Source organism: Enterococcus sp. 4G2_DIV0659 (genome assembly GCF_002140715.2).
In the GTDB taxonomy this organism is placed as follows: domain Bacteria; phylum Bacillota; class Bacilli; order Lactobacillales; family Enterococcaceae; genus Enterococcus_L; species Enterococcus_L mansonii.
In genome coordinates this window covers 1-115,343 of the sequence record NZ_NGLE02000001.1, presented here as the reverse complement: position 1 = coordinate 115,343, position 115,343 = coordinate 1, and the positions used below count along the sequence as shown (strand labels likewise).

The 115,343-nt window shown below is 36.6% G+C and carries 96 protein-coding genes, 3 pseudogenes and 1 other annotated feature (1 of these 100 running past the window's edge); of the genes and pseudogenes, 46 read left to right on the top strand and 53 right to left on the bottom strand.

The features are described 5' to 3' along the window. The 3 genes in view from A5880_RS00495 to A5880_RS00485 are tightly spaced (at most 8 nt apart) and all read left to right on the top strand, a layout consistent with a single transcriptional unit that may run on beyond the window. A protein-coding gene (locus A5880_RS00495; RefSeq protein WP_086330127.1) for a hypothetical protein crosses the window boundary here: on the top strand, positions 1-963 show its 3' portion. The gene continues 84 nt to the left of window position 1, outside the view; 963 of the gene's 1,047 nt are visible here — the last part of the coding sequence; the start codon falls outside the window, past its left edge; its stop codon occupies positions 961-963. A 3-nt stretch (positions 964-966) separates the two neighbouring features. After that, positions 967-2,226, top strand: a complete 1,260-nt coding sequence (locus tag A5880_RS00490; RefSeq protein ID WP_179190378.1) for a tetratricopeptide repeat protein — start codon at positions 967-969, stop codon at positions 2,224-2,226. A gap of 8 nt (positions 2,227-2,234) precedes the next feature. Beyond that, complete coding sequence (locus A5880_RS00485) at positions 2,235-2,786, top strand: ReoY family proteolytic degradation factor (RefSeq protein ID WP_086330126.1); 552 nt, start codon at positions 2,235-2,237, stop codon at positions 2,784-2,786. Positions 2,787-2,852: 66 nt separating this feature from the next. Here A5880_RS00485 and A5880_RS00480 read toward each other — a convergent pair whose 3' ends face one another. Next, positions 2,853-3,743, bottom strand: a complete 891-nt coding sequence (locus A5880_RS00480; protein ID WP_086330125.1) for a YitT family protein — start codon at positions 3,741-3,743, stop codon at positions 2,853-2,855. Between the two features lie 171 nt (positions 3,744-3,914). Here A5880_RS00480 and A5880_RS00475 point away from each other — a divergent pair, with 171 nt between their 5' ends. The 22 genes and pseudogenes from A5880_RS00475 (at position 3,915) to A5880_RS00370 (ending at position 24,777) form a co-directional block, all read left to right on the top strand. Then, the gene (locus tag A5880_RS00475; protein ID WP_086330124.1) at positions 3,915-4,262 is read left to right on the top strand and encodes a nucleotide pyrophosphohydrolase; all 348 of its coding nucleotides are present in this window, start codon (positions 3,915-3,917) and stop codon (positions 4,260-4,262) included. Then, positions 4,255-5,043 carry a 4-hydroxy-tetrahydrodipicolinate reductase gene (gene dapB, locus A5880_RS00470; protein ID WP_086330123.1) on the top strand — a complete coding sequence of 263 codons (789 nt, stop codon included), beginning with the start codon at positions 4,255-4,257 and terminating at the stop codon, positions 5,041-5,043. Before A5880_RS00475 ends, dapB begins: the two co-directional genes overlap by 8 nt. After that, positions 5,040-6,250, top strand: a pseudogene (locus A5880_RS00465) (CCA tRNA nucleotidyltransferase). Before dapB ends, A5880_RS00465 begins: the two are co-directional and overlap by 4 nt. A 5-nt stretch (positions 6,251-6,255) precedes the next feature. Continuing rightward, positions 6,256-6,627 (top strand): thioesterase family protein, encoded by a 372-nt coding sequence (locus tag A5880_RS00460; protein WP_086330121.1) that lies wholly within the window; start codon positions 6,256-6,258, stop codon positions 6,625-6,627. Between the two features lie 82 nt (positions 6,628-6,709). Continuing rightward, positions 6,710-7,162 (top strand): hypothetical protein, encoded by a 453-nt coding sequence (locus A5880_RS00455; RefSeq protein ID WP_086330120.1) that lies wholly within the window; start codon positions 6,710-6,712, stop codon positions 7,160-7,162. A gap of 480 nt (positions 7,163-7,642) precedes the next feature. Further along, positions 7,643-8,512 carry a shikimate dehydrogenase gene (gene aroE / locus A5880_RS00450; protein WP_086330119.1) on the top strand — a complete coding sequence of 290 codons (870 nt, stop codon included), beginning with the start codon at positions 7,643-7,645 and terminating at the stop codon, positions 8,510-8,512. 28 nt (positions 8,513-8,540) lie between these two features. After that, entirely contained in the window at positions 8,541-9,569 is a 1,029-nt protein-coding gene (gene aroF / locus A5880_RS00445) for a 3-deoxy-7-phosphoheptulonate synthase (protein ID WP_086330118.1), read from the top strand. A gap of 31 nt (positions 9,570-9,600) precedes the next feature. Beyond that, positions 9,601-10,662 (top strand): 3-dehydroquinate synthase, encoded by a 1,062-nt coding sequence (gene aroB / locus A5880_RS00440; RefSeq protein WP_086330117.1) that lies wholly within the window; start codon positions 9,601-9,603, stop codon positions 10,660-10,662. Positions 10,663-10,674: 12 nt separating this feature from the next. Continuing rightward, the gene (gene aroC, locus A5880_RS00435; protein WP_086330116.1) at positions 10,675-11,841 is read left to right on the top strand and encodes a chorismate synthase; all 1,167 of its coding nucleotides are present in this window, start codon (positions 10,675-10,677) and stop codon (positions 11,839-11,841) included. 28 nt (positions 11,842-11,869) lie between these two features. Further along, positions 11,870-12,966: pseudogene (locus A5880_RS00430) on the top strand (prephenate dehydrogenase). Between the two features lie 49 nt (positions 12,967-13,015). Further along, positions 13,016-14,299: a 3-phosphoshikimate 1-carboxyvinyltransferase gene (gene aroA, locus A5880_RS00425; protein ID WP_086330114.1), complete on the top strand. Its 1,284-nt coding sequence runs from the start codon at positions 13,016-13,018 to the stop codon at positions 14,297-14,299. 15 nt (positions 14,300-14,314) lie between these two features. Next, a complete protein-coding gene (locus A5880_RS00420; RefSeq protein WP_086330113.1) occupies positions 14,315-14,815 on the top strand; it encodes a shikimate kinase in 501 nt (166 codons plus the stop codon). 13 nt (positions 14,816-14,828) lie between these two features. Then, positions 14,829-15,677 carry a prephenate dehydratase gene (pheA, locus tag A5880_RS00415; RefSeq protein ID WP_336576922.1) on the top strand — a complete coding sequence of 283 codons (849 nt, stop codon included), beginning with the start codon at positions 14,829-14,831 and terminating at the stop codon, positions 15,675-15,677. Positions 15,678-15,788: 111 nt separating this feature from the next. Beyond that, the gene (locus A5880_RS00410) at positions 15,789-16,922 is read left to right on the top strand and encodes an LCP family protein (RefSeq protein WP_086330111.1); all 1,134 of its coding nucleotides are present in this window, start codon (positions 15,789-15,791) and stop codon (positions 16,920-16,922) included. Positions 16,923-16,997: 75 nt separating this feature from the next. Beyond that, positions 16,998-17,846 carry a DegV family protein gene (locus A5880_RS00405; RefSeq protein ID WP_086330110.1) on the top strand — a complete coding sequence of 283 codons (849 nt, stop codon included), beginning with the start codon at positions 16,998-17,000 and terminating at the stop codon, positions 17,844-17,846. Positions 17,847-18,080: 234 nt separating this feature from the next. Further along, positions 18,081-18,272 carry a hypothetical protein gene (locus A5880_RS00400; protein ID WP_086330109.1) on the top strand — a complete coding sequence of 64 codons (192 nt, stop codon included), beginning with the start codon at positions 18,081-18,083 and terminating at the stop codon, positions 18,270-18,272. Between the two features lie 70 nt (positions 18,273-18,342). Then, positions 18,343-18,825 carry a hypothetical protein gene (locus tag A5880_RS00395; RefSeq protein ID WP_086330108.1) on the top strand — a complete coding sequence of 161 codons (483 nt, stop codon included), beginning with the start codon at positions 18,343-18,345 and terminating at the stop codon, positions 18,823-18,825. Between the two features lie 244 nt (positions 18,826-19,069). Continuing rightward, on the top strand, positions 19,070-19,270 hold the full coding sequence (locus A5880_RS00390; RefSeq protein ID WP_336576921.1) for a hypothetical protein: 201 nt from the start codon (positions 19,070-19,072) through the stop codon (positions 19,268-19,270). Between the two features lie 20 nt (positions 19,271-19,290). Continuing rightward, positions 19,291-21,354 carry a cation:proton antiporter gene (locus A5880_RS00385; RefSeq protein ID WP_086330106.1) on the top strand — a complete coding sequence of 688 codons (2,064 nt, stop codon included), beginning with the start codon at positions 19,291-19,293 and terminating at the stop codon, positions 21,352-21,354. A gap of 56 nt (positions 21,355-21,410) precedes the next feature. After that, entirely contained in the window at positions 21,411-23,297 is a 1,887-nt protein-coding gene (locus A5880_RS00380; RefSeq protein WP_086330105.1) for an ABC-F family ATP-binding cassette domain-containing protein, read from the top strand. Positions 23,298-23,310: 13 nt separating this feature from the next. Further along, entirely contained in the window at positions 23,311-24,258 is a 948-nt protein-coding gene (locus A5880_RS00375; RefSeq protein ID WP_086330104.1) for a thymidylate synthase, read from the top strand. Between the two features lie 18 nt (positions 24,259-24,276). After that, entirely contained in the window at positions 24,277-24,777 is a 501-nt protein-coding gene (locus A5880_RS00370; RefSeq protein WP_086330103.1) for a dihydrofolate reductase, read from the top strand. Positions 24,778-24,827: 50 nt separating this feature from the next. On the opposite strand, the gene lexA is transcribed toward A5880_RS00370, so the two are convergent. After that, positions 24,828-25,448 carry a transcriptional repressor LexA gene (lexA, locus tag A5880_RS00365; RefSeq protein WP_179190377.1) on the bottom strand — a complete coding sequence of 207 codons (621 nt, stop codon included), beginning with the start codon at positions 25,446-25,448 and terminating at the stop codon, positions 24,828-24,830. A gap of 266 nt (positions 25,449-25,714) precedes the next feature. On the opposite strand from lexA, the gene A5880_RS00360 reads away from it, so the two are divergent. The 3 genes from A5880_RS00360 (at position 25,715) to A5880_RS00350 (ending at position 29,257) form a co-directional block, all read left to right on the top strand. Further along, a complete protein-coding gene (locus A5880_RS00360; protein WP_086330101.1) occupies positions 25,715-25,957 on the top strand; it encodes a DUF896 family protein in 243 nt (80 codons plus the stop codon). 98 nt (positions 25,958-26,055) lie between these two features. After that, positions 26,056-28,050, top strand: coding sequence for a transketolase (tkt, locus tag A5880_RS00355; RefSeq protein ID WP_086330100.1), 1,995 nt, complete (start codon positions 26,056-26,058; stop codon positions 28,048-28,050). 349 nt (positions 28,051-28,399) lie between these two features. Next, entirely contained in the window at positions 28,400-29,257 is an 858-nt protein-coding gene (locus tag A5880_RS00350) for a glucosaminidase domain-containing protein (RefSeq protein WP_086330099.1), read from the top strand. A 55-nt stretch (positions 29,258-29,312) separates the two neighbouring features. Here A5880_RS00350 and A5880_RS00345 read toward each other — a convergent pair whose 3' ends face one another. Beyond that, the gene (locus A5880_RS00345) at positions 29,313-30,308 is read right to left on the bottom strand and encodes a 4-hydroxy-3-methylbut-2-enyl diphosphate reductase (protein ID WP_086330098.1); all 996 of its coding nucleotides are present in this window, start codon (positions 30,306-30,308) and stop codon (positions 29,313-29,315) included. A gap of 178 nt (positions 30,309-30,486) precedes the next feature. On the opposite strand from A5880_RS00345, the gene cysK reads away from it, so the two are divergent. From cysK to A5880_RS00285, 12 genes are all read left to right on the top strand, one after another. Beyond that, positions 30,487-31,416 carry a cysteine synthase A gene (cysK, locus tag A5880_RS00340; protein WP_086330097.1) on the top strand — a complete coding sequence of 310 codons (930 nt, stop codon included), beginning with the start codon at positions 30,487-30,489 and terminating at the stop codon, positions 31,414-31,416. A gap of 196 nt (positions 31,417-31,612) precedes the next feature. Continuing rightward, on the top strand, positions 31,613-32,050 hold the full coding sequence (locus A5880_RS00335) for a Fur family transcriptional regulator (protein ID WP_086330096.1): 438 nt from the start codon (positions 31,613-31,615) through the stop codon (positions 32,048-32,050). A 13-nt stretch (positions 32,051-32,063) separates the two neighbouring features. Beyond that, positions 32,064-32,444, top strand: coding sequence for a RidA family protein (locus tag A5880_RS00330; RefSeq protein WP_086330095.1), 381 nt, complete (start codon positions 32,064-32,066; stop codon positions 32,442-32,444). Between the two features lie 254 nt (positions 32,445-32,698). After that, positions 32,699-34,048, top strand: a complete 1,350-nt coding sequence (locus tag A5880_RS00325; protein ID WP_086330094.1) for an NADH oxidase — start codon at positions 32,699-32,701, stop codon at positions 34,046-34,048. Positions 34,049-34,820: 772 nt separating this feature from the next. Further along, on the top strand, positions 34,821-43,628 hold the full coding sequence (locus A5880_RS16225; protein WP_336576920.1) for an Ig-like domain-containing protein: 8,808 nt from the start codon (positions 34,821-34,823) through the stop codon (positions 43,626-43,628). Positions 43,629-43,786: 158 nt separating this feature from the next. Further along, a complete protein-coding gene (gene metA / locus A5880_RS00315) occupies positions 43,787-44,710 on the top strand; it encodes a homoserine O-acetyltransferase MetA (RefSeq protein ID WP_086330093.1) in 924 nt (307 codons plus the stop codon). Between the two features lie 380 nt (positions 44,711-45,090). Next, on the top strand, positions 45,091-46,446 hold the full coding sequence (locus A5880_RS00310) for a citrate transporter (RefSeq protein ID WP_086330092.1): 1,356 nt from the start codon (positions 45,091-45,093) through the stop codon (positions 46,444-46,446). A gap of 23 nt (positions 46,447-46,469) precedes the next feature. Continuing rightward, positions 46,470-47,693 (top strand): amidohydrolase family protein, encoded by a 1,224-nt coding sequence (locus A5880_RS00305; RefSeq protein WP_086330091.1) that lies wholly within the window; start codon positions 46,470-46,472, stop codon positions 47,691-47,693. Positions 47,694-47,926: 233 nt separating this feature from the next. Then, positions 47,927-49,270 (top strand): FAD-dependent oxidoreductase, encoded by a 1,344-nt coding sequence (locus A5880_RS00300; RefSeq protein WP_086330090.1) that lies wholly within the window; start codon positions 47,927-47,929, stop codon positions 49,268-49,270. 147 nt (positions 49,271-49,417) lie between these two features. Continuing rightward, entirely contained in the window at positions 49,418-49,879 is a 462-nt protein-coding gene (locus tag A5880_RS00295) for a GNAT family N-acetyltransferase (protein ID WP_256924794.1), read from the top strand. A gap of 25 nt (positions 49,880-49,904) precedes the next feature. After that, entirely contained in the window at positions 49,905-50,354 is a 450-nt protein-coding gene (locus A5880_RS00290) for a nucleoside deaminase (RefSeq protein WP_256924793.1), read from the top strand. A 22-nt stretch (positions 50,355-50,376) separates the two neighbouring features. Beyond that, positions 50,377-51,174, top strand: a complete 798-nt coding sequence (locus tag A5880_RS00285; RefSeq protein WP_086330088.1) for an alpha/beta fold hydrolase — start codon at positions 50,377-50,379, stop codon at positions 51,172-51,174. A gap of 201 nt (positions 51,175-51,375) precedes the next feature. Here A5880_RS00285 and cls read toward each other — a convergent pair whose 3' ends face one another. Next, positions 51,376-52,836, bottom strand: coding sequence for a cardiolipin synthase (cls, locus tag A5880_RS00280; protein ID WP_086330087.1), 1,461 nt, complete (start codon positions 52,834-52,836; stop codon positions 51,376-51,378). 238 nt (positions 52,837-53,074) lie between these two features. Here cls and A5880_RS00275 point away from each other — a divergent pair, with 238 nt between their 5' ends. Beyond that, positions 53,075-53,614 (top strand): DUF2179 domain-containing protein, encoded by a 540-nt coding sequence (locus A5880_RS00275; protein WP_086330086.1) that lies wholly within the window; start codon positions 53,075-53,077, stop codon positions 53,612-53,614. A gap of 97 nt (positions 53,615-53,711) precedes the next feature. Here the strand turns inward: A5880_RS00275 and A5880_RS00270 are convergent, their stop codons facing one another. The 7 genes and pseudogenes from A5880_RS00270 to A5880_RS00240 form a co-directional block, all read right to left on the bottom strand. Continuing rightward, on the bottom strand, positions 53,712-54,632 hold the full coding sequence (locus A5880_RS00270; RefSeq protein WP_086330085.1) for a DUF1803 domain-containing protein: 921 nt from the start codon (positions 54,630-54,632) through the stop codon (positions 53,712-53,714). 88 nt (positions 54,633-54,720) lie between these two features. Next, complete coding sequence (locus A5880_RS00265; protein WP_086330327.1) at positions 54,721-55,647, bottom strand: manganese-dependent inorganic pyrophosphatase; 927 nt, start codon at positions 55,645-55,647, stop codon at positions 54,721-54,723. A 96-nt stretch (positions 55,648-55,743) separates the two neighbouring features. Then, positions 55,744-56,508 carry a pyruvate formate-lyase-activating protein gene (pflA, locus tag A5880_RS00260; RefSeq protein WP_086330084.1) on the bottom strand — a complete coding sequence of 255 codons (765 nt, stop codon included), beginning with the start codon at positions 56,506-56,508 and terminating at the stop codon, positions 55,744-55,746. A gap of 122 nt (positions 56,509-56,630) precedes the next feature. After that, positions 56,631-58,877, bottom strand: coding sequence for a formate C-acetyltransferase (pflB, locus tag A5880_RS00255; protein WP_086330083.1), 2,247 nt, complete (start codon positions 58,875-58,877; stop codon positions 56,631-56,633). Between the two features lie 288 nt (positions 58,878-59,165). Next, positions 59,166-61,636 (bottom strand): annotated as a pseudogene (parC, locus tag A5880_RS00250) (DNA topoisomerase IV subunit A). A 12-nt stretch (positions 61,637-61,648) separates the two neighbouring features. Then, positions 61,649-63,712: a DNA topoisomerase IV subunit B gene (gene parE, locus A5880_RS00245; RefSeq protein WP_086330081.1), complete on the bottom strand. Its 2,064-nt coding sequence runs from the start codon at positions 63,710-63,712 to the stop codon at positions 61,649-61,651. 122 nt (positions 63,713-63,834) lie between these two features. After that, positions 63,835-64,263 carry a CoA-binding protein gene (locus tag A5880_RS00240; RefSeq protein ID WP_086330080.1) on the bottom strand — a complete coding sequence of 143 codons (429 nt, stop codon included), beginning with the start codon at positions 64,261-64,263 and terminating at the stop codon, positions 63,835-63,837. 119 nt (positions 64,264-64,382) lie between these two features. Between A5880_RS00240 and plsY the strand changes: the two genes are divergently transcribed. Beyond that, positions 64,383-65,018 carry a glycerol-3-phosphate 1-O-acyltransferase PlsY gene (plsY, locus tag A5880_RS00235; protein WP_086330079.1) on the top strand — a complete coding sequence of 212 codons (636 nt, stop codon included), beginning with the start codon at positions 64,383-64,385 and terminating at the stop codon, positions 65,016-65,018. Between the two features lie 95 nt (positions 65,019-65,113). Here plsY and A5880_RS00230 read toward each other — a convergent pair whose 3' ends face one another. The 18 genes from A5880_RS00230 to A5880_RS00145 all read right to left on the bottom strand — a co-directional run bounded on the left by A5880_RS00230 (position 65,114) and on the right by A5880_RS00145 (position 85,453). Then, positions 65,114-65,989 (bottom strand): aldose 1-epimerase family protein, encoded by an 876-nt coding sequence (locus tag A5880_RS00230; protein WP_086330078.1) that lies wholly within the window; start codon positions 65,987-65,989, stop codon positions 65,114-65,116. A gap of 12 nt (positions 65,990-66,001) precedes the next feature. Then, positions 66,002-66,793: a GTP-sensing pleiotropic transcriptional regulator CodY gene (gene codY / locus A5880_RS00225; protein ID WP_086330077.1), complete on the bottom strand. Its 792-nt coding sequence runs from the start codon at positions 66,791-66,793 to the stop codon at positions 66,002-66,004. Positions 66,794-66,858: 65 nt separating this feature from the next. Continuing rightward, a complete protein-coding gene (gene hslU / locus A5880_RS00220) occupies positions 66,859-68,262 on the bottom strand; it encodes an ATP-dependent protease ATPase subunit HslU (protein WP_086330076.1) in 1,404 nt (467 codons plus the stop codon). 15 nt (positions 68,263-68,277) lie between these two features. Next, complete coding sequence (hslV, locus tag A5880_RS00215; protein WP_086330075.1) at positions 68,278-68,826, bottom strand: ATP-dependent protease subunit HslV; 549 nt, start codon at positions 68,824-68,826, stop codon at positions 68,278-68,280. A 115-nt stretch (positions 68,827-68,941) separates the two neighbouring features. Beyond that, on the bottom strand, positions 68,942-69,841 hold the full coding sequence (gene xerC, locus A5880_RS00210) for a tyrosine recombinase XerC (protein ID WP_086330074.1): 900 nt from the start codon (positions 69,839-69,841) through the stop codon (positions 68,942-68,944). 332 nt (positions 69,842-70,173) lie between these two features. Then, a complete protein-coding gene (gene trmFO, locus A5880_RS00205) occupies positions 70,174-71,499 on the bottom strand; it encodes an FADH(2)-oxidizing methylenetetrahydrofolate--tRNA-(uracil(54)-C(5))-methyltransferase TrmFO (RefSeq protein WP_086330073.1) in 1,326 nt (441 codons plus the stop codon). 69 nt (positions 71,500-71,568) lie between these two features. Further along, positions 71,569-73,647, bottom strand: coding sequence for a type I DNA topoisomerase (topA, locus tag A5880_RS00200; RefSeq protein WP_086330072.1), 2,079 nt, complete (start codon positions 73,645-73,647; stop codon positions 71,569-71,571). Positions 73,648-73,767: 120 nt separating this feature from the next. Continuing rightward, entirely contained in the window at positions 73,768-74,649 is an 882-nt protein-coding gene (dprA, locus tag A5880_RS00195) for a DNA-processing protein DprA (RefSeq protein ID WP_086330071.1), read from the bottom strand. Between the two features lie 68 nt (positions 74,650-74,717). Beyond that, positions 74,718-75,485: a ribonuclease HII gene (locus A5880_RS00190; RefSeq protein ID WP_086330070.1), complete on the bottom strand. Its 768-nt coding sequence runs from the start codon at positions 75,483-75,485 to the stop codon at positions 74,718-74,720. Continuing rightward, complete coding sequence (ylqF, locus tag A5880_RS00185) at positions 75,475-76,338, bottom strand: ribosome biogenesis GTPase YlqF (RefSeq protein ID WP_086330069.1); 864 nt, start codon at positions 76,336-76,338, stop codon at positions 75,475-75,477. Before ylqF ends, A5880_RS00190 begins: the two co-directional genes overlap by 11 nt. An 8-nt stretch (positions 76,339-76,346) precedes the next feature. Beyond that, positions 76,347-76,901 (bottom strand): signal peptidase I, encoded by a 555-nt coding sequence (gene lepB / locus A5880_RS00180; RefSeq protein ID WP_086330326.1) that lies wholly within the window; start codon positions 76,899-76,901, stop codon positions 76,347-76,349. A 110-nt stretch (positions 76,902-77,011) separates the two neighbouring features. After that, on the bottom strand, positions 77,012-78,457 hold the full coding sequence (locus tag A5880_RS00175) for a S41 family peptidase (RefSeq protein WP_086330068.1): 1,446 nt from the start codon (positions 78,455-78,457) through the stop codon (positions 77,012-77,014). 95 nt (positions 78,458-78,552) lie between these two features. Continuing rightward, positions 78,553-78,771, bottom strand: coding sequence for a YozE family protein (locus tag A5880_RS00170; RefSeq protein WP_086330067.1), 219 nt, complete (start codon positions 78,769-78,771; stop codon positions 78,553-78,555). A gap of 4 nt (positions 78,772-78,775) precedes the next feature. Next, positions 78,776-79,285, bottom strand: coding sequence for a peptide-methionine (S)-S-oxide reductase MsrA (msrA, locus tag A5880_RS00165; RefSeq protein ID WP_086330066.1), 510 nt, complete (start codon positions 79,283-79,285; stop codon positions 78,776-78,778). After that, positions 79,282-79,899, bottom strand: a complete 618-nt coding sequence (locus A5880_RS00160; protein WP_419469618.1) for a YpmS family protein — start codon at positions 79,897-79,899, stop codon at positions 79,282-79,284. Before A5880_RS00160 ends, msrA begins: the two co-directional genes overlap by 4 nt. A 58-nt stretch (positions 79,900-79,957) precedes the next feature. After that, the gene (locus tag A5880_RS00155; protein WP_086330064.1) at positions 79,958-80,866 is read right to left on the bottom strand and encodes an SGNH/GDSL hydrolase family protein; all 909 of its coding nucleotides are present in this window, start codon (positions 80,864-80,866) and stop codon (positions 79,958-79,960) included. A gap of 466 nt (positions 80,867-81,332) precedes the next feature. Further along, positions 81,333-84,341, bottom strand: coding sequence for a hypothetical protein (locus A5880_RS00150; RefSeq protein WP_086330063.1), 3,009 nt, complete (start codon positions 84,339-84,341; stop codon positions 81,333-81,335). 269 nt (positions 84,342-84,610) lie between these two features. Next, complete coding sequence (locus tag A5880_RS00145) at positions 84,611-85,453, bottom strand: DegV family protein (protein WP_086330062.1); 843 nt, start codon at positions 85,451-85,453, stop codon at positions 84,611-84,613. Positions 85,454-85,583: 130 nt separating this feature from the next. On the opposite strand from A5880_RS00145, the gene trhA reads away from it, so the two are divergent. Together trhA and A5880_RS00135 are read left to right on the top strand one after the other, a co-directional pair. After that, on the top strand, positions 85,584-86,237 hold the full coding sequence (gene trhA / locus A5880_RS00140) for a PAQR family membrane homeostasis protein TrhA (protein ID WP_179190374.1): 654 nt from the start codon (positions 85,584-85,586) through the stop codon (positions 86,235-86,237). Positions 86,238-86,386: 149 nt separating this feature from the next. Beyond that, positions 86,387-86,587: a hypothetical protein gene (locus A5880_RS00135; protein ID WP_086330060.1), complete on the top strand. Its 201-nt coding sequence runs from the start codon at positions 86,387-86,389 to the stop codon at positions 86,585-86,587. Between the two features lie 62 nt (positions 86,588-86,649). On the opposite strand, the gene A5880_RS00130 is transcribed toward A5880_RS00135, so the two are convergent. The 14 genes from A5880_RS00130 to A5880_RS00065 all read right to left on the bottom strand — a co-directional run bounded on the left by A5880_RS00130 (position 86,650) and on the right by A5880_RS00065 (position 101,815). After that, positions 86,650-87,162 (bottom strand): adenine phosphoribosyltransferase, encoded by a 513-nt coding sequence (locus A5880_RS00130; RefSeq protein WP_086330059.1) that lies wholly within the window; start codon positions 87,160-87,162, stop codon positions 86,650-86,652. Between the two features lie 2 nt (positions 87,163-87,164). Continuing rightward, positions 87,165-89,477 (bottom strand): single-stranded-DNA-specific exonuclease RecJ, encoded by a 2,313-nt coding sequence (gene recJ / locus A5880_RS00125; protein ID WP_086330058.1) that lies wholly within the window; start codon positions 89,475-89,477, stop codon positions 87,165-87,167. Between the two features lie 172 nt (positions 89,478-89,649). Beyond that, the gene (locus A5880_RS00120; protein WP_086330057.1) at positions 89,650-90,075 is read right to left on the bottom strand and encodes a LapA family protein; all 426 of its coding nucleotides are present in this window, start codon (positions 90,073-90,075) and stop codon (positions 89,650-89,652) included. A 13-nt stretch (positions 90,076-90,088) separates the two neighbouring features. Then, positions 90,089-90,889, bottom strand: coding sequence for an SDR family NAD(P)-dependent oxidoreductase (locus A5880_RS00115; protein WP_086330056.1), 801 nt, complete (start codon positions 90,887-90,889; stop codon positions 90,089-90,091). A gap of 12 nt (positions 90,890-90,901) precedes the next feature. Further along, a complete protein-coding gene (gene rnz / locus A5880_RS00110) occupies positions 90,902-91,834 on the bottom strand; it encodes a ribonuclease Z (protein WP_086330055.1) in 933 nt (310 codons plus the stop codon). A gap of 69 nt (positions 91,835-91,903) precedes the next feature. Then, the gene (locus A5880_RS00105; protein WP_086330054.1) at positions 91,904-93,199 is read right to left on the bottom strand and encodes a sensor histidine kinase; all 1,296 of its coding nucleotides are present in this window, start codon (positions 93,197-93,199) and stop codon (positions 91,904-91,906) included. Further along, the gene (locus tag A5880_RS00100; RefSeq protein WP_086330053.1) at positions 93,192-93,884 is read right to left on the bottom strand and encodes a response regulator transcription factor; all 693 of its coding nucleotides are present in this window, start codon (positions 93,882-93,884) and stop codon (positions 93,192-93,194) included. The genes A5880_RS00105 and A5880_RS00100 overlap by 8 nt, the downstream gene beginning before the upstream one ends. Positions 93,885-94,049: 165 nt before the next feature. Continuing rightward, the gene (locus A5880_RS00095; RefSeq protein ID WP_086330052.1) at positions 94,050-94,598 is read right to left on the bottom strand and encodes a DUF1269 domain-containing protein; all 549 of its coding nucleotides are present in this window, start codon (positions 94,596-94,598) and stop codon (positions 94,050-94,052) included. Between the two features lie 69 nt (positions 94,599-94,667). Next, positions 94,668-96,515, bottom strand: coding sequence for a carbohydrate-binding domain-containing protein (locus A5880_RS00090; protein WP_086330325.1), 1,848 nt, complete (start codon positions 96,513-96,515; stop codon positions 94,668-94,670). A gap of 15 nt (positions 96,516-96,530) precedes the next feature. Then, positions 96,531-97,208, bottom strand: a complete 678-nt coding sequence (locus tag A5880_RS00085) for a DUF4956 domain-containing protein (RefSeq protein WP_086330051.1) — start codon at positions 97,206-97,208, stop codon at positions 96,531-96,533. 138 nt (positions 97,209-97,346) lie between these two features. Next, positions 97,347-98,072, bottom strand: a complete 726-nt coding sequence (locus tag A5880_RS00080) for a polyphosphate polymerase domain-containing protein (protein WP_086330050.1) — start codon at positions 98,070-98,072, stop codon at positions 97,347-97,349. A 115-nt stretch (positions 98,073-98,187) separates the two neighbouring features. Continuing rightward, on the bottom strand, positions 98,188-99,300 hold the full coding sequence (gene ald, locus A5880_RS00075; RefSeq protein WP_086330049.1) for an alanine dehydrogenase: 1,113 nt from the start codon (positions 99,298-99,300) through the stop codon (positions 98,188-98,190). 23 nt (positions 99,301-99,323) lie between these two features. After that, a complete protein-coding gene (gene kynU, locus A5880_RS00070; protein WP_086330048.1) occupies positions 99,324-100,595 on the bottom strand; it encodes a kynureninase in 1,272 nt (423 codons plus the stop codon). A gap of 38 nt (positions 100,596-100,633) precedes the next feature. Beyond that, complete coding sequence (locus A5880_RS00065) at positions 100,634-101,815, bottom strand: MFS transporter (RefSeq protein WP_086330047.1); 1,182 nt, start codon at positions 101,813-101,815, stop codon at positions 100,634-100,636. Between the two features lie 332 nt (positions 101,816-102,147). On the opposite strand from A5880_RS00065, the gene A5880_RS00060 reads away from it, so the two are divergent. Further along, complete coding sequence (locus A5880_RS00060; RefSeq protein WP_086330046.1) at positions 102,148-102,579, top strand: Lrp/AsnC family transcriptional regulator; 432 nt, start codon at positions 102,148-102,150, stop codon at positions 102,577-102,579. 134 nt (positions 102,580-102,713) lie between these two features. Here the strand turns inward: A5880_RS00060 and obgE are convergent, their stop codons facing one another. Both obgE and A5880_RS00050 read right to left on the bottom strand, forming a co-directional pair. Then, entirely contained in the window at positions 102,714-104,027 is a 1,314-nt protein-coding gene (gene obgE / locus A5880_RS00055; RefSeq protein WP_086330045.1) for a GTPase ObgE, read from the bottom strand. Between the two features lie 199 nt (positions 104,028-104,226). Continuing rightward, positions 104,227-105,219, bottom strand: a complete 993-nt coding sequence (locus A5880_RS00050) for a DUF4003 family protein (protein ID WP_086330044.1) — start codon at positions 105,217-105,219, stop codon at positions 104,227-104,229. A gap of 228 nt (positions 105,220-105,447) precedes the next feature. Here A5880_RS00050 and gap point away from each other — a divergent pair, with 228 nt between their 5' ends. Continuing rightward, complete coding sequence (gap, locus tag A5880_RS00045) at positions 105,448-106,458, top strand: type I glyceraldehyde-3-phosphate dehydrogenase (protein WP_086330043.1); 1,011 nt, start codon at positions 105,448-105,450, stop codon at positions 106,456-106,458. A gap of 120 nt (positions 106,459-106,578) precedes the next feature. On the opposite strand, the gene A5880_RS00040 is transcribed toward gap, so the two are convergent. The 8 genes from A5880_RS00040 to A5880_RS00005 all read right to left on the bottom strand — a co-directional run. Continuing rightward, complete coding sequence (locus A5880_RS00040; protein ID WP_086330042.1) at positions 106,579-107,607, bottom strand: 3-deoxy-7-phosphoheptulonate synthase; 1,029 nt, start codon at positions 107,605-107,607, stop codon at positions 106,579-106,581. Between the two features lie 68 nt (positions 107,608-107,675). Continuing rightward, positions 107,676-107,917 (bottom strand) — a binding site (T-box leader). A 212-nt stretch (positions 107,918-108,129) separates the two neighbouring features. Beyond that, positions 108,130-108,597 carry a ferric iron uptake transcriptional regulator gene (fur, locus tag A5880_RS00035; RefSeq protein ID WP_086330041.1) on the bottom strand — a complete coding sequence of 156 codons (468 nt, stop codon included), beginning with the start codon at positions 108,595-108,597 and terminating at the stop codon, positions 108,130-108,132. A 138-nt stretch (positions 108,598-108,735) separates the two neighbouring features. Further along, positions 108,736-109,599 carry a CvfB family protein gene (locus A5880_RS00030; RefSeq protein ID WP_086330040.1) on the bottom strand — a complete coding sequence of 288 codons (864 nt, stop codon included), beginning with the start codon at positions 109,597-109,599 and terminating at the stop codon, positions 108,736-108,738. Between the two features lie 19 nt (positions 109,600-109,618). Beyond that, positions 109,619-109,945: an AzlD domain-containing protein gene (locus A5880_RS00025; RefSeq protein ID WP_086330039.1), complete on the bottom strand. Its 327-nt coding sequence runs from the start codon at positions 109,943-109,945 to the stop codon at positions 109,619-109,621. Beyond that, entirely contained in the window at positions 109,938-110,642 is a 705-nt protein-coding gene (locus A5880_RS00020; RefSeq protein WP_086330038.1) for an AzlC family ABC transporter permease, read from the bottom strand. Before A5880_RS00020 ends, A5880_RS00025 begins: the two co-directional genes overlap by 8 nt. A 230-nt stretch (positions 110,643-110,872) precedes the next feature. Next, positions 110,873-112,804 carry a cell division site-positioning protein MapZ family protein gene (locus A5880_RS00015; RefSeq protein ID WP_086330037.1) on the bottom strand — a complete coding sequence of 644 codons (1,932 nt, stop codon included), beginning with the start codon at positions 112,802-112,804 and terminating at the stop codon, positions 110,873-110,875. A 160-nt stretch (positions 112,805-112,964) separates the two neighbouring features. Next, positions 112,965-114,071 (bottom strand): RNA polymerase sigma factor RpoD, encoded by a 1,107-nt coding sequence (gene rpoD / locus A5880_RS00010; protein WP_025868903.1) that lies wholly within the window; start codon positions 114,069-114,071, stop codon positions 112,965-112,967. Between the two features lie 79 nt (positions 114,072-114,150). Continuing rightward, positions 114,151-115,343: toprim domain-containing protein (locus tag A5880_RS00005; protein ID WP_336576918.1), on the bottom strand; the 1,193-nt coding region annotated here is incomplete at its 5' end.

Sequence of the window (115,343 nt, the reverse complement as noted above, 5' to 3'; positions counted from 1 at the left end):
ATTGAAGCAAAACATCTTTTTTTGATCACAAATCAACGCTATTATGATTTATTTTCTGATAAATTGATTCAGCTTTTTGATGACAAACAAGAATTAGATTGGTATATTTGTAAAAATGACGTTCGCTGTAATAATATGAATGAACTGGAAAATTTGTTGGCATTTTTAGCAGATTTCAATCAACAAGAAGAGTTTATTTTTTTAGGAGTAGGGAATGAAGGAGTCGTTCAATTGACCAATTTCCTCCATAAAACTTCTGTATTAACATCTGACTGTTGGTTATTACCACTTTCCGTTCAAGCACTTAGTAAAAGTTTGATTGCTGAAGCTCAAATAGAACTGAAGAATCAGCCTGTGTTACACTATTCTGTACTGGCTAAAAAAGTTATTTACGATAATACCTTAACGAGCAATCAAGGTGAAGGGAAATTAGTGGATTTTCTAGTGTTTATCCGATGCGGTATAGTTTGTAGTCATGATTTTTTGCGGATGCTTTATAAAAATTATAGTGATGAAACACGTTTGAATCAACAGTCATTCACTGGTATGCTAGATGAGATGGTTCGTTTTTATGAGCAAGAGGCTCAATCTATCGATCAATTCGGTGTATTGTTTGAACAAGGATTTTTAGAATCAGCCAGCGGTCATTTGTTATCTAGTCACATGAAACGATTTTTGGGCTGTTTATTGCAGTTGCTGTGGTCTCAAGAGGTGAATCACTTTTCGTTTCATTACAAAAATTTTCTGATATGGTTGATTCGTTTAGGTTATCCAGTTGATTTTCCTGAACAGATTTTGGTTAGTGACTATGTAGAAGGTGTTTTAAAATGTGTTGATCGTGGAGAAAGTGCCCTACTTTTAAGAGAAGTAGGAGAAATAGAGCATACACAAACGCCGAAAACAGAAGAGTTATTGGCAACAGTGGAAAAATATAAAACTATTTTAAAAGAAATCAGAGGGTAAAATATGACAACATACAGTGAAAAAATGTTACAAGCATTACATGAAGAAGAATTAGCTGAAGCACAATTGATGTTGGCAGAAGCACTAAGAAAAGATGATGAGGATACATTAGCTGATCTAGGCGAAGAATTGTTGTCATTAGGCTTTTTAGAAGAGGGGAAAACAATATTTGAACATCTATTGACGATTTTTCCAGATGCAGATGGGTTGAACATTCCTTTAGCTGAAATCGCTATCGAAAATAATTTAATTGATGATGCGTTTATTTACCTAGAAAATGTTGCAAAAGAGAGCAATAGTTATGTTCAAAGTTTGTTAGTCACAGCCGATTTGTATCAGGTAATTGGTATTCCAGAAGTGAGCGAAGCGAAGTTAAAAGAAGCACAAAATTTATTGCCGGATGAACCACTGATTTTATTTGCTTTAGGAGAATTATATTTTGTAAACGGACAGTTTCGTGAGGCTTCTGAGATGTATCATGAATTACTTGAAGCTAAAGTAAATCATATTTCTAATGTGTCGGTGAACGAACGTCTTGGTAGTAGTTATAGCATGTTGGGAGAATTTGAAGAAGCGATTCCGTTTTTAGAAAAAGCGTTGCAAGAAGAACAGACAGATGATCGCTTGTTTCAATTAGCATTCACTTATTTGCAATTGCATGAAAACCAAAAAGCAATTGCTTTATTACAGCAATTAAGAGCTTTAAACCCTCATTATCAATCACTCTATTTATCTTTAGGGGAAGCATTGCAAGAAGAAGAGCAATTAGAAGAAGCGGGTGCTATTTTAGCTGAAGGGATCAAAGAAAATCCATTCCAAGTAGACTTGTATCAATTAGCGTCAGAAAATGCTTATCGTTTACATGATACAAAGCAAGCAGAAGAATTATTAAAGAAAGCCCTAGAACTTGGTGAAAAAACTGATGAGACAAGGCTAACATTAAGCAATTTATATCTAAATGAACAGCGGTACCAGGAAGTCATTGACGTTGTTCAGCAAATGGAAGAACAAGGGCATCCTTATGGCGAATGGAATTTAGCTCATGCCTATAACGAGCTAGAAGAGTTTGATTTAGCAAAGGTACATTATGAACAAGCCTATCAAGAACTTTCACATGAACCTGAATTTTTAAAAGAATATGCTGTTTTCCTTCGTGAAGAAGGGCAGTTAGGAAAGGCTAAAAAATTATTGGAACACTATCTACAACATGAACCAGGTGATAATGAAGCCCAGTCATTGTTAGAGGATATTGAAGAAAGATAGGTGATTATATGTTTGTCAATGTCTCGGAAAAAAAAGAATTTTTAATTTGGTTCGTAAATAATGTTTCTTTTAGTCAAAGAGAGGTTTTATGGATTTTAAATTATTTAATCAATCACGAAGCTATTTTGAATAATGTTCATTTTATAGAACGTGCAGAGAAAACAACACGAGGGATAAAGATCACCTCAAGTGAAATGGATGATGAGCCAATTAAATTGTTTATCACAAACAAAGAATTTACGGATACCGATCAAATTTTTCATGAAATCCGTATGAATTGGAAAGAAGCATTATATGTAGAATGTATTTTTGAAGATTCTTGGCAAAATGGTCAATATCTGTCCATTTTAGAAGATAATCCTTACGCTCGTTGGAATGAGCAAGTCAGTGAAGATGTGGTTGAAAACATTAATAATTTCTTTGCTCATGAAGAAAAACAAGCAAAAATTGATTTTCTTTATCGACAAATCGACTTGGCTTTAGAAGAGAATAATCATGAAGCATTTTTAGAATTGTCAAACGAACTGAATCGCTTAAAAATAGATAGTAGTTCTACTTGAATTTAAAAAGTATCAGAGAATAAAACAAAACTATTTTAGCTTTGCTTTATTCTCTGATACCTGTTTTTAATGTGTAGGTTTCTTTTTTTTGAATAACGTTCTTGTAGGTCTTGAATAAGTAAAACCTTCCCCGATTGCTTCGTGTACATTAATCACTGAAATGAAGGCTTTTGCATCTAGCTCATGAACAATTCGTTTGATTTCCATTATTTCGCTGGGACTAACCACCACATAAAGCACTTTTTTGTCTACTAGAGAGTAGCCGCCTTGACCATCTAAATAGGTTACACCACGTTCTAATAAGGCCATGATAACTTCGCCGATATCTTCACTATGATTAGAAATAACCAACATGCCTTTTGCTGCATAAGCACCATCTAAAACAGAATCAACAACTTTACTAAAAACAAAAGAGACGATCAAGGTATACATCATGCGTTTGACATCAATGTAGCTTAAAGAAAGAATCAACACGAGAATGTCAAAAATCAATAGAGAGCGCCCCATACTGATCCCATAATTTTTTTCAAGAATTCTGGCTACAACATCTGTACCTCCAGTTGTTCCACCAACTCGATAGACAAGCCCGCTGCCAATACCAGCAGCCAAACCTGCAAGCAAAGATGCGATCAATAAATCATGATCTAGATTGATGACGATAGGCCAGCGTTGCCATAACCATAAAAAAACAGACAAGGACACAGTTCCTAGAATGGTATAATAAAAAGAATGTTTTCCTAAAATTTTCCCACCAATTAGAATTAATGGAATATTAATGATCAATGTTGAATAGGCTGGATCAATATAAAAAAGTGCTCGTAAAATCAAAGTAATTCCAGTGACGCCACCTTCTGCCAGATCATTAGCAATATTAAAAGTGACTAACCCAAATGCATAAAGACAGGTTCCAACTAAAATCAAAAGGATGTCCTTTGCATAAAATTTCTTTTCCTCCATAATGCAACTGCTCCTTTGCTCATATATATTATTTTGCCTGTTTCTAAAAATAACAGTCTGCCACACACACTCAGTACTCACTTTATCATTCTCAATATAAAACAACAAGTAGAACCTTTTCAGATGGAGCAGTTTTTGATAAGATGTGTAGTAAGAAAGGTCGGGGTAAAAATGAAAGATGAAAAACAATCCTTGCATTCTATGCAACAGGAAGTGGATGATTACATCCAACAATTTAAAACCGGTTATTTTTCTCCATTAAGTCAGATGGCACGATTAACAGAAGAGGTGGGGGAACTTGCTAGAGAGGTCAACCATTATTATGGTGAAAAACCAAAAAAAGCAGAAGAACAACCTAAAACGGTTGCTGAAGAGTTAGGCGATGTATTGTTTGTCACAATGATCATGGCCAACTCATTAGATATAGATTTAACTGAAACGTTCCAAAAGAACATGGAAAAATTTAATAAACGTGACAAATATCGTTTTGAGCGAAAGGATGGGCGGACGAATGATTAAAATTTTAGTTGCTGGTTTTAAAGGGAAAATGGGTGCAACTGCTACGAAAATGGTTTTAAATCATGAAGGATTTCAACTAGTTGGTGTACTTGATCCATTTGAAAAAAAGAACAACCTTAATGAGTTGGCTGAATACTTAGAAGTTGACGTTCCTATTTTTAAAACAAAAGAAGCGAGTCTTTCTGCACAGCCTGACGTTTGGATCGATTTTACAATCCCATCTGTAGCTTACGAAAATACACGATTTGCGATCGAACACAAAATTGCTCCAGTTGTTGGTACAACAGGTCTAACAGAAGAACAACTGACTGAATTGACGAGTCTTTCAGAATCATTAAAAATCGGTGGACTGATTGCGCCCAATTTTGCTGTAGGTGCAGTTTTGATGATGCAGTTTGCACAAAAAGCTGCGGAATATTTTCCAGATGTAGAGATCATCGAATTACATCATGATAATAAATTAGATGCGCCAAGTGGAACTGCCATCAAAACAGCTGAAATGATGAGTGAGGTTCGTAAGGCGAAACAACAGGGGCATCCAGCAGAGGAAGAGTTGATTGAAGGAGCAAGAGGTGCAGATTTTGATGGAATGAAGATTCACAGTGTTCGACTGCCCGGAATGATTGCACATCAGCAAGTCCAATTTGGCGGTGTAGGTGAAGGGTTGACTATTAGGCATGATTCTTATGACCGCAGCTCTTTTATGACTGGTGTGGCATTAGGCTGTGAAAAAGTTGTTCACTTAAATAAACTAGTATATGGGCTGGAAAATCTATTATGAAATTAAAAACGATTCCAGATGAATTTATTCGAGCTACTGGCACTTTAAAAGAAATTCAAGCGCATGGTTTTGAAGCTTATTTCGTTGGGGGAAGTGTTCGAGATGCATTGCTAAATCAATCTATACATGATGTAGATATCGCTACAAGTGCCTACCCAGAAGAAATTAAGCAAATATTTCATCGAACGATTGATGTAGGAATCGATCATGGAACAGTGTTGGTTTTAGATGGCGAAGAACAATATGAGATTACTACTTTTAGAACAGAGTCCGCTTATCAAGATTTTAGACGTCCTGATAAGGTAACCTTTGTTCGGTCATTAAAAGAAGATTTGAAACGCAGAGATTTTACAATTAATGCGCTAGCGATGGATGTGGAAGGGAACATCATTGATCTATTTGATGGGATGGACGATTTAAAACGACAAATCATTCGAGCGGTTGGTAATCCAAAAGAAAGATTTCACGAAGATGCTCTTAGAATGATGAGAGGCTTACGTTTTGCGAGTCAATTAGATTTTTCAATTGAAACGAAGACCTTAGAAGCGATTGAAGCCTTTCACTCATTGCTCGACAAAATTTCAGTCGAGCGTATTGCCATCGAATTTATTAAGCTCTTATTGGGGAAAAATAGACGAAAAGCATTACTCCCATTTATTGAAACATACTGTTATCAGTATTGTCCGGGCTTAAAAGCATACGGAAAAGAACTGCTCACCTTCTCAGAACTACCCAATCAACGAATTGACTCACAAGAGCAAGCATGGACACTATTGATTAAATCATTAAATATACCAGATCATGAAATACGTTCTTTTTTAAAAGCGTGGAAATTATCCAATCACGTGATCCATGAGGTACAACAACATATTTATGGGTTGAACCAACGCCTTAGAGGTGAATGGCAACCACGTGATTTATTTGACTTAGGTTTAGAAACTGCATTATCAGTGGAAAATCTATTGTTTTATTTTGATCGAAATAGTAAACTTGAAGAAACCAAAGCTTGTTATGAACAGTTGCCTATCCATGATAGAAAGCAATTGGCAGTTTCTGGAAATGAATTAGTTACGTACTTTAATAAAAACCTGGTAAATGGTTAGGTGAATTGATCGAGGGACTAGAAACGGCTGTAGTCAATGGTCAAGTAGTCAATAAAAAGGAAGCATTATTTTTATATTCTAAAAGGATAATGGATAAGGAGTGATAGAGGTGGACGCGTTCTCAAAAGAATTTATTGTTGGAGACAAAGATACAGCGAAAGTTATCGGATCTGGCGATCTAGAAGTTCTAGCTACGCCAGCGTTGATTGCGATGGTTGAAAACACAGCGAAAGAATGCCTACAAAAAGAATTAGCGCCAGAAGAAACAAGTGTTGGTACGCTAATTAACACGACACATTTACGACCGTCAAAAGTTGGTGCAAAGATTGTCGTTAATGTAAAAGTTGATTCACAGGAAACCTCAAAAATAAATTTTTCTTTTACTGTGTATGATGGTGAAAAGCTTATTTCAACAGGAAATCATCAAAGAGCTGTTATCTTAACGGATGTTTTTTTAGAAAAATTGGCGCTCTCTGAATAAAAAAGCGTAATAGTGTGACCAATGAAAGAAGTTATGCTAAACTTAATAGTGTAGAAATTATTTTAGTAAGGAGAGTTAGATCATGAGTAGAGAAATGACAGGTTTAAAATTTTATTTTAGAAATGGCGAAACATGGACAATTGCTCGCCGTTTTATTGGTGATTTATGGATCAAACAAATTACAACTAGCTTTGGGCGTATTCATGGAAGCGAATTTATGGAAATTCACCCTTGTGAAGGTTTTAAAATCGAGATTTTCCAAGAAGGCGATCATGTACAAACGCACGATATCAACCTTGGTGGACTTGAGTTAGGTATGTTTGCTCGTGCATTAAAGTATGAAGATATTGAACGTATGGAAATTCTATACAAAACTGGCACACCAGATTTAGTGTATTTCCCATACAAAGATAAGACAGACGAAGGGTTGGATAACGTTTACCAATCTACGAAGGTCAGTGAAAAAACAAAAAGCTTGTATATCGTGATCGATCCTAAACAAACGGTTGATGATGTATATGGTGAAGAGCTTTAAAAATGAATAACTACCGTAGATTTCTTTTTCAGGGAATCTGCGGTTTTTTTAACTAAATTACAAAAATCCTTCGTAAATTAAATAGGTTTTATCTGAAAAAACATAAATAGTTTAATTAATACGAAGAAAATAGGTTGACACTAAGTATCAAGAGGTATATACTGAGAACAATTCTTAAATAAATCAGTTATGGAGTGATTCATATGACAAGCATGAAACATAACCAAAGACAACTGAATAATTATTACTTTAGCTATTTTAGATGAGTTTGTATTCATGAACATTGTGGATGCAGACTAGCAAGTTTGTATCTATGATGGCTAGGGGATTTTGAGATGACTTTCAGCCGCGTAGATTAGAAAATCTATAGTGGCTTTTATATTACCTATTTTTTTGTGAGGTGTTCACTGTAGATTTTTCTAAAATTTACGTGAATACCTTTTTTGTTTGAATAAAATACTTTTTTTAGGAGGAAATAAGATGGAAAATACGATCACAGGCCACACGAGATTAGCTGCATTATTTGCTACACCGATTCGCCACAGTGTCTCACCAATGATTCATAATACAGCTTTTCAAGCATTAGGTATTGATGCAGTGTATCTAGCATTTGAAGTAGGAACTGATGGACTGGAAAAAGCAATTGATTCAATCAGAAATTTAGATATGCTAGGGGCAAATTTATCAATGCCTAATAAAATAGCAGCAGTTGAGTATATGGATGAACTAAGTGAGGCTGCTCGTTTGATTGGTGCAGTTAATACCATCACCAACATTGACGGCGCTTTGACAGGACATAACACAGATGGAACTGGATTTATGAGAAGTTTAGAAGATATTGACGTGGATATTATCGGAAAAAAAATAACAATTATTGGTGCTGGCGGAGCAGCTACAGCGATTATTGTTCAAGCAGCTTTGGATGGTGTTAAAGAAATCACCGTTTATAATCGAAAAGATGAGTTTTATGAAAATATAAAAGAAAAATTAGCTTATATTTCAGAGAACACGAAATGCAGCATCACCTTAAATGACTTAGCAGATAAAGATAAATTAGCCAAGGATGTAAAAGAGAGTACATTATTGTTAAATGCTACAGGCGTGGGGATGAAACCATTAGAAAATCAAACACCTATTCAAGATTTTTCAATTATCCGTCCAGATTTAGCAGTGTGTGATGTCATTTATACACCACAAGAAACAGAATTTTTAAAGCAAGCGCGATTGCGAGGCGCAAAAACAAATAATGGCTTGGGCATGTTACTCTACCAAGGTGCAGCGGCTTTTGAAAAATGGACTGAAAAAGAAATGCCAATAGCTATCGTTAAGCCAATTATTGAAAATAACTAAGTAGAAATTATTGAAGGAGAGAAATACAATGATCGTAATTATGAAATCAGAAGCAACAAAGGCACAAATCAACTCGGTGATTGAACGAGTAAAAAAAGAAGGATTAGAAGTTCATTTAAGTGAAGGAAAAGAACAAACAATTATTGGCCTTGTTGGTGATACAAGAAAAATGCAGGATGTAGCATTCAATAGTTACGATGGTGTTGAAAATGCGGTCAGAATTTCTTTAACGTACAAATTGACCAGCCGTGAATTCCATCCGGAAAATACAGTAGTAGATGTTGACGGTGTAAAAATCGGAGATGGGAGTATGACGATGATGGCAGGTCCTTGTTCCATTGAAGGGCTAGATCAAATCCGAGAATGCGCACGAATCGCTAAAGCTGGCGGTGCAACCATTTTACGAGGCGGTGCATTCAAACCAAGAACTTCTCCTTATGCTTTTCAAGGTTTAGAGGAAGAAGGTCTAAAATACATCCGTCAAGCAGCTGATGAATTTGATATGAAAGTAATCACAGAAGTCATGGATGAAGCTCACATTGATATGATTGCTCAATATAGCGATATTTTACAAATTGGTGCAAGGAATATGCAAAACTTTAAATTATTACAAGCTGTTGGAAAAACAGGGAAACCGATTGGCTTGAAACGCGGAATCTCTGGTACAATTGATGAATGGTTGAATGCGGCAGAATACATTGCTGCCCAAGGAAACTTTAACGTGATTTTTATCGAACGGGGCATTCGAACATACGAAACAGCTACACGTAATACATTAGATTTAAGTGCAGTTCCATTAATTAAGAAGTTAAGCCATTTTCCAATCATTGTAGACCCAAGTCACGGTGTAGGTATATGGGACCTCGTTCCTCCAATGGCACGTGCAGGTGTGGCTGCTGGTGCTGACGGATTGATTGTTGAGATTCATCCAGATCCTATTAACGCTTGGTCTGATGGCCCTCAATCTCTAAACGAAAAAACATACTTACGCATGATGGAAGAAGTACACATCATTGAAAAGGCGATGAAGGAAATTCATGCATTGGGAAAAGAATAGATACGCAACCAAAAAATAGGAGTTGAACGAAATGAAACTCACTGTAACTTTACCAAATCATTCGTATGATTTAACGATTGAAAAAGGGCTGTTGTCAGGTATTGGTCAATGGGCAAAAAGCTTGTGGTCACCGCAAAAAGTTGTGATTATAACCGATACAAATGTTCAGCCATTATATGGCGATCAAGTGTATAAAAGTTTGAAAGCAGCAGGTTTTGATCCATCAACTTTTGTGGTTAATGCAGGAGAACAAAGCAAAAATTTATCTATCGCATCTGAAATTTATGATTTTCTAGCTGATGAAGGGATGACTAGAAGTGATGGAATCATTGCTTTAGGTGGCGGTGTTGTGGGCGATTTAGCCGGATTTGTTGCCTCAACCTACATGCGTGGTCTTCACTTTTTGCAAGTCCCAACAACACTTTTGGCCCAAGTAGATAGCAGTATCGGTGGGAAAACAGGAGTCAATACTGCAAAAGCTAAAAACTTAGTTGGCACCTTTGCTCAACCAGATGGAGTATTGATCGATCCAGATACCCTAAAAACGTTAGAAATAAGACGTGTTCGTGAAGGGATTGCGGAAATCATTAAATCAGCAGCTATTGCAGATAAAAAGCTTTGGTTTCATTTAGACTCGTTGAACGACGAACACGATTTGCTAGCAGATGCGACAAATATTATTGCAGCTTGCTGTAAGATAAAACGCAAAGTTGTTGAAGAAGACGAACTGGATAATGGTGTTCGTTTATTGTTGAATTTCGGTCATACAATCGGTCATGCCTTAGAAAATACAGTTGGTTATGGAACCTTAACCCATGGAGAAGGTGTAGCTGTCGGGATGAGCCAGATTACAAGAGTGGCAGAAGCTAAAGGTCTTTCTCCAATTGGAACCACTGAGCAATTAAATCACCTAATTCAAAAATTTCATTTACCAATCAGATCGGATTCCTGGAACCAACAACAATTATATACAGCGTTGACACATGATAAAAAAGCTAGAGGTGGAACAATCAATATTATTTTGTTGGAATCAATCGGCCAAGCTAAAATCGTAAAAATACCAATTGAAGAAATGAAGAGTTATTTAGACTAGGGGGAAAAAGAGATGCGTTTTATTACTGCGGGAGAATCGCATGGTCCAGAATTAACAGCAATTATCGAGGGTTTACCAGCCGGTTTACCTTTATCGCCAGAAGACATCAACATAGAGTTAGCTAGAAGACAAGGTGGATATGGTCGAGGTGGTCGTATGCTAATCGAAAAAGATCAAGTTAGAATTACTTCTGGTATTCGTCATGGAAAAACATTAGGGTCACCAGTTACATTAGTAGTTGAAAATAAAGACTGGAAAAATTGGACATCCGTGATGTCTATTGAAGAAGTTTCCGATAAAGAGAAAAAAATTCGTCGGGTGAATAAACCACGACCAGGGCATGCTGATTTAGTAGGCGGCATCAAGTATCAACATGATGATTTAAGAAATGTTTTAGAACGCTCATCAGCACGTGAAACAACCATGCGTGTAGCAATTGGTGCAATTGCAAAGAAATTGCTCAAAGAACTGAATATTGAAGTGGCTGGACATGTTGCTGTATTGGGGGGAATTAAAGCAGAGATACCAGATAATTTAACTGTGAAAGAAATTCAGGAACGTTCAGAAAATTCAGATGTTCGTGTACTTGATCCAACTGTAGAAGAAAAAATGCGTGAATTGATCGATCAAACCAAGAAAAATGGTGATACGATTGGCGGCGTGGTAGAAGTGATTGTGGGCGGTGTGCCAATCGGTCTAGGAAGTTACGTTCAATGGGATCGTAAATTAGATGCAAAAATAGCCCAAGCGGTAACTAGTATTAATGCGTTTAAAGGGGTTGAATTCGGGATTGGCTTTGAAATGGGCTTTAAACCGGGGAGCCAAGTAATGGATGAAATTATTTGGAATGAAGCGACTGGCTACACAAGAACCTCAAACAACTTAGGTGGCTTTGAAGGTGGAATGACAAACGGTATGCCAATTATTGTTAGAGGTGTAATGAAACCTATTCCAACATTGTATAAACCACTGCAAAGTGTAAATATAGATACAAAAGAACCCTATAAAGCAAGTGTTGAACGTTCCGATAGTACGGCTGTTCCAGCTGCTAGTGTCGTTTGCGAAGCGGTTGTAGCGACCGAAATAGCTCAAGCGATGCTAGATAAATTTGGCAGTGATGCTTTTGAGCAAATGAAAAAAGAAGTAGAAGATTATCGTCGCTATACTCAAACGTTTTAATCAACTGATAAATGGAGAGTGAAGCGATATGGAAAAGAATATTTTGATTGTCGGTCTAGGATTAATTGGCAGTTCATTAGCATTGTGTATAAAAAAAGAACAGCCATTTGTCACTATCACCGGTATAGATAAATTAGAAACGTCAGAAGAATTTGCTTTAAAACGGCAGATTATTGATCAAAAAGGGCATTCATTAGAGGAAGCAGCGGTAAAAGCAGATATTATTTTCCTATGTACACCTGTTAAAAGTATGTTGGAACAATTAACAATCCTTAGTCGTTTACCTTTGAAAGAAGCTGTAATTATTTCTGATGTAGGTAGTACAAAATTAGAAATAATGGAAAGGGTCAAGGAATTAGGACTAAAAACGTTTATTGGCGGTCATCCTATGGCAGGTTCGCATAAATCAGGTGTTACTGCAGCAGACGAAAATTTATTTGAAAATGCGTATTACATCTTAACGACTTCTGATCCGCATGCTTCACAAGTGAGTGAACTCCAGCAATTATTAAACGGTACACGAGCAAAATTTGTGGTTTTATCTGCCAAAGAGCATGATCAAATTACGGGAATGCTTAGTCATTTGCCCCATATTATTGCTGCGGGCTTAGTCAATCAAAGTAAAGTTTTTAACGAAGAACATCCACGTTCAAGCCAGTTAGCAGCAGGTGGATTTCGTGATATTACGCGGATTGCTTCTTCTGATCCTCAGATGTGGACAGATATTTTATTGAGCAACAAAGAAGCATTGCTTGAATTGATGGCATCGTGGCAAGCGGAAATGGAGCAAGTAACTAATTGGATTCAAACTGGAAATAAAGATGCGATTTTTCAATTTTTTATGAAGCGAAAGAAACCAGAAATCAAATGCCTGTTCATAAAGAAGGAGCTATCCCAGCCTTTCATGACTTATTTGTTGATGTTCCAGATAGACCAGGTGTGATTGCTGAGATAACAGGTTTGCTTGGTAAAGAGAAGGTGTCATTAATCAACTTGAAAATTCTTGAGACTAGGGAAGATATTTACGGTATTTTGCAATTAACCTTTAAAAAAGAGCAAGATTTGAAAAAAGCGAAAGAGTTTATTGAAATTGAAACGGATTATTTATGCTATGAAAAAGTGTAGTCAGATTAAAACATTATTTCACGGTTAACTATACAGGAGGAGGGGTATTTTGAAATTAGTTATTAATAAGGTAGGATTACAAGGAACGATTGATATTCCTAGTGATAAGTCGATCTCTCATAGGAGTATTATGTTTGGTGCAATTGCACATGGAACAACCACCATCAAAAATTTTTTACGAGGTGATGATTGTTTAAGTACATTACAAGCTTTTCGGGATTTAGGTGTTCAAATCGAAGATGATGGCAACGTGATTACTGTTCATGGTAAGGGTTTTTCAGGATTAACAGCAACCAAACAAGCTATTGATGTTGGCAATTCGGGTACAACGATCCGTTTGATCATGGGGATTTTAGCAGGGACTTCTTTTACAACCACACTATTTGGCGATCATTCAATCGCAAAACGTCCAATGAATCGAGTGATACTTCCAATGAATCAAATGGGTGCCAAGTGTTTCGGACATGATGGAACGGAATTTCCACCGATTACTGTAGAAGGAACAAAGAATTTACAAGCTATCCATTATCAAATGCCTGTTGCCAGCGCGCAGGTCAAATCAGCGATTCTATTTGCTGCATTGCAAGCAAAGGGCGAATCAGTGATCCTTGAAAAGGAAAAAACACGAGATCATACAGAAGATATGATTCGTCAATTTGGTGGAGAAATTACTGTATCTGGGAAAGAAATTCGTGTGACTGGGCCCCAACAGTTGAAGGGGCAAGAAGTTAATATACCAGGAGATATCTCTTCTGCAGCGTTTTTCTTAGCTGCAGCATCGATTATCGCCGACAGTCGAATTGTTTTGAATAATGTCGGTCTAAATCCAACGCGTACTGGCATCATTGATGTTATCAAGCAAATGGGTGGGAAATTAACGATCGAAGAAACAGGGAATAAAGAAAATAAAGCAGGCACGTTGACTATCGAAACCAGTGAGCTAAAAGGAATTGAAATCAGTGGTGAAATTATTCCAAGATTGATTGATGAACTGCCAATCATCGCCTTGTTAGCCACTCAAGCACAAGGAACTACAATCATCCGAGATGCTGAAGAATTAAAAGTCAAAGAAACAAATCGGATTGATGCCGTTGCTAACGAGCTGAATAAAATGGGTGCAAGTATCGAACCAACAGAAGATGGATTGATCATTCACGGGAAAACATCGTTGCATGGAGCTAAAGTCACTAGTTATGGGGATCACCGTATTGGTATGATGCTTCAGATTGCAGCGCTTTTAGTTAAAGAAGGAACCGTTGAATTAGAAAAAGCAGAAGCAATTTCTGTTTCTTACCCAGCATTTTTTGAGGATCTAAATACACTATACCAATAAATGGAGGAACGATCGATGAAGGGAATTATTTTAATTGGATTTATGGGAGCGGGAAAAACAACAGTTGGAAAACTCCTTTCGGAAAAAACTGGCATGGAACATATTGATTTTGATGATAAAATCGTTGAAGAAATCGGAATGACAATTCAAGAATATTTTGATTTGCACGGAGAAGAAGCATTTAGAGAAAGAGAAACCGATGTTTTAAAACGCTATTTAGATCATAATCAAGTTGTTTCAACGGGTGGCGGGATTGTTATGAGAGCAGAAAATCGAAATCTTTTGAAACAAATGGCGCCGGTTATTTATTTACAGACAAAACCAGAAGTATTTATTCCAAGATTAAAACAAGATCACACAACGGTTAGACCCCTAGTTGTTTCAAAATCGCCCGATGAAATCAAACAAGTGTTTGAACCTAGAATTCCATTTTATGAAGAAAGTGCTAGTTTAATCGTTGACACAGACAATCGAACACCAGAAGAAATTGTAAACGAAATTTTAAAAAATATATGAGTAGGTGAACAACATGAAAGTTGGTTTCTTAGGTCCAGAAGCTTCTTTTACTTATACTGCAACAAAAACGGCTTTTCCAAATGATGAACTGGTTTCCTATCATTCGATTCCCGCATGTATTAAAGGTGTCGAATTTGGCGAAGTTGATTTAGGGGTTGTGCCAATTGAAAATACGATTGAAGGATCGGTCAACACAACTGTTGACTATCTATTTCATCAAACAACAATTCCTGTGGGAGCAGAAATTGTTTTGCCGATTTTTCAACAATTAATGGTAGCAAAAAACAATAAAAATACATGGAAAGAAACAACCAAAATTTTGTCACATCCTCAAGCGCTGGCTCAATCGCAAGAATTTATTCGCACTTATTTTCCAATGGCGGAACTTGAAGCGACGCCGTCAACTGCTTACGCAGCCAATTTTGTAGCAAGCCATCCAGAGCAGAAAATTGCTGCGATTGCGCCCAAACTCTCAGCAAAGACTTATGATCTTGACATTGTGGGGAAAGATATTCAAGATGTAGCCATTAATCAGACTCGTTTTTGGGTATTAGGGGATGAAAAAGTTGATATTCCGATCCAACCGAAACAAAATAAGCTGACCATTGCATTAACGATGCCAAACAATATGCCAGGCGCCTTACACAAAGCTCTGTCTGCTTTCAGTTGGAGAGAAATCGACTTAAGCAAAATAGAATCTCGACCGTTAAAAACAACGCTGGGAGAGTATTTCTTTTTGATCGACATTAATGTAGAAAAACCACAGGAATTATTAGATAATGCATTGGAAGAAATACGTTTGATGGGTGGGACTGTGAAAATATTCGGTAACTATAGCATTCATTTAATCAACGGAGTATAAAGATCTGAAAAGGTCTTTTTATTTTTTGTTAAAATTTGAATTATATAATAGGAATTTTTAGTAAAATAAGGTATGCTTATAACTGTTGTTAATTGAAGAGAGGTGGACATAATGAGCCGTGTGGATCGTTATAAACATATACATGACAAAGCGAAACCTGTAGAAGAAAAAAATGGATTTAATCCTAGAAAAGAAAAAAATTATTCTGAAGAACCTAAAAATAGCTATTATCAAGAGCCAGAAATGAAGCAATCCCAAGACTCAACAGAAGAACCACAGCCAGAATTTATGCAATCTGGGGAGAAGGATACAAAACGTTTTAAGAAAAAAGAAAAAAAACCTAAAAAGAAACGACGTTTTAGTTGGCCTAAAAGAATCTTCTTCTTATTAATTTTATTAATAGCTTTAGCTGTAGGTTTCTTTTTCAAAGGGAAATCCTATGCAGAAAATGATCAGTCATTACCCAAAGAGACGGTAGAAACCTTTAATGGCGTAAAAAGTGCGAACGGAGCAAATAATATCTTGATACTAGGTAGCGATACTAGAGGAGAAGATTCTGGACGTGCAGACACTATTATGGTTTTACAACTAGATGGACCTTCTAAAAAACCTAAGTTAGTATCTTTTATGCGTGATACGTTTGTCGATATTCCTGGGTATGATCCAAATAAAATTAATGCATCCTATGCACTAGGTGGTGCAGATTTAGTTCGACAAACATTGGCAGAAAATTTCAATATTCAATGTAGATACTATGCTAAAGTTGATTTCCAATCTTTTGAAAGAATTATCGATTCCATGTTCCCAAGTGGTGTTAAGATCGATGCAGAAAAAGACTTGAATTTAGATGGTGTGGATATTGCTAAAGGAAATCAAAAAATGGACGGTCATACACTTTTACAATATTCAAGATTTAGAATGGATGAGGAAGGTGATTTTGGTCGTGTTCGTCGCCAGCAGCAAGTGATGTCAGCTGTCATGGGACAATTAAAAAATCCTTTAGCGTTAATGCGTACCCCAGAATCCTTAGGACGTTTAGTTGGTTACATGTCTACGGATGTTCCAACATCATTCATGCTAAAAAATGGCCCTTCACTTATGCTAAAAGGGACTGGTGGAATTGATCGATTAACGATTCCGGTTGAAGGTTCTTGGAGCAACGAAAGTTACGATTATGCGGGTAGTGTTCTTCAAATTGATCCAGAAATGAATAAGTCAGCGATTCAAGATTTCCTTGGACAGTAAGTATTTCATTTAAAAATAACTGGATTTGTGCTATATTTATAATGCCGTGTAAAATTAGTGAAACGAGGTCACAAAATGAAAATTGCTATTGTAACTGATAGTACAGCATATTTACCTGAGCGAATTAAAAACTTGCCCAATTTATTCGTCATTCCCATTCCTGTTATTTTAGATGGAAAAATATATAATGAAGGAATTGACATTGAAGCAGATGAGTACTATAGCTTATTAAATAGTAGCAGTGAATTTCCTACAACGTCTCAACCTGCATTAGGTGAAGTTATTGAGTTGTATGAAGACATTGCTTCAAAAGGATACGATACAATCATCAGCATTCATTTATCATCTGGTATTTCAGGATTTGTCAATACGTTATTTTCTTTAACAGATGCAATCAAAGGAGTTACCCTTTATCCATATGACTCAAAAATCACAAGCGTTCCTATGGGACACATGGTTGAAGCTGCTTTGGACTTAATAAACGAAAAGGCTAGCTTAGAAGAGATATTTACCAAATTAGATATCATTAGAGATAATACGTATGCGTATCTCATCGTTGATGATTTAAACAATTTGGTGCGTGGAGGAAGACTCACTAATGGTGCTGCATTGATCGGTGGTTTACTAAAAATTAAACCTATTTTAACTTTTGAAGAGGGAAAAATCGTATTATTTGAAAAAATACGGTCAACCAAAAAAGCATTTGCTCGAGCTGAGGAAATTATTGGCAGACGAGATAAAGAAATTGATCGTCCTGTTAAGCTATATGTTATTCACGCAAATAATTTAGCTGTTGCTGAAGAAGAGAAAGAAAAACTACAAGAACAATATCCAGATGCCATTATTGAAATTGGGCATTTCGGTCCTGTTATTGGCACTCATTTAGGTGAGAAAGCAATTGGACTTTGTATTTCAGCCCAATAAATTTATTTTAAATAGGAATGAATCAAAGCTTAATCTAGTTTTGATTCATTTTTTTGATTAACAGTGAGAGGTAAATATGGAAATCCCATCTTTCATAAAGCTCAACAGAAAGAAAATAATGTGATAAAATAGCTTATAAGTCAGTTTATTTATATATATCTTGAAAAAAGAGGAAATTAATCGTCATTCTCTTTTAAAAGTAAGGTATACTTAAATAAAAAGGAGGGCGAGTGGGTGAATTTAGCTGAAGAACGATTACAAAAAGAGAAAATGAAACAAGTTCAACTACTCGCGGCATATTACCAAGTAGTTAATCGCTTACCAATTGGTGATAAGCGGGATCAAATGATCCGAGATATACTTGCTTGTAAAGATAAAATAAAAAAAATAAATCAACAGTTAACTGATCTACATAAGAAAGCTTAATCATGCATTTGTCAATAGCTGATTGAATTCAGTTTTTAGAAACAAACTTTATCAATAAAAGGAGATGCTTGTGGTTATTGATTTTTTTACGGTATTATTAACCGTTTTTGTTGTAATTATGTATGTCTATTTAATATTAGTAAGAAGAAGTATCCTGATTAAAAGCGTAAAAAAGCGCATGTTTTATATCGTTGTTTTAGGTGTAAGTTTCCTTATTTTGTTGGTTTCTTTGATTTCTGAGCAAACACTTGACCAAAAATTACGGAGTTATCTTTCGATGTTGCTTGTTTTAAGTTTTTTATTAGATGCTAAAGGGTTTGCGGAGGATCGTTTAATTCTAGGTCCTTTTGATAACAAAGGCATCATGTATCAGGATATAGATAAAATAGCACTATTGCTTAAAGACAAGGAAATTCGTTTAAACTATTTTAAAAATGGGCGAAGAGGTCCAATGATGAAGTTTTCCTTACCTTTAGAAGACTTACTAGCATTTTTGTCTAAGCGTTTGAATGAGGATGCAGAAATCAATATTTTGGTTGATGAAGAGAAATAAGTAAAAGATTTAAGTATGCCAGAATCACTCAAAGAGTTCATTTTAGAGCTATTTATTAGAGCATGCCTCAATTTAAATAATTTTTTGTGTGAATTAGTCAAATTTAGTAGGTATTTCTTCACTGATTTGCTATAATGTGTCAGAGAAATTCTGAAAGGAAGTATTAGTGTGTATAAAGATATTGAGGAACGGATTGCTGAATTGCGCGAAAAATACAAAGAGTTGCCTCCTGAAAAAAAGCTGAATGGGAACATCAAATCAAAAAAGAAACTTTATAAACTATAAAAAAATCGAATTAGTTAAATCAGATTTATTGCGCTTAGAAGCCCGTCGTGCACAATTAGAGCTTTGTGAAAAAGGGAAAGAACTAGAGCTTGTAGAAAAGAAAATAAATTGTAAGAAAGAAAAATTGTTACGTTATTTAGGTAAGCAGATAGATCAATAATTTAAGAAGGGAGATACGAGTTGGAGTTTGTTAATTTAATTATTGTTTTTGTTTTTGCAATCACCTTTTCAAATGTATTCAATCGCATTATTCCGATTATTCCTTTGCCAATAATGCAAATCATTGTCGGGATTTTAATTGGATTGACCGATATTGGACGTGAAATAACGTTTGAACCAGAAATATTCTTAGTCATGATTATTGCGCCTTTACTGTTTCGCGAAGGGCAACGAAACGACATTTCTGCAACAATGAAAAATTTTAGCGTTATTTTATTTTTGGCATTTGTCGGTGTTTTAATCACACTTGTAAGTGTAGGTTGGGCGTTACATATGATTATTCCTGCATTGCCGCTTGCGGCATGTTTTGCCTTGGGAGCTGCCTTAGGTCCTACAGATGCAGTAGCTGTTGGGTCTTTATCTGGAAAAATCCAAATACCTCCTAAAGCGATGCATATCTTAGAAGGAGAAGCATTGATCAATGATGCTTCTGGCGTTACAGCCTTTCAATTTGCGTTAGCCGCATTATTAACAGGGAGTTTTTCAGCAGCGGATGCTGGAATGACGTTAGTCGTTTCCAGCGTTGGTGGAGCCCTGGTTGGTGCTGCGCTAGTGTTAATTAAACGACAAGTAGTTTTAATATTGGAAAAAGCTTCAGCTAGGGATGTGACAGGCTATTTATTGTTAGAATTATTGTTACCGTTTTTAGCTTATATGGTTGCTGAATTGTTTCATGTCTCAGGAATTATCGCTGCAGTTGTAGCAGGTGTTATGCAGGCAGCAAGTTTTAAAAAAGTATCATTGTTTGAAGCGGAGCTGTCTAGCGTTTCTGAAAGTACTTGGAACACACTAACATTCACATTGAATGCCCTTGTTTTTCTTTTTTTAGGTATTGAGTTGTCACAAGTGTTTTCGCCTATTTGGAATAGCGAAACCTATTCTAATAGTTTTTTGATGGTCGTTGTTTTATTGCTTAGTGCAACATTATTCATTGCCCGCTTCTTCTCAATTGTTGTCATTTACAGTGTGAGAAAAGGGATCAAAAATCTCTGGAGTGCAATGAATGAAATGCTGATTTTGACATTTGCTGGTGTAAAAGGAACCGTCAGTTTGGCCACTATTTTTATTTTACCATTAACGTTGAATGGGCAAGCTTTTCCAGAACGATCGTTGTTACTCTTTATCACTGCTTGTGTGATCTTAGTCACATTAGTAGGAGGAATCGTTGTTTTACCTTTCCTAACGGAGTCAGATGAAATTGAAAGCTATAATACAGAAGGAATTTCCTTGCTTCGAGATGTAATTGAAAAGCTGAAAAGAATCAATCATGAAGATCCTCAAGTCGAAATGAATGTTGTGATCGAAAACTACCAAGATCGTATGAAGGAATTATATATTGAACAATTGCCTTCTGATCAACGTCAAGAAGTCCAAGAATTAAGAGCGTTAATCGTTTCGATTGAAAGGGACGGTTTGGAAGAAAGTTTCCGACAAAAAGAAATTGGTATTGAAGGGTATCGTTTGTATGAACGTTTGATTTCTAGAATGGAACGATCAATTGCAAGACAATTACTGTCAATTATCGGTTTTTGGTTGTTATTTGCTCGACAAATCATCGCTTTTTTTGTCCATCCTAAGATTGTTTTTGCAAGAAAAGATGAAGAAAATCGTAGAGAGTTTCGAAAAGAAGAACTAGAAAATGTACGACAGGTATTTTTACAGAATACAGAAGTTATTCTAAAAAGTTTGGATAATTTAAAAGGTGTTTATGATGATGAAATCATCCGTTTCTTTATTGATGGACGATTACAATTTGCTCAACGCCTAGAAGATGGAACATTTATAGATTCTTTTATTGTTCGTTCTCAATCGAATTATGTGAAAGAGCTATTGATTGGTTACCAAGAAGAGCGTAAAGCCATTGATGAATATGAAATTGCTGAAAAGATATCTTCTTTAGAAGCGAATGAATATCGTAAAAATGTGAATCTATTAGAATCGTATTCAATCAATGACGTTTCTAACACTATTCCATTTAAGGAATTAAGCAAAAAAATAAAAAAGGAAGCTAGTGAGGAGAACTAGCTTCTTTTTTTCAGGTTTTTTTGATACAATAAGCAGGATGAAAAGGGCGTGAGTAGATGAAAGAATTAAAAGTAAATGAATTAACTAAAACGTATGGCGAGAAAACTTTGTTTGATCAGATTTCTTTTCATATTCATGATAAAGATCGCATTGGATTAATCGGCACTAACGGAACAGGTAAAACAAGTTTATTATCTATCCTAGCAGGGAAAGATAGTGGGGATGGAGATGGAGCGTCTGTATTACAACCAAATGAGTACCAAATTGGGTATCTTTCTCAAGACCAAGAATTTGATCCAGAGCTGACAGTAGTTGAAGCTGTTTTTCAAGGTGAGACACCTATTATTCAAGCAGTAAAAAATTATGAACTAGCATTGCTGGCTTTGGCAAATGATGGGAACAGCGAACAAGCGCAAAAACAATATACACAAGCGGAAGAACGAATGAATCGAGAAGACGCATGGACAGCAGATACAGATGCTAAAATTATTCTGCAAAAATTGGGTATCGAAACACTGCATAAAAAAATTGGTGAGTTATCTGGCGGCCAAAAAAAGCGGGTTAGTTTGGCGCAAGTACTAATTGAATCTCCAGACTTGCTATTGTTAGATGAACCGACAAATCATCTGGATTATGAAGCGATAAATTGGCTTGAAAGTTTTTTGAATAGTTATCGCGGTGCAATTTTAATGGTCACCCATGATCGCTATTTTTTAGACCGCGTAACTAATCGGATTTTTGAATTGTCTTTTGGAAAATTGTATGAGTATAAAGGAAATTACGAAGCGTATATCTTGGCAAAAGCAGAACGCGAAAGAGTCGAGCTGGAACAAGAAGATAAACGTAAGCAGTTATACAAACAAGAGCTAGAATGGATGCGTGCAGGCGTTAAAGCTCGTGGAACAAAACAACAAGCCAGACAAGACCGTTTCCAAGACTTGAAAGAAAATCTGCATCAAGTCAATCAAAAAAGTCAGCTTGAAATCGACGTGGCCACACAAAGATTAGGGAAAAAGGTTTTAGAAATCAAAAATGGACATTTTCAAATTGAAACGAAAACGATTTTAAATGAATTCAATTTACTTATTCAAGCGAAAGACCGAATAGGTATTACAGGTAAAAATGGCGCTGGAAAATCTACATTATTGAATATATTGGCGGGACGTTTACAATTAGATAGTGGAATATATTCTATAGGCGAAACTGTCCGACTTGCTTATTATACACAGCAAAACGAGGCAATGGACCCAAACCAGCGAATGATTGCTTATCTGCAGGAAGCTGCAGAACAAGTACAGCGGACAGATGGAACTAACATTAGCGTAGCTGAGTTGCTGGAACGTTTTCTTTTTCCCCGTTTTATGCATGGTACGGTGATTGGTAAACTATCTGGAGGCGAAAAACGACGATTGTACTTGCTAAAATTATTAATTAGTCAGCCGAATGTGTTATTATTGGACGAGCCGACAAATGACCTAGATATTGATACATTGACTATATTAGAAGATTACATTCAGACTTTTAAAGGCGCTGTGATTGCCGTTTCTCATGACCGTTATTTTTTGGATAAAACAATGGAGAAGTTACTTGTTTTCAAAGGAAATGGACAAATCACAACCTATTTTGGCTCAATGAGTGATTATTTGATGGAACAAAAAGAACAACTAAAGCAAACAATCAAAGCTGATACAAAGCCGATAAAAGTTGTTGAGAAAAAAGAAAAAGTGAAATTGACTTATATGGAACAAAAAGAATGGGAGACCATTGAGTCAGAGATTGGTGAGCTTGAGGAAAAAGTTGAAGAACTTACAGAGGAAATGAATCATCAAGGAGACGATTTTACCAAATTACAAGAATTACAATCCGAATTAAATCATGTAGAGCAAATCTTGGAAGAAAAAATGGAACGCTGGGAATATTTAAGTGAATTTGTAGAAAACTAGGAGGCAATAATAGATGGAAGAAGCTTACTTGGCATTAGGTCGTACTATTTTAGAAAAAGGTCACTTGAAAGGAGATCGTACGGGGACTGGAACTCGAAGTATTTTTGGTCACCAAATGCGTTTTGATCTATCAAAAGGATTTCCTTTACTAACAACAAAAAGAGTTCCCTTTGGCTTAATCAAAAGCGAGTTGCTATGGTTTTTAAAAGGCGATACAAATATTCGTTATCTTTTACAGCATAATAACCATATCTGGGATGAATGGGCTTTTGAACGGTATATAAAAAGTGACGATTATCAAGGACCTGATATGACAGATTTTGGACATCGAGTATTGACAGATGAACTCTTTAAGGAACAATATGAAAAAGAACATGAAACATTTTGTGAAAAGATTTTGATTGACGAATCATTTGCAGCAAAACACGGTGAATTAGGTAATATCTATGGTGCACAATGGCGTCATTGGGAAACAAAAGACGGCAGCTTCATTGATCAGTTAAAAAATGTGATTAAAATGATTAAACAAACACCTGATTCTCGTCGTTTGATTGTTTCGGCATGGAATCCAGAAGATGTGCCGTCCATGGCCTTGCCGCCTTGTCATACAATGTTTCAATTTTACGTCAATGATGGGAAACTGAGTTGCCAGTTGTACCAACGCAGCGGTGATGTGTTTTTAGGTGTTCCATTTAATATTGCCAGCTACGCCTTATTAACACACTTAATTGCTCATGAAACAGGCTTAGAGGTGGGAGACTTTGTTCATACGTTAGGAGACGCTCATCTTTACAACAATCATATTGATCAGATGAACGAACAGTTGACTAGAGAGATCCGCTCATTTCCAACGCTAAAATTAAATCTAGAGAAACAATCTGTTTTTGATTTTGAAATGGAAGACATTATTATTGAAGGGTATGATCCTCATCCTGCAATCAAGGCGCCAATTGCCGTTTAATTTGAAAGGAGCACTCCAATGCTAGCAGCCATATGGGCGCAAGATGAACAAGGGACAATTGGTAAAGATAATCAATTACCTTGGCATCTGCCAAATGATTTAAAGTTTTTTAAACAGATGACTGAAAATAACACGATTGTTATGGGGAGAAAAACGTTTGAAGGGATGGGGGCAAGCCCCCTACCTAATCGTCAAACGATTGTTCTCACGAGCGATCCAAGTTATCAAGCGAATGGCGTAAAAGTTTTTCACACAGTTGATGAGGTAGTGAAGTATGCAGAAGCCTTTTCCGGAATTACTTTTATCGCAGGTGGGTCAGCTGTTTACGAGGAATTTTTACCTTATTGTGATGTCTTATATCGTACAGTTATTTTCTATACGTTTGAAGGAGATACACAATTTCCTGAGGTTTCTTGGGATGAGTGGACGATGATCAACCTCAGTGAGGGAGAGCGTGACGAAAAAAATCAATATCCTTATCAGTTTGAAACTTATCAAAGAAAAGTTGCGATTGAATAAAAATTTGGAAAAACAAAAAACATACCAGAATAGTATGTTTTTTTGTTTATTTAAATATGATTGCGGTATAAGCCAACAACTTTCCCTAAAATACTTACATTTTCTAATATAATTGGTTCTAAAGCATCATTTTCTGGTTGTAAGCGAATATGATCAAACTCTTTAAAGAATCGCTTGCAAGTAGCTTCATCCTCGTCGGTCATAGCGATAACGATATCTCCATTTAGAGCGGAAGCTTGTTTACGAACAATCACCTGGTCACCATCAAGGATGCCGGCGTTGATCATACTTTCACCTCTAATCGTTAACATAAACAATGTATTTTCTTCTGATTTTAAATCGGGTGGAAGTGGGAAAAAGTCAGAAGCTTCCTCAACTGCTAAAATCGGTTCTCCAGCTGTAACCACTCCTAACATAGGAATCACTGTCGGTTGGACACCGATTCGTTCAAGACCTTCTGGGGTAAGCTCGATGGCTCTTGGTTTAGTAGGGTCACGTAAAATCAATCCTTTTTTCTCTAAACGTGCTAAATGTCCATGAACAGTGGAGGTAGAGGAAAGATCTACTGCTTTTCCAATTTCCCGAACAGTGGGGGGATAGCCTTTAAGTTCAACTTGCTCATATATATATTTTAGTACTTCAATTTGTCTTGTGTCTGTACGTTTCACCAAAACCCGCACCTTCTTTCGCTTTATATTTCTAGTGTACCATAATCCTACTTTGAAATCAAACAAGCGTTCGTGTTTTTTTAAAATGTCATTTTTTACAGAAATAAAAGAGTGGAGGAAGGTGTATTTCGGTTGGAAAGCTTGGATATTCTTTGTTTTTAGTTGGAATATAGTTGTTTTTTTCGTGTTCATCTTATAAGATAAGACTTGGAAGTAAACTTGTACAATTTTACAAGTTCATTTTGCTTTTAAACATAGGGAGGATAAGTATGTTATCATCAGAAAAAATGAATCGCATCAATGAACTAGCTAAAAAAGCGAAGGAAAAGCAATTGACAGAAAAAGAAAAAGAAGAACAAAAAGTCCTTCGTCAGGAATATTTAGCTGCTTTTAGAGGTGGAATGCGTCATCATATTGAAGGAATGAAAGTTGTTGACCCTAAAGGAAATGATGTAACTCCAGAAAAATTGAAAAAGATTCAAAAAGCAAAAGGTTTGCATAACAGAAAATAATTTTGGTTTTTTTTACTAAAAGTAATTGCTTTCATAAACGAAATAAGCTAAAATATAGTTAATAAAGGTAAAAAAAACCTAAATAGGAGATGATTTTTTTGTTCGACAACACTGATCAGTTAGGCGTCAACACGATTCGCACATTAAGTATCGAAGCAGTTCAAAAAGCAAACTCAGGTCACCCAGGCTTACCAATGGGTGCTGCCCCAATGGCTTATGCACTATGGACAAAACACTTAAAAGTAAATCCTAAAACATCAACAAATTGGGTCGATAGAGACCGTTTTATTCTTTCAGCGGGACATGGGTCAGCAATGCTATACAGCTTGCTTCACTTAGCCGGCTATGGTGTAACAATGGATGATCTGAAAAGTTTCCGTCAATGGGACAGCAAAACTCCTGGGCATCCAGAAGTGCATCATACAGATGGTGTTGAAGCAACTACAGGGCCTTTAGGTCAAGGGATTGCGATGGCTGTTGGTATGGCGATGGCAGAAGCGCATACAGCGGCTGTCTACAATCGTGATAGTTTCCCTGTCATTGATCACTACACGTATGCATTATGTGGAGATGGTGACTTGATGGAAGGTGTTTCTCAAGAAGCTAGTTCAATGGCTGGACATATGAAATTAGGCAAACTGATTGTGTTATACGATTCAAATGACATCTCTTTGGATGGACCGACATCAAAAGCCTTTACTGAAAATGTAGGTGCTCGCTATGAAGCATACGGTTGGCAACATATTTTAGTAAAAGATGGCAATGATTTAGAAGAAATTTCTAGAGCAATTGAAGCTGCAAAAGCTGAATCTGATAAACCAACATTGATTGAAGTCAAAACAGTCATTGGTTATGGTGCACCGAAAGAAGGAACATCTTCTGTTCATGGCGCGCCAATCGGAGCAGAAGGAATTACTGCTGCAAAAGCTGTTTATGGTTGGGATTATCCAGATTTCACAGTTCCAGAAGAAGTTGCTGCTCGCTTCAAGGAAACAATGGTCGACGAAGGCGGCAAAGCTGAAGATAAATGGAATGAAATGTTTGAAAACTATACAAAACAGCATCCTGAATTAGCAAAACAATTTCAGCAAGCTTTCGCTGATGAGCTTCCTGAAAATTGGGATAGCGAGTTGCCAACATATGAGGTAGGATCAAGTGCGGCTAGCCGTGTTACAAGTAAAGAAACGATTCAAGCGATTTCGAAAGCTGTTCCAAGTTTCTGGGGTGGTTCTGCCGATTTATCAGCATCTAATAACACAATGGTTGCAGCAGAAAAAGATTTTGAACCTGGACAATATGAAGGGCGCAATATTTGGTTCGGTGTTCGTGAATTTGCAATGGCAGCTGCAATGAATGGGATTCAATTACATGGTGGTAGTCGTGTGTACGGCGGAACATTCTTTGTTTTTACCGATTATTTACGTCCGGCAGTTCGTCTAGCTGCTATTCAACATACGCCAGTAACTTACGTACTAACACATGATTCTGTAGCTGTTGGAGAAGATGGTCCAACACATGAACCTGTAGAACAACTAGCAAGCATTCGCTGTATGCCTGGTGTACAAGTGTTACGTCCAGCAGATGGTAATGAAACTGTTGCTGCTTGGAAAATTGCGATGACAACAAAAGATGCCCCAACAGTTTTAGTTCTAAGTCGACAAAACTTACCAGTAATTGAAGGGACTAAAGAAAAAGCAGATGAGTTTGTTCAAAAAGGTGCGTATGTAATTTCTCCGCAACAAGGTGGGAAGCCTGAAGGGATTTTAATTGCAACTGGCTCAGAAGTCAACTTAGCCATCGAAGCTCAAAAAGCACTTGCTGAACAAGGTAAAGACGTTTCTGTTGTTTCAATGCCAAGTTTTGATTTATTTGAAAAACAAACAGCTGACTATAAAGAATCTGTTTTACCATCAGAAATAACAAAACGAGTAGCAATTGAGGCAGCATCACCATTTGGATGGGAACGTTATGTAGGCACAGCAGGTACAACTGTAACAATTAATCACTTTGGTGCTTCTGCACCTGGCGATTTAGTATTGAACGAATTCGGTTTTACAACTGAAAACGTTGTTTCAAAATATAACAGTTTGTAAACTAAAAAAGGACGGCTAAAAGCTGTCCTTTTTTTTAATTTTATCTGTTTCTTATAATATTAGGTTTTTAAGAAATAAATGTAATGAAATTGAAATAATAGAAAAATTTAACAATAAAATGAAAGATTTTTTAATAAAAAAGCTGTGATTGTGTTTTTGTATTGAAAAATCAATGAATAACCTACAGTATGTCAAAACATTAAAACAAAATTTCAGTAATCAATAAAACAAACATTTCATCAAGATTACACCAGTTTTAAAAGTTAAAGTTTAAAGGCTAAATAATTGTTTATAAAAAGATCCCCTAGTAGAATAATGGCATGATGTTCTATCGAGGAGGAGCAAAAGGATGGAAGAGAAAAAAACAAGAAGTAGTAGGCACCAGCATAAAGAACGTGTGATCAGCAGTAAGAAAATTGCAGCTGCAGTAGGAACTTCGCTAGTTTTTCTTCCTGTTGCAAGTAATTTATTACCTATAAGTGTACAAGCAGAACAACAAGGAGCAGCGTCTCAACAAGCATTTATTGATTCTATCGCCTATTCAGCTGCTTCAGTTGCAAGTGCAAATGATTTATATGCATCTGTAATGATTGCTCAAGCTTTACTTGAAAGTAGTTATGGTACATCTGGTTTGGCTGCGGCACCGAACTATAATTTATTTGGTGTGAAAGGTAGCTACGGTGGTCAAACAGTTTATATGCCTACCTCAGAATACTTAAATGGTGAATGGGTTACAGTGAATGAACCATTTAGGAGTTATCCATCATACGCTGAATCGTTCCAAGATCATGCCAACGTTCTTAGAACAACAATGGCATCTAGCGGAAATTATCACTACTATGGCGTTTGGAAGAGTAACACCTCAAATTATACAGATGCTACTGCAGCTTTAGCTGGACGCTACGCTACAGATCCTAATTACGCCAGTAAATTAAACTGGCTGATAGCGACATATAACTTAACTGATTATGATTGGGGTACCCCCGACAGCGCATCAACAAGTGGGAATACAACATTTGACTTAACTGCGCTTGGGCAAAGCAGTGCCAGTGTAGCAAATGCTAGTGGTACTACTTATACGGTTGCTTCTGGGGACACTTTGTGGGCGATTGCAGAAAAGAATGGTCTTTCAGTAGACCAACTGATGACACTTAACGGTTTGTCAGCTGAATTGATCACAGTAGGCCAAGTTTTACAAATTGCATAAAATTTAAACTCTCGAAAATCAACGTCATATGTGACAATGATTTTCGAGAATTTTTTTATCTTTTTCCAGCGCGTAATTCTTCTAGACGACGTTGTCGATTCTTAGTTAAATCTTTGATTCTTGGTCTAGGCAGAATCGCTTCAGCAGTTGTTGTTGAGCTTTGTTTGTAAGTAGTTGTATCATGTTCATCGAAATTCTTCAAATATTCAATGACTTCACGAACAATTTGCGTAGGCGTTGAAGCTCCCGCTGTCACTGCGATTTGATTGACGCCTATCAACCAAGCAGGATCAATTTGTGATACGTCAGAGATTCGATGTGCTGGAACGTTTGCTTGTTCGATAGACACTTGAGCTAAACGATTACTGTTATTACTTTTCGGATCACCTACAACGATGGTCAAATCACATCCTTGAGCTTGTTCAACGACTGCTTCTTGCCTTACTTGAGTTGCTTTACAAATGTCTTTGTGAATAAGAACATGAGGATATTTCTCTTGAATGGCATCCATTAAGTCACTAACATCCCATTGACTCATTGTTGTTTGGTTTGTTACAAAGATTTTTTTAGCATCGAGTGTTAAATTAGAAATTTCTTGCGCATTAGACACTAGATGAACATGTTCTGGAGAAACGCCAAGTGCGCCTTCAGGTTCAGGGTGATTTTTCTTTCCGATGTAGATAATTTCATAGCCTTCAGAAACTTTTTCGGCAATTAATTCATGTGTGATCATTACATCTGGACACGTAGCATCAATCACAGTTAAGCCTTTTTCGATTGCTAATTCTTTTACTTTAGGTGATGTTCCGTGAGCAGTAAAAATTACTGTTCCGCGATCAACTTTCGATAAAATTTCTTCACGATTTTCCCCTTCTAACGTATGAATACCAATGCTTTCAAACGCATCAGTAACATGTTTATTATGCACGATCATTCCTAATATGTAGATCGGACGAGGTAAGGTTTCATCTAAAGAGGCATTTCTAGCAATGACCATAGCGTCTACGACACCATAACAATAACCTCGTGGGCTGATATTTATAATTTTCATTTATGAGTACTCCTATTTTCATTTTTAAAGACTCTTCTACTATACAATACTTTTATTAAATTTGTTTAAAGAGTGCCTATCAATTAGCTTACAATAGCAAAACGATAGCCAGATGGCTTTATATGAGCTATTATAAAATAAGAAAATGACAGAAAAAATGAAAATGGAGGAATGTGTGATGGCCCAAATTTTTAATTCAGTTACAGAATTGATTGGTAAAACCCCTATTGTAAAATTAAACAACTTAGTTCCTGCTGGTGCGGCTGACGTTTACGTAAAACTAGAATATTTTAATCCTGGTGGAAGTGTTAAAGATCGTGTCGCATTAAATATGATTAACAAAGCGCAACTAAATGGAGAGCTAAAAATGGGGGATACGATTGTTGAGCCTACAAGCGGGAATACAGGAATTGGTTTGGCAATGGTAGGTGCAGCGAAAGGGTATAACGTTTTGATTGTTATGCCAGATACGATGAGTGTAGAACGTCAAAAGTTGATGCAAGCATATGGCGCTGAATTGCTGTTGACTCCAGGTTCAGAAGGAATGAAAGGGGCAATCGCCAAAGCAACTGAACTAGCGAAAAAAGATGGTTACTTCATGCCAATGCAATTTGATAATCCCGCAAATTCGGAAGTACACGAAAAAACAACAGGAAGAGAGATCCAAGATGCATTTGGACCTTCAGGATTAGACGCATTTGTTGCAGGTGTAGGTACTGGTGGCACAATAACAGGTGTTGGCAGGGAATTAAAACGCGTTTATCCTAAAATTTCGATCATTGCAGTTGAACCCACTGAATCGCCAGTTTTAGAAGGTGGAACTCCAGCACCGCATAAAATACAAGGGATTGGTGCGGGATTTATTCCGAAGATTTTAGATACAGACATTTACGAAAAAGTAATGGATGTACCAAGCGACTCTGCAATGGAGACTGCTAGAAAATTAGCAACGGAAGAAGGAATACTAGCCGGAATATCAGCTGGTGCTGCAGTGAATGCTGCTATCGAAGTTGCTAAAGAATTAGGTGCGGGTAAAAAAGTGTTAACGGTTATTCCAGATAATGGTGAAAGATATCTTTCAACTGCGCTTTATCATTTTTCAGAGTAATTATTTATCAAAAAAAGAGAGCACAGTATATTTAGCTCTCTTTTTACATATTCTATTCATAATGTATATAATTTCATTTTTTTAAACGTAAATCAGAGATAAATTCGATATTTCACATTTTATTATTCAATTATTCTTGTCAAGATAGATTAGAAATAGTATCATTTAAGAAAAGAAAGACTGGGAGGGGAACAAAATGGATAACATATTGGTAAAGAACGCGCTTGAAGAATTAAAAGAAGCCAATATTCGTATTACTCCTCAAAGATATGCAATTTTAGAATATCTAATTGAGAATCACAGCCATCCAACTGCGGATGAGATTTATCGTTCACTAGAAGATCGCTTTCCGAATATGAGCGTTGCAACTGTTTATAATAATTTACGTCTATTTACAGATATAGGTTTTGTTCAAGAAATGAATTATGGTGATTCATCAAGTCGTTTTGATTTTAGTTCAAAAAAACACTACCATGCCATCTGTCAAAGCTGTGGCAAAATTGTTGATTTTCACTATCCAGGTTTGGAAGATGTGGAAATGGCTGCAAGTAAGCTAACGGGTTTTGAAATCAACGAACATCGCTTAGAGTTATATGGGCTATGCCCAGATTGTCAGGCAAAAGAAAAAAAATGAAATGAGGGATAATATGAAATCAATTCATACAGATAACGCACCAAAAGCGATTGGACCTTATGTACAAGGCAATATAATTAATGGGCTGTTGTTTGCTTCAGGACAAGTTCCTTTAAGTCCTGAAACAGGAGAGGTTGTTGGGATAACAATCGAAGAACAAACCAAACAAGTGTTGAAAAATATCGAAGCCATCTTAAATGAAGTTGGCAGTGATTTTGATCATGTGGTTAAAACAACATGCTTCTTAAAAAATATGGATGACTTTGTTGCATTTAATGGCGTTTATTCAAAAGCCTTCGTTGATCATCTTCCCGCTCGTTCTGCTGTTGAAGTAGCCCGATTGCCTAAAGATGTTCTAATTGAAATAGAAATTATTGCGGCAGTTAATAAATAACAACTTATATTCACAAGCTGAGAAATTAATGTTTCTCAGTTTTTTTTGTTTTAACACAGGGAATTCTATACTTTATACAGCTTGTTATAATGAAAAAATAGTTAAAAAACGAAAAGTTTGTGAAAAAATAAGTTTAAGATTCACAAGCAAAGAACTCGAATGTAGGGTCTCAGTTTGTTATATTTTTACTAGACCACGCGGCTCATAATACGTTGCTTGGTGAAAAATTTAACTTGAAAGAAGGGATTTACAAAATGAAAGTCGTAGTCGTAGGATGTACGCATGCAGGAACAGCTGCAGTCAAAAGTATTTTAACAAATCACCCAAATGCGGAGGTAACCGTTTATGAACGAAATGATAATGTATCATTTTTATCTTGCGGGATTGCTCTATATGTAGGAGGAGTCGTGAAAGAAGCTAGCAGCTTGTTTTATTCAAGTCCTGAAGAACTTGCGGCACTTGGAGCTACAGTAAAAATGGAGCATGAAGTCGAAACAATAGACGTTAATCATAAAACAGTTACTGCAAAAAATTTACACACTGGTGTTGAAGAAATCGTTTCTTATGATAAATTAGTAATGACAACTGGCTCATGGCCAATCATTCCGCCAATCAAAGGAATTGAATCTGACAATATCTTATTATGTAAAAACTATAATCAAGCAAATATTATCATTGAACGAGCAAAAGAGGCGAAAAAAGTTGTCGTTGTCGGTGGCGGATACATTGGTATTGAGTTAGTAGAAGCTTTCGTAGAATCAGGAAAAGAAGTTACATTGATAGATGGTCTGGATCGTATTTTGAATAAATATTTGGATAAGCCCTTCACAGACGTCTTGGAAAAAGAACTGGTAGATCGTGGTGTAACATTGGCATTAGGTGAAAATGTTAAAGAATTTAAGGCTGATGAACACGGACATGTGAATAAAGTAATTACACCTAGTCAAGAATTTGATGCTGACATGGTCATCATGTGTGTTGGATTTACTCCCAATACTGTTTTGCTTAAGGACAAAGTAGATATGTTACCAAATGGAGCTATCGTAGTAGATAAATTTATGCGCTCAAGCAATCCCGACATTCTTGCTGCCGGTGATAGTGCAGTTGTACACTATAATCCAAGTGAAACAACTAATTATATTCCCTTAGCGACAAACGCAGTTCGCCAAGGTATGTTAGTCGGCTATAATTTAATCGAGCAAAAATTAGCTTATCGTGGAACACAAGGGACTTCTGGTCTATACTTGTTTGGCTGGAAAATCGGTTCAACAGGTGTTACCTTAGAAAGTGCAAAAATGAACAATTTAGACGTATCAGCAACTCAATTCGAAGATAATTATCGCCCAGAGTTTATGCCGACAACTGAAAATGTGATGATGGAATTAGTTTATGAAAAAGGAACAAATCGCATCGTCGGCGGACAATTAATGTCTAAATACGATATTACTCAATCCGCTAATACATTGTCGTTAGCTGTTCAAAATAAAATGACTGTTGAAGATTTGGCCCTATCAGACTTCTTTTTCCAACCCCATTTTGATCGACCTTGGAACTATTTAAATCTGTTAGCTCAAGCTGCATTAAAAGATATTGCTAAAAATTAATAAATTAAGACTAGAGTTGTAAGTTTTTCGCAACTCTAGTTTTTTTATGTGGGATTTTTATATTTTATCTCATTTTTTTGTGACACTTAGTGGGTAAACAAGAATGAGATGCTGCAAATAGAATGAATTGTCTACATGTCAACAAAATTAGGGAACGTCACCTCGGATGGGATCGGTCTAATTACAGTTGACAGAACCTCGATTAAGCAGAATCCTGTAAGATATGATTTTTTTGTAGGATTAGCTATAGCTTTCCCCTGATCTATCTTTTGGAATAAAACAGTCAGTGTACCCATTATTAAAAACGCCATATGAAAATAATACTTAAAACATTTAAATTCATAAAAATAGCAAGAAATAAAACTGTTTCTCTCTTTTAGTTTTTATTATTTTTAATCACCTTCAAATGTTAGCGCTAACACGTTTTTTCGATAGACGAACATATTAATTCATTAATAACGTGTATTGTTGATAAATTATTTTGATTAAATTTAAAGTAGTATATACATGATTTGTAAATGTTGTTAAAACAGTCTTTTTGAATCATTTTCGTTATATTCACATTCGTTATTTAATTTTAATTAAAAAAAAATAAGTATTTTCGATTCATATCATTTCCAAAAATATTATAAAGGTTATAAAATCCATAGGTAGAAGCTTATATATATTTCGTGTTGTTCATATCATGAAAGGAGAGTGTTTAATTTTTGTTTTAGCGAGCTTCTATTTGTTTTTTATGTGATATCAGTTTAAAAGTCAGAGGGGGATAATTATGAAAAATGATAAGCAAAAAAAGAAAAAAATCAATAAATCAAAAAAACAAAATAAATACCGTGCATTATCATTAGTGTTGACAAGTAGTTTAGTTATAGCACCATTAACTGCTCCATTGTCATTTTACTTACCAGGAGGAATTACAGCTTCTGCGGCAATATTAGATGCAGAAATCTTATCTAATATTACCAGTTCAAATAACAGTGGAACTACTACTGCAAATCGTTGGGCTGCTGATGGCTCCTCCCAAAATGTTGATTTTACAATTTCTGGAAGTGAGTTAATTGGTGGATCTGTTATCACAAGTGGAACAAAACAAGCAGTTTTGGCTATTCCGAATGAATTAAACGGGCGTGTTTCTCCAAATGGAGCAGCGCAAATTGATACAAATGTTACGTTGACTGTTTCTGATTTAACATTCTTAACAGGAACTTTGAATGCGGTCAACGATTTATCAACTCTTTTAACCAATATTGTTGGTGGTTCATTAGGTAGTTTAACCGGTGTAAATTTAAACCTAACCACCGTTAATCAAAAGATAGATGCTTTAAATAATCTTCAAAATTTTGGTAGTGCACAGTTTACTTCTACAGCAACACTTTCAGCAGATGGTTCATATATCCAAGCAAATATAGATGATGGACTAGGCTTAGTTTTAGCGCAGAATGTTTCTTCTCTTTTACAAGATTTGAAAGCCGCTGTTGACGCTTTACAAGCTTCAGGTACTAGTCTTCCTACTAATATCATAGCTGGGACTATCAATGCTGCCTTATTGCCTGTTAAAGGAGCTGTAGATACAGCAATAAATCTAGCCTTACCATTAGTAGGTCTTGGTGGCGCAGGTGTTAATCAATTAGCAGATGCTTCAGTTCTAGGATCAACAACCGTTACAATTCCAACAACCGTTGTTAGTCCTACAAGCCTATCTCAAAACTTAGATGCTAAATTTGTTGGTACTGTTGTTAAAGCAGATGTTATTGATGTAGGTTTAATCAACACTGCTAACGGTGTTTCAAATATTTATTATTCTGGCACAGCAGTAGTAGTAGCACCACCAGTAGTCACGGGCACATCAGGAAATTCAACTACTGGATACACAGTAACGGGTACCGCAACAGCTGGAAATACAGTAGAAATTCGTAATGCGAGTGGAACAGTGCTTGGTACAGCAGTAGCGGATGGAAGTGGTAATTTCACAATTACAATTCCTCAAGGACAAGCAACAGCTAGCGAATCATTAAATGCTGTAGCGAAGTCTGGCGCTAACGAAAGTATACCTACACCATTCACAACACCAGCAGATGCAGCAGTAATAGCACCACCAGTAGTTACAAACACAACAGGAACTTCAACTACTGGCTATACAGTAACAGGTACTGCGACGGCTGGAAATACAGTAGAAATTCGTAACTCAGGTGGGACAGTAATTGGTACAGGAGTAGCAGATGGAAGTGGCAATTTTACGATTACAATTCCTCAAGGACAAGCAACAGCTAGCGAATCATTAAATGCTGTAGCGAAATCTGGCGCTAACGAAAGTATACCTACACCATTCACAACACCAGCAGATGCAGCAGTAATAGCACCACCAGTAGTTACAAACACAACAGGAACTTCAACTACTGGCTATACAGTAACAGGTACTGCGACGGCTGGAAATACAGTAGAAATTCGTAACTCAGGTGGGACAGTAATTGGTACAGGAGTAGCAGATGGAAGTGGCAATTTTACGATTACAATTCCTCAAGGACAAGCGACAGCTAGTGAATCATTAAATGCCGTAGCTACCGATGGTACTTCAGAAAGTACACCAACACCATTTACGACACCAGCAGATCCAGTAGTAGTGACTGCCCCAACCGTTGATAGCGTAACAGGAAATTCATCAACAGGTTATACAGTAACGGGAACAGCAACACCTGGTGATGTAGTGACAATTAAGAATTCAGGTGGCACAGTAGTAGGAACAGCAACAGCCGATCCAAGTGGAAACTACACAGTAGTTATCCCAGTAGGTTCAGCAACACCGAATGAACAATTAACAGCAACTGCAACTGACGGAGCAGGCAATACAAGTGCAGGAACTTCATTCACAACGCCAGCAGATCCAGTGGTAGTTCCAGCCCCAACAGTAACAGGAGTAACAGGAACTTCAGCGACAGGCTACACAGTAACGGGAACAGCAACACCTGGTGATACCGTTTCAATCAAGAACACAGGTGGAACAGTGATCGGTACAGCGGTAGCGGATGCTGGTGGAAATTATACAGTAACAATTCCAGCAGGTTTAGCAACGCCAGTGGAACAGTTGAAAGCTGTTGCGACTGACCCTTCTGGAAACCAAAGTACAGCAACACCATTTACAACACCAGCAGATCCAGTAGTAGTGACTGCTCCAACCGTTGATAGCGTAACAGGAAATTCATCAACAGGTTATACAGTAACGGGAACAGCACCAGCGGGTGATGTAGTGACAATTAAAAATTCAGGTGGCACAGTAGTAGGAACAGCAACAGCCGATCCAAGTGGAAACTACACAGTAGTTATCCCAGTAGGTTCAGCAACGCCAAATGAACAATTAACAGCAACAGCAACTGATGGAGCAGGAAACACAAGTGCGGGTACACCGTTCACAACACCAGCAGATCCAGTGGTAGTTCCAGCCCCAACAGTAACAGGAGTAACAGGAACTTCAGCGACAGGCTACACAGTAACGGGAACAGCAACACCTGGTGATACCGTTTCAATCAAGAACACAGGTGGAACAGTGATCGGTACAGCGGTAGCGGATGCTGGTGGAAATTATACAGTAACAATTCCAGCAGGTTTAGCAACGCCAGTGGAACAGTTGAAAGCTGTTGCGACTGACCCTTCTGGAAACCAAAGTACAGCAACACCATTTACAACACCAGCAGATCCAGTAATAGTGACTGCTCCAACCGTTGATAGCGTAACAGGAAATTCATCAACAGGTTATACAGTAACGGGAACAGCACCAGCGGGTGATGTAGTGACAATTAAGAATTCAGGTGGCACAGTAGTAGGAACAGCAACAGCCGATCCAAGTGGAAACTACACAGTAGTTATCCCAGTAGGTTCAGCAACGCCAAATGAACAATTAACAGCAACAGCAACTGATGGAGCAGGAAACACAAGTGCGGGTACACCGTTCACAACACCAGCAGATCCAGTGGTAGTTCCAGCCCCAACAGTAACAGGAGTAACAGGAACTTCAGCGACAGGCTACACAGTAACGGGAACAGCAACACCTGGTGATACCGTTTCAATCAAGAACACAGGTGGAACAGTGATCGGTACAGCGGTAGCGGATGCTGGTGGAAATTATACAGTAACAATTCCAGCAGGTTTAGCAACGCCAGTGGAACAGTTGAAAGCTGTTGCGACTGACCCTTCTGGAAACCAAAGTACAGCAACACCATTTACAACACCAGCAGATCCAGTAATAGTGACTGCTCCAACCGTTGATAGCGTAACAGGAAATTCATCAACAGGTTATACAGTAACGGGAACAGCACCAGCGGGTGATGTAGTGACAATTAAGAATTCAGGTGGCACAGTAGTAGGAACAGCAACAGCCGATCCAAGTGGAAACTACACAGTAGTTATCCCAGTAGGTTCAGCAACGCCAAATGAACAATTAACAGCAACAGCAACTGATGGAGCAGGAAACACAAGTGCGGGTACACCGTTCACAACACCAGCAGATCCAGTGGTAGTTCCAGCCCCAACAGTAACAGGAGTAACAGGAAATTCAGCGACAGGCTACACAGTAACGGGAACAGCAACACCTGGTGATACCGTTTCAATCAAGAACACAGGTGGAACAGTGATCGGTACAGCGGTAGCGGATGCTGGTGGAAATTATACAGTAACAATTCCAGCAGGTTTAGCAACGCCAGTAGAACAGTTGAAAGCTGTTGCGACTGACCCTTCTGGAAACCAAAGTACAGCAACACCATTTACAACACCAGCAGATCCAGTAGTAGTGACTGCTCCAACCGTTGATAGCGTAACAGGAAATTCATCAACAGGTTATACAGTAACGGGAACAGCACCAGCGGGTGATGTAGTGACAATTAAGAATTCAGGTGGCACAGTAGTAGGAACAGCAACAGCCGATCCAAGTGGAAACTACACAGTAGTTATCCCAGTAGGTTCAGCAACACCGAATGAACAATTAACAGCAACTGCAACTGATGGAGCAGGAAACACAAGTGCGGGTACACCGTTCACAACACCAGCAGATCCAGTGGTAGTTCCAGCCCCAACAGTAACAGGAGTAACAGGAACTTCAGCGACAGGCTACACAGTAACGGGAACAGCAACACCTGGTGATACCGTTTCAATCAAGAACACAGGTGGAACAGTGATCGGTACAGCGGTAGCGGATGCTGGTGGAAATTATACAGTAACAATTCCAGCAGGTTTAGCAACGCCAGTGGAACAGTTGAAAGCTGTTGCGACTGACCCTTCTGGAAACCAAAGTACAGCAACACCATTTACAACACCAGCAGATCCAGTAGTAGTGACTGCTCCAACCGTTGATAGCGTAACAGGAAATTCATCAACAGGTTATACAGTAACGGGAACAGCACCAGCGGGTGATGTAGTGACAATTAAGAATTCAGGTGGCACAGTAGTAGGAACAGCAACAGCCGATCCAAGTGGAAACTACACAGTAGTTATCCCAGTAGGTTCAGCAACGCCAAATGAACAATTAACAGCAACAGCAACTGATGGAGCAGGAAACACAAGTGCGGGTACACCGTTCACAACACCAGCAGATCCAGTGGTAGTTCCAGCCCCAACAGTAACAGGAGTAACAGGAAATTCAGCGACAGGCTACACAGTAACGGGAACAGCAACACCTGGTGATACCGTTTCAATCAAGAACACAGGTGGAACAGTGATCGGTACAGCGGTAGCGGATGCTGGTGGAAATTATACAGTAACAATTCCAGCAGGTTTAGCAACGCCAGTGGAACAGTTGAAAGCTGTTGCGACTGACCCTTCTGGAAACCAAAGTACAGCAACACCATTTACAACACCAGCAGATCCAGTAGTAGTGACTGCTCCAACCGTTGATAGCGTAACAGGAAATTCATCAACAGGTTATACAGTAACGGGAACAGCACCAGCGGGTGATGTAGTGACAATTAAGAATTCAGGTGGCACAGTAGTAGGAACAGCAACAGCCGATCCAAGTGGAAACTACACAGTAGTTATCCCAGTAGGTTCAGCAACGCCAAATGAACAATTAACAGCAACAGCAACTGATGGAGCAGGAAACACAAGTGCGGGTACACCGTTCACAACACCAGCAGATCCAGTGGTAGTTCCAGCCCCAACAGTAACAGGAGTAACAGGAACTTCAGCGACAGGCTACACAGTAACGGGAACAGCAACACCTGGTGATACCGTTTCAATCAAGAACACAGGTGGAACAGTGATCGGTACAGCGGTAGCGGATGCTGGTGGAAATTATACAGTAACAATTCCAGCAGGTTTAGCAACGCCAGTGGAACAGTTGAAAGCTGTTGCGACTGACCCTTCTGGAAACCAAAGTACAGCAACACCATTTACAACACCAGCAGATCCAGTAATAGTGACTGCTCCAACCGTTGATAGCGTAACAGGAAATTCATCAACAGGTTATACAGTAACGGGAACAGCACCAGCGGGTGATGTAGTGACAATTAAGAATTCAGGTGGCACAGTAGTAGGAACAGCAACAGCCGATCCAAGTGGAAACTACACAGTAGTTATCCCAGTAGGTTCAGCAACGCCAAATGAACAATTAACAGCAACAGCAACTGATGGAGCAGGAAACACAAGTGCGGGTACACCGTTCACAACACCAGCAGATCCAGTGGTAGTTCCAGCCCCAACAGTAACAGGAGTAACAGGAAATTCAGCGACAGGCTACACAGTAACGGGAACAGCAACACCTGGTGATACCGTTTCAATCAAGAACACAGGTGGAACAGTGATCGGTACAGCGGTAGCGGATGCTGGTGGAAATTATACAGTAACAATTCCAGCAGGTTTAGCAACGCCAGTAGAACAGTTGAAAGCTGTTGCGACTGACCCTTCTGGAAACCAAAGTACAGCAACACCATTTACAACACCAGCAGATCCAGTAGTAGTGACTGCTCCAACCGTTGATAGCGTAACAGGAAATTCATCAACAGGTTATACAGTAACGGGAACAGCACCAGCGGGTGATGTAGTGACAATTAAGAATTCAGGTGGCACAGTAGTAGGAACAGCAACAGCCGATCCAAGTGGAAACTACACAGTAGTTATCCCAGTAGGTTCAGCAACACCGAATGAACAATTAACAGCAACTGCAACTGATGGAGCAGGAAACACAAGTGCGGGTACACCGTTCACAACACCAGCAGATCCAGTGGTAGTTCCAGCCCCAACAGTAACAGGAGTAACAGGAACTTCAGCGACAGGCTACACAGTAACGGGAACAGCAACACCTGGTGATACCGTTTCAATCAAGAACACAGGTGGAACAGTGATCGGTACAGCGGTAGCGGATGCTGGTGGAAATTATACAGTAACAATTCCAGCAGGTTTAGCAACGCCAGTGGAACAGTTGAAAGCTGTTGCGACTGACCCTTCTGGAAACCAAAGTACAGCAACACCATTTACAACACCAGCAGATCCAGTAGTAGTGACTGCTCCAACCGTTGATAGCGTAACAGGAAATTCATCAACAGGTTATACAGTAACGGGAACAGCACCAGCGGGTGATGTAGTGACAATTAAGAATTCAGGTGGCACAGTAGTAGGAACAGCAACAGCCGATCCAAGTGGAAACTACACAGTAGTTATCCCAGTAGGTTCAGCAACGCCAAATGAACAATTAACAGCAACAGCAACTGATGGAGCAGGAAACACAAGTGCGGGTACACCGTTCACAACACCAGCAGATCCAGTGGTAGTTCCAGCCCCAACAGTAACAGGAGTAACAGGAAATTCAGCGACAGGCTACACAGTAACGGGAACAGCAACACCTGGTGATACCGTTTCAATCAAGAACACAGGTGGAACAGTGATCGGTACAGCGGTAGCGGATGCTGGTGGAAATTATACAGTAACAATTCCAGCAGGTTTAGCAACGCCAGTGGAACAGTTGAAAGCTGTTGCGACTGACCCTTCTGGAAACCAAAGTACAGCAACACCATTTACAACACCAGCAGATCCAGTAGTAGTGACTGCTCCAACCGTTGATAGCGTAACAGGAAATTCATCAACAGGTTATACAGTAACGGGAACAGCACCAGCGGGTGATGTAGTGACAATTAAGAATTCAGGTGGCACAGTAGTAGGAACAGCAACAGCCGATCCAAGTGGAAACTACACAGTAGTTATCCCAGTAGGTTCAGCAACGCCAAATGAACAATTAACAGCAACAGCAACTGATGGAGCAGGAAATACAAGTGCGGGCACACCATTCACAACGCCAGCAGATCCAGTGGTAGTTCCAGCCCCAACAGTAACAGGAGTAACAGGAACTTCAGCGACAGGCTACACAGTAACGGGAACAGCAACACCTGGTGATACCGTTTCAATCAAGAACACAGGTGGAACAGTGATCGGTACAGCGGTAGCGGATGCTGGTGGAAATTATACAGTAACAATTCCAGCAGGTTTAGCAACGCCAGTAGAACAGTTGAAAGCTGTTGCGACTGATCCTTCTGGAAACCAAAGTACAGCAACACCATTTACAACACCAGCAGATCCAGTAGTGGTAACAGCGCCAACCGTTGATAGTGTAACAGGAAATTCATCAAGCGGTTATGTGGTAAATGGTAAAGCTACAGCAGGTAACACAGTAGAAATTCGCAACACCAGTGGTACAGTGATTGGCACAGTGGTAGCAGATGCCAGCGGCAATTACATGGTGTCAATACCAGTCGGCTCAGCGACTCAAAAAGAGCAATTAAAAGCTATAGCGAAAGATGGCGCAGGTAATACAAGTACTGCAACGCTATTTATGACACCAGCGGACCCTGCAGTAATTGTAGCAACACCAACTATTAGCAAAGTAACAGGTAGCTCTTTAACTGGTTACACAATAATTGGAAAAGCAACACCAGGAAACAAAGTAGAAATTCGTAACTCTGATAACGAGCTTTTAGGTCAAGCAATCGCAGCAGCGGATGGTGGTTTCACGATCACACTTCCTATTGGATTAGCAGTTCCTAATGAGCAATTAACTGCAATTGCAAAAGATAGCAACAATAATCAAAGTGCTCCAGCTGTCTTTAACTTACCAAACGATCCTAATACAAGATCTGTTAAACCGCCAACAGTAAACAGCGTAACAGGTAGCTCAACAACAGGCTACACAGTAAATGGGACGGCTGATCCTGATTATGTAATTAATATTTATAACCCATCAGGAGTAATGGTAGCGACAGGAGAAGTTGACGATTCAGGGAATTATAGTGTCAAAATTCCAGCAGGCATGGCAATGCCAAATGAGAAAGATACCGCAGTTGCTTTTGATGCGAATGGAAATCGAAGCATTCCAACTGAATTTGTGATTCCAGCAGACTCAGGTAGTAATAATGGTGGTAATGGAAGTAATGGTCTTTTAACTAACAACGGAAAATCTAGTTCACTTGGCGGAACGCAAAAAAATCTGCCTAATAATGGTGAAATAGTTAGCAATTGGGCGTTACTTGGTTCATTCTTACTTGCTGGCTTAGGTCTATTCTCCTTGAAACGTAGAAATAAAAAGAAGAAGAATAAATCACTTAGTTAACCTTCTATAAGTAGAAACATGAGATAGGATGTTTTTCCTGTCTCATGTTTTTTTCATTATTCAACCGATTTATCTAAAGGTTTTCAAGAAAGAAACTTTCTTTCCGAGACATTTTATCGTAAAATGAGAATATACAAAGAAAATGAGGAGGAATATGCATGCCGATTCGTGTACCAAAAGAACTACCAGCTATTAAAGTATTAGAAAAAGAGAAAATTTTTGTAATGGACGAAGAACGTGCAATGCATCAAGATATTCGTCCTTTAGAAATTTTAATCTTAAATTTAATGCCTAAAAAAATTGAAACAGAAGTCCAATTATTACGTTTATTAAGCAATACACCTTTACAAATCAACGTTGATTTTTTACATATGAGTAGTCATGAAGCCAAAAATACGTCTAGTGACTATTTGGACCGCTTTTATCATCGCTTTAAAGAGGTCAAACACAAATTTTATGATGGATTAATTATCACAGGAGCGCCGATTGAGCAGTTACCATTTGAGCAAGTAGATTATTGGGAAGAACTTCAGGAAATTTTTCATTGGAGTACATCACATGTTTTTTCAACTTTTCATATTTGCTGGGGAGCACAAGCAGGGCTCTTTTTCCATCATAATATTGATAAATATCTATTGAATCAAAAGTTGAGTGGAATTTACTCTCATGATGTTTTATCACCAACATGGAGCATTTTAAAAGGATTTGATGATGTGTTTTTTGCCCCTCATTCTCGATATACGACGATTAAAAGAAGTGATATAGACAAAATTGATGAATTAGAAGTCTTAGCTGAATCCGCTGAAGCAGGTCTTTTTTTAGTTGGTAATAAAAATAATCGAGCATTTTATGCAATGGGTCACTTAGAGTATGATCGAGAAACATTGCAACAAGAATTTGAACGGGATCAACTAAAAGGAGTCAATCCTAAACTTCCTAAAAATTATTTTCCAAATAACAATAGTAAACAATTACCGCCATTACGCTGGCATATGGCAGCATCATTGTTATTTTCGAATTGGTTAAATTACGCGGTGTACCAAAACACTCCCTATGACTTATCTGATTTATTAGAAAAATAGTGACTATGATGAGGTTGAGACAAAAGTTGATTAGGTTCGAGCAATGCAAAAATCGAACAATACGCTTCTTGCATTGCTCGATTTTTGCAAAATTGCCGAAGAACCTGGCTTTTGTCCACCGTTTATTAGGATTTAGAGTGTGAAACAAAACTGATTTTTAGTTTTTTGTCCCACACTCATTTTTTGTATAGATCATTTATGTAAGTGCATTCTCTTTTCTTTTTTTGTAAAATAAACGTATTATTATAAATGAAAGGAGAGGAGTATACAGTAAGGCGTTGGTGATTTTTCTAGTTATTTATCCTAATTCAAAATTTAAAACAAATAGGTATAACTAGATGCTTAAAATGATTTTATTAACTATTGTGAGGAGACGTATTATGAAAATGGCAAAAAGGTTTTTAAGTGGGGCATTGCTCGGTATTTTATTTCTTTTTTCTTTTGTGCCGGCATTTGCTCAAGAAATTGGTAAGATTACGGCACCAACAGGGATAAAGGCAGTTATTGTTATAATCCCGTTGATTCTCGTTTTGGTTCTGTTATTTATGAAAGTTGATATGATTATTGCTGGATTTGTTGGCGGTGTATTGGCAATGATTATCGGTGGAATTGGTATAGAACAAGCAAATAAACAGTTATTGGAAACAATTCCTATGATGCTTGGAATAACTGTTCCTATTATTAATTCTGCTGTTGCAATGGCTGTGTTTAAATCTGGTGGTTATTCAGCGGCCTTAACATTGGCAAAAAGAGGAACAAAAGGAAAAGTAGAATACGTTTCAGCATTTATTGTTATTTTATTAGCTGCAGCGACTTATATGTCTGGTATTGGCGGAGGAAGTGCTATGGTTATTGCACCCTTGGCATTTGTGGCCGTTGGTGTAGTTCCTGAGTTGATTGCTGCGATGTCACTAGCTGCAGCAGTTTCATTTACAACATCACCAGCTTCATTAGAATCGAGTATTGTTTCCAAACTAGGCGATTTTAGTGTTGCTAAATATGTTTCTGATATGCGTCCAATTTGGTTAGTCTTTTGTGTTTTAGCAATCATTTTAGCTTTTTGGGGAACAAAAAGACGAAACATTGGTTTTAAAGAAAATAGTGATGATGAATACGCAACAATGAGTAACAAAGCGTTATTTAAATTAACATTACCTGCAATTTTCTTATTGTTTGCTGTCATTTTTGGTCCTGTAGTAAATGACTTAGCTGGCTTCCCATTATTGACTCCTTTAGTGTATATGATTTTAACATTGGCATTAATTTTTATTTGTTCTGATTTTACATTGAATCAGTCCGTTGAAGCAATGGTTGATGGCTCAACTTATATTTTAACTCGACTCTTTCAAGTAGGGATTTTTCTAGCTTTTATTAATATTATTGCTCAAACAGGTACTTTTGCTGTTATTGCGGGCATTGCAAGCGCTGCTCCAGCTATGATCATGGTTCCAGTTGCTATTTTAACCGGAATTTTGATTGGTGTTCCTGCTGGTGCTTATGTTGGCTCAGTATTGACTCTAGTATTACCAGTAGCTGTATCATTGGGCTTTTCTTCAATAGAACTTGGATTAGTCGCAGTCGGTGTAGGTCTAGGTAGTCAAATGAGTTTTGTAAATATTACGATGCAGGCATTATCATCAGGCTTCCAAATCCCTATACTAGAGGTTGTAAAAGGCAACGTAAAATGGATTAGTATAGCTTCTGTGATATTGATAGCAATTGGATTCTTTATTTAACTAAAATAGATGGGGTGTAAACAATGGATATTCTAATTAAAAAGGCGCGAATAAGTGATGAACAAGCGTTACAAGATATAGGGATTAAAGAGGGGAAAATCGTCGCAATTTCCGATGACTTAACTGATGATGCAGCGACAGTAATTGAAGCGAATGGCCGAGTTTTAATTCCTGGGTTAGTTGAAAGTCATATTCATTTGGATAAAGCATTAATCGCAGATAGAAAACCGAATAAATCTGGCACGCTGCAAGAAGCAATCCAAGTGACGGCTGAATTGAAACCGACATTTACTGAAGAAGATATATACAACCGTGCTAAAAAAGCTTTAGAAATGATTATTGCTCACGGTGTAACTGCGGTAAGAACACATTCGGAATTTGATCCAGCTCAAGGATTTACTGGATTTAAGACGATTTTAAAATTAAAAGAGGAGTACCGAGACTTAATTGATATGCAAGTCGTTGCTTTCCCTCAAGAAGGAATTTTTAAAGCGCCAGGTACAGAAAAAATGATGTATGAAGCAATGGAGATGGGAGCAGACGTTGTTGGAGGAATCCCTTATAATGATGCGCCTGCGGATAAACATATTGATCTAGTTTTTGAAATTGCCAAAAAATATGATAAGGATATCGACCTACATCAAGACTTTAGTGATGAAGCAACAGATATGTCTATAGAATATTTATGTCAGAAAACGATTGCTGAGAGATATCAAGGAAGAGTATCTGTCGGTCACTTGACAGCACTACACGCCTTAGAACCGAACCGCTTGAAAGAGATAATTGCATTGATGGCTGAAGCGAATATAAGTGTGATGGCTCTTCCAGCGACTGACTTACATCTCGGAGCCAGAAACGATCCGTATAATGTTAGAAGAGCAGTTACACCAATTAGAAAATTACGTGATGGTGGTGTAAATGTTTGCCTAGCAACGAATAATATTCGTAACGCTTTTACTCCATATGGAAATGGTGATTTAATGCAAATCGCCATGCTTGCAATACCAGTAGGTCATCTTGGCGGTGCTGACGATTTGCCGACAGTTTTACCAATGATCACAGAAAATCCAGCAAAAGCCTTAGGTCTGTCTAATTACGGCATCCAAATCGGTAACAAAGCTGATTTAGTCTTACTAGATACGACCGTAAAAGCCGATGCAATCATTGATATACCAGAAAGAAATTATGTGATTAAAAATGGAAAAGTCACAGTTGAAGTAAAGAAAGAAGTCACAATTTTTAAATAATCACTCGAAATAACCAACTAAATATAGCCTAGCGCTATATTTAGTTGGTTATTTTTTTATCCATACAAATTAGGTTACCATAAAAATATTATGTAAAGTAATATAAGAAGACATAATAGTCGTCATTCTCATTTATAAATATTAATTGAGAATGATAAGTCTAAGTGCTTGTTATTGCTTGTATTCTTATGATATTATTTATTATATAATAAATAATATTGGAGGTACAAGAAATGAAAGTTATCGTTTTAGGTTCATCACACGGAGGATATGAGGCTGTTGAAGAATTATTAAATTTACATCCTGATGCTCAAATTCAATGGTACGAAAAAGGAGATTTCATTTCTTTTCTTTCCTGTGGTATGCAGCTTTATCTAGAAGGAAAAGTAAAAGATGTTAATTCCGTTCGATATATGACAGGTGAAAAAATGGAGAGTAGAGGCGTTAGCGTTTTCTCCAACACAGAAATAACCGCAATCAAGCCAGAAGATCATATGGTTGTTGTCAAAGACTTATTAACAGATACAGAACGAGTGGAGCATTATGATAAATTAATTATTAGTCCAGGAGCGGTGCCATTTGAATTAAATGTTCCAGGAAAAGAATTAGAGAATATTTATTTGATGCGCGGTAGAAAATGGGCAATCAAATTGAAACAAAAAACAATTGATCCACAAGTAAGTAATGTTGTGGTTATTGGTAGTGGTTACATCGGTATAGAAGCTGCAGAATCATTTGCTAAAGCAGGAAAAAATGTTACTGTTATTGATATATTAGATCGACCATTAGGTGTTTATTTAGACAAAGAATTTACAGACGTTTTAACGGAAGAAATGGAAGCTAACAACATCAAAGTGGTAACAAATGAAACGGTTCAAAGTTATAAAGGTGAAGGACATGTTCAAAAGGTTGTAACCGACAAAAATGAATACGAAGCGGATCTTGTTGTAGTGGCCGTGGGAGTCCGACCTAATACAGGTTGGTTAAAAGATACATTAGACTTGCATCCAAATGGTTTGATCAAAACAGACGAATATATGCGTACAAGCGCACCTGATGTTTTTGCTGTAGGGGATGCAACACTGATTAAATACAATCCAGGTGACACAGAAGTCAATATTGCTTTAGCAACGAATGCAAGAAAACAAGGGCGCTTTGCAGTTAAAAATTTACAAGGTCCAGTGAAACCATTCCCAGGTGTTCAAGGTTCTTCTGGTTTAGCTGTTTTTGACTATAAATTCGCTTCTACAGGAATCAACGATGAAATGGCTAAGAAATTAAACAAAACAACGAAATCTGTATTAGTGGTTGACGATTATTTGATGGATTTTAATCCAGATAAACAAAAGGCGTGGTTTAAATTAGTCTACGATCCTGAAACAACACAAATTTTAGGGGCTCAATTGATGTCAAAAGCTGATCTAACAGCAAACATTAATGCGATTTCACTAGCTATCAAAGCAAAAATGACAATTGAAGACTTAGCTTATGCTGACTTTTTCTTCCAACCATCGTTTGACAAACCTTGGAACATTATCAACACAGCTGCATTAGAGGCTATGAAAAACGAACAATAAGATACATTCCGAAAAACCGAGATACCGCCTGTAATGGTCGATATCTCGGTTTTTTTATACTAAATAAAAGTAATGTAAGATGGTTATGTCAGATACAAAGATACTGTGTTAAACTTATGAAATAACAGCTATAAGGAGAATTAAATAATGATTGAACTAAAAAAAATGACAACCGAAGATTACAAAAACTATATCTCTGTTGCAATTAAAGATTATGCTCAAGATAAAATAACTGCTGGAACTTGGACTTGCGAGGATGCATTTGAATTAGCTAAAGAAAGTATTGAAAGTCTTTTGCCAGCTGGAAAAGAAACGAAAAAGCACTATTTGTTTTCTATTGTTGAAAAGTCAGCAAACAAAAAAGTCGGATTTCTGTGGGTTCATTTAAAGGATTCCAAGCTATTTATTTATGATTTTATTATATTCGAAGCATTCAGAAATTTAGGCTACGGCAAAAAAACTTTAGTCTGTCTTGATTATTTGGCCAAAGAGATGAACGCCTTACAAATCGATTTACACGTATTTGCACATAATAAAGGGGCAATTCATTTATATGAAAAAGTAGGCTTTGTAGCAACTGATATCAGTATGTCGAAGCAATTGAAGTAATTCGGTGAAGAGGAGTGTATGGTATATGAATCAACATCCTAATAAAGCAATCATGACTAGCTTAATCATTCAACAATGGAACAATCATTCGATTTATGCTGCAGTTATTGATGAAAAAATGAAGATTGTCTCAGTAGGTAAAACAACTGTTCAAAATTCATGTGATCCTACAGCACATGCGGAGGTCAATGCTATTAGAGAAGCATGCGCTTTTTTAAAAACAGATTCTTTACCAAAAGGTTATTGGCTTTATTCAACATTTGAGCCTTGTCCGTTGTGTGCATCTGCTGCAGTCTGGAGTAAACTTGATGGCATTGTCTATGCAAATGATCCAAGATTTAAAGGTAACTTACCTAATTGGTCTTTTATAAAATGTAAAAAAGTTCTTGAACAAGGGGCGTATATTCACAAAGTTGATTTAATCGAAAATTTTATGCTGGATGAGATAAAAGATTATTTTATCAAACATAAGTAAGACAAAAGAGAGGAGATAATCGATGTACTATTCTAATAAAGAGGCAGATATTTATTATAAAATAATCGGAGAGGGAAAACCACTGCTTATTTTACATGGATTTTCAATTGATCATAGAGGACTTCAAGGAATTCTTGAAGAGTCAACTTCATTAAAGACTAAATATAAAAGAATTTATATAGATTTGCCAGGCATGGGAAAATCAAACGTTCACAATAAGGATATGAATGCAGATAATCTATTGACAATCCTTATTGAGTTTGTTCATAAGGTTATTGGTGAAAGGTCTTTTTCAATTTTAGGTTATTCGTATGGCGGTTATCTTGCGCTAGGTTTAATCAAAAAATTACCTACTAAAATCAAAAAAGCTGTGTTACTAGCACCTGTTGTTAAAGCTGAGAACTCTAGTCGAACATTACCCGAAAAACATGTAAATAAAGTCGAGTCTTTTGACGTTGATAATCAACTGGTTTTTGAACAATATAAACATGCTGTTGTGAATATAACCGAAGCAAGTTATAAAAATTATTTAACTGAGATTCAACCAGGTCTTTCGGTTGGAGATCAAGAATTTCAAAAGTCTTTTCAAAGAGATGGATACAAATTAGCATTCGAGGAAAGACTTTTGCTTAATGATGCAACTTGCGAACGTTTGATAATTTTAGGTAAACAAGATGACGTCGTTGGATATGAGGATGTGACGAAACATCGAAAAAAACTTTTAAATAGCAGGATTATTTTGCTAGATAATGCAGGTCATAATTTACAACTTGACGAGCGTGATGTGATACGAAAAGAACTTTCGATTTTTTTAACTTAAGTATAAAAAGACTTTTCTAGGAAGGACAAATAACCTAATTATACAAAGTAGTTTTTTTGAGGAGCAATATACACCTCCTCAAAAAAACTACTTTGTATAATGTATATTATGTAAACTAGAATAATAAGTTGAAAATTAAACCAATCCCCTGCATTATTATTTGCAAATAATTGGTTTAATTCAAAGTTGCAATATTCTTTATTACAATATTGGTGACAATAATCGAGAGAAATTCTGTTTAAAGTGTAACCAGTGGGACTGATCTTTAATCATTTTATCCGTTAATAAGGTACTGTTAGTCATATCGTTCTCGAATATTTCAGTTAATTTTCCAGCAATGTGGGTGTCATAAATAAACGTACTTACTTCGAAATTCAGTGCATAACTTCTGATATCTTGATTCGTTGTACCCACCATGCAGATCTCATTGTCAATGATCATTGTTTTAGCATGCAGAAAGCCATTTTGATACATATAAATCTTAATCCCTCTGTTGTGCAGGTAATTTGCATAGTACTGTGTTGCCCGATAAATAAATGGATGGTCCGGCATACAAGGAATCATGATACGCACATCAATACCTGAGCGAACAGCAATCAACAAAGCATTGATCATACTATCATCAGGAATCAAATAAGGTGTTTGGATCCAAACAGATTTTTCAGCGGATAAAATCATTTTAATAAATCCACTTTTTAAAATCTCCTCTTCAGAATCTGGTCCATCAGAGACTACTTGCAAAGCTAAATTATTCAGCTCGTTGTCTTCTGCAATTTGAAAGTATTTGTCTAGGTAATCCATTTTTTTAGATGTATGCTGTATAGATGCATTCCAGTCCATAATAAAAATTTCTTGTAAAGAAAAAACAGAAGTGCCAACTAAACGAATATGGGTATCTCTCCAATAGCCAAATTTTTTACTTTCACCTAGATATTGATCGCCTACATTGAAGCCGCCAGTCCACCCTATTTTCCCATCGATTACCACAATTTTCCGATGTAAATGATAATTCAAACGAGTTTTACTAATGATATTTTTGGACGTGATAAAAGGGGTTACCTTTCCACCTAATTCAACAAACGATTTGAAAAACTTTTTGTTTGCTCCTGGAGACCCCCAAGGATCATAGATTAAATGAACAGACACTCCCTCTTGGACTTTCTCTCCCAGTATATCTAAAAACTGATTGCCTATCTTGTCATTGAAAAATGAATAATATTCTACATGAATACTTTCCTTCGCTTGGCGAATATCTTCAAATAATGCAGCAAATTTTTCTTTTCCGTCTGTATAAATCTGTAAGTTATTTCTTTTGCTAAGCGGCGAAGAATCCATATTCCTAAAGTATTTATTTAAGACACGTGCATCTGTTAGTAAATTGATGTCTAATGTCCCATTTGCTTTTAAATTGTCCTTATCCACCTTATGTTTGATTTCTGAGATTTTCTCTTCATCATAGTCTGTTAAATTAAAAACTTTTTGACCGTTGATTCCTCTTCCGCAAAAAATATAAATAATAAAGCCGATACCTGGTAAAAATAATAATGTCATAATCCAGGCTAAAACACTGGAAATGCTACGTGGTTTTCTAAAGACAGTGACAAGAGCTGCTGTTGTATTTAATAACAGCAGAACGAGTACTATGATGATAAAAATTCTCATCCGATTTCAATTCTCCCTTATAATATGTAATATATTGATTATAACAAAAACAATACGTTGATCCAACCAATAACACTGCTGACTAATTTCCATTTAAATAATACTATTAGAACCATTCTTTTTACTATTTAAAAATTTCCATTAATTCTCAAAATTATTTTGATTTTCTCTATGTTCATTCTGTTTATCTTGTACTATAATATGCTGATATCTTTAATTTGAAAAGAGGAATAATAAAATGAACATCGACATAAAAATGCTTCTTACAATATTTATAATTAACTTTTCTTATATTACATTAAATACCATTCGATTCATGTTGACGATGAAAGGTTATCGGTTGATTGCTCCTTTAGTTAGCATGGCTGAGATAACCATTTATGTATTAGGACTGAGCATGGTGTTAAATCGTCTGGATAATCCGTTGAATCTTGTGGTTTATGCACTTGGTTATGCCGTTGGTATTAGTGTGGGGATCAAAATAGAAGATTATTTAGCTTTAGGCTACATTATGGTTACGGCTATTCTTCCTTCTTCTACAGAGCAGCTAAACTTACCTGAAATTTTAAGAGAACATGGTTATGGTGTCACCCAAAGCTTTGGACAAGGTCGTGAAGGTGAACGGATGATATTAGAAATACTTTCTCCCCGTAAAAATGAACGAAGTTTATACAAGTTGATCAACGAACAAGAACCTAGAGCTTTTATTATCTCTTATGAGCCTAAATTTATATCTGGAGGCTTCTGGACTAAAAAAGTTCGAAAAAGAAACAATTAATCAGTTTTGAAGTTACTGAGGAATGAACGCCAAGAGTAATGCCCTCAGTAACTTTTTTAGCTCCGTTTTTCTAGTTTACATAATATTATTATAGCAACTAAGTAGTTTTGAAATAACTAAGTGACTCCTGTTCTTCAAAATATTTGTTGAACAATGAGCTATAGATTTCTTGTTTAGCAAACACACGCTGATTTCTATCAGCGATCGTGTCCCATAGCAATGATACTTCATGTCCAAGTCTATCGAATAAAGCCTCATCTACTATCGTTGGTTGTTCTTCTAACACTAGTGTAGTTGTATAACAAATTCCATTAGCATCTTTTTTCAAATCATTTGTTAGTAACAATGCTTCTTGAAAAATGTTTCGTTTACTGTTTTTAATTTTATTCCGTTTAGTCGCTCTTATTATCTTTTTTGTTTGTGTAACAAAATAATCAATATCCACGTCCCCTATTAAATTTTGAAGCGGTTGGAATGTCGCAGGCAGCGGTTTTCTAGATGAAAGACACATAAAATATGTGGCTAAATCAAAGGGTTGGCTATTTTCATGAGAAATTGAGATAAATTTGAAATCATTATTCCCCACTTCTTTTTTCGTTAAAAACACTGGCTGTTGACTCAAAGAATCTACTACCCCAAAAAAATAATCCTGCTCTTCAGCAAAAAGGAATGACCACAACCATTCGCCAAAAATAAAGAAACGTGTGCACCTATCTTGTCCAAGTACTTCTATGGATTTGTTGATGGAATCAGGAATTTCGATTGTTTTTTTTTCGTTATAGATTGGAAATGTTAGTGAATACCTTCTATTTTTACGTTCAAGTAAGTTGTGTTTAATTAGTTTATCTAAGAAATGTTCTAAGTTCGTCTCGTTAGAGAAATCTGTTTTTATTTGCCTTAAAATCACTTCTGCTCCTTGATGATCCAAAAAATAATCAACGATTCTATTGAATAACGGATCTGAGATAATCGTATGTAACTGCCGATTTTCTCCATAATAGTATGTTATATTCTTCAAGTCTAGCCCACTCTTCCTCTCTAGTCGATTAAAATAGTAAAAAACTGCAAGTGGCGTAAATAAAAACCACCTGCAGTTTTCTTTTTATTTAACTAAATGCTTCCGTTAATTGAGGTACAACTTGTTTTTTACGAGAAACAACGCCATTTAAAAACGCACGATTATTTTCTAATTTGATGTTAAACGCTGACTCAACTTTATCTAATGAATCTCCGATCACTAATAACTCAGAATCACTACTTAAAATATCTGTAACAATCAATACGAATAAATCGTAGCTATTTGCAGCATTTGCGTTACTCATTGCTTCTTCCAGCTCTGCTTGACGGTTTAGGACTTCGTTTAGATCAACTGTATTAACTTGGGCAATCCGAACATTATTATCACTCATTGGGAAACTTTTCGCATCTAAATCTAACAATGTTTCTGCAGATTTGTCACTTAAATTCGTGCCAGCTTTTAACATATCTAGACCATAACCTTCTAAATTGATTTCTGCGATCTCTGCGAGCTCATTAGCAGCGCTGATATCTTCCTGCGTACAAGTTGGTGATTTAAATAGTAAGGTATCAGAAATAATTGCTGACACCATCATTCCGGCAATTTGCTTAGGAACAGGGATATTATTTTCTTTAAACAATTTTAGCACAATTGTACTTGTACAACCAACTGGCTCCGCGCGATAATACAATGGATCAGCAGTTTCAAAATTAGCAATACGGTGGTGATCAATAACTGCAAGGATAGTCAACTCTGCAATATCCGAAATGCTTTGTTGAAATTCATTGTGATCAACCAACATTACTTGATTGGTTTCCCCAGCTGCACTTTCTACAATTCTTGGGGCATCTACATTAAAATAATCCAATGCGTATTGTGTTTCTTCACTTGGTGCACCTAAGGCTACTGCTTCTGTATCTTTACCTAATTCTTTTTGTAAGTATGCAAAACTGATTGCTGCACCTATTGCATCAGTATCAGGGTTTCGGTGTCCAAAAACAAGAATTTTTGACATAATCATGATTCACTCCTTCTTTTTTCTTCATTATTAATAATAACAAAAAATAAAAAAGAAACAACAATTATTGTTGCTCTTTTTTATTTTTATAAACTATCTAGTTGCATATCTATTATAGTCATTGACGTGCAATAGTTTTTTTGCGTTTTCTACTCGATCTTCCGCCGGTGGCTCAATCCCGTCTAACGGATAATCTAACCCTAATTCATCCCACTTGTACTTGCCCATTGTATGATAAGGTAATACTTCTACTTTATCAACATTTTTAAGTGTTTTTATAAAGGTATCTAGACGAATTAAGTAGTCATCATAATCACTACGTTCTGGAACCAACACATGTCTAATCCAAACAGGTTTTCCTATTTCAGAAAGATATTGAGCCATTTCTAAAATATTCTCATTTCCTAATGATGTTAGTAATTTATGCTGTTCGTTATCGATATGTTTGATATCAAATAGTAATAAATCAGTGTAATCCATCAATTCTTGAAATTGACTGAAAAATGGTTCTTCTCTTGTAAAGGGTTTACCACAAGTATCGATGGTTGTATGTATTCCTTTTTCTTTTGCTTTTTTAAATAAGTCGATTAAAAAATCTAATTGAAGCAAAGGCTCTCCACCACTAACTGTAATGCCACCTTTTTCACCCCAATAAGAACGATATTTAATGGCTTCATCTAAAACTTCATCAGTTGTAACGACACGCCCACCAGAGCCGATTTTCCAAGTATCTGGGTTATGACAAAATTGGCAACGCATGCGACAGCCTTGTGTAAATACGATGAATCGAACGCCAGGGCCGTCAACGGTCCCAAAATTTTCTGTAGAATGGATTCTACCAATAACAGGAGTTGTCATTGCTTGTTCCTCATTTCGTTTGGTTTGGATTTTCAAATGCGCTTTGTTCAATTATTTCATAATTTTAAGCTTTTTTGAAAAAGAAGGGATGACGCGAGGCCACCCCTTCAGTTGTTAACTTATTACAGTCTGTCGTGTGAAGTTCTAGAGATAACATCTGCTTGTTGCTCAGGAGTTAAATCACGGAATTTCACGGCATATCCAGATACACGGATTGTTAAGTTAGGGTATTTTTCTGGATGAGCTTGTGCATCTAATAATAATTCGTTTGTGAACACGTTAACGTTTAAGTGGTAGCCGCCTTTATCAAAGTAGCCGTCCATTACGTTACGTAAGTTATCAATTCTTGTATCATCATCTTTACCTAAACCGTTAGGGTTGATTGTTTGTGTATTAGAAATTCCATCCAATGCACTTGTATATTCTAATCTAGCAGTTGAGTTAAGTGATGCTAAAAGACCATTTTTCTCACCTAAGAATTTTCCGTCTTGGTAACTTGGGTTAGCACCTGGTGCTAATGGTTTACCAGCGCGACGTCCGTCTGGAGTATTACCAGTTGCTTTACCATAAACAACGTTTGAAGTGATTGTTAATAATGATGTTGTTGGTTTTGCGTTACGGTACGTATGTTGACGTCTGATTTGAGTCATGAAGTACTCAAGAATCCAGTTAGCCATTGCATCTGCTTCTTCATTATCGTTACCATATGTTGGGAACTCATTTTGAGGAACATAGTCAATTGCTAAACCATCTTCGTCACGGATAACTTGTACATTACCGTATTTGATCGCCATTACTGAGTCAGCAGCATGTGAAATTCCTGCAATACCAGTAGCGAATGTACGTTGTAAGTTACTTTCCATAAAGGCTAATTGAGCTGCTTCATAAGAGTATTTATCATGCATATAGTGGATAACGTTCAATGTATTTACATACAATTCTGCTAACCAATCCATGATATCTTTGTAACGATCGATAAACTCGTTGTAGTCTAAAGTATCCCCTGTCATTGGGCGGAATTTAGGAGCTACTTGCATTTTAGTTTTTTCATCTACCCCACCGTTGATTGCATAAAGAACAGCTTTTGCTAAGTTTGCACGAGCACCGAAGAATTGCATATCTTTACCCATTACTGTTGCAGATACACAACATGCAATTGCACAATCATCTGATCCCCAGTTTGAACGTAGTAAATCATCATTTTCAAATTGGATAGATGAACTTTGTTTTGCAATTTTTGAAGCAAATGTTCTAAATCCAACTGGTAAATGTGAAGAATATAACACAGTCAAGTTTGGCTCTGGAGATGGTCCCATGTTTGTTAGTGTGTGTAAGATACGGAAATCACTCTTAGTTACTAATGAACGGCCATCTAAGCCCATACCAGCGATTGATAAAGTAGCCCAAATTGGGTACCCAGAGAATAATTGATTGTATTCTGGTGTACGAGCAAATTTAACCATACGTAATTTCATGATTAAGTGATCAATCATTTCTTGTGCTTCAAATTCAGTAATCAAACCTGCTTCTAAATCGCGTTGGATATAAATATCTAAGAATGCAGAGATACGTCCGATAGACATTGCCGCACCATTTTGTGATTTGATAGCGCCTAAGTAACCAAAGTATAACCATTGAATAGCTTCTTTCGCATTGGCAGCTGGTTGAGAGATGTCAAAACCGTAAGTTGAAGCCATTTCTTTTAAGTCAGCCATTGCTCTGATTTGTTCAGAAATTTCTTCTCTTAAACGAATAACGTCGTCTGTCATTACTTTATTCCCTGTATTGCTTAGATCTTTTTTCTTCTCAGCAATCAAGAAATCCATTCCATATAATGCAATACGACGGTAATCACCGATGATACGTCCACGACCATAAGCATCTGGTAAACCAGTGATGATTTTGTTTTTACGAGCGGATCTCATTTCTGGTGTGTAAGCGTCGAAAACACCTTGGTTATGTGTTTTTCTCCACTCCGTAAAGATTTTAGACATTTCGTCGTCAACTTCGTATCCATTTGAAGTTAAAGAGTTATTAGCCATGTTGATACCGCCAAATGGCATGAACGCTTGTTTCAATGGTACGTCTGTTTGTAAACCAACGATTGTTTCTTCTTCTTTAATTAAGTAACCAGGTTCATGAGAAGTGATTGTTGCAGGAATGTTGTTATCCATGTCATATACACCATTTTTTTCATGTTGTACTTCGAATAATTCCTGCAATTTTGTCCATAACTTGTCTGTGCTTGGCGCGATTGGTTCTAGGAAAGAATCGTCACCTGTGTACTCAGTGTAGTTTCTTTGAATAAAGTCACGTGTGTCTACTGATGTTTTCCATTTGTCGCCTTTAAAGCCTTTCCATTGCTCCATTGATGGGCCTCCTTAGTATGCTGAAATCTATTGTAACAGCTTTATGTGATAAGTATAACACACGATTGTTTTTATGCAAGTGTTTACTTAATAAAAAATGAACGAATTCATTATTTTTATTAATAAACAGATTAAAAACCCTTATAAATCAATGTTTTTGTTTGTGATCCTGTTAACTAATTAGACTGATTATGATATCAAGAATAAATATTCTGTAATACAAAACAGCCAATCTGTACTAGTACAGATTGGCTGTTTTGGCTAATTATATAGAACAGTTGAAAGCGGTTAGATGGAGTCAGTTTCACTTTTCTCTTCTAATACGGCTGTGTGCATTTCATGGACTTCTAAGATTTCACCATCTTCTTTTTCATCTAGCATAAAGGAGCCGTTTGATGTGCGATCATTGATTGGATATTTTTTTGAATCAATAGTGTATTGGTGTCCGCTTTGTGTTGTAACTAACAATTCTAATGAACTGCTTTCAGACATAAATATGACACGATGAGGATTTTTTTTCAGTTCACGAAGAACCATTAATCCTCGTTTAGCTCTACCTAACTGAGTTAATTCTTGTGCTAACATACGTTTGATACTACCCCGTTGAGTCAATACCACAACAGGTGTATCCCCTTCTTGGTAAACAAGTAAACCATTAACAACATAGTCTTCATCTTTTAGGTTCATTGCTTTAACACCCGCTGCTTTTGCTCCAACAACAGGTACTTCATCTAATGGATAACGCAAACCAAACCCTCGATGACTAACTAAAAAGACATCAACTAATTTTTGTTCATTAGTTAGATAAACATTCACTATTTCATCCGTATCAGATTTTAATTTCATGCAGTTTGTTGGGCGACTTTTGTACGTTCGCCACGGTTCAAAGTCGGTCATTTTACTTTGTTTGATCATACCTTCTTTTGTCATAAATACAAACGTCTTCGTTGGTGAAAGCTCTTTGTACGTATAAACTGCGATAATTGATTCATCAATAGAGAGATTTAAAATGGTTTGTGAAATATGTTCACCTATTTCTTTCCATCTCAAATCTGGAAGTTCATGAATCGGACGATAAATGACGTTTGCTTTATTGGTAATCAATAAAATATGATCTAAGGTGTTTACTTCACCGGTATATAAAAGGAAGTCACCCTCTTTCATCCCGATTTCTTCTGGCTTGGATGCGCTATATGAGCGTAAACTGCTACGTTTGATATACCCTTCATGCGTTACAGTAACGACAACATCTTCTTGAGCCACTAATACTTGTGTATCGATTTTAATTTCTTGAATTTCATTTTCAATTTGTGTTAAACGATCATTGCCGTATTGTTTTTTCACTTCACGTAATTCTTTTTTATTACGTTGAATAGAACTTTTTCATCGCTTAAGATGGTTGTCAATTCTGCAACCAATTGGTTTAATTCATTGGCTTCTTTTTCAAGTTGAGTAATATCAGTGTTAGTTAAGCGATATAATTGCAAGGTCACAATAGCTTCTGCTTGTGCTTCAGTAAAAGCATATTCGTTTACTAAATTTAGCTTAGCATCTTTTTTATCTTTACTACCACGAATTGTTTCAATCACTTGATCAAGGATGGATAAAGCTTTAATCAGACCAGCTACGATATGTTGACGAGCTTGGGCTTTGTTTAATTCAAATCGGCTACGATTTGTAATTACTTCTTTGCGGTGAGCAATATAACTGTCTAGAATACGTTTGAGTCCAACTTGCTGTGGCGTCATATTATCAATAGCAACCATATTGAAATTATAATTGATTTGCAATTCAGTATTTTTGAAAAGGTAATTTAAAATCCCTTCAGCATTTGTATCTTTTTTCAGTTCAATAGCAATTTGCAACCCTGTTCGATCACTTTCATCACGAACTTCAGCAATTCCGTCAATTTTCTTGTTTAAGCGAACTTCATCTATTTTTTTAACTAATGTCGCTTTGTTGACTTCATATGGGATTTCAGTGACGATAATTTGTTGTTTACCGCCTTTTAAAGGTTCAATTCGGGTTTTAGAGCGCAGAATTACTTTCCCTCTACCGGTTTCGTAGGCTTTTTTTATTTCTTCTTTCCCTTGTAAAATACCACCAGTTGGAAAATCTGGACCAGGAATAAATTCCATTAGTTTCTCTAAGGGCGCATTAGGATGATCAATTAAATAGATTGTTCCATCAATGATTTCGGCTAAATTGTGTGTTGGAATTTCTGTGGCATAGCCTGCTGAAATCCCAGTAGAGCCATTTACCAATAAGTTTGGGTATTTCGCCGGTAAAACGGTTGGTTCTTTTTCTGTATCATCAAAGTTCCAGACGAAATCCACTGTTTCTTTTTCGATATCGCGTAATAGTTCACCGCTCAATTCAGAAAGACGTGCTTCTGTATAACGCATCGCAGCGGGTGGATCTCCATCCATACTCCCGTTATTTCCGTGCATTTCAATCAAAACTTCACGAAGTTTCCAGTCTTGGCTTAAGCGAACCATGGCTTCATAGATACTGCTATCACCATGGGGATGATAATTCCCCATGATATTTCCGACTGATTTCGCCGATTTTCTAAAACTTTTTTCAAATGTATTTCCATCTTTGTTCATAGAAAACAAAATTCTACGTTGTACAGGTTTTAACCCGTCGCGAATATCAGGTAGGGCCCGTTCTTGAATGATATATTTGGAATATCTTCCAAAACGATCGCCCATTACTTCTTCAAGCGTTAATTCTTGAATATCTTGGCGTTTTTCCAAATTTGTCACTCCCTACTCTAAATCAAATAAACTGATTTCTTCTGCATTGTTGCGTTCAGTTTCTTCTTTTTTTTCTTCATCTAATACTTCATTTGAAATGGATGGCGAGATTTCTACGTCTCCATCTTTACGATCTAAGATGCTACCATCTTCTTCCAATGTAAATTGGACATGGCGTTCAATCCATTTTCTACGAGGTTCTACTTTATCACCCATTAATGTTGTAACACGACGTTCGGCCTGTGCTGCATCATCAATTCGGACACGAATCAGGGTACGCGTTTCAGGATCCATTGTTGTTTCCCATAATTGGTCAGCGTTCATCTCACCTAGTCCTTTGTATCGTTGCAACATGTAGCCTTTACCGACTTGTTCTGTTACATTGGCCAATTCTTCATCTGTCCAAGCATATTCAGTAACAGCTTTTTTCCCTAGGCCCTTTGATACTTTATACAGTGGCGGTAAAGCAATATAAACTTTTCCAGCTTCGATCAATGGTTTCATATAACGATAGAAGAATGTCAACAACAACACTTGAATATGTGCCCCATCGGTATCAGCATCGGTCATAATAATGACTTTATCATAGTTACAATCTTCAACCGTAAATTCAGGTCCAACACCTGCTCCGATTGTATAAATCATTGTGTTGATTTCTTCATTTTTCAAGATATCCTGCATTTTCGCTTTTTCTGTATTAAGCACTTTTCCTCGTAAAGGTAAGATTGCTTGGAATTTTCTATCGCGTCCTTGTTTCGCAGAGCCACCGGCAGAGTCTCCTTCGACTAAGTATAGCTCGTTCTTTTTAGGATTACGAGATTGTGCAGGAGTCAGTTTGCCAGATAAAAGGGATTCCCCTTTTTTTCTTTTTTTCCCGTTACGGCTTTCTTCTCTTGCTTTACGCGCAGCCTCACGGGCTTCACGAGCTTTGATTGCTTTACGAATCAATTGTTGACTCATTTCGCTGTTTTCTTGTAAATAAAAGCCCATTTGCTCCCCAACAACGTTATCGACCGCATTACGTGCTGCAGGTGTTCCTAATTTCTCTTTTGTTTGTCCTTCAAATTGTAGTAGATTTTCCGGGACACGAATAGATAAGACTGCAGCTAATCCTTCACGGAAGTCACTACCTTCAAGATTCTTATCTTTCTCTTTTAGAAGATTCACTTTTCTTGCATATTCGTTATAGGCTTTTGTCATCGACGTTTTCATACCGACTTCATGTGTACCGCCGTCTTTTGTACGTACATTATTAACAAAAGATAGAACATTTTCTGAATAGCCATCATTGTATTGATATGAAAGTTCAACTTCAATGCCGTCTTTTTCTCCTGAAAAATAAACAACAGGAGTTAAGGTGTCTTTTTCTTCGTTTAAATAGGCAACGAATTCTTTGATTCCTTCTTCATAATGGAAGATTTCTTCTTTTGGTTCGTCTCCTCGATAGTCGGATAAAGAAATTTTGACTCCCTTTAATAAAAAGGCTGATTCTCTCAAGCGTTCAGCTAATGTATCGTATGAAAAATGTATTGTAGAAAAAATAGTTTCATCTGGTAGGAAAATCACAGATGTTCCATTTTTTTTAGTTGTTTTCCCAACTTTTTTTAAGGTTCCAACGGGTTTTCCGCCATTTTCAAAGCGTTCCATATATTCAATACCGTCACGAACGATTCGAACTTCTAACCAACTTGATAATGCGTTAACAACACTGGCTCCAACACCATGAAGTCCACCAGAAGTTTTGTAGCCGCCTTGACCAAATTTCCCTCCTGCGTGAAGAACGGTAAAGATGACTTCTACGGTAGGGATGCCGGATGCATGCATTCCTACTGGCATTCCCCGACCAGAGTCAGTAATTTTGATACTATTATCTTTTTGAATGGTTACGCTGATTTCATTTCCATAACCAGATAATGCTTCATCAACTGCGTTATCGACAATCTCATACACTAAATGGTGTAATCCACGGCTGTCTGTGGAGCCGATATACATTCCTGGTCTTTTTCGTACAGCTTCCAGTCCCTCTAAAACTTGGATGGAGGCGTCATTGTATTCATTGTTTACTTTTTTCGCCAAAGAAAAAACTCCTTATACTTGAATTATAGGGCACGAGGCCACATCATTACAATAATACTCTAAAAACTCTCAAAAAAAAAGAGCTTTCCTAAACGGCTACTCTTTCTTAAGATTGTTTACATCTATCTAGGCATTTCAGCTAATTCAATTTTTATGCAACGATTCATTATAATAGCATTTCTTCCCGCATTTTTCAACATATCTGCCGCTTTTTCATTTTCTAGACCAAGTTGTGCCCAAAAGACTTTTGCATCTGTTTCTAAAAAATCGTGAGCTACTTCAGGTAAAAATTCGCTACGTCGAAAAATATCAACGATATCTATTTGGCCTGGAATGTCTTGTAGTTTTTCATATACTTTTTCTCCAAGTATTTCTTGTCCGGCTAGCATAGGATTTACTGGAATAATTTCATACCCATAGTGTTGTTGTAACAATTTAGCAATTTGATAACTTGTTCGGTCTTCTTTTGCACTTAAGCCGACAATTGCAATTCGTTTTGCCTGCTTTAGATAAGTGTAAATTTGCTCTTGTGAAGGGTTTTCTATTGTCATTTCCGTCATCCTCTCTAAATTCTTTTCTATTTCATTATACATCGAATATTTAATTATTGTTAGCTCTTTCTATTCATGATAAAATAAATGCTAGTTTGAACAGAAAGAGGTTACGCTAAATGAAGTTTTTCGTTCTATTGATTATAGCGTATTTACTAGGTTCCGTTCCTTCTGGTGTTTGGATAGGTAAACTTTTTTTCAAAAAGGATATCCGTCTATTTGGAAGTGGGAACACGGGAACGACAAATACGTTTAGAGTTCTAGGGAAAAAAGCAGGGATTACCGTTTTATTGATGGATATTTTAAAAGGAACTTTAGCGACTAGCTTACCCGTTTTATTTTCTTTGGATGTTAATCCGCTAGTGTTCGGTGTAGCAGCAGTTTTAGGTCATACCTTTCCTGTTTTTGCTAATTTTAAAGGAGGAAAAGCTGTTGCGACTAGTGCAGGGATGATTTTAGCTTATAATCCAGCGTTTTTTGTTTATTCTGCATTGATTTTTATTATTCTTTTATATGTTACTAGTATGGTAAGCTTGACTAGCATGATTGCAGCGGTTTTGATCACTCTTTCAACTATGATTCTGCCATTTGCTATTCCCGCGATTTTACCGCAGTTTGATTGGTTATTGACGATAATTGCTATTGCTTTAACGCTGTTCATTTTTATTCGCCATAAGGATAATATCCAACGAATAAAAGATGGAACTGAAAGTCGGGTTCCGTTTGGTTTAGGGGCAAAAAAGGACGAAAAGTAAACGGTCCAAAAAAGCTACTTTTCATCTCCCTTTTTCCGGTTTTTAAAGGGTCTTAGATATCACTTTTTAGGTGGTATCTAAGACCCTTTTCACATTTATTTTGCAGTAAGTGTATAGCCAGTTTTAAAGATAGTTGAAGCGGCTAGTTTATTGATACCTATTTTATCAATAAGATTCCCAGTTGCGTTGGTTGCATCCGCAATGCCGCACCACGGTTCGATACAAACAAACGGTGCATCTTTCCCATAAGGAGACCAAAGACCGACATAGGGCATGTCAGTGTAGCTTAAACGAATACTATGAGGACTCTCATCTGTTGCAATCGTAAATGAATTGGTTCCTTTTGTTTCGAAAATAATAGCATCGTTTTTGAACAATTCATGGCGTAAATCGAGACTAGTATTGGTTTGACCTAATGTTTTATGCTCAAAATCTGCATAAGGTCCTACTAGTGGAATTTGAATACGTGATTTTTGTGGTGAAAAGCCTAAATAGTAATCGTCAAAAGATAAATGTTTTTCCAAAGGGACATTGAATGCAGGGTGACCACCAATTGAAAAGTACATTTCTTCTTTTCCTGTATTTTCAACTTGATAACTTACAGCAAGTTTATCCTCTTCTAGTGCATAAGAAAGAATCAATTCAAAATCAAAAGGATACCCTTTTTTTGATTCTTTACTGCTTTTCAAAGATAAAGAGACAAGTTCTGATCCATGTTCAATCACTTCAAACAAGCTATCTCTGGCAAAACCGTGTTGCCCCATTTGATAGGTTTGGTTTTCATACGTATACTGATCGTTTTTTAAACGTCCAACAATTGGAAATAAAACTGGCGCGTGTCGTCCCCAAAATGCGGGATCCCCTTGCCAAATGTATTCAATATCATTATGCTTTGATTTTAAGCTGATCAACTCAGCCCCTTCTTCAGCAATTGTCGCAATCAAAAAGTCATTTTCGATTTGTACCGTCACCTGTACCGCCCCCTAGTTATTGTCCTTTTCTAATTCTTTGATAAACTGCTTATTCAACACTTTTAGATATGTCCCTTTCATTCCTAAAGAGCGAGATTCGATAATACCAGCTGATTCTAGTTTTCTTAGCGCATTGACAATCACAGAACGAGTAATGCCAATTTCATCTGCAATACTTGAAGCCGTTAATCTTCCTTCTTCTCCGTCTAATGCTTTGAAAATCGCTTGCACCGCTTTTAATTCACTGTACGATAAGGTATTTATCGCCATTTGAACGGCTGTTGCGCTACGAACATTTGCTTCGATATTTCTAGATTGTTGATAAAGAATTTGCATACCAACGACTGTGGCACTATATTCTGCTAAAACTAAGTCTTCATCATTAAACGATTGTTCCACTCGAGCTAAAATAATCGTTCCTAAACGATTACCTGCACCGTACATTGGCACGATGGTAGTTAACCCGTGAGGATATTTTTCCCGTAATTCAATGGGAAATGCTGTTAAATCACTAGCGATAGAAATATTTGCTTCTGTTTTAACTAAATTATCTGCGGCATCTGTATAACTTTGTGGAAATCGTTTTTCTTCAAACATATGTTTCACGCGTGCGTTATTCACGTCCAACTTTTCGTTATACCCTAATAAAACGCCATTATTACTGATAATGTAGGCATTGCTTTCTAAAACATCGCCTAAAACCATCGCCATTTTATCATAAGGTAAATCAGCCTGTTGATCGAAGGTGTTTTTTTGCTGTAAAAGTTTGTTAATTTGACGAGTTTTTTCTAATAATGTAGTCATTTTTACTCCTCCTTAGTTTAAAAGACAAAAGAACGTTATTCACTTTTTTTAGAGACTTGCAACTATTAAAGAATATAGCGGCTTAGATCCTCATTTTGAATAATACTATTTAATTTTTCATCTACATATGCTTCTGTGATTGTGATTTCTCCCATTTGCATATCTGGTGCTTCAAATAATAAATCTTCTAATAGTCGTTCTAAAATTGTATGCAAACGACGAGCACCGATATTATCAGTATCACGATTTACATTAAAAGCAATGTGTGCAATTCGCTCAATCGCTTCTTTGGTAAAGATTACATCCACGTTTTCTGTCCCAATTAATGCAATATATTGTTTGACTAATGCATTGTTTGGTTCTGTTAAAATTCTTACAAAGTCTTCTGCAGTCAGATCGTCCAACTCTACTCTAATCGGGAAGCGTCCTTGTAATTCAGGAATCAAATCACTGGGTTTAGATAGATGGAACGCACCTGAAGCGATAAATAAAATATGATCTGTTTGAATAGGTCCGTATTTTGTATTTACTTGCGAACCTTCTACGATCGGTAAAATATCACGTTGAACCCCTTCTCTAGAAACCTCACCGGAATTTTGTTGACTTTTAGAAGTGATTTTGTCGAACTCGTCGATAAAAATAATACCGCTAGACTCAGCTAAACGAATCGCTTCACTATGAATATCGGCATCTTTGACGATTTTGGCAGATTCTTCTTTCACTAAAAGCTCTTGTGCTTCTTTTACTGTAACTGTGCGTTCGACTTTTTTCTTAGGAGATAATGCGCCTAAGGTTTCGTTTAAATCAATACCCATCTGTTCCATCCCATTATTCATGGCTGGCATGGTCTTTTTTGGTTCGTCTATTTCAATTGTCACTTCACGATTGTTTAATAGGCCTTTTTCTAATTGTTCCAAAATTGTTTTACGGTTTACTTTGATTTCTTCTGTCACTTCTTCTTGTGATTCTTGTGGTTGTTGTGCTGTATTAAACATTTGCATCATTTGCTCAAATTGATTGGTTGAGGATTGTTTTTGTTCTTTTTTAATTCCTGGGACTAACACTTTCACTAAACGCTGATTCGCTTTTTTTAAGGCTTGCGCGTATACTCGGCTGTATTGTTGTTTTTCAACGATTTGAATGGCATTTTCAACAAGATCTCGAACCATTGATTCTACATCACGTCCGACATAACCTACCTCTGTAAATTTAGTTGCTTCAACTTTTACAAAGGGGGCATTGACGATTTTAGCCAGACGTCGGGCAATTTCCGTTTTACCTACCCCTGTAGGTCCAATCATCAACATGTTTTTAGGTGTCACATCTTGCTGCATTTTTTCTTCAAGTTGCAAACGACGATAGCGATTTCTCAAAGCAACAGCCACTGATTTTTTAGCTGTTTCTTGTCCGATGATATATTGATCTAATTCTTTTACTAATTCTCTAGGTGTTTTATTTAATTCACTCATGGTTATTTGCCCCCATTATAATTCTTCTACAATAATATTGTGATTGGTAAAGACACAGATATCTGCTGCAATAGTTAACGCGTTTTCGGCAATTTCTTTTGCTGACATTGTTTTATCGCCATATCGTTTCATTGCACGAGCCGCTGATAAGGCAAAATTACCGCCTGATCCAATCGCTAAGATGCCATCATCTGGCGTGATTACTTCTCCTGTTCCGGATACAAGCAACATTTCTTTTTCATTCATAACGATTAACATTGCTTCTAATTTTTGCATTGATTGCTGTGTTCGCCATTCTTGTGCTAATTCAACAGCGGCTCGCGTTAAGTTGCCGTTGTATTCATTTAATTTACCTTCAAATTTTTCTTCAAGTGTAAATGCATCAGCTACACTTCCAGCAAAACCAACAACGACTTCATCGTTATAGATTCTCCGGACTTTTTTGGCAGTCCCTTTCATAACAACAGACTCCCCCATTGTTACTTGACCGTCACCAGCCATTGCGAATTTTCCATCTTTTTCAACAGCACAAATTGTTGTTGAGTGAAATTGTGATTCAACCATTATAATTATTCCTCCTAATTTAAAAACGTAACGGATTTGAACCCGTATAAATAGATAATTTATTTGTTTGACTATGACAGAATAACAAAAAAAGCCGCTAAGAACCTTTTACTTACTAAGCACGAGGATGAAACGTTCGATAATTTTTTTGCAAGCTTTCTTTCGTTACATGTGCATAAATTTGAGTAGTTGATAAATCAGAGTGTCCTAATAATTCTTGAACTGTCCGCATATCAGCACCATTGTTCAATAAATGTGTTGCAAAGGTATGTCGTAACATATGAGGGTGAATGTCACTATTTAGAGTACTTTTTTTGATTAATTGATTTAAAACATACTCGATTCCTGTTGTGGTTATCTGTTCTCCATGATGGTTAACAAAAACAAATGCATGATCTTTCTGATATTTTTCCATCAAGACAGTTCGACCGTTTTCTAAGTACTCTTTAAGAGCATCTTGGGCAAATGAGCCAAAAGGAACGTAACGATCTTTATTGCCCTTTCCATGAATAAGGACGACATTTGCAGAAAAATCAATTGCTTGTAACGTTAAATTGGCACATTCACTTACACGGATACCTGTTCCGTAAAGAACCTCTAATAAGGCCTGATTTCTTAATTCTAATGGTTTAGAGCCCTTAGCACTTTCGAACAGTGCATCCATTTCTTTTTCGTAGAAAAAACGTGGAAGACGTAATTGTCTCTTTTTCATATGAACGTAGGAAAAAGGATTCTCTTTGATGGCTTCATTTTTTAATAAAAATTGGTAGAAAGATCGTAAGCTAGCAATTTTTCTACTGATTGAGTTTCGACTGTATTCTTTATCATAAAGAAAGCTCAAGTACGTTCGAATATCTAGATGATCTACACTCAAATAATCAGTATCTCCAGAATTTTTTAAAAAATCAAAAAAGTTAAGGATATCTTCTTCATAAGCAATTCTCGTTTTATCTGAGTAGCCTCGTTCAACAATCAAGTAATTTAAGAACAATTCTGTCCAGTTTTTATCTTGCATAAACGCTCCCTCCAATAATTTACAAAGTAACTTTAGCATAACCGTTTTGAAAAGACAAACGAATTGTCAGAATTTAATCAATATTTTCAAATTTGGTAACAATTTATTCATAGTTTATATTAATATTCTCCAGATTATAAATAAATTCTCATTTTTTCTTTATCTTTCAAGATAGAGCAAAAAAGTAAGTGAGACATGACTCATTGAGTCGTGTCTCACTTACTTTGAATCTTGATAAACGATGGGATCAGAAGTAATCTCTTCAGAAATAAGATGTAGATTATTTTCGACTTTGCTCTCGAGAGGAAACATTTCTGCCTCACCCTCTGCTATTAGTTGGATTTTTCAGATAGATTTATTTCCTCTGTTATTTCAGCCAACTTAGCCAATGCTCGATTAGCAATTGCTTCATAGCGTTCTTTTTTATCACGAATTCTTTCTGGTAACTCAGGAAAGAGACCAAAGTTTGCGTTCATGGGTTGGAAATGCTTACCCTCAGCATGAGTAATATAGTACGCCATACTGCCCAAAGCAGTTTCTCTAGGAAAGACCAGTAACTCTTCTCCTTTGGCTAGGCGAGCTGCATTCATGCCGGCTAATAGTCCACTGGCCGCACTTTCAACATATCCTTCCACACCAGTCATTTGACCTGCGAAAAATAGGTTGTCTCTTTTTTGCGATTGATAGGTAGGTTTTAATAATTCTGGTGAATTCATAAAACTATTTCGATGCATCACGCCATAACGAACGAACTCAGCATTTTCTAAACCAGGAATCATTTGGAACACACGCTTTTGTTCTCCCCATTTAAGATGAGTTTGAAAACCTACAAGATTGTACAAGGATGCTGCAGCATTATCTTGACGCAATTGGATCACAGCGTATGGACGTTTGCCTGTCTTAGGATCTTCCAATCCAACGGGTTTTAATGGTCCAAATAGCATCGTTTTAATTCCACGTTTGGCCATTACTTCTATGGGCATACATCCTTCAAAGAATTTTTCTTTTTCAAATGTTTTTAAGGGAACAACTTCAGCCGAAATCAGTGCTTCATAAAAAGCTTTGAATTCTTCTTCTGTCATTGGACAATTTAAATATGCTGCTTCACCTTTATCATAGCGTGATTTTAAATAAACTTTATCCATGTTAATCGTTGATTTATCAACGATTGGTGCTGCAGCATCATAGAAATAAAAACCATCAGAACCATTAAATTCTTTGATTTGTTCAGCTAATGCTTCTGATGTTAAAGGTCCCGTTGCAACAATGACGATTCCTTCAGGTAGTGTTGTGATTTCTTCATTTTTGACGGTGATTAATGGATGTGATTTGATTCTATCCGTGATTTCTTGTGAAAAAGTATCACGATCGACAGCCAAAGCACCACCAGCTGGCACTGCTGTATGATCAGCGCTACTAATAATGATTGAATCTAAGCGACGCATTTCTTCTTTCAATACACCTACAGCATTGGTTAAATTATTTCCTCTTAAGGAGTTTGAACAAACGAGTTCGGCAAAATTTTCCGTTTGATGTGCAGGTGTTTTTTTTACTGGGCGCATTTCATATAGTGTAACTGGGACACCAGCTTGAGCAACTTGCCAAGCGGCTTCACTTCCAGCTAAACCAGCTCCGATAACTGTTACAGAAGTAGACATGTATTTCCTCTTTTCTTAAAAAAGCCAACAACATGAGCAGTGGCTTTTAAATTTTCTTACGTATTAAAGTTATTTTTGAACATTTTCCTCATAATCCCCATTGATACAGACGACTTGTTTTCCGCCTTTGACTTTTTTCTCAACGAGATATTGTCCACACTTAGGACATGGACGACCAATTGGTTTATCCCAAGAAGTGAAGTCACAATCAGGATAACGGCTACAACCGTAGAATAGACGATTTTTCTTTGATTTTCGTTCGATTACTTGGCCTTCATTACATACTGGACAAGTTACACCAATTTCTTTAACGATTGCTTTAGTATTTCGACATTCTGGAAAATTGCTACATGCATAAAATTTCCCATATCGTCCTAATTTGATCACCATTGGATGCCCGCAAAGATCACAGTCGAATCCAGCTGGTTCATCTTTGATTTGAATTTTTTCTATTTTTTCTTCAGCATTCGTTAATTCTTTTTCGAATGGTTGATAGAAACGATCAACAACTTCAACCCAACGTTCTTGTCCAATGCCGATTTTGTCTAAATCACCTTCCATAGAAGCTGTAAAGTGAACATCGACGATTTGCGGGAAAAATTCCACGATCAATGAATTAACGATTTCACCTAATTCTGTGGGTTCAAATCGTTTATTGGTCAATTTTACGTAGTAACGTCTTTGAATCGTTTCTAATGTCGGTGCATATGTTGAAGGACGTCCTACGCCATTTTCTTCTAATGCACGAATTAATGTTGCCTCGCTAAACCTTGCTGGCGGTTGGGTGAAATGTTGTTTAGGTTCGATATCGACGGCGTTGACTTTATCCCCTTGCACTAAATCAGGTAAGATGTTTTCTTTGTCTTCTTTCCCATCATCTCGTCCTTCAACATAGACCTGCATAAAGCCTTTAAATTTAACTTTGGCACCATTTGCGATAAAAATCACACCGTTTTGTTCTAAAGTTACTTTCATGGTATCTAAAATAGCTGGTGTCATTTGACTAGCAACAAAGCGTGACCAAATCAATGTATATAGTTTTAATTGATCTTTGTCTAAATATTGCTTGATTTCATTAGGTGCTCGTAAAACACTAGATGGGCGAATCGCTTCATGGGCATCTTGTGCGCCTTGCGCATTTTTCGCTTTACGTCCACCATGAGCAGAAAATTCACTGCCGTACGTTTTTACAATGTAGTCAGCTGCTTCTTCTTTAGCTGAATCAGCAATCCTTGTTGAATCCGTACGCATATAGGTAATCAAACCAACTGTTCCTTGTTTTCCAAGGGCAATACCTTCATACAGTTGTTGAGCGACCATCATTGTTTTTCTTGTTCTAAAATTCAATTTTCTAGCTGCTTCTTGTTGTAGGCTACTGGTTGTAAAAGGCAATGCAGGATTTCTCTTGCGTTCTTTTTTCTCAACTTTTGTCACATCATATTCGTTTCCTTTGATGCGAGTGGTTACTTCTTTTACGGCCTCAGCATTTGGCAATTTTTTCTTTTTACCATCAAGACCCCAGAAATTTGCTTTGAACTTTTTCTTTGCTTTTTGGAAGTTACCGTCAATACTCCAATACTCTTCTGGAATAAATTTTCGGATGTCATTTTCTCTATCAATAATAATTTTTAACGCTACTGATTGTACTCGTCCAGCACTTAAGCCTTTTTTTACTTTTCTCCATAAAATTGGGCTTAGTGAATAACCAACTAATCGGTCTAATATTCGACGAGCTTGTTGGGCATCAACCAAGTCCAAATTAATCGTTCGAGGTTCTTTAAATGCGGATTTTACCGCTTCTTTTGTAATTTCATTAAATACTACACGATTTTTATCTTTCAAATCAAGGCCAAGAAGGAAAGACAGATGCCAAGCAATCGCTTCTCCTTCTCGGTCCGGATCGGCTGCGAGATAGACTTTATCTGCTTTTTTAGCAGCAGTTTTTAAACTTTTAATCACATCGCCTTTACCACGGATGGATATATAGTGCGGTTCATAGTTATTTTCAATATCAATACCCATTTTACTTTTTGGTAAATCTCGAATATGCCCAACACTGGCAACAACCTTGTAGTTTTTTCCTAGATATTTTTCAATCGTTTTGGCTTTTGCGGGTGACTCTACAATTACTAGATATTTATACGCCATTCAACGTGTGGCTCCTTTCGGTTTTTGTGTTCCTACTATTATATGTATCAAATTGTAGAAAACTCACAAATCGTACTTCATCATATCTATTCATTACAGGTTTGTCAAGGATTGATGTAGTTAAATTGAAAAATTCTGAATTTCTTCAAGAATATCTTGAGGACATATCGTACATTTTGCTCCATCTTGGATAAGGGCGTGACAACCATCCGATTCTGCATTAAAAAGATTTCCTGGAACCGCAAAAACTTCTCTACCATATTCTAAAGCAGCTTGAGCGGTAATTAAAGAGCCACTTTTCTGTTTGGCTTCTACAACACAGGTTCCAAGACTCATACCTGCAATAATTCGGTTTCTCATTGGAAAATGATATCTTTTTGGTCCAGTACCATTTGGATACTCACTAATAACCAACTGTTCTAGCATCATTTTCCGTTGAATATGAGCCGTTTCTTTAGGATAACAAATATCGAGCCCAGTTCCTATAATCCCGATTGTTTTACCACCATTTTGCATAGCTACTTGATGACTAACACTATCGATTCCTTTAGCTAAACCACTAACAATTACCAAATCGTTGTTAATCATCTCTGGGATTAGTCGTCTGACGACGTTTATTCCATAAACAGAAGCGGATCTGGCACCAATAAAAGCTAGAGAGTTTTTTTTCAGAAGCTCAAGATTGCCTTTGTAAAATAATATCGCTGGACAATTATAAATCTGCTTTAAATGACTTGGATATGTTGGATCTAAGATGGTAATAAAGTCATGAGCTGCTTGGAATTTTTTTAACGTATCGTCATTTTCGGACCAATTATTCCAAGATTCGCTAAACAATTTTTGATATGTTGTTATTCCTGCAATTTGAATGATTTCTTCTTTGGAAAAATCTGTACTGTTGTGGTAACTTACTGAAAAATCCAAGACTTTTAGCATACCTAAATTGCCAATACCGTTACATACGGCCAATTTAAATAGTAAATCACGTTGTTCCTGATTCATAAAAAAACCTTCTTTCACAAATACTTGTTATAATAAGCATTCGCAAAAAAAGGAGTATTTCATTTTTTTTAGCACATATCTTTGATTGGAGCAAATGTTTTTCTGTGAATTGTGCAGATCCCTTGTTTCTCTAGTCCCGATAAATGTTCCTTGGTTCCGTAGCCAGCGTTGTTTTCAAATCCATATCCTGGATACATTTTAGCATAGTCTTCCATCAAACGATCACGAACAACTTTAGCAATAATACTAGCTGCAGCGATTGAAACGGATCGAGCATCTCCTTTAATGAGACTTTCTTGAGGAATCTTAACATCCAATGTCATAGCATCAATTAGTAAATAATCTGGAATAAAGCAGAGATCTTCGAGAGCAATCCCCATTGCTAGTTTGGCAGCTTGATAGATATTTATTTCATCGATTGTATTATGATCGACCATTCCAATTCCGATGGAAATTGCTTGGTTTTGTATTTCATTGTATAGTTCATCTCTTTTTTTAGCAGATAGCTTTTTTGAGTCGTTGACTCCTAGTAATTGAAAATTCTCTGGCAAAATCACCGCAGCGGCTACAACTGGACCTGCTAATGGCCCTCGCCCTACCTCATCGATCCCAACAATTAGTCGGTGACCGTCTGCACGAGCTTTTTTCTCAAATTGCTGCATTTCTTCAAATAACGCAAGCTCTTTTTCGTGACGTTGAATATTTCTTTCCCATTGAGCCAGAGCTTGTTGAACACCATTGCGTTCATCATTTTTCCACTGCTGTATTCGTTCATCATCTCTTGCTTTGATCGTTTTTAAAGCGATTTTGATTTGCTGGATTGATTCATTTTTCATCTACTGTTGCTCCTAATTCTTCCCAACGATCTAATGTATATGGTCCTAATTTGCTACTCCGTATCTCTTGAATAATCATTTCACTCGCTCGATCATAATCGTCTCGATAACCGCGCTTTTGGCTGATCAACATCAAAAGTTCAGCAGCAGGTAAAAAGGTTTCTTCCTCTGTAATTTTGTAACGTTCAATCAAGCGTTCAGGATAAAAGCGCGCAAAAAAACCTAAGCCATAGATTGCTAAATCATCTAAATGAAGCAGCTGATCTTTAATTGCGCCAGTCAGTGCTAATTTTTTCCCAATTTCTTGATCTTCAAATTTAGGCCACAATATCCCTGGTGTATCTAGAAGCTCTAATTCGGTACCTGAACGCAGCCATTGTTGACCTTTAGTAACGCCCGGCTTGTTTCCTGTTTGAGCGATTTTTTTGCCAACCAAGCGGTTCATCAATGTAGATTTTCCAACGTTAGGAATCCCGATACACATCGCTCGTATTGCCCGAGGTTTCAAGCCTTTTGAACGTTCTCGATCAAGCTTTTCTTTTAGTGCCTTCTTGGCTTCCGGCACGATTTTATTCACACCTTTATTTTGTTGCGCATTGATGATTAATGTGTGATACCCCTTTTTTTCAAAGTACTGTTGCCATTTTTGATTCTGATCTTTGTCAGCCAAATCCCCTTTGTTAAGCAAGATGAGACGTGGCTTTTGTTGTACGATTTGATCCATCATTGGGTTTCTTGATGAAAGAGGCAAACGTGCATCAATTAATTCAAAAACAATATCGACGTATTTTATTTTCTCGGATACTTCTCTTCGGGCCTTAGCCATGTGACCTGGGAACCATTGTATTGTCATTTTATCACCTATCTTGGTATGAATTTCATATGTGTTACTGGGTAGTATACAAATTGGGCTTTCCCAATGATATATTTACTTTCGATTGCACCAAAAGATCGACTATCTTTGGACATTCGGCGATTGTCGCCTAACACAAAATAATTATTTTTAGGTAAAACATTTTCTGCAATAAGATCACTTAAATTAAAATTAGTTGTGTATGGAGCTGATTCATGATCTTTTTTTAAATTTTTTTCTAAAAAAGGTTCTTCAATGGGGTGTTCATTGATAAAAAGTTGATCATTTTCATAACGAATTGCATCTCCTGGTAATCCAATTACTCGTTTAATATATATTGATCCGTTTGGTTGTTTAAATACCACCACATCAAAGCGCTTGATCGAGGAAAATTTCTCCATTAAGATCATGTCTCCTTGGCTGAGTGTTTTTTCCATTGAATTTCCATCGACTGGAACTGGAATCAAAAGGAAACCTCTCAATATAAATAGCAATAACAAAGACGGAACGAGTAATTTTATGAAAAAAATGATGTAGCTGACAAATGTTTTTCTTTCATCCACAGTTCTTTCTCCTCCATCTTTCATTACTCCTATTATAAAGGAAAAACAGTAGAAAAAGCGACAATTTTATAAGAAAAATTGCACGATACATATTCTTCTTCAAGTTAATTTTAATTTGTTTTAATTTCTTTTTGTAACTCGTTTATTCCTGTATCGTATGCTTGATCGTTTTCTTTAATTTTTTTTGCTAAATCTAGTTCAATTTGTGCAGCAGTTTCATTATCGATTTCACCTGTGACAGGAAGACCATTGTCGGCTTGTAGAGTACGAACAGCAGACTGTGTCTGTTCTGTATAGTCGCTGCTTTCTACCTGTACATCAAAATCAAGAGCCTTTAATAAGGCATTGACATTTTTGACAACAGGGGAAGAATCACCTAGTTTTAACGTCTTATCTCTAGAAATTGGAGATAAATAGGCGTACTCTGGATAATCAGCTTGAATAGTTGGTTCTAGTCCTTTTTCATGAATCCAATTCCCTTTTGGTGTTAACCATTTTAGAACCGTCAATTTGATTTCACTTTTGTCGTTCAAGTTTTTTACCGTTTGGACTGTCCCTTTGCCGAATGTTTTTGTTCCAATTACTTTTTTATTTCCAGATTCTTTTAAAGCTGCAGCAAAAATTTCAGAGGCGCTTGCACTACCATCATCGACTAACATAACAGTTGGTTCAGTAACCTTAAATCCACCATCTAGCTGATTAGAAGCAACATCTTCACTCGTATTACCATTTTTATCTTCAAATTTGACAATTGTTTTACCATCTTTTAAGAACATACTAGCCATTTTTTCCACTTGATCTAGTAACCCACCAGGATTTTGTCTTAAATCAATCACGAAAGATTTTGCGCCTTCTTTTCTTAATTTTTTAATCGTTTCTTGGAGTTCTTTGTACGTATTTTCTCCGAATGAAGAAATTTTTATTGAACCGATTGATGTGTCTTTTTTATCGATTTCTCCTTTTACTGTCTCAATCGGAATTGTGTCTCTGGTAAGTTTTAGCTCAAATGTTTCTTCACCACGCTTAATCGTTAAACGTACGTCTGTTCCTTTTTTTCCACGAATGTTGCTGACAACTTCTGAAAGAGTTTTTCCTTGTGTGTCTTTTCCATCAATTTTTAAGATTACATCGTTGGCTTTCATCCCTGCTTTGGCAGCTGGGGAGCCTTCGATTGGTGCCTGAGCAACAGTTGGTAGTTCTTCGGTCATCGTCATTGTTGCTCCGATCCCTTCAAAACTACCAGAAAGGCTTTGATCCAGTTCATCTGCTTCTGGTTCGTTTAAATAGCTGGAATATGGGTCATCAAGAGCTTCTGCCATCCCTTTTAATGCACCATCTACTAATTTTTTTTCATCCACTTTTCCTACATAATTATTGACGATTTCATTATATAGGGCATCTACTTTTTTTAGCGCACTATTTTGCGGTGGAATACTGCTTAGCTCACGTTTATAGCGGTAATTAAAATATATATAGCCACTTCCGCCTGCCAAAAAAGCAACACAAATAATAGAAATGATGTATTGATAAAAAGGCACTTCTCGTTTATTTTTCATAAAGTCATCTCTTTTCCGTAAAATTATCATTACATGTTTTCCAGTTTAACACGAAAAAAAAAGAAGGAAAAGCCCTCTTTGCTTTTCCTTCTTTTTTATTTATTATTTTCTAAATATTTTTCCCACAGCTCATCAAAAATGTGCATATTAGTTAAATAATCGACGTTCATTTCCAAGTAGGTCGAAAGTTCATGATAATCTTCTGATTGTTTGGGAAATTGGATATCTTTTGCTGCATCGTTTGCAAACTGGCTTTCATTTGTTTTTTTAGGTGTTCTCAAGGTCATTAAATAATGATAAAAACTTCTTCTCATCTATTCACCAATTTTCTTTTATAAAATTTGCACGATTGGCATGGGCATCTTCGTATCGTTCAGGCTCTTTTTGATAAAAATCTTGGTGATACTCTTCTGCAGGATAAAACGCTACAGCAGGCTCGATTGTTGTAACAATGGGTTCATTGAATTTCCCACTTTCTTGTAAAGCTTGTCTGCTTTTTAAGGCGATTTCTTTTTGTTGTTCACTTGTGTAAAAGATAACTGGTCGATAATTGTCTCCTCGATCTTCAAATTGCCCTAAAGCATCTGTGGGATCTGTTTGCTGCCAGTATATTTCTACTAATTTCTCATAGGGCATAATACTAGGATCAAATTCGATTTCAACCGCTTCTGTATGACCCGTTGTGTGGCTTAACACCTGCTCATAAGTCGGATGTGGAACATGTCCACCAGTATAGCCGGAAGTGATCGAAAGAATACCTGGTTGTGTATCAAACGGCTGAATCATACACCAGAAACAGCCTCCGGCAAAAATAGCTTTTTCGCTCAATTCGTTTCCTCCTTCTTATCTTCCTTTTCTTTTGGCAAGTATATATTCATACGAATATCATCGTCAACTAAATTGATTTTTTCCGCACGAATAAATAATCCATTTTGCATTCTAAATTGATCTAATCGCAGCAAAATTGTCTGCTCATCAGGATTTACTTCAACCCAACTTGGCAATTTATAATCTCTTTGAACAAATTTCAAGATTTCTTTCATTGGTAATCCTAATGTTCCAATAGACAGACTTTTTGCTTTAAGCTGGACATTTCCGTCATCCATTACGTATGGATCAAAATAAAGGTAAAATTGAATCGGATGTCCTAATACTTCAAATGTTCCATTTAACATCGCTTCATTTTCCAAATAGAATTTGTAGGTAATCTTTGACCCTTTTTGAAAATCGCTAAGATAAAAATCAATCAATGAATTGACTTGTTTTTTATTGGATTGGATCGCTATAACGGGGGTTCCTTCTTTTTCTACTAATTCTGGCACAGGTTTATAGTTTGGTTCTCTTACTTGTGTAATCCTTACAAATACAAATGCAAGTGATCCGATAATTAATCCAACTAGAACCAGAAAAGCAATTTTCCAGCGATTAATTGTTTGCTTCATTTCTGGAGTGTTCTTTCTTCGTCTGTTTGCTTTTTTAGGTTCCTTTTTTTCTGCAAATTCATTTGCCATTGGTATCACTCACTTTCTTTGGTAGCCATTTTTCCTGACTTTTTACCATTTCATCACGAACAGCACTTGCCATGATTTGGTAGCCTAGATTATTCGGATGAAAACGATCCTCTTCGTATAATGCGTTATTTTTAATATCTTGAGATCCACTGGTAGCTGTATCACCAGATTCTCCATTACTTACAATACCCACTTCATCTCCAACACCTTTGTATAGTAGATCGTTAATGGGAATAAAATAGGCATTTTTTTCATTCTTGACTATTTCTTCTGTTCCGTTGTTCCAATCGGTCACTATTTCTTGCATCTCCGTAATATCAGGAAAATAAAGATAAAACGGATTGTAAATACCTAAAACATAAATTGGTGCGTTGGGATTGTGTTTGCGAATCTGTGTAATCAATTTTTCTACTTCATTTTGATAATTTTTTAACGGTTTCTTGAACGAGCTTTTGGTTAATTTAAAAATATCTCCTTTGATTACTTTCATTAAGTCATTCCCACCAACCGTTAGAGAAATAATATCTGCTGAGGCAAGTCCTTTTTGAATAGTAGGATCTTTTTTGATTCGTTTAAGAATTTGATCACTGCGATCGCCGTTTTTGCCAAAATTATCGGTTTGAATGCCATTTAAATCATAGTGTTCTTGTAAATCTTTTGCAACTAAAGGAACAAAGCCCCCACTATTCGTTAAATCGCCAATTCCTTCTGTTAAGGAGTCACCAATCGCCGTATAATGGATCACTTCTTTACTATTGTTGCTAGTTTTTTTAATTGTTCCTGACCCTAATAGTGGTTTTTCTTTAGGTATTGCGACCATCAATAGTAAAAACACACTTAAAATAGTCATAAAAAAAAGAACAAAACTTGACCCGTTTCTTTGAAAAAATAATTTCATTGTATTCCTTCCTTTACATTAACTCACGAATAATCTTCTGTGATTCGAGCATAGTTCAATGATTGTTTATTTGAATGTTGCTTTATCTGTTAAACATTATCCCAATTTTACAAGCTTTTGTACAGTTGATTGTTAAATAAAATCGAAAATTTATGAAAAGTTTGATCCGCCAAACAATTTACCTTTATACCTTATCGTCACACCTTCCACTCTGATCAAGGATCGGCTGACCTATATACAAGCATTAAAGGGCAACCGTATTTTTCAAAAGCATCCTAAAGCAAGAATTGTATTATGGAAAAGTCCAGTAGAGTTTCGACGATTCAATCAAAAAACTGCATAAAAAATAGAGTGGAAAAATCCACTCTATAAAAAGTCTAACTTTTTTTGGTCACTACAAAGCGCTATCTAGGCTTTTTACTTTGTTCAACAACGCTAGCTTTCAAAAAAATTCAACACGTTTAAACTACGGTCCCACACTTAATAAAAATTCTACATTCGTTTGGTAGGAAAGGTCTTTTTGCATGACACTTGGTGGCACACTTAAATAAAAGCCATCCGGATCCTTCCATTGAATAATATTGCTCATTTCAAGACGATTGTTTGTATAAATTTTTTGCATTGTTTGATTCAAAGGAATCGTATTTTCTTTATTTTTTAATTTTATAACCGCTCCTTTGAGTTCTTTCGTGTGTTCTCCGTCCTTCGCTTGAAATGGCTGAGTTACCCGTGCTTGGATTTCCCAAGAGGTTTTAGTCAGACGATTATCCAAGACCTTGAGTTGCCACTTCGGATTGGTTTGTTGTATTTCTTGTTGATAACCTCTAATTCCTAGGGTACCAAAATCTAGCGTTTGAGGCTTTTCAATATTGAAGTCTGGGCCATATCCTGTAAAGCTTATTTCATAAGGATATTTCAGGTATTTATTACTAGTTTCACCTATTTGTTCTGCCACATACACCTTACCTTTGGTTTCTTCGGTCACTGCTAAATTCAGTTTGGGATACATTTTAAACCCATTTCCAACCATTTTAGCGTAATGATCATTATTTGCTGGAATATTGAAATATTGGTCTATTCCCGCTTGCTTGTAATGGGCGCTATAGCTTTCTTTTGAATCTGTTTCTTTTGTTGTGATACTAACATTTTTACGCTCTAAATGGTCTAAATACAATGGAATAAAGCCTGCTTTAGTGATTCTATAAAAAACAGTCCTTTGATTGGGTAATCCTTTTAAAGGAACTGAAGGGCCTTGATCGTTCGTATAAAGCGCTTGTTGATTATTTGGGGTCACGTAGATACCGATCACATCATCATAATTTACAGGTAATTGCCCATTTGAATCAGCTGTTTTTTGCTTGAAGCGCTCCAACATGTCAAGTGGAGTAGATTGATTTAATGCATTGAGGAATACATCTTTCGCCGCTTGTGGTTGACTGTAAATTTCGGTTGCTCCATCAATACCTGATGCCGTCTTACTCATATCTAAATAGGTAACTTGATAATAAGGGACATCCTCTTGATTATTTGCATCCAAAGGCGTAGTTGTATCTACGGAAATATTTCCATAACTTCCAGTGACATAAGGGTTCTGATTCCCATCTTCATGGAGAGTCAACGCTAATGTGGATTCACCTATCGTTATGCCACTTCCACCTATCGCAATTGAGTTGCCAAAAGTCACATCGACTAAAACATCAAAATGCGTTTCTAACTGTTTCCCTTCTAGATCAGTCGTAAGCTTCAGTGTCATGGCTGAAGTCACTGTATCATTTGTAATCACTGAAGTATCTGCTGCTTTTACGGTACTAAGTTCATAACCAGTCAGTTCATTAGCTCCTAATTTCACGTATGTAATTAAATTCTTTAATTTAGTTTGAGAAAATGTTGTTGTATCCGTGCCTAAAGGAACAGATGCCTTTTTTGATTTTATCTCGAATTTTTTATAAAAAAATGTCACTTCTTCTTGACTATACTGAATCAACTGATCTGCACTATTCGATGGTGTCACAGATACATGGGCATATTCAGGGATAATCCCTCCTTTTTTTAGAGGATAAGGATGGGTAAGTAACCCTGGTATTTCAGTTTTTATTGTGTCTGGCAAATTAGGAATCGGTTGATTTGTTTCTTGATCTAAATAGCGATAGGTCACTGTTGTTAAAAAATTAATACTAGTTTTAAAAGTTGTTTTTAAAGAAGGTTGCCCACTGGCGTTCATTGTAACTGTTCCTGTAGTATCAAGGTATTTCCCACCTTCTCGATCTTTTAATAACGATTGATCAATTGGAACGTTTGGTAAATTAATTTTTCTTTTAAAATTGAAATAATGAGCATATAAAGCTTCTTGTGATTTATCTTTGGGTTTAATTGTTGTTTTTCCATCCACGGTTTTGATAGAAAACAACGCAGCACTGTCTATTCCGGATTCATTGGTTACTTGCCAATCCCCAAACGTCAATGAGTCAACTGTCGGAGCCTCTATTTCCCAGCTTATGTCGTCTGTTCTATTTTTTACCGATTGATAGGGCATATACTGGCTAAATGTCTGATTGATTGTACTATCTTTTGAAACAGACTTTACGATTTGTTCTTTACCTACTGGTGCTTGATTCTCTATTTTTGGAACAATTTTATTCGTAAATGAATATCCTATATCAACATATGGATTATCTGGTGTGTCGCTAATTATAAACTCTATTTTATTTCTGTTATTATAGATCATTACTGCTTGACTTTGAGGAGAATTGAGAGAGCCAATTAGAGATTCTCTTTTTTCAGTACCACGCATCAGAAGCTGCTCTTTATTATCCTCAACTTTAATAACAATGGGTCGAAGAACACTATCTTCAACATATGACCGACTAATACTATATATTTTTTCTATCCAATTTTTAGCAATTTGATATCTAGTACCAATAATCACGTTTCTGAATACCCAATATCCAGAGACGTTGATTGGGTTATCTTGATTATCAAAAAACTCATAAGTGAGAGTTGCCGAACCAGTACTTTTATCAACAAAAACTGTAGAAAGAGTATTTTTTATGTTTACTGTATTTACAAGTTGATCATCTATGTAACGTCCATAACTATCTTGAGCTGGTTTGGCTGTTTTAATTGTTATTTTCATATTTATAGTGGAGTTGTTAAATTGCCCTACATTAGATACCTTTAGCCATTCCGCTTTTTTTGTCGCAAACGGAATGTATCCCTCTATTGGATAGACCTTCCCTTTCCCCTCTTTATCTACAAATATTCCATCTGAATGAGCGATAATTTTACTTTCGTTTGTCCACATTGGAGTAAACGTATTCTCTTTCGGTATTTCATTTGTAAGAGAATCTAGCCAGTACGGTGATTCCGGTAACCAAACTTCTGCCGCTTCAACAACTGTTGAAAACAGTGTATTTACATATACTGCGAAACCTAAAAATGTCAGTATATAAATAGAAATTGTTCTTTTTTTTATCATTGCTTAACTTCTCCTAACCCTACCTATTCAACTTACTAAGTATAAGTTATTATAACAAACCATTTAAAATCTGTACTCTTCAATGCTGAATCAATTTTTGTGCAAAATCGAATAATAGTGTTTTCGCATCTATTATGGGTAGCTAAAATGTTAAAAGATAATATCAAAAAATAACGCAGTGCGTAGAGTTGTTGAAAAGTAAATACGAGTGAAGGCTAGGAAAGAAGTAACTCTTCTTTCCTAGCCTTCACTCGTATTTCGATTTAAATTCAGTCTGTATAATACATGATTGCAAACGCACCTTTACCTGTATGTGTCGCAATTACAGGGTTTGTATGTAATACAGGTATGTCCATCTCTGGAAATAGTGCCTGAAGCCCTTCTTTAAACCCTTTAGCCAGTTCTAGTCCATCTGCATGAGAAATCCCAATTTGGCGTACATTAGATAAATTGCTTAATTCATTTTTGAGTTCTTCAAACCACTTATTAAAAGTTTTTACACCACGACCTTTAGCAACTGGTATTAGTTCTGTGTGATCAAAATCCATGACTACTTTCATATTAAAAATATTCGACAACAATCCTGTTGTACGGCTAATACGACCACCTTTAACTAGATTATCCAATGTTGAAATACCGATGAATAATTTTGTGTTTTCTTTGATATGATTAATCTCAGCTAAAATTTCTTCAACGCTCGCTCCATTATTTGCAAGTTTCGCTGCTTGGATTACTTGAAAGGATAAGCCCTGGTCAGTAAAATCACTATCAATCACCGTCACTTTGCTTGAACTAAGATTACCTGCTTGTCTAGCAGCTTCCACTGTTCCGCTTAAGCCTTTTGTCATGTGAATCGAAATAATCTCACTTCCATCAGCACCCAAACGATCGTATAGCTCAACAAACTCGCCAATCGGTGGCTGACTTGTTTTAGGTAAAGCATTTGCTGTACTCATCAATTCCATGAAATGCTCACCTTCTAAATGATCGTCATCAGCATAAACAACACCATCAATCATCACAGATAACGGCATCATTTGAATACCTAATTCGTCACGTACACTTTTACGCATAGTACAAGAAGAATCAGTCACAATTTTAACATTTGTCATAATTTTATCACTCTTTCTTTAAAAACAACCTCAATTCATGGTAAAATACTTGTGAGGCTTAAATGTCTGCTTATAGTATACCAGACAAAGAATTATTTTTCACCAAATTAAAATGAAGGAAGTTGATTTCTTGGAAAAAGTTAAATTCTCCAGAAAATATATGATTTTAAATGAAGTTCTTAATGCAGTTACACATGGGATTGGCGCTGGACTAAGCATTGCAGGGTTAGTGATCTTATTGGTAAAAGGTGCACGCCTTGGCTCTGCTGTACATGTGGTTTCATACGCCATTTATGGAACGACACTGATTCTTTTGTTCCTCTCTTCTACATTGTTCCACAGCTTGATTTTTACTAAGGCAAAAAAAGTCTTCCAAGTTTTTGATCATAGCTCTATTTTCTTGTTGATTGCTGGAAGCTACACTCCTTTTTGCTTATTAAGTATTCACGGCTGGCTCGGTTGGTTGTTATTTGTCCTTATTTGGGTGATGGCGATCAGTGGTGTGGTCTATAAGTCATTGACTCTGCACAAACAAGAAACAGTCAAACATGTGTCCACGATCATCTATATTATCATGGGCTGGCTTTGCATAATCGCCGCGAAACCTTTATATGATTCATTAGGTCCTGTTGGCATTGCACTTTTAGTCGCTGGTGGTGTCTCCTATACATTAGGAGCTGCTTTTTATAGTTTAAAAAACGTTCGCTTTATGCATGTGGTTTGGCATTTATTCGTTATGTTAGGCGCAGGCTTTATGTTTTTCTCCATTTTATTTTATACGTAAAAAAGCTCTTAATCCTTATATAAAAGCACTTCTTTTTGATTAAACAGAAAAAGAAGTGCTTTTTTCTATTTATCTCTTTACAAACAGAACAAAAGTTCGTATAATAACTATACAAACGTTTGTTCGATAAAATTATGAGGTGATTAAGAATGAAAGCAGTTCGTCGTGGTGGTCTATTATTTTTTGTATTGATTATTGGTATCTTCTTAGGAACATTAGGGTTACAATCGGCGTTACTTATTGTTAGCCCTCTATTTATTATATGGTTTATGCTTTGGGATGAAAAAAGGTACACCCATTCCAGAAAGAAAAATGAACATCAACAATATGTGTATCGCAAATACCCATAGAATGAATATAGAATAGAAAAAGTGCTTTCCTTAGCCTACAAGCTAGAGGAAAACACTTTTTTTTAATATTCCATCAATGTCACAATTTCATATCCATCGATTTTATCGCGTCCGTGTAAGTCCATTAGCTCGATTAAAAATGCACAACCGACAACGACTCCGCCCAATGACTCTACTAATTCTGTTGTCGCTTTAATCGTACCACCAGTTGCTAATAAGTCGTCGCAAATTAATACTCTTTGACCTGGCTGAATAGCGTCTTTGTGTAAAGTTAATGTATCTGTACCATATTCTAAATCATAGGTTACTTCAATTGTTTCACGTGGCAACTTGCCTTTTTTACGGACAGGAGCAAAGCCAACTCCTAATTCATAGGCAACAGGACAACCAACAATAAAACCACGTGCTTCAGGTCCTACGACCATATCAATTCTTTTTTCTTTTGCGTAATCAACGATTTGTTTTGTTGCTTCACGATACGCATCACCATTTGCCATCAATGGTGAAATATCTCTAAAGATAATTCCTTTTTCTGGGTAATCTGGAATACTAGCAATATAGTCTTTTAAATCCATTTTTATACGTCCTCCTCATTCCACAGCCATTGTTGTAATGTTTCACGATCGCTGTATAGCAAAAATTCTTCTATTTTGATTTTTTTTAAGCGAGTTTGATAAACCTTACTTTCCGTTAACGGATGATTTTCAGGATTCTCCACTTTTCTTAAAACACCGTTGTCTATTGTAACAAATCCTAGGTCAAAAAACACCTGAATCATAAAAATTAATAATTTTTCTTGAATGTTTAGATGTTGAGCCACAACATTCAACTTATAACGAACATCGACTTGTTCTTGTTGCTGGACAAATTTATATAATTGAGCAAATTGTTCTCTTGTTCCTGCACCATTTAAATAGGCTTCTTCTTGTGAATTGACCATTAAATAAACTCGCTCGATGCCACCTCGTTGAGTAATTTGTTTTAATACTTGTACGTCGTCTGGACAATCTACAAAAACTAATTGTTGAATATCTTTGTTTTTGATCAGCTCTACTGCTTCATCTAAGTCTTTAAATAGCAATTGATTATCCTGATGTCCTTCAATTAGCTTATGACTTTCTTCATGAAAATAAACACATAACGTATTTTGAATTGGAATTTCTCTTTGGCGGCCATTCTTACCTCGTAAATCAAATAATTGGACCCCTTCTACAGAAAAATCGTTAACCATTAATTGTGGTTTTTTGTTTCCATTCCATTCATTTATGGATAATTGTCCCGAAACACTAGTCATTCCTTGCCCAAGCTCATCTGCTTGGTTGCCCATTTGAAAAGCAATCGCATCTAATTTAGCGCCATCTTGACTTAACTCAAATTTAAGATGACTTTTGTCAGCCCCGATTTGTCGACTTTGCTCGATCGATACATTTTCAAATAAGAAGTTAGGAACAGGATTATCTGTGCCAAAAGGAGTCAAAATTTTCAACTGATCAATAAAAGAGAGCGTTGCTTCCGAGACGTTCAAGGACTCATCGATAAGTAATTCTTGCCCTTGTGAAAGATCAATTTGATTTTTTTCAAGGTAATCAATAAGATGCTGGTTCATTTTAGAAAGATTCTCAACAGGTAATGTCATACCCGCTGCCATATGATGTCCACCAAAATGGGTAAACTCTTCACGAATTTCACTTAAGGCTTCAAATAAGTTCAGCGCTGCAACACTCCTACCTGATCCTTTGGCAAATTCCTCCTTTTCATCAATCGTCAACACAATCGTAGGCTTGCCAGTATCTTGCATGATTCTTCCAGCAACAATTCCTAGAACCCCTTCGTGCCACCCTTTTTTAGCAATAACGTGGATTTGGGCTGTTGGATCAATGAGTTCAAAGGCTTCTTTTGTTATTGAAGCGACAATCTCTTTTCGTTCATCATTTTGATTATTGATGTATTTTGCGATCTTTTCAGCCTCTTCTTCATCAAAGGTCGTCATCAGTTCAACACCAGGTGATGCATCCCCTAAACGCCCTAAAGCATTTAAACGTGGACCAATTGAAAAGCCAATATTTTCTTCACTAATTGCCTCTTTTTTTACTTCAGCTAGGTGAAGCAACATATCTAAGCCAATTCGTTCGCCTGTCCGAATTATTTCTAACCCCATTTTTACTAATACTCGATTTTCATCTGTAAGTGAAACTAAGTCAGCAATGGTACCAATTGCCACCAAATCTAAAAATTCGGCAGGGAGTTCGCCTAACAATGCTGTAGCAACTTTAAATGCTACGCCGACTCCAGCCAGATCACCAAATGGATACTGCCCTTTTGGGTGTTTTGGATGAATAATAGCAAACGCATTAGGCAGCTCTGGTGGTAATTCATGATGATCTGTAACGATTACATCAATACCTTGTTCTGTTGCGTATTGAATCGCTTCATGACCTGCAACACCATTATCTACCGTTACAATCAATTGAACACCATTTTCGATCTGCTCTTTGAAAACAGTCACATTAGGACCATATCCGTGAACAAAACGATTTGGCAAGAAATACTCCACCTCGCCTCCAATGAGTTCAATCGCTTCTTTCATAACAGTCGTACTAGTAATGCCGTCAGCATCATAGTCACCGTATACCAAAATCTTCTCACCTTGAGCAATGGCCTCTTGGATCCTTGCCACAGCTTTGTCCATATCATACATTAAAAATGGATCGTATAAATTATCAACTGTTGGACGCAAAAATGTTTCTACAGCTTCTCTAGATTGAATGCCACGATGCCATAAAATTTGACCAAGTAATGGATTAATCGATTCATTTGTTAGTATTTCTGAAAATTCTTTAGGCAATTCTGTCTTTTCCCGTAATTGCCATGTGTATTTTGCTTTTTTCACGACGTCACTCCTAACCCAGTAATTATACCAAATGAAGCGCGAAAACTAAAGAAACTCTCTTAAAAGAAAACTGATTTTTTAACAACGTAAAAATAATAGCCAAAAATTGTCGTTTCACATACAATTTTTGGCTATTCCTTCATTTCGATTTAATCGCGATAGTCAAAATGATTTATTTTTCATCATTATTTCTAGGTTTTGTAAAATGATCTACGCGGCTGCCTACAGATTCTTCTTCACTTGATGGTGTTTTCAAACGGGCATCATATTTGGCTTGTAATTCAGCCAATTGATTTTCATAGTTGCGTTTGACTTTCTCAACCTCTTCTTGCGCTAGTTCATTAGACTCTTTTTTATAAATCAAAAGCTCTTTTTCCAGTTCTTTCACTTGTTTCTTTTGCTTCCACAAAGTTGTTGTAGAAGTTAACAAGCCAATTAATGCCCCTAGGATTGCCGAGCCTAAGATAATAAGGATCAGTGGGCCTGATAATTTGGTAAAACCGAAATTAACTGGCACTGTTTGATTGTTTAATACAGCAAAAATAACAATTATCAACACTAAAACAAGCCCAATAATAACACGCCATTGATTTTTCATAGTGAATCCCTCCTTATTTTTTATTTAAGATTCCTCCAGCAATAAAATCACCCAGATGAGGGAAAAGTGTATATAAACGATACGCTCCCTCCATTATAGATGGACGATTGATTTCGCGTTTAAACGTCCCCATGCTGTTTACGACTTCTCTTGCTAATTTATTTGGTTCTAAAACAAACCTATCCACAGAAGCTAAATAATCGCCAGATGGATCAGCTTTATCAAAAAATTCGGTACGTATCGGCCCAGGATTTACCGTAGTGACAGAAATTCCTAGTGGTTTTAGTTCCAAGCGTAATGCATTTGAAAAACCTAACACAGCAAATTTTGTTGCAGAGTAGATTGTGGATTTAGCGGTAGCCATCTTTCCAGCCATTGACGCGATATTGATGATATGCCCCGTTCCTCTTTCGGCCATTTGAATGGCTGTTTTTTGTGTAAAAACCATCATTCCTAAAACGTTGACTTCAAACATATTTCTAGCAATCGAAAGGTCTGTATCCATGAAGTTTTCAAAAATACCGAATCCTGCGTTATTTACTAAAACATCAATCGGGCCAACTTCTGTTTGAATTTTTTCAAAAACCATTTCAATGTTTTCTGGATCAGCAATGTCCAACTGAAAAGAAAAGGCTGGTTTTCCACTTAACGCTTCACATGTTTCTTTCACTTTGCCGATCAAATTGATCCGTCTGGCACATATGACAACAATTGCCCCTTTTTTAGCGGCTTCATAGCAGATCTGCTCACCCAAACCTGCAGAACCTCCTGTAACTACTACAACTTTATCGGTCAACTCTTGACTTAAATGCATCCTAATTCCTCCTCACTCGTTTTCAAAAGGCACTTCTATAATATCCATATCTTTGACAATTTTAGTGTTTGGGAAGACTTCTTTTGCTTCATTTTCTAATTGGATAATATCTCCTGTTAGATAACGGGCACTGATATGAGTTAGTATCAGTTTTTTGACATGTGCTTCTTTTGCAACTTGTGCAGCATGATGGCTAGTCGAATGATAGTATGCTTTTGCCATTTTTTCTTCTTCTTTGTTAAAGGTACTTTCATGCACCAAAATATCTGCTTCTTTTGCTAGTAAAACACTATTTTTGGTCTTTCGAGTATCTCCTAAGATTGTTACAACTCTGCCAGCTTTTTTTTGACCGACAAACTCTTTTCCGTTAATTACTCGACCATCAGAAAGCTCAACTGTTTCACCACGTTTGATTTTTCCATAAATTGGTCCTGAAGGAATGTTAAGTGCAGCTAATTTGTCAACTTGTAATTCACCTTCGTGATCCGCTTCAACGATTCGATAACCAAAACTAGCAATTCCATGATCTAATGGTAAACAAGAAACCGTCGCTTGTTTATCAGAAAAAATAATTTCTTCTTTGCCAATCTCAATAAATTTCAACTCATAAGAAAGTCTTGTTTGAGAAACTTTTAAGGCCGTACGCACAAATTCAGCAATGCCTGGTGGCCCATATATTTCCAGCTTTTCATCTCCTCCTTGGAATGAACGACTGCTCAAAAGCCCTGGCAAGCCAAAAATATGGTCACCATGCAAATGGGTAATAAAAATTTTTTCGATTTTTCTCGGGCGGATGTTACTTTTTAAAATTTGTAATTGTGTTCCTTCGCCGCAGTCAAATAACCAGACGGCATTTCTTTCATCTAATAATTTTAAAGCAATGCTACTGACATTACGATGTTTTGCTGGAACTCCAGCTCCTGTACCTAAAAATTGTAATTCCATTGGCTACCCTAACTTTCTTTAAACTTCTCCTTTATTTTAGAAGAAAGTTGTTGCTTTAGCAAATAATATTTATTTTACAGGAAAACGTAGAATAACCGTTGTTCCTTTAGGTAGCGTATCAACCAATTTAATTTCCCCTTGATGCTCGTTTACAATCCATTTGGCAATCGCTAAGCCAATACCATAACCACCAGTTTTTCGATTTCTCGATTCTTCTCCGCGATAAAAACGTTCAAAAACAGCTGTTTTTTTCTCATCTGAAATACCAATACCGGTATCAATCACTTTTATTATCCATTCATTATTTTTCACGGTTGAAAAGACAGTTATTTTTTCTCCATCAGTCGTATATTTTAAAGCGTTGTCTAATAAAATAATCATTAATTGATGCAGACGTTTTTTATCAACTAACAATTGTTTCTCTACTCTTAAATCGATAATGAATTCTTTTCCTTCTGCTATCGCAAGTTCTTGATAGGGGAGTAATAAACTATTTAAAAAGACAGTTGTTTTTACAGGTTCTTTTTCTAAAACTAATGCATTAGAATCTGAACGAGCCAACAATAATAAATCACTTGTCAACTGACTTAAACGCTGTACCTCATCTAAGGACAAAGCAATCGTTTCGGACTCTTCTAAAATAGTATGATTTGGTTTGGTAAACAGTTGTTCTAGTTTTGCTTGTATGATTGTCAGTGGTGTTCTTAATTCATGGGAGGCATTTTCAACAAAGGCTTGCTGTTTTTCCCATGAAATCAAAATCGGTTTCATAACCCATTTTGAAAGAAAATAACTTAGAGCGATGGATAAAAGACTAAAAATAATCATGCAAACAATCAGAATTTGCTTTACTTTAGCCACCGTTCCTTTGATTGGATCCGTATTTACTAATAATTGGACATACGCAATTTTATTGTTGTTTTTGATAGATAATGTAATTGACCTAAATTGCAACGAACGATCATTACTGTCTTTTGTTTGGATACTGATAATTTTATCCGTTTCTTTAGTCGACAGAGTCAAATGTTGAAAATCGTACAAACGTGACCCCAGCTCTTCTTCATTCATAATCTTTCCATCGGCAGACCATAAAATCACTTGCTGCTGAAAATTATTTGGCGGTGGGCTATCAAATTTGCCAAACTTCGGTGTTTGTTTATTCACTTCGTCATTTTTTTCTATCTGATGCTGTATAAATTTTTCATCTTTTGATAAGCGCTTTAAATCATGATCTACAGATTGATAAATCGAATGTTGTAATAATTGAAAAACAATTAGACCTAAAATTAAAAAAATACTGGCAAAAGAAATCAAATTCATCAGAAAATAATTGATTCTCTGTTTTTTATTTAGCTTGTTATTCATGTTCTAAGTCCTCTAGCGTCTCAAATAAATAACCAACATTTCTTAAGGTTTTGATCCAGCGGTCAAGCTCGTATGGTTTTAAATTTTTTCTTAAATTGCTCATATAGACTTCCACTACAGTCAACGTAGTATCTGATTGAAATCCCCAGATACGGTCAAACACTTGATCTTTGGTGATAATACGCCCTTTATTTTGCATAAGATAATGCAACAAATCAAATTCTTTTCCTTGGAGGATGATTTCATTTTTTTGGTAATAGACTTGTCTGCTGTCTAGATCTAAACATAACTCTTTAATCATTAATTCATTTTTCTCTATCATTCCTAAAGAGCGTCTGACAAGTGCTTGAACACGGAGTAGCAGTTCTTCCCGATGAAAAGGTTTTGTTAAGTAATCATCTCCACCATTTTTAAATCCATTGATTTTATCTTCCAAGCCATCTTTTGCTGTTACTATCAAAACAGGTGTATAAATTTTTTCTTTTCTTAGCTTGCTTAATACTTTTTCGCCAGAAAGTCTTGGCAACATTAAATCTAAAACAATCAAATCATATATTCCCCGTTCTCCTTCATAGACTGCTTCTTCTCCATCATAAACTTGAGTAACTTTTCCAACCTCTGATAAAATAGCTAAGATACTGTCAGATAACACTTCATCATCTTCTACTAAAAGGATTTTCAACATTTTTATCACCGTTCTTTCGTTGCATAACCTTTATTTTTTAACTAAATAAAGAAAACAGAAGTTGCTCCAAGGTGTTTTACGGAGCGATACTTCTGTTTCAAACATATGCTTTTCTATTGTTTGAAATAATTTTAACGAAAATCAATGCTCAGATGCTTTCCTGGATTATTGATTTTTATTTTGCCAAGATTTTTCCGCAGTATCTTTTGTTTCTTGTTCGACTTGTTTAGCATTTGAGATTTCTTGTTCGACATCTTCAAAATCCAAGCGAATAATTTCTCCACCTAACTCGTTCATAACTAATTGGTTTAATGGACGATTATCCTCTTCTTCAGCAATCAAAAGCAAACCTGTTTCGCCTTCACCAATTTGTTTGGTCACATGTTCAAAAACAGTTTGAGCTCCTTGGATTTCTTTGGCATCTTGAGAAGCACCTAATAAACTTCCGGCAAACCAACCTAAAAGAATACCTAAAGGTCCTCCCAAAATTCCGATCAACATTCCAATCATGCTGTTGGTTGATGTATGGTTGTTTCCAGTAAAATCAATGAAATCATCAATTTTAAATTGGTGGATACCATCGTTGACATGGGTAACAACAGCCATTTGTTCCCCTTTGACTTTTTTTTCAACATATAATTTCTTGATTTCTGAAAATGCTTGGTATGCTTGGCTCTCGACTTCGAAATGCATAATAATTACTCTTTTGGACATATTTCCACCTCGTTCTACTTAATACCCTTATTCTATCAATAAACGAATGACTTAAGCAATAAAAATCAACTATCTTGGCGGTTGGTCACCTGGTCTGTCTCCCATCTGGCTTTGACGAACAACAGAACCTGTTTGGTCAACGGCTGTTATGGTATTCTCAATTGAAAAGGTGGCAATTTCTGTCCCGTTAGAATAGCTGCCATTAGTGTATAAGCCATATTTCTCTGTCCCGGAGTCTTGACCACCAGTTGAGAAGGTGACTGTTTCACCGACTTTTAAATTAGCTGAACTAAGGGTGATATGGGAGAAGTCTTTTTTAGGTGCTACTGAAACGATGGTATCACCTGCAGTATTTTTTACATTAATCAAGGTTCCAGCTTTTTGGGTCTCGTTAAAATAAAGACTTAAAGTCGCCTGGGAAGAACCCTCACTAGCGCTCATTGCCATGCCGGAACTACCGCTAGAGACAACGGTACCGCCATCAAGCGTAAAGGTACCATCATAATCTAAGGCAGCGTTGCCGTTATCTGTTGGCCCATTGACAACCAATGTTCCAGCTTTTATTCGCACATCACCATTACTATCAATACCATCTCCATCTGCGTTAACATAGATCGTTCCACCATTTATTTCTATAAATTTAGAACTGTCCCCACCTCCACCAGGCGCTCCGAAAGAATCTGGACCAAAATTACCTGATTCTTCGCTTTGGTCTGAACCTCCAGCAGCATTGATACCGTCATCTGATGCTATAACAGAAATATTCCCCTCGTTAATCGTAACAGTTGCTCCTTCTAATCCTTCATATGATTTTGTTACAGATATTGTTCCGTTGTTAATCACCAAATCGGTATTCGCATGAACACCATCATCACCACTAGCTAATGAAAATGTTCCATTATTGATTGTAACCGCCTCGTTGGAATGAATACTATCATCTGCTGTATCCAATTCATAGCTTCCATCATCTATCACAATAGTCCCAGAAGCTTTCAATCCTTTATAACTTACAGTAGCATCAATTGTATTGTCGTCACTGCCATTTCCTGTTTTAATCTTCATGTTTGCTGCGGCAATTGATAAGTTTGTTTCAGCTTGAATGCCATCATTTCCAGATTGAATGGTAAAATCTCCGCCATCGATCGCAATCCATCCTTTGTCTGCTTCTGTTTTGTTATTAGCTTGAATGCCATCGCCTTCCGTTGTTTTCAGTTGAAAGGTTCCTGCCGCAATCGAAATCGAATCTTTTCCCTTTAGTGCATTATTTTTAGCTGTCACATCGATAGTTCCATTCGTTATCACTAGATTATCTTTACTACGAATACCATTGTTATAATTTCCTTTAACCTCTAGCGTGCCTTTTCCGTTAATAATCAAATCCTCTTTGCTGAAAAATGCTGCATCAGGTTCAGTTTCATCAGTTGAGGCAAAAACATACTCTGTTCCATCTGAAAGATTATTTTTAGATTCAGCTGCTAATGTTGTAATCACTCTTTTGGCTTGTTCCACATACACAGCAGATGATGAATTGTTGCTTATTGACGCATTATCCAATACTAAATGCACCTTCTCATTTCCTGCATTAATATTGATTTGTCCATTATACGAACCACTTAAAATATACGTTCCAGCCGATGTAATTGAAATCCTCTTATCTTTTTCCGATGCGCCAGTACCTTCTATTTTGCTACCTGAATCGTTCAACTCGATTTTTGTAGCTGTTGCTTCATCATACGTTTCATCAAAATCTTCATCGGTATAATCACCATACGTAGTTGCTTCAGGCGTTTTCGCTTCATTGCCAGCAACCGCATTATTTGTATGTTTTGAAGTAGCTGTAGTCTGCATTTTTCCTTTTGAACAGCCTGTAATCAGGAGTAGTAAGAGTGTCAATGTAACAAAGTTAAATTTCTTCATTTTCATTTATCTCACCTACAATTCTTCTCTATTTGTAGAAACTTTTCCAGAAACAATTGTTAAATTTCCATTTCTGACCCGCAGAGCATCCATTAAATCTTTTTCGTCTTTCCTATTTTTTAACAATACGCGATACCGTAATTCATAAAGACTTCCCATATTCGTCGTCTTAACTGAATCTAAGTTGGCTGAATATGTATAGTGTTGAAAAAGATCATCAAATAAATCCGGGTAATCTAAATCTTCTGGAATCGTGATTTTGATTTCTCTTTCGGTTGCTTTTTGTTTTTCTCCAAAATGAATCGTATTTAACAATAATAAAAAGAGTGTAATGCCTAAAGAGTAGATAACCACATAGCCAACATACCCCATCCCAGTTGCAAGTCCAATCCCCATCGACCAAAAAATACTAGTAATTTCTCTAGCACCGCCCGCTACAGAGCGAAACCGAATCAAGCTAAACGCACCAAGAACCGCAACACCTGTTCCTAAATTTCCATTGACTAACATAATGACTAACTGAACCAACAGCGGTAGCACAGCTAGAGTAATAACAAAGTTTTTGCTGTATACATTGCGATACATATGAACACAAGAAACCAATAGACCTAAAACAATCGATGAAGCAATACAAATCAAAAGCTGTTTAAATGATAATGACACTGAACTTTCTACTAATAAACTTGACAACATAACTAAAATCCTCCTTGTTTTTTAAAGCTTGACAGAATCGTCTAGCCTCGAATCAAAACTGGTCAGTCCAAAATGTGGCCCATCTTTGCCCCAATCAGACGTTCTCTTTTTCCGAGAAACTAGACGACAGTAGCATATTTACGATGACCTGGCCCTTAACATTGGATATAAATAACGCTGATAGGTTTGCGCATATTTAGAAAAGGATGTTGGGAAAATTTTTAATTCCGTTAAAATTTCTGAAAACCATAGTGGGTACGCCCCCAATGCTTTTACCTCCATCAAAACATCAATTTCCGGAGCAACTCGCTCTCCTTTATCATCCAACCTGTAGGGAAATTGAGCTTTTCGATAACGAATATTAAAATCAAATGTCACACGAAAATCACTGTTTTGCGAATCAAAAAGGGCTCGTCGATCATAGGCAATCATCACTTTGGGTTCTAATTTTTTTCTTGCCAATAACCAATCAATTTCCTGTTTAATTTGTTGGTCTTTAGTTGCCTCAAGAATAACTGAATGAGGATGTTGAATGTATGTTTGAGCTAATTGATAGTTTAGAGCTACTCTTCGTTTGTAAACAACACCGTTCACCTTTTTTTTGATCTCTAAAAAAACCTCTGAATCCTCATTTGGCAAACCATAACTTCTGATGCGAAACTTTTCTTTATATGCAGGTTTTGAGATGGAATGACGGATCATTTCGTCATTTTTTGTATCAAAATAAACAGAAATAATCGTATGTAAGCCATATTCGTCCTCTTGCATATGGGGGACTAGTTTTTTTCTTAACTTTTGATAACTTTCCATTGTCAATGCATATTTTTTCTCTCTTCTTTGGAAACTATTTTTTAATTTAACCATTCGATTGCCTCCTTTGACTGAGTTCAGTATACAAAGAGAAACATAAATGAAGCTTAAAATAAAAAAACACTTGATCTTTTAAGTGTTTTAAGACTTAAAAATCAAGTGTTGTTATTTATTTCATCAATTCTAAAACTGGAGTGTACTCTTTGTTTTGGTCTTTTGCCACAGCTTCCATGGTTAAATGTTTTTGATAGGTGTTGATTCCTGTTGCTACTGTTTCACTCTCTTTAGCAGCTTTAACAATCCCTTTATTAGCAATGGTTACAGCATAAGGTATCGTTGCATTTGTCAACGCAAATGTCGAGGTTCTTGGAACTGCTCCTGGCATATTGGCTACAGCGTAATGAACTACACCGTGTTTGATATATGTGGGATTATCATGCGTTGTAATCTGATCCGTCGTTTCAAAAATCCCCCCTTGATCAATCGCTATATCAACGATCACTGCGCCTGGTTTCATCTGTTTGACCATAGCTTCTGTCACTAATTTAGGTGCTTTTGCCCCTGGAATCAGTACGGCACCAATCACAACATCAGCTTCTTTCACTTTGCTTTCAATATGATATTCATTAGAAATCAACGTCTGTACGTTATTTCCAAAAAGATCATCTAATTCAGCTAATCGTTGAGGATTGACATCTAAAATCGTCACTTTCGCTCCCAATCCAATAGCAATTTTCGCAGCATTTGTTCCAGCTACACCGCCACCTATAATAACAACTTTGCCCCGTTCTACCCCTGGAACACCGAAGAGTAAAATTCCTTCGCCACCCTTAGGTTTTTCTAAAAATTGAGCACCTACTTGCACAGACATTCTACCAGCTACTTCACTCATCGGTGTTAACAATGGTAGCGTATGATTTAAACTCATTGTTTCATAGGCGACAGCTGTCACATTATTTTCTAACAATGAATTGGTTAATTCAGGTTCAGGTGCTAAATGCAAGTATGTGAATAAAATCAACCCATCATGAAAATAGTGGAACTCTTCTTTTAACGGCTCTTTGACTTTTATAACCATATCAGACTTCCAGACTTTCGCAGCACTTGTTTCGATCTCAGCACCAACATCTTCAAATTCCTTGTTTGTAAAACCAGAACCTAGACCCGCATTTGATTCAATGACAACTTGATGACCATTTTTAATCAAGTTAACCACACCAGCTGGAGTGATTGCAATTCTATTTTCATTATTTTTGATTTCTTTTGGAATACCTATACGCATCATTTTCACCTCACTGTTTTATTTTATACTACTAATGTCCGTTCATTACTAAAGGCTTCATATTTTTTGTTCACGACAATATCTTCTAGTGTCTCAACTAATGTATACACTTCTTCATACGTATTATATAACGCAATTGGCGCCAAACGAATTACGTTGGGTTCTCTAAAATCAGGGATAATATTTGCTTCTTTTAACGCTTTGCAAATTCTGTAAGATTCGTCATGTTCTAAGCAGACATGACCACCACGCTTGCTATCTTCTCGAGGATTGCCAACACTATACCCATATTTGGCCAACTTCTCATCAATTAAATACATTAAATAAGCTGTAATCTGTAATGATTTCTCACGAATTGGTTCCATACCAACCTCATTAAAAATAGTCAATGTCCCTTCCAAAGGCGCCATTGCCAAGAAGCTTGGTGAACCAATTTGCCAACCACTAGCATCTTGTTGATGTTCAAATTGGTGTTTCAATTCAAATTGTGTGTCATCTTTATTACCCCACCATCCTGCTAAGCCTGGCGTTTCAGCAAAATGTCTTCGATTCATGTATAAACCAGCGATGGATCCTGGTCCTGCTGATAAATATTTATACGTGCACCACACTGCAAAATCAGGTTGAATGTCTTTAAAATCCATTGGAACTGCCCCAATAGCATGACATAAGTCCCAACCAATCAAGATTTCACGCTGATGTGCTGCTTCAGTTATACGTTTCATATCTAATACTTGAGAACTCCGGTATAACACTGTTGGCAATAAAATCAATGCTACGTCATCTGTCATCGCCTCAATCACTGCCTCTTCATCAATCAGACGTCCATCGCTACTTTCCACTACTTTCACTGCGTCAACCGGATCGTAGCCACGTAATTGAACTTGACTGTCAATTGCATAACGATCTGTGGGAAAATTTAAATCGTCCACTAAAATTTTGTATCGATCTTGTGTGGGTTTATAAAGTGTGCTCACGCATTGGTGAATATTCGTTGTCGTACTTCCTGTAATCACTATTTCATCTGGATAAGCATTGATTAGTGGTGCAGATAATTCACCTAATTTACCAGCATAATGAAATAGCCCGTCCCATAGTTTTATACCTTCTTTTTTCCAAACATCCATCATATGAAGTAACGCTTTTTCAGCGTCTTTAGAAGCTAGTCCTAATGAGTTACCATCCATATAGATTTCTCCTGGTTGCACGTAAAATCGATCCCTTACATTTTTAAGCGGATCCTTATTGTCCATTTCTTTTGCAAATGTTCGATCTGTCTGAAATACTCTTGTCATTCGTTGTCACCTTCCTAATTTTATTTAAACGTTTGTACTTATGCTATTTTTTTATTCACTTTAACAAAGCCGAAAATGGCAAAAACAGCTGCCAATCCAACGCCACTAAGTAAATAAATGGCTGTCAACCAAGAATGATTATATTCACTTACCTTAGTCACTAAAGGTGTTCCTATGAATATGCCAATATAGTAAAATAAATTGATAAATGAAATACTTGCTCCGATCAAGCGCTCTTGTTTAACACTATTCGGCGCTAAAATCATTACACAAGAAGAAGATAAACTAGCACCAGCTGAAAGGGCAAAAAGTTGTGCAATAAAGGTGAAACTGCTTGATAAGTACCCCATCCAAAAGGTCGCTACTAGCATCAATAAAAACGAAAACAAAATAATGACTTGCCCTTTTTTCGTCTTATCAATTAAATATCCTGCTAAAGCTCCAAATGGAATGCCGAATAAGCCAAAATAACCTGTGTAACGATTAGCCAATGTTTCAGATAATCCATAAAGCTGTTCATAAATCAGCGGGTACAAATTAATAAAAGTAAATAACACGAACGCCATACATCCTTGAGCGAAAGCCAACAACCAAATTGACTTATTTGCCATAGCATTTTTTATAGAGCCTTTCCCTTCTTTGGGCTGTTCGCTCATTTGGCTAGTCGGTTCATCTAGAAATAATAGATACAAGGCTAAAAATAAAACAGAAAATCCTGCAATAATTACCCATAAAGAACGAAGACCATATTGTTGTGATAATGGCTTAAATAGATTCATTGCTAACATTGAACCCAAAGCGGAAAAAGTCCCCCATAGTCCTGTAGCAATCCCACTTCCAACATCTTTAAACCAAAAATTAATCAGTACAATTCCTACCATGATAATCATCGAAAAAGAAATCCCTTCAACTGCCCTTGAGATCAACAACAACCAAAAGCTGTTTGAAAAAGCCCCCAAAACGTTGCCAATTGCTAAACACGCCATTAACGCAACCAACAATTTTTTTGGCCCAAATTTTGTAACTAAAGCCCCGCCAGGAATTGCTAAAAAAATACCGGAAACAGTAAAAATAGACATCAACCATGAAACCAAAGAAAGACTCATACCTAACTCTTGGGCCAATTCATTTTGGATTGGCACCAATTTCAATTGACTTAATGAAACAATGACTCCGCCAAAATACAGTAACAAAAACTTTACCCATCTGTTTCTTGCCATAAAGAACGCTCCTTTTTGGTTTGTCTTTTGCAGTAGGAAACAACACCTTTACTAGTAAATGGATTATATCGTCTTAAGATAATTTAATCATAACTAATTTTACTATTTCTTGTATATAAAAATATGAACCAAATGCAAGCGTTATCTTTTCGAATTAGTAAATGTATGCCAATTATTTTTACAATATGAAAAAAAAGTGGATAATCCCATATTCTATGTTAACAGCAAATAAAAAAAGCAGATAAATCTAAATATATATGGTAAATGAAAATAAATTCTACTATAATTGGTATGACAATCCATTTTGAATGAAAAATAAAGGAGGTAGACCATTGGATAAAACAGATCGTAAACTTTTAAAAATTTTACATGAAGATTCACGGATATCGATTGTTGAATTATCTAAAAAAGTTAATTTAAGTCGCCCGAGCGTAAAAGAAAGAATTAATAAACTGATAGAGACTGGTATCATTACAAATTTTACCATTCAAGTATCACTGGAACACCTTAATCATGCTATCACTTTTTTCACTGAATTGAGCCAAGTAACACTTCCTGTTGAAAAAACATTAAATTTATTAAAAAATAGCCCTAATGTAAATGAAGTTCACATTGTGAGTGGAGACGTGAATTATTTAGTCAAAGCAACTGTAAATAACACAACTGAAATGAAAAACCTCTTGGCACAATGGATGCATTTTGCACAGGTTAAAAGTTCAATTGTTCTAGAGACCCCAATTGAAAACCAACTCAACTTGGAATAGTGATAACTGAACATTAGCAATTTCCTCTAATTACCTCCATAACTTTCTTCATACCCCTTTTTGTGAAACAAATCACTAACGTAAATAAAAAAAGAGCCAATTACTTATCAGCTCTTCTCTCATTGATTTTTTTATTACTCTACAAATTCAAATTCGTATTCAGAAATTCGAACAATATCGCCATCTTTTGCTCCACGAGCGCGCAATGCTTCATCAACGCCCATTCCTCTTAATTGACGTGCAAATCGCATAACACTTTCATCATGTTCAAAATTTGTCATTTGGAACAATCGCTCTAATGTTTCGCCAGATAATACCCATGTTGCATCTGGGTCACGGTCAATCGAAAATTCCGGTCCGTCTGGTTGGAATCCATAATGAACCGTATCTTCCACAATTTCTTCTTCATACAGTGGAAACTCCGGTGTTACATCCAATAAATCAGCAGTTGCATTCAGTAAGGGCTCAATTCCTTTACGTGACACACCTGATACTGGGAAAATCGGTAACGCATCCGCATATTCATCTGTTTGTTCTTTTTCAATTTGCTCTTTGAATTTTTTTAAATTCTCTTCAGATTCCGGCATATCCATTTTGTTTGCTACAATTATTTGTGGACGCTCCATCAATCGTAAGTTATGTGTTTCTAATTCTTTGTTGATCGCTAAATAATCTTCATAGGGATCGCGACCTTCCATCCCACTCATATCGATTACATGCAAAATAACTCTTGTACGTTCAATATGGCGTAAAAACTGTGTCCCTAATCCAACACCTTGAGAGGCGCCTTCAATCAAACCTGGTAAGTCAGCAGCCGCAAAGCTACGTCCATCACTCGTTGAGACCATTCCAAGATTTGGCACTAATGTTGTAAAATGATACGCTCCAATTTTAGGTCTAGCCGATGAAATAACAGATAATAAAGTTGATTTCCCAACAGAAGGGAAGCCTACTAATCCAACATCTGCTAATACTTTAAGTTCTAATTCGATTTTTCTTTCTTGACCTGGTTCACCATTTTCAGCAATTTCCGGCGCAGGGTTTTTAGCTGATGCAAAACGGATATTGCCTCGTCCCCCTCGGCCACCTTTAGCAACTGTTAATGTTTGACCGTGTTCAATCAAATCGCCAATTAGCACACCTGTGTCTGCATCACGTACAGTTGTGCCTGGTGGAACTTTAACAAATGTATCTTCTGAGCCCCGTCCGTGCATTCCTTTACTCATTCCATTTTCGCCTGGTTGAGCCTTAAAATGACGATTAAAACGAAAATCCATCAGCGTACGTAATCCTTCTTCTACAATAAGAATCACATCGCCTCCGCGACCTCCATCACCTCCGGCAGGACCGCCGTCAGGTACATATTTCTCTCTACGAAAGGCAACCATTCCATCTCCGCCTTTACCGGCTTTGACATCGATTGTTACCTGATCTAAAAACATGGACATATTTTGTCCTCCTATCTCAAAGAAAATACGGAAAGTATTTCTATACTACCAGTAAAATACTTTATTTCAGCACTTCTTTTAGTTTCCCTTTTTTACAAATTTAGTTATTCGTTTCGCTACACTTTTCGATAACATATTCTGTTTAAAAGCCTTTCTTATTGTAAAGGTTAAACCTGAATTTGTCTAGCCAAATTCGTTTTTATGAACTAGAATTAGCAGCACTTGCAGCTATGGCAATCGCAGCTGTCGCCGCTGCGGCTTCTTGCGCCATCATCATAGTAATTGTTAATGCGGATATATTTAAGCTGTTATCATTCAATAAATGGTTCATTTCTTCTTGCGTCAACAATCCTAAAGCTAATGAATAGCGAAAATCTTTATAAAAACGCAAATTCGTTTTTTTCTTAAGAAGTTCTAGATATTCTTCTAATGCTGTCAAATCAATTTTTTTCCGGGTAGCTATGAATGCAATTGTTACCAAACTAGTATAACATTCTGTTTTAGCTCGCAGCCCCATTTGTTTTAATTCTACCAGCAAGTGTTCTAGACATGCAATCAATTCATGAGAAAAAGAACCTGTTAGCATCGCTGCTGTCGCCGCTGCAAATTGAAGTTGATTTGACTTATAAAATCCTTGCTTGTTTAAAGACTGATAATATTCTTCCACTAAATCCCCGACCTGCTCGCTCGTTAATGATTCTAAATTCTTCTGTTGAGCTAGTGCAATGGCCATCGTTCCATCTTCAGCCCCAGTAAGGAAATAATGGTGCCCCTTTAATTCTTCAAAAATACTATGGCCTTTACGAATAATAAATTCTTTTTCAGCCGCTTCTGTGAATTGAAGCAAATAGGCTGAAAAATAAGAATAGGAAGATAACTGAAAGCCACCATCACGTAACCGTTGATAATCGTTGAGTAGCATCTGGATATTTCCCTCGTTTGACTGACCATTAGCTAACAACATTCCTAATAAAAAACCTCTAACTGGCTGTCCCAATACATTAAAAACATTTAATTCTTCTTTTAGCACTGCCTCTAAACGCTGATAATCATTATCTGAGAATTGGTGCTCCTTAGCAACAAATGATCGGGCAATAGTATACGCAACTCTTTTATCAAACCATTTCCCTCTGCCGTCTTTTATGGCTTCATAATTTATTTGAAGAAAATCAACAACTTGGTTTCTATTCATTTTTTCCAACTCCCTTTTTCATTGTAAAAAACAAGATTTTTGACAAAAGTCTAAAAAGCGTTCATGCTACCAGTATAGCTGATATAATCGTATTTTTAAATATATGATTATAAAAGCTGGCTATTTTAAATGTATTGAGCGCGATGAACTTGTCTGTTGATCGTAAGTTTGTAACAAATCAAACAAGTTTGTGCATTTGTTCTAAATTATCAAAGGAGGAAATTGAGTATGACAGTAAAAGTAGGAATTAATGGATTTGGACGAATTGGTCGCCTTGCATTCCGCCGTATCAAAGAAGTTTCCGATGATATTGAAGTTGTAGCAATCAATGATTTGACAAGCCCAACGATGTTAGCCCAATTATTACAATTTGACTCAACGCATGGAACATATCCTGGAAAAGTGACTGCAACCGAAAATTCAATTGTCGTTGACGGTGAGGAAACTAAGGTTTATGCGGAAGCTGACGCCAGTAAACTTAACTGGGTAGCAGAAAATGGTGTCGATATTGTTTTAGAATGTACTGGTTTTTATACGTCAAAAGAAAAAGCACAAGCTCATATAAATGCAGGTGCAAAACGGGTCGTTATCTCAGCGCCAGCTGGTGATATGAAAACTATTGTTTATAATGTGAATGATGATACCTTGACCCCGGATGATAAAATTATTTCAGCAGGTTCATGCACAACAAATTGCTTAGCCCCAATGGCTTACTTTTTAAACAATGAATTTGGGATTGAAGTTGGCACAATGACTACTGTCCACGCATATACTTCTACTCAAATGTTATTAGATGGCCCTGTAAAAGGCGGTAATTTACGTGCAGCTCGATCTGCTGCTGACAACACGATTCCTCATTCAACTGGTGCTGCCAAGGCAATTGGCTTAGTTATTCCAGAATTAAACGGAAAATTGCAAGGCCACGCACAACGTGTTCCCGTTGTTGACGGCTCATTGACAGAATTAGTGACTATTTTAAAAACCAAAGTGACTGCTGATCAAGTAAATGAAGCCATCAAGAAACATACGATTAATAATCCATCATTTGGTTATGACGACCGTGAAATCGTATCTAGCGATGTCATTGGAACAACGGAAGGTTCCATTTTTGATCCTACCCAAACAGAAGTAACCACTTCTGGAGAGTTTCAATTAGTGAAAACCGTTGCTTGGTATGACAATGAATATGGGTTTACTTGCCAAATGATTCGTTTATTAGAAAAATTTGCTAATTTATAAAAAGTGGCTAATAGATCTTTTAAAAGAGTATGAAGCAAAAGCGATTTTTACTTTTGCTTCATACTCTAACTTTAAATAAAAGCTTCTATCTAACCACTTTTTGCTATAACAAAACAATAGTTAAGAATTTTCAGCAATATAATTTACTAATTCCTCAGTCTCTTTCCAGCCTAGACATGGATCAGTAATAGACTGACCAAAAACTTTACCATCTGCTTCTTGTCGACCACTTTCAATGAAGCTTTCAATCATGAATCCGCGAACCCATCTGTTCATATCCTCATTCCAAGAACGATTAATCAACGTTTCTTTGACAATTCGAATCTGCTCCTTATATTGTTTTCCTGAGTTATCATGATTTGTATCAATCATAATAAATGGATTTTTGTAGTTACCAGCTTTATAAAAATTGACGACTTTCAACAAACTTTCATAATGATAATTGGGAATGTTTTCACCATATTCATTTAACCCGCCACGTAATACCACATGTGCTAAGGGGTTAGAACTTGATTCTACTTCCAGCCCATTGAAAATAAATTCTTGTTTTTGTTGCGCTGCATATAAAGAATGAAATAATACGTTTAAATTTCCACTAGTAGGATTTTTCATTCCTGTTGGCTGGTCGATTCCACTAGCAACAAAACGGTGTTGTTGATCTTCTACAGAACGTGCACCTACAGCAATATAACTCACTAAATCTTGAACAAACTCTAAATTTTCAGGATAAAGCATTTCATCTGCTGTCGTTAAGCCGGTTTCACTTATCACACGATTATGCAAGCTACGAACTGCAGCAATCCCTTGAATTAGGTCACTTTCTCCTTCTGGGTTTTGTTGGTGCAATAGCCCTTTATAGCCATCTCCATTGGTTCTGGGTTTATTTGTATAAACACGTGGTACCATAAAAATTTTATCCTGAACTTTTTCTTGCAGCTTAGCTAAGCGCGTCACATACTCCATTACAGCTTCTTCGTTATGTGCGGAACATGGCCCAATCACTAAAAGAATTTTTTCGCTCTTTCCTTCAATGATCCTCTTTAATTCTTGATCACGAACTGATTTTCGCTGTTCTTGTGCCGGGGTTAATTTAGATAGTGACTTCACTTGCTCAACATTGATTGGTTGACTTAATGCTTTAAAACTCATACGATAACTTCCCTTCATTTTCTTTTATTCAAACAATAAATAAAAAAAGCCTCGTCCTTCTCATTTCTGAAAAGGACGAGACCGAACGATCCGTGTTACCACCTTTGTTTACAATCAGCTTACACTCATTGACTTATCAGGTACAAAATTATACCTTTGTACTATAACGGGTACACTAACCGGCACAGCCTACTTTATTCGGTGTGAAGTTCAAAGAGGAATTCAAATAACATAGGTTTATGCGCCTCTCAACAACCGGCAACTTTCTGTTCACCTGAATTATTCTACTAGTTCTTATCAAAACTTTTATTGTTTATTGAAGTCATTGTAAGAGATTCTTGATGAGAAGTCAATCACTTTCATTAGAACGAAAAACAAAGATTTCAAAACAGAGACCTTTACCATCAGTAAAATAAAACACAATGACTTTTACTTCCACCATTTTTCCATGGATAACATTCAAAACAGAACTTAGTTTTAGCTTTGTTTTGAGTTGTATTGATTCATTGATCAATGAATCAATTAGTCAGTTGGCTGATTTTTCTTTTTTTGTTGGCACTCTTCGCAGATACCATGAAAGGTCAATCGATGGTCTTTTACCATAAAATGATATCTTTGTTCGATCACTTGTTCCACTTCGCCTAACAAATCTTCTTCCACTTCTTCGATATTCCCACATTCCAAACATAAAAGATGATGATGGAAATGCTTTGCTCCTTCTTTTCGTAAGTCATAACGAGCCAATCCGTCATTAAAACTTACCTTGTCTACGACTTTCAAGTCCGTTAAAATTTCTAATGTGCGATAAACCGTTGCTAAACCGATCTCCGGGCTCTTTTGTTTCACTAAAAAATAAATTTCTTCTGCCGAAAGATGGTCCTTCTCATTTTCTAGTAATACCAAAACTGTTGCTTCTCTTTGAGGCGTCAGCTTGAAACCAGATTCATGCAATTGTTGTTTCGTCTTCTTTAAAGCAGCAGTTGAATCCATATTGTAGCCCCTTATTTATAATTATTTTAATCTGTAACTTAAATCCCTACTTTTTAATTATAATAAGTATAAAATAACTCGAATATATTTGCAAGTGATTCTCAATTAGAAAAGAAAAACAATTTATTCTCAGCCTTTTTAATCTTGTTTTTCTTTTAAAATCGTATAACCTGCTTCTTGGCTAATCTTCCCTTGCTTCAATAAATTGCCCATTGCCCGTTTGAACTGGGCTTTACTGATACCAAAAGTTTGTTTGATGTCTTCTGGATTTGATTTATCTGTAAAAGGAATTTTATGGTCCGCTGCACGTTCTAGGAAAGTCAGTATCATCGCTGCATCATCACTTATCACTTCGTATCCACGCGGTTTTAGCGATAGATTTAATACGCCGTCTGGTCGAACCCCAATGACTCTTCCTTCTACTTTTTCCCCTAAACGAGGCTCTTGATAGCGCTCTGAAGGATGGATAAAGCCTATATAAAAATCCTCTGTTAATATAAAGGTTCCTGCTAATTTTAAGCGATACACAATCCCTTTGATGTTCTGGTTTTTTAGCTCTTCGTTTCCTTGTTTTGCCATAGCCTTAAAGATTTTTTCATCAGCTAACTCGCCCCAAATACGTTCTTTATTGTCCACTTTTAAAGAAACCATCAATTGATCCCCTTTTTTTGGCCATAACTCACGCATCACAGGAAGCTCGTCTAAGGAAACAACTACATCTTTATCTTTTAACCCAATATCCACAAAGGCACCTAAATCGCGTCTAGTACCTGTAACCGTTCCAAAAGCAAATTGCCCTATTCGAGCAGTTGGGATATTAGTTGTCATCTCAGGTTCTTGTTTTTGGTTCATATAACCAAAGCCTTCTACGGCTTCACCAATTTCATGGGAACCTTCTTCTTTAGCCAATCGTAAGGTAATCCCGTTTTTTTGTAAAAAGTAATATTTTTCATTTTCATCGATAACTAGTGCAGTAAATACTTGTGCTAATAGTTCGTTCATAATTTTCTCCTTCTGGCATTTAGCCTAAAAAAATGCGTAATAGTGCAACTGTAAGGACTCCTGCCAAAACAGTTTTCATTAAATCTTTTGTACGTATAGCCACAAATAAAGTAGGCACGCAGCTTAAGGCTTCAATTGTTTTGAGTTTAGGAAAACCGATTGTCTGAATTTCTAAAATACTCTGAAATAATAATGCCGTCAAGATACAAATTGGGATATAGGATAAAAAGCGCAAAAACCATTCTGGAAAATCAACCCGTCTTGAAATCACAAACGGAAATATTCTTGGAATCCATGTAGCAATAGAACAACCTAAAATCGTTAATAAAACGTAATTGCTACTCATGATGATTCACCATCCCAACCGTACATCCTAAAAGCGTTGAAAATAAAACAGACAGCTCTGCCGAAAAAAAGCCCATAAATAAGTATAAAGAAAAACAAACAGTTCCCAGTACAATCAATGTTTCTTTTGTTCGTTTTTTCATCGGACCATCTACTTGTAATATAAACAACCCAGCAAACATAGCTACCAAAGCAAAATCTAGTCCAAATACGTATGGATCTGGAATCCAAGTTCCTAATAACCCTCCAAGAATCGTTGAGGCTATCCATGCTAGATAAGCAGTGATATTTAACCCATGCATCCATGCCGAACTCACTCGATGATTATTTGCTACAGCAGTCATCAATACGCCATACGATTCATCTGTTAAAAGTGTTCCAATTCCGATATTTGTCACTAACGGTTCTTCTTTAAAATAAGGAGCGACTGACATGCTCATCAAAAAATGCCGTAAATTAACTAAAAAGGTAGTAAATATAATAGCAGAAATTGGTGAATAAATGGCCAACATGCCACAAATAATAAATTGTGCCCCTCCAGCATAAACCAGTATTGACATCAACGCAATTTCTACTATAGACAGCCCTACATTTTTCCCGACGACTCCTGCTGCGATACCAATACCTAAATAACCTAAAATTGTTGGAATACATGCGTTTATGCCTTCTTTAAACGTCACATAATTTTTATTCTCCATATCATTCTCCTTTGATTCAAAGGCCGGGATAGTGTTCAACCTTGATTAGTATAGATGGAAAACGTGATTGGGACATAACTCGTTGAGTCATATCCCAATCACATGAAATCCGAATCAATGGCAGAATCAATAGTAACTCCTATACAATACAGCTAGTGACTCATTGGATTGTTTTTTTGGAATTAACGTTTTTTGTTCCAACCTCATTTTTTAATTTTTAAAAATGAATATTATCGTCCCGCGTTTCTTGAAGCATTTCCTTTGAACCAGCCTGTTTTTGCATTAATGGTGACAAGATATTGATTATCTGCCCCGTAAAGGTTGTAATAACCTTCACCGTTAATAATTCTAGCTGGATATAACGTGTATGCTCCTTCTCTGATATACCCACGCTGGATACTTATGTTAATTACTTTTTCTTTGATACCAGGAGCCCAAATCCAAGCAGGATTGTTTGTATCTGCTACATCGTTTTCATTTACAGTATAAACTGGGTCAGTATAAACCCCATTCGCATTTGGTCCTGAGAAGCCATTTGGATCAGGTTGTTGCCCATTCACAGGTGTCTGGGTGGTACTCCCTTGGTAATCAGAAGAACCTGTATTTTGATTATTCTGTGCGGTTTGTTGTTCTGTGTATGCTTGCTGCTGCGCTTGTGCCTCTTTTAGTAGTTTGTCTGCATTCACTAAAATATCACTTAATGGTTTACGCAAGGTTTCGCTTTTGACTTTGTCTACTTCTGTCTTAGCAGTTGTATATGTTTCATTCGTCAAAGCCTCAGTAAATTCATTATTTTTATAAAAAACATCAACAGCAGTTTTTGCTTTTTGCAATTGGTCGTATTGATCTGTTGCTTGAGTCGTCGCTTGGTTAAGTAATTTATCTAAGCCATCTTTTTCTTCACGTTTTCCTAGCTCGATCTTTTTATCCGCTTTAATTACTGCATCATTTAATTTATTTCCTGCAATAATTGGTTGAGCAAACAATTCATTTACTTTTGTAATCGCTGCTTGCTTTTCATTAATTTTATTATATACAGCTTCTAGTTTTTTATAATCAGACTCATTTTTCAGTGTATCTAAATTTTCTTTGATTGTTTTCGTGCTAACATTTGTCATTTCTGGCTTAATGAATACTTGGCTTTTATCTGTAAAATAACTTTCTAATTCTTTTTCTGTTTGGCTTATCAATTTTTCCTGTTTTTGTGAAACTTGTGTTTCTACTGTGGATTTTTTTTGCATTTGATTGTAGACAAACCATGTGCCTCCTGCAAGTACAACTACAGCAGCTAATATAATTGACATTTTTTTATAATTTTTTGGCTGAGGTGAATACTGCGTTTTCGTTTCTGATTTAAATAGATCTACTTTGGAGCTTTCTGGTTTATTGAAATGATCTTTCGAAGGTTTTACTTCTTCTGTGTCTTTAAAGAAAATAGGCGCTGCATCCATTTCAATCTCTTCTGGTTTTTTACTTTTTGATGGAATCTCAACTTTTTCTTCTGGTAAAGATTTGGGTCCAATTGGTTGAGCGGTCTCGATTTTTTCTTCTGGCTTATTGAATTTAGTAATTTCTTTATTCATTGATTCTTTTGCAGGTGTTTCAAGTTCTTCGTTTTCAGAAGTTTTGTCGTCATCATATTCATTTGATGGGATTTCATTTTGTTCTGCATCTTCTGTATCTAAAGGACTCTCTGAAATAAGCTCTTCTTTATTTGGTTGTTCATCCAGTGATTCTTCTTCTGTTGCGCTTTTTTCCTCTTCAGTCAGCTCGTTTTTGTGTTCATTGATATATTGATTTAACATGTCTGATTCTATTTCTTGGTTAATCAAATTATCAGATGCTTTTTCATCTTTATTTTCTATTATTGGTTCATTTTTTGGGGTTGGTTCGATTTTTTCTTCTGAACTTGTTGTTTTTTCTTCTGATTTTTGTTCGTTAAACATTGTCATTACATGACCTATGCTCATATCTTTAAACTCTGACCATTCAATATTTTCATTTTGATCTTTATTCAAAAAGTTAGATGTCTGTTCTTTTGGTTCACTTGATTGTTCATTTTTTTTAGAGGTACTTGATTCTTTGAGAGAAGAACCGCATTTTTTACATACTTCTTCTTGGTTGTTTATTTCATTTCCGCAATTCGGACATTGTTTCGTCATTCATTCCGCCTCACATTCTACTCATTCAATTAAATCTAATCTACCATAAAATCGTGTTTCTTCCAATATGTACTCTGTGACTTTTTTATTACGATTGTTTAAAAACAGCCCTTTCCGAAAAAAATCGAAAAGAGCTGTTCAAATTTTAACGAAAAACTTCTTATTCTAGAAAATCTTTTAATTGTTTAGAACGAGAAGGATGGCGTAATTTACGTAATGCTTTTGCTTCGATTTGACGAATCCGTTCACGTGTTACTCCGAAGACTTTTCCTACTTCTTCTAAAGTGCGTGTACGTCCATCATCTAAACCAAAACGTAACCGTAAAACATTTTCCTCACGATCTGTCAGCGTGTCTAAAACATCTTCCAGTTGCTCTTTTAACAACTCATACGCTGCATGTTCAGCCGGACTTGTCGCATCTTGGTCTTCAATGAAATCTCCAAGATGTGAATCATCTTCTTCACCAATTGGTGTTTCTAAAGAAACTGGCTCTTGAGCAATTTTTAAGATTTCACGGACTTTTTCAGTGGGCAGATCCATTTCAGCACCAATTTCTTCTGGCGTTGGTTCCCGCCCTAAATCTTGTAGTAATTGACGTTGGATTCGAATCAATTTATTAATTGTCTCTACCATATGAACAGGAATTCGAATGGTTCTTGCTTGGTCAGCAATTGCACGGGTGATTGCTTGACGAATCCACCAAGTCGCATAGGTAGAAAATTTAAATCCTTTTCGGTAATCAAATTTCTCAACAGCTTTCATTAGACCCATATTTCCTTCTTGGATCAAATCAAGAAACTGCATACCACGTCCGACATACCGTTTCGCAATCGAAACAACTAAACGCAAGTTAGCTTCTGCTAAACGTTGTTTTGCTTCTTGATCGCCTTCTTCAATTTTTAATGCAAGTTCAACTTCTTCAGCTGCCGTTAACAATTGAACACGTCCGATTTCTTTTAAATACATACGAACAGGATCATTAATTTTAACACCAGTCGGGGCAGATAAATCTTCCATTTGGGCTTTTTCAGCAACTTTTGCGTCTTTTTTAAGACTATGTTCACTTGGATCACCATTTTCATCAACGACGCTGATTCCAGCATCTTCAACTTTTTGGATCAACTTTTCCATTTCATCCGCATTTAATGTAAATGGCGTTGCTAATTTGTTTGTTAAATCATCATAAAGAACATTCCCTTTCGGTTTGCTCTCTTTGATAAAGGCTGCCAATGCAGCTGCATATTTTTTTTCTGTTTCTTTTTCCATGAAAGAAGGCCCCCTTCATTTTTCCATTTGGCTAAAAATATATAAATAATAGTCAAATACGTTGTCAAAGAATTTCTGCTTAGGACACTGTACGACTTTTTTGCAATTGTTTTACTAAGCTGATGAGTTCAATTGATAATTCATCAACTAATTGTTTATTACCAAAACGTTCGGCTTCTTTTTTTTGCACTTGTTTCTCAGAAATTTCCTCTTCCAAGCTTGAATTTTGGATAACCCTTAAAACATCAGCCATTTCTCGGTCAGAACTTTCTTCTGAAATCGTCTGATAGCTAATCTCGATAGCTAATTTTTTAATTGTCTCTTCTTTTAAATAATCCAAAAAATCAGCTAAAAGAAAGTCATCATGTACACTCAAGTAGCTATCTAACAACAAATAAAGTTCTTGATACTGGTCATGAGCAAAACTAAAATCAGCGAGTTGAAAGAGTTGATTTCTAACACTTTGTTCATTCATCAAACGATATAACAATGTACGTTCAGCTTTTTCGACTTGAGTTAATGGCCGCTTATTTTGAACGGCTGGAGCAGGATTTTCTTCGAACATTTCCGGTGGCAGCTGCAACTCGTCTATCTCATACTCAAATTCTTGAGGAGGAGGAGCCACTTGTTGCTGTCTTTCTCTTCGTTTGGTTGATCGTTGTTGTGTTTCCAACTGTTTAAGCTGTTCTTCCAACGAATGAAAGGACAATTGAAACTCTTGCGCTAGTTGATTCAAATAACGATCTCGCTCTAAAGGAGACTGTACTAAAATCAATTCTTTTAGCAAATCATTGACATAGTCCAGCTGTTCTTTCTCATTGTTCATGTTTCTAGTCAAGCGATGATATTGCATCTTAAAGCTAAAAACCGTTTCCCGACCATGAAGTGCCAACTCTCGAAAAGAATCGTTGCCATATTTTCTTAAATACTCATCTGGATCTAATTTTTCAGGAATACTAACAATACTTAATTGAAAGCGGCTATGCTCACTTAGTAATGAAATAGCTCGATTGGTTGCCTCTACACCGGCAGCGTCACCATCATAACAAACCACAAGTTCTTTCGCTACTCTTTCCAACTTACGAATCTGCTCATTAGTCAGACTCGTCCCCATTGAAGCCACACCACTTGTGATACCAGCTTGCCAAGCTGCGATCACGTCCATAAACCCTTCAAATAAAAACACCGTATCTTCTTTACGAATTTCTTTACGCGCTTTATCAAAGTTAAATAGTGTCTCTCTCTTATTAAATAACGACGTTTCTGGGCTAT

Bases quoted from the DNA above. Each gene is read 5' to 3' on its own strand.
- A5880_RS00490 (WP_179190378.1), top strand. From the start codon at position 967: ATGACAACATACAGTGAAAAAATGTTACAAGCATTACATGAAGAAGAA.
- A5880_RS00485 (WP_086330126.1), top strand. From the start codon at position 2,235: ATGTTTGTCAATGTCTCGGAAAAAAAAGAATTTTTAATTTGGTTCGTA.
- A5880_RS00480 (WP_086330125.1), bottom strand. From the start codon at position 3,743: ATGGAGGAAAAGAAATTTTATGCAAAGGACATCCTTTTGATTTTAGTT.
- A5880_RS00475 (WP_086330124.1), top strand. From the start codon at position 3,915: ATGAAAGATGAAAAACAATCCTTGCATTCTATGCAACAGGAAGTGGAT.
- dapB (WP_086330123.1), top strand. From the start codon at position 4,255: ATGATTAAAATTTTAGTTGCTGGTTTTAAAGGGAAAATGGGTGCAACT.
- A5880_RS00455 (WP_086330120.1), top strand. From the start codon at position 6,710: ATGAGTAGAGAAATGACAGGTTTAAAATTTTATTTTAGAAATGGCGAA.
- aroE (WP_086330119.1), top strand. From the start codon at position 7,643: ATGGAAAATACGATCACAGGCCACACGAGATTAGCTGCATTATTTGCT.
- aroF (WP_086330118.1), top strand. From the start codon at position 8,541: ATGATCGTAATTATGAAATCAGAAGCAACAAAGGCACAAATCAACTCG.
- aroB (WP_086330117.1), top strand. From the start codon at position 9,601: ATGAAACTCACTGTAACTTTACCAAATCATTCGTATGATTTAACGATT.
- aroC (WP_086330116.1), top strand. From the start codon at position 10,675: ATGCGTTTTATTACTGCGGGAGAATCGCATGGTCCAGAATTAACAGCA.
- A5880_RS00420 (WP_086330113.1), top strand. From the start codon at position 14,315: ATGAAGGGAATTATTTTAATTGGATTTATGGGAGCGGGAAAAACAACA.
- pheA (WP_336576922.1), top strand. From the start codon at position 14,829: ATGAAAGTTGGTTTCTTAGGTCCAGAAGCTTCTTTTACTTATACTGCA.
- A5880_RS00410 (WP_086330111.1), top strand. From the start codon at position 15,789: ATGAGCCGTGTGGATCGTTATAAACATATACATGACAAAGCGAAACCT.
- A5880_RS00405 (WP_086330110.1), top strand. From the start codon at position 16,998: ATGAAAATTGCTATTGTAACTGATAGTACAGCATATTTACCTGAGCGA.
- A5880_RS00390 (WP_336576921.1), top strand. From the start codon at position 19,070: ATGGGAACATCAAATCAAAAAAGAAACTTTATAAACTATAAAAAAATC.
- A5880_RS00380 (WP_086330105.1), top strand. From the start codon at position 21,411: ATGAAAGAATTAAAAGTAAATGAATTAACTAAAACGTATGGCGAGAAA.
- A5880_RS00375 (WP_086330104.1), top strand. From the start codon at position 23,311: ATGGAAGAAGCTTACTTGGCATTAGGTCGTACTATTTTAGAAAAAGGT.
- A5880_RS00370 (WP_086330103.1), top strand. From the start codon at position 24,277: ATGCTAGCAGCCATATGGGCGCAAGATGAACAAGGGACAATTGGTAAA.
- A5880_RS00360 (WP_086330101.1), top strand. From the start codon at position 25,715: ATGTTATCATCAGAAAAAATGAATCGCATCAATGAACTAGCTAAAAAA.
- A5880_RS00350 (WP_086330099.1), top strand. From the start codon at position 28,400: ATGGAAGAGAAAAAAACAAGAAGTAGTAGGCACCAGCATAAAGAACGT.
- A5880_RS00345 (WP_086330098.1), bottom strand. From the start codon at position 30,308: ATGAAAATTATAAATATCAGCCCACGAGGTTATTGTTATGGTGTCGTA.
- cysK (WP_086330097.1), top strand. From the start codon at position 30,487: ATGGCCCAAATTTTTAATTCAGTTACAGAATTGATTGGTAAAACCCCT.
- A5880_RS00335 (WP_086330096.1), top strand. From the start codon at position 31,613: ATGGATAACATATTGGTAAAGAACGCGCTTGAAGAATTAAAAGAAGCC.
- A5880_RS00330 (WP_086330095.1), top strand. From the start codon at position 32,064: ATGAAATCAATTCATACAGATAACGCACCAAAAGCGATTGGACCTTAT.
- A5880_RS00325 (WP_086330094.1), top strand. From the start codon at position 32,699: ATGAAAGTCGTAGTCGTAGGATGTACGCATGCAGGAACAGCTGCAGTC.
- A5880_RS16225 (WP_336576920.1), top strand. From the start codon at position 34,821: ATGAAAAATGATAAGCAAAAAAAGAAAAAAATCAATAAATCAAAAAAA.
- metA (WP_086330093.1), top strand. From the start codon at position 43,787: ATGCCGATTCGTGTACCAAAAGAACTACCAGCTATTAAAGTATTAGAA.
- A5880_RS00310 (WP_086330092.1), top strand. From the start codon at position 45,091: ATGAAAATGGCAAAAAGGTTTTTAAGTGGGGCATTGCTCGGTATTTTA.
- A5880_RS00305 (WP_086330091.1), top strand. From the start codon at position 46,470: ATGGATATTCTAATTAAAAAGGCGCGAATAAGTGATGAACAAGCGTTA.
- A5880_RS00300 (WP_086330090.1), top strand. From the start codon at position 47,927: ATGAAAGTTATCGTTTTAGGTTCATCACACGGAGGATATGAGGCTGTT.
- A5880_RS00295 (WP_256924794.1), top strand. From the start codon at position 49,418: ATGATTGAACTAAAAAAAATGACAACCGAAGATTACAAAAACTATATC.
- A5880_RS00290 (WP_256924793.1), top strand. From the start codon at position 49,905: ATGAATCAACATCCTAATAAAGCAATCATGACTAGCTTAATCATTCAA.
- A5880_RS00285 (WP_086330088.1), top strand. From the start codon at position 50,377: ATGTACTATTCTAATAAAGAGGCAGATATTTATTATAAAATAATCGGA.
- cls (WP_086330087.1), bottom strand. From the start codon at position 52,836: ATGAGAATTTTTATCATCATAGTACTCGTTCTGCTGTTATTAAATACA.
- A5880_RS00275 (WP_086330086.1), top strand. From the start codon at position 53,075: ATGAACATCGACATAAAAATGCTTCTTACAATATTTATAATTAACTTT.
- A5880_RS00265 (WP_086330327.1), bottom strand. From the start codon at position 55,647: ATGTCAAAAATTCTTGTTTTTGGACACCGAAACCCTGATACTGATGCA.
- pflA (WP_086330084.1), bottom strand. From the start codon at position 56,508: ATGACAACTCCTGTTATTGGTAGAATCCATTCTACAGAAAATTTTGGG.
- pflB (WP_086330083.1), bottom strand. From the start codon at position 58,877: ATGGAGCAATGGAAAGGCTTTAAAGGCGACAAATGGAAAACATCAGTA.
- A5880_RS00240 (WP_086330080.1), bottom strand. From the start codon at position 64,263: ATGACAATAGAAAACCCTTCACAAGAGCAAATTTACACTTATCTAAAG.
- plsY (WP_086330079.1), top strand. From the start codon at position 64,383: ATGAAGTTTTTCGTTCTATTGATTATAGCGTATTTACTAGGTTCCGTT.
- codY (WP_086330077.1), bottom strand. From the start codon at position 66,793: ATGACTACATTATTAGAAAAAACTCGTCAAATTAACAAACTTTTACAG.
- hslU (WP_086330076.1), bottom strand. From the start codon at position 68,262: ATGAGTGAATTAAATAAAACACCTAGAGAATTAGTAAAAGAATTAGAT.
- hslV (WP_086330075.1), bottom strand. From the start codon at position 68,826: ATGGTTGAATCACAATTTCACTCAACAACAATTTGTGCTGTTGAAAAA.
- xerC (WP_086330074.1), bottom strand. From the start codon at position 69,841: ATGCAAGATAAAAACTGGACAGAATTGTTCTTAAATTACTTGATTGTT.
- trmFO (WP_086330073.1), bottom strand. From the start codon at position 71,499: ATGTCTACTTCTGTAACAGTTATCGGAGCTGGTTTAGCTGGAAGTGAA.
- topA (WP_086330072.1), bottom strand. From the start codon at position 73,647: ATGGCGTATAAATATCTAGTAATTGTAGAGTCACCCGCAAAAGCCAAA.
- dprA (WP_086330071.1), bottom strand. From the start codon at position 74,649: ATGAATCAGGAACAACGTGATTTACTATTTAAATTGGCCGTATGTAAC.
- A5880_RS00190 (WP_086330070.1), bottom strand. From the start codon at position 75,485: ATGAAAAATGAATCAATCCAGCAAATCAAAATCGCTTTAAAAACGATC.
- ylqF (WP_086330069.1), bottom strand. From the start codon at position 76,338: ATGACAATACAATGGTTCCCAGGTCACATGGCTAAGGCCCGAAGAGAA.
- A5880_RS00175 (WP_086330068.1), bottom strand. From the start codon at position 78,457: ATGAAAAATAAACGAGAAGTGCCTTTTTATCAATACATCATTTCTATT.
- A5880_RS00170 (WP_086330067.1), bottom strand. From the start codon at position 78,771: ATGAGAAGAAGTTTTTATCATTATTTAATGACCTTGAGAACACCTAAA.
- A5880_RS00160 (WP_419469618.1), bottom strand. From the start codon at position 79,899: ATGAAGCAAACAATTAATCGCTGGAAAATTGCTTTTCTGGTTCTAGTT.
- A5880_RS00155 (WP_086330064.1), bottom strand. From the start codon at position 80,866: ATGAAATTATTTTTTCAAAGAAACGGGTCAAGTTTTGTTCTTTTTTTT.
- A5880_RS00150 (WP_086330063.1), bottom strand. From the start codon at position 84,341: ATGATAAAAAAAAGAACAATTTCTATTTATATACTGACATTTTTAGGT.
- A5880_RS00145 (WP_086330062.1), bottom strand. From the start codon at position 85,453: ATGACAAATGTTAAAATTGTGACTGATTCTTCTTGTACTATGCGTAAA.
- A5880_RS00135 (WP_086330060.1), top strand. From the start codon at position 86,387: ATGAAAGCAGTTCGTCGTGGTGGTCTATTATTTTTTGTATTGATTATT.
- A5880_RS00130 (WP_086330059.1), bottom strand. From the start codon at position 87,162: ATGGATTTAAAAGACTATATTGCTAGTATTCCAGATTACCCAGAAAAA.
- A5880_RS00120 (WP_086330057.1), bottom strand. From the start codon at position 90,075: ATGAAAAATCAATGGCGTGTTATTATTGGGCTTGTTTTAGTGTTGATA.
- A5880_RS00115 (WP_086330056.1), bottom strand. From the start codon at position 90,889: ATGCATTTAAGTCAAGAGTTGACCGATAAAGTTGTAGTAGTTACAGGA.
- rnz (WP_086330055.1), bottom strand. From the start codon at position 91,834: ATGGAATTACAATTTTTAGGTACAGGAGCTGGAGTTCCAGCAAAACAT.
- A5880_RS00105 (WP_086330054.1), bottom strand. From the start codon at position 93,199: ATGAATAACAAGCTAAATAAAAAACAGAGAATCAATTATTTTCTGATG.
- A5880_RS00100 (WP_086330053.1), bottom strand. From the start codon at position 93,884: ATGTTGAAAATCCTTTTAGTAGAAGATGATGAAGTGTTATCTGACAGT.
- A5880_RS00095 (WP_086330052.1), bottom strand. From the start codon at position 94,598: ATGTCCAAAAGAGTAATTATTATGCATTTCGAAGTCGAGAGCCAAGCA.
- A5880_RS00090 (WP_086330325.1), bottom strand. From the start codon at position 96,515: ATGAAGAAATTTAACTTTGTTACATTGACACTCTTACTACTCCTGATT.
- A5880_RS00085 (WP_086330051.1), bottom strand. From the start codon at position 97,208: ATGTTGTCAAGTTTATTAGTAGAAAGTTCAGTGTCATTATCATTTAAA.
- A5880_RS00080 (WP_086330050.1), bottom strand. From the start codon at position 98,072: ATGGTTAAATTAAAAAATAGTTTCCAAAGAAGAGAGAAAAAATATGCA.
- ald (WP_086330049.1), bottom strand. From the start codon at position 99,300: ATGCGTATAGGTATTCCAAAAGAAATCAAAAATAATGAAAATAGAATT.
- kynU (WP_086330048.1), bottom strand. From the start codon at position 100,595: ATGACAAGAGTATTTCAGACAGATCGAACATTTGCAAAAGAAATGGAC.
- A5880_RS00065 (WP_086330047.1), bottom strand. From the start codon at position 101,815: ATGGCAAGAAACAGATGGGTAAAGTTTTTGTTACTGTATTTTGGCGGA.
- obgE (WP_086330045.1), bottom strand. From the start codon at position 104,027: ATGTCCATGTTTTTAGATCAGGTAACAATCGATGTCAAAGCCGGTAAA.
- A5880_RS00050 (WP_086330044.1), bottom strand. From the start codon at position 105,219: ATGAATAGAAACCAAGTTGTTGATTTTCTTCAAATAAATTATGAAGCC.
- gap (WP_086330043.1), top strand. From the start codon at position 105,448: ATGACAGTAAAAGTAGGAATTAATGGATTTGGACGAATTGGTCGCCTT.
- A5880_RS00040 (WP_086330042.1), bottom strand. From the start codon at position 107,607: ATGAGTTTTAAAGCATTAAGTCAACCAATCAATGTTGAGCAAGTGAAG.
- fur (WP_086330041.1), bottom strand. From the start codon at position 108,597: ATGGATTCAACTGCTGCTTTAAAGAAGACGAAACAACAATTGCATGAA.
- A5880_RS00030 (WP_086330040.1), bottom strand. From the start codon at position 109,599: ATGAACGAACTATTAGCACAAGTATTTACTGCACTAGTTATCGATGAA.
- A5880_RS00025 (WP_086330039.1), bottom strand. From the start codon at position 109,945: ATGAGTAGCAATTACGTTTTATTAACGATTTTAGGTTGTTCTATTGCT.
- A5880_RS00020 (WP_086330038.1), bottom strand. From the start codon at position 110,642: ATGGAGAATAAAAATTATGTGACGTTTAAAGAAGGCATAAACGCATGT.
- A5880_RS00015 (WP_086330037.1), bottom strand. From the start codon at position 112,804: ATGACGAAACAATGTCCGAATTGCGGAAATGAAATAAACAACCAAGAA.
- rpoD (WP_025868903.1), bottom strand. From the start codon at position 114,071: ATGGAAAAAGAAACAGAAAAAAAATATGCAGCTGCATTGGCAGCCTTT.